Annotated in this window: 101 protein-coding genes, 1 other RNA gene, 1 pseudogene and 1 riboswitch (1 of these 104 only partly in view); of the genes and pseudogenes, 50 read left to right on the plus strand and 53 right to left on the minus strand. The window is 65.2% G+C overall.

Annotated elements, in window-relative coordinates:
- On the minus strand, positions 1–301 hold the beginning of the coding sequence (recQ, locus tag V8V93_RS04285) for a DNA helicase RecQ (RefSeq protein WP_338669124.1). 1,904 nt of this gene lie to the left of the window's left edge; only the first 301 of its 2,205 coding nucleotides appear in the window; its start codon is at positions 299–301; the stop codon falls past the left edge of the window.
- A 336-nt stretch (positions 302–637) separates the two neighbouring features.
- Between recQ and V8V93_RS04290 the strand changes: the two genes are divergently transcribed.
- The gene (locus tag V8V93_RS04290) at positions 638–2,059 is read left to right on the plus strand and encodes an MFS transporter (RefSeq protein ID WP_338669125.1); all 1,422 of its coding nucleotides are present in this window, start codon (positions 638–640) and stop codon (positions 2,057–2,059) included.
- A 52-nt stretch (positions 2,060–2,111) separates the two neighbouring features.
- Here V8V93_RS04290 and V8V93_RS04295 read toward each other — a convergent pair whose 3' ends face one another.
- Positions 2,112–2,528 (minus strand): hypothetical protein, encoded by a 417-nt coding sequence (locus V8V93_RS04295; protein WP_338669126.1) that lies wholly within the window; start codon positions 2,526–2,528, stop codon positions 2,112–2,114.
- Between the two features lie 294 nt (positions 2,529–2,822).
- Here V8V93_RS04295 and V8V93_RS04300 point away from each other — a divergent pair, with 294 nt between their 5' ends.
- Together V8V93_RS04300 and gltA are read left to right on the plus strand one after the other, a co-directional pair.
- Complete coding sequence (locus V8V93_RS04300) at positions 2,823–3,671, plus strand: sulfide/dihydroorotate dehydrogenase-like FAD/NAD-binding protein (protein WP_338669127.1); 849 nt, start codon at positions 2,823–2,825, stop codon at positions 3,669–3,671.
- Complete coding sequence (gene gltA, locus V8V93_RS04305; RefSeq protein WP_338669128.1) at positions 3,661–5,076, plus strand: NADPH-dependent glutamate synthase; 1,416 nt, start codon at positions 3,661–3,663, stop codon at positions 5,074–5,076. The genes V8V93_RS04300 and gltA overlap by 11 nt, the downstream gene beginning before the upstream one ends.
- A gap of 352 nt (positions 5,077–5,428) precedes the next feature.
- On the opposite strand, the gene V8V93_RS04310 is transcribed toward gltA, so the two are convergent.
- The gene (locus V8V93_RS04310) at positions 5,429–6,790 is read right to left on the minus strand and encodes a TAXI family TRAP transporter solute-binding subunit (protein WP_338669129.1); all 1,362 of its coding nucleotides are present in this window, start codon (positions 6,788–6,790) and stop codon (positions 5,429–5,431) included.
- Positions 6,791–6,958: 168 nt separating this feature from the next.
- Here V8V93_RS04310 and V8V93_RS04315 point away from each other — a divergent pair, with 168 nt between their 5' ends.
- From V8V93_RS04315 to V8V93_RS04325, 3 genes are all read left to right on the plus strand, one after another.
- Positions 6,959–7,831: a LytR/AlgR family response regulator transcription factor gene (locus V8V93_RS04315; protein ID WP_338669130.1), complete on the plus strand. Its 873-nt coding sequence runs from the start codon at positions 6,959–6,961 to the stop codon at positions 7,829–7,831.
- Positions 7,832–7,991: 160 nt separating this feature from the next.
- On the plus strand, positions 7,992–9,908 hold the full coding sequence (gene acs / locus V8V93_RS04320) for an acetate--CoA ligase (RefSeq protein WP_338669131.1): 1,917 nt from the start codon (positions 7,992–7,994) through the stop codon (positions 9,906–9,908).
- A 367-nt stretch (positions 9,909–10,275) separates the two neighbouring features.
- On the plus strand, positions 10,276–11,001 hold the full coding sequence (locus V8V93_RS04325) for a metallophosphoesterase family protein (RefSeq protein ID WP_338669132.1): 726 nt from the start codon (positions 10,276–10,278) through the stop codon (positions 10,999–11,001).
- 179 nt (positions 11,002–11,180) lie between these two features.
- Here V8V93_RS04325 and V8V93_RS04330 read toward each other — a convergent pair whose 3' ends face one another.
- Both V8V93_RS04330 and V8V93_RS04335 read right to left on the minus strand, forming a co-directional pair.
- The gene (locus tag V8V93_RS04330) at positions 11,181–11,759 is read right to left on the minus strand and encodes an OmpA family protein (protein ID WP_338669133.1); all 579 of its coding nucleotides are present in this window, start codon (positions 11,757–11,759) and stop codon (positions 11,181–11,183) included.
- 9 nt (positions 11,760–11,768) lie between these two features.
- Positions 11,769–12,275: a FecR family protein gene (locus tag V8V93_RS04335; RefSeq protein WP_338669134.1), complete on the minus strand. Its 507-nt coding sequence runs from the start codon at positions 12,273–12,275 to the stop codon at positions 11,769–11,771.
- 277 nt (positions 12,276–12,552) lie between these two features.
- Between V8V93_RS04335 and V8V93_RS04340 the strand changes: the two genes are divergently transcribed.
- From V8V93_RS04340 to V8V93_RS04365, 6 genes are all read left to right on the plus strand, one after another.
- Positions 12,553–12,873 (plus strand): cytochrome c, encoded by a 321-nt coding sequence (locus V8V93_RS04340; RefSeq protein ID WP_338669135.1) that lies wholly within the window; start codon positions 12,553–12,555, stop codon positions 12,871–12,873.
- A gap of 189 nt (positions 12,874–13,062) precedes the next feature.
- A complete protein-coding gene (locus tag V8V93_RS04345) occupies positions 13,063–15,237 on the plus strand; it encodes a molybdopterin-containing oxidoreductase family protein (protein ID WP_422394436.1) in 2,175 nt (724 codons plus the stop codon).
- Positions 15,237–15,977, plus strand: coding sequence for a 4Fe-4S dicluster domain-containing protein (locus V8V93_RS04350; protein ID WP_338669137.1), 741 nt, complete (start codon positions 15,237–15,239; stop codon positions 15,975–15,977). The genes V8V93_RS04345 and V8V93_RS04350 overlap by 1 nt, the downstream gene beginning before the upstream one ends.
- Complete coding sequence (locus V8V93_RS04355; protein WP_338669138.1) at positions 15,970–16,704, plus strand: formate dehydrogenase subunit gamma; 735 nt, start codon at positions 15,970–15,972, stop codon at positions 16,702–16,704. Before V8V93_RS04350 ends, V8V93_RS04355 begins: the two co-directional genes overlap by 8 nt.
- A gap of 62 nt (positions 16,705–16,766) precedes the next feature.
- Positions 16,767–17,858, plus strand: coding sequence for a rhodanese-like domain-containing protein (locus V8V93_RS04360; RefSeq protein WP_338669139.1), 1,092 nt, complete (start codon positions 16,767–16,769; stop codon positions 17,856–17,858).
- A 64-nt stretch (positions 17,859–17,922) separates the two neighbouring features.
- Positions 17,923–18,930: a rhodanese-like domain-containing protein gene (locus V8V93_RS04365; RefSeq protein WP_338669140.1), complete on the plus strand. Its 1,008-nt coding sequence runs from the start codon at positions 17,923–17,925 to the stop codon at positions 18,928–18,930.
- On the opposite strand, the gene V8V93_RS04370 is transcribed toward V8V93_RS04365, so the two are convergent.
- The gene (locus tag V8V93_RS04370) at positions 18,927–19,544 is read right to left on the minus strand and encodes a TorD/DmsD family molecular chaperone (protein WP_338669141.1); all 618 of its coding nucleotides are present in this window, start codon (positions 19,542–19,544) and stop codon (positions 18,927–18,929) included. The two genes, V8V93_RS04365 and V8V93_RS04370, sit on opposite strands and share 4 nt — an antisense overlap.
- Before the next feature lie 100 nt (positions 19,545–19,644).
- Between V8V93_RS04370 and V8V93_RS04375 the strand changes: the two genes are divergently transcribed.
- Together V8V93_RS04375 and V8V93_RS04380 are read left to right on the plus strand one after the other, a co-directional pair.
- Positions 19,645–19,938 (plus strand): metal-sensitive transcriptional regulator, encoded by a 294-nt coding sequence (locus tag V8V93_RS04375; protein WP_338669142.1) that lies wholly within the window; start codon positions 19,645–19,647, stop codon positions 19,936–19,938.
- 26 nt (positions 19,939–19,964) lie between these two features.
- A complete protein-coding gene (locus V8V93_RS04380) occupies positions 19,965–20,219 on the plus strand; it encodes a hypothetical protein (RefSeq protein WP_338669143.1) in 255 nt (84 codons plus the stop codon).
- 80 nt (positions 20,220–20,299) lie between these two features.
- Here V8V93_RS04380 and era read toward each other — a convergent pair whose 3' ends face one another.
- The 4 genes from era to V8V93_RS04400 form a co-directional block, all read right to left on the minus strand.
- A complete protein-coding gene (era, locus tag V8V93_RS04385; protein WP_338669144.1) occupies positions 20,300–21,208 on the minus strand; it encodes a GTPase Era in 909 nt (302 codons plus the stop codon).
- A 3-nt stretch (positions 21,209–21,211) separates the two neighbouring features.
- Positions 21,212–21,631, minus strand: coding sequence for a DnaJ family domain-containing protein (locus tag V8V93_RS04390; RefSeq protein ID WP_338669145.1), 420 nt, complete (start codon positions 21,629–21,631; stop codon positions 21,212–21,214).
- Positions 21,632–23,096: 1,465 nt separating this feature from the next.
- On the minus strand, positions 23,097–24,485 hold the full coding sequence (locus tag V8V93_RS04395) for a B12-binding domain-containing radical SAM protein (protein WP_338669146.1): 1,389 nt from the start codon (positions 24,483–24,485) through the stop codon (positions 23,097–23,099).
- A 5-nt stretch (positions 24,486–24,490) separates the two neighbouring features.
- Positions 24,491–24,667: a hypothetical protein gene (locus V8V93_RS04400; RefSeq protein ID WP_338669147.1), complete on the minus strand. Its 177-nt coding sequence runs from the start codon at positions 24,665–24,667 to the stop codon at positions 24,491–24,493.
- A 197-nt stretch (positions 24,668–24,864) separates the two neighbouring features.
- On the opposite strand from V8V93_RS04400, the gene V8V93_RS04405 reads away from it, so the two are divergent.
- Together V8V93_RS04405 and V8V93_RS04410 are read left to right on the plus strand one after the other, a co-directional pair.
- Positions 24,865–26,106 carry a hypothetical protein gene (locus V8V93_RS04405; protein ID WP_338669148.1) on the plus strand — a complete coding sequence of 414 codons (1,242 nt, stop codon included), beginning with the start codon at positions 24,865–24,867 and terminating at the stop codon, positions 26,104–26,106.
- On the plus strand, positions 26,103–27,401 hold the full coding sequence (locus V8V93_RS04410; protein ID WP_338669149.1) for a hypothetical protein: 1,299 nt from the start codon (positions 26,103–26,105) through the stop codon (positions 27,399–27,401). Before V8V93_RS04405 ends, V8V93_RS04410 begins: the two co-directional genes overlap by 4 nt.
- A gap of 9 nt (positions 27,402–27,410) precedes the next feature.
- Here V8V93_RS04410 and V8V93_RS04415 read toward each other — a convergent pair whose 3' ends face one another.
- Positions 27,411–28,196, minus strand: coding sequence for an ankyrin repeat domain-containing protein (locus V8V93_RS04415; RefSeq protein ID WP_338669150.1), 786 nt, complete (start codon positions 28,194–28,196; stop codon positions 27,411–27,413).
- A 101-nt stretch (positions 28,197–28,297) separates the two neighbouring features.
- On the opposite strand from V8V93_RS04415, the gene V8V93_RS04420 reads away from it, so the two are divergent.
- Together V8V93_RS04420 and V8V93_RS04425 are read left to right on the plus strand one after the other, a co-directional pair.
- On the plus strand, positions 28,298–29,044 hold the full coding sequence (locus V8V93_RS04420) for a hypothetical protein (protein ID WP_338669151.1): 747 nt from the start codon (positions 28,298–28,300) through the stop codon (positions 29,042–29,044).
- A 127-nt stretch (positions 29,045–29,171) separates the two neighbouring features.
- Complete coding sequence (locus V8V93_RS04425; protein ID WP_338669152.1) at positions 29,172–29,636, plus strand: hypothetical protein; 465 nt, start codon at positions 29,172–29,174, stop codon at positions 29,634–29,636.
- A gap of 10 nt (positions 29,637–29,646) precedes the next feature.
- On the opposite strand, the gene V8V93_RS04430 is transcribed toward V8V93_RS04425, so the two are convergent.
- A complete protein-coding gene (locus V8V93_RS04430; RefSeq protein ID WP_338669153.1) occupies positions 29,647–30,411 on the minus strand; it encodes a polyphenol oxidase family protein in 765 nt (254 codons plus the stop codon).
- A complete protein-coding gene (locus V8V93_RS04435; protein ID WP_338669154.1) occupies positions 30,399–30,980 on the minus strand; it encodes a 5-formyltetrahydrofolate cyclo-ligase in 582 nt (193 codons plus the stop codon). The genes V8V93_RS04430 and V8V93_RS04435 overlap by 13 nt, the downstream gene beginning before the upstream one ends.
- A 146-nt stretch (positions 30,981–31,126) precedes the next feature.
- On the opposite strand from V8V93_RS04435, the gene V8V93_RS04440 reads away from it, so the two are divergent.
- Positions 31,127–32,506 (plus strand): sigma-54-dependent transcriptional regulator, encoded by a 1,380-nt coding sequence (locus tag V8V93_RS04440; protein WP_338669155.1) that lies wholly within the window; start codon positions 31,127–31,129, stop codon positions 32,504–32,506.
- Positions 32,506–33,669, plus strand: coding sequence for an ATP-grasp domain-containing protein (locus V8V93_RS04445; protein ID WP_338669156.1), 1,164 nt, complete (start codon positions 32,506–32,508; stop codon positions 33,667–33,669). The genes V8V93_RS04440 and V8V93_RS04445 overlap by 1 nt, the downstream gene beginning before the upstream one ends.
- A gap of 235 nt (positions 33,670–33,904) precedes the next feature.
- Here V8V93_RS04445 and V8V93_RS04450 read toward each other — a convergent pair whose 3' ends face one another.
- A complete protein-coding gene (locus V8V93_RS04450; RefSeq protein ID WP_338669157.1) occupies positions 33,905–34,504 on the minus strand; it encodes an HD-GYP domain-containing protein in 600 nt (199 codons plus the stop codon).
- 148 nt (positions 34,505–34,652) lie between these two features.
- Here V8V93_RS04450 and V8V93_RS04455 point away from each other — a divergent pair, with 148 nt between their 5' ends.
- The 4 genes and pseudogenes from V8V93_RS04455 to V8V93_RS04475 all read left to right on the plus strand — a co-directional run bounded on the left by V8V93_RS04455 (position 34,653) and on the right by V8V93_RS04475 (position 40,060).
- Complete coding sequence (locus tag V8V93_RS04455; RefSeq protein ID WP_422394437.1) at positions 34,653–37,517, plus strand: DEAD/DEAH box helicase; 2,865 nt, start codon at positions 34,653–34,655, stop codon at positions 37,515–37,517.
- 472 nt (positions 37,518–37,989) lie between these two features.
- Positions 37,990–38,433: pseudogene (locus V8V93_RS19475) on the plus strand (MFS transporter); the annotation flags it as partial.
- The gene (locus tag V8V93_RS04470) at positions 38,315–39,100 is read left to right on the plus strand and encodes an MFS transporter (protein ID WP_422394410.1); all 786 of its coding nucleotides are present in this window, start codon (positions 38,315–38,317) and stop codon (positions 39,098–39,100) included. The pseudogene V8V93_RS19475 and the gene V8V93_RS04470, both read left to right, overlap by 119 nt.
- Positions 39,101–39,289: 189 nt before the next feature.
- Entirely contained in the window at positions 39,290–40,060 is a 771-nt protein-coding gene (locus V8V93_RS04475; protein WP_338669162.1) for a tetratricopeptide repeat protein, read from the plus strand.
- A 259-nt stretch (positions 40,061–40,319) separates the two neighbouring features.
- Here the strand turns inward: V8V93_RS04475 and V8V93_RS04480 are convergent, their stop codons facing one another.
- Both V8V93_RS04480 and V8V93_RS04485 read right to left on the minus strand, forming a co-directional pair.
- On the minus strand, positions 40,320–42,098 hold the full coding sequence (locus tag V8V93_RS04480; protein ID WP_338669163.1) for an N-acetylmuramoyl-L-alanine amidase: 1,779 nt from the start codon (positions 42,096–42,098) through the stop codon (positions 40,320–40,322).
- A 153-nt stretch (positions 42,099–42,251) separates the two neighbouring features.
- A complete protein-coding gene (locus tag V8V93_RS04485; protein WP_338669164.1) occupies positions 42,252–42,989 on the minus strand; it encodes a metallophosphoesterase family protein in 738 nt (245 codons plus the stop codon).
- Positions 42,990–43,076: 87 nt separating this feature from the next.
- Here V8V93_RS04485 and V8V93_RS04490 point away from each other — a divergent pair, with 87 nt between their 5' ends.
- Positions 43,077–43,556 carry a chemotaxis protein CheD gene (locus V8V93_RS04490; RefSeq protein WP_338669165.1) on the plus strand — a complete coding sequence of 160 codons (480 nt, stop codon included), beginning with the start codon at positions 43,077–43,079 and terminating at the stop codon, positions 43,554–43,556.
- On the plus strand, positions 43,553–44,422 hold the full coding sequence (locus V8V93_RS04495) for an HDOD domain-containing protein (RefSeq protein ID WP_338669166.1): 870 nt from the start codon (positions 43,553–43,555) through the stop codon (positions 44,420–44,422). The genes V8V93_RS04490 and V8V93_RS04495 overlap by 4 nt, the downstream gene beginning before the upstream one ends.
- A 10-nt stretch (positions 44,423–44,432) precedes the next feature.
- Here V8V93_RS04495 and V8V93_RS04500 read toward each other — a convergent pair whose 3' ends face one another.
- Genes V8V93_RS04500 through V8V93_RS04515 form a run of 4 tightly spaced genes read right to left on the minus strand, consistent with a single transcriptional unit; the run spans position 44,433 to position 47,573 of the window.
- Complete coding sequence (locus V8V93_RS04500) at positions 44,433–45,077, minus strand: peptidylprolyl isomerase (RefSeq protein ID WP_338669167.1); 645 nt, start codon at positions 45,075–45,077, stop codon at positions 44,433–44,435.
- Between the two features lie 25 nt (positions 45,078–45,102).
- Positions 45,103–45,912, minus strand: coding sequence for a shikimate dehydrogenase (aroE, locus tag V8V93_RS04505; RefSeq protein WP_338669168.1), 810 nt, complete (start codon positions 45,910–45,912; stop codon positions 45,103–45,105).
- A gap of 4 nt (positions 45,913–45,916) precedes the next feature.
- Positions 45,917–46,843, minus strand: coding sequence for an ACP S-malonyltransferase (locus tag V8V93_RS04510; RefSeq protein ID WP_338669169.1), 927 nt, complete (start codon positions 46,841–46,843; stop codon positions 45,917–45,919).
- A 49-nt stretch (positions 46,844–46,892) separates the two neighbouring features.
- A complete protein-coding gene (locus V8V93_RS04515) occupies positions 46,893–47,573 on the minus strand; it encodes a formyltransferase family protein (protein WP_338669170.1) in 681 nt (226 codons plus the stop codon).
- Positions 47,574–47,957: 384 nt separating this feature from the next.
- Here V8V93_RS04515 and V8V93_RS04520 point away from each other — a divergent pair, with 384 nt between their 5' ends.
- Together V8V93_RS04520 and V8V93_RS04525 are read left to right on the plus strand one after the other, a co-directional pair.
- A complete protein-coding gene (locus tag V8V93_RS04520; protein WP_338669171.1) occupies positions 47,958–48,383 on the plus strand; it encodes an HIT family protein in 426 nt (141 codons plus the stop codon).
- A gap of 30 nt (positions 48,384–48,413) precedes the next feature.
- Entirely contained in the window at positions 48,414–48,698 is a 285-nt protein-coding gene (locus V8V93_RS04525; RefSeq protein ID WP_319582363.1) for an integration host factor subunit alpha, read from the plus strand.
- Positions 48,699–48,762: 64 nt separating this feature from the next.
- On the opposite strand, the gene V8V93_RS04530 is transcribed toward V8V93_RS04525, so the two are convergent.
- Complete coding sequence (locus V8V93_RS04530) at positions 48,763–49,491, minus strand: SPOR domain-containing protein (RefSeq protein WP_338669172.1); 729 nt, start codon at positions 49,489–49,491, stop codon at positions 48,763–48,765.
- A 393-nt stretch (positions 49,492–49,884) separates the two neighbouring features.
- On the opposite strand from V8V93_RS04530, the gene V8V93_RS04535 reads away from it, so the two are divergent.
- Positions 49,885–51,267: a protein kinase domain-containing protein gene (locus tag V8V93_RS04535; RefSeq protein ID WP_338669173.1), complete on the plus strand. Its 1,383-nt coding sequence runs from the start codon at positions 49,885–49,887 to the stop codon at positions 51,265–51,267.
- Positions 51,268–51,356: 89 nt separating this feature from the next.
- Here the strand turns inward: V8V93_RS04535 and V8V93_RS04540 are convergent, their stop codons facing one another.
- Positions 51,357–52,202 carry a hypothetical protein gene (locus V8V93_RS04540; RefSeq protein WP_338669174.1) on the minus strand — a complete coding sequence of 282 codons (846 nt, stop codon included), beginning with the start codon at positions 52,200–52,202 and terminating at the stop codon, positions 51,357–51,359.
- A 394-nt stretch (positions 52,203–52,596) separates the two neighbouring features.
- Between V8V93_RS04540 and acs (V8V93_RS04545) the strand changes: the two genes are divergently transcribed.
- A complete protein-coding gene (gene acs, locus V8V93_RS04545; protein WP_338669175.1) occupies positions 52,597–54,582 on the plus strand; it encodes an acetate--CoA ligase in 1,986 nt (661 codons plus the stop codon).
- 108 nt (positions 54,583–54,690) lie between these two features.
- Here the strand turns inward: acs (V8V93_RS04545) and V8V93_RS04550 are convergent, their stop codons facing one another.
- Both V8V93_RS04550 and V8V93_RS04555 read right to left on the minus strand, forming a co-directional pair.
- Positions 54,691–55,011, minus strand: a complete 321-nt coding sequence (locus V8V93_RS04550) for a hypothetical protein (protein WP_338669176.1) — start codon at positions 55,009–55,011, stop codon at positions 54,691–54,693.
- A gap of 2 nt (positions 55,012–55,013) precedes the next feature.
- Positions 55,014–55,643 (minus strand): TetR/AcrR family transcriptional regulator, encoded by a 630-nt coding sequence (locus V8V93_RS04555; protein WP_338669177.1) that lies wholly within the window; start codon positions 55,641–55,643, stop codon positions 55,014–55,016.
- Positions 55,644–55,932: 289 nt separating this feature from the next.
- Between V8V93_RS04555 and V8V93_RS04560 the strand changes: the two genes are divergently transcribed.
- Positions 55,933–57,447 (plus strand): catalase, encoded by a 1,515-nt coding sequence (locus V8V93_RS04560; RefSeq protein WP_338669178.1) that lies wholly within the window; start codon positions 55,933–55,935, stop codon positions 57,445–57,447.
- A 489-nt stretch (positions 57,448–57,936) separates the two neighbouring features.
- Here V8V93_RS04560 and dapF read toward each other — a convergent pair whose 3' ends face one another.
- Together dapF and V8V93_RS04570 are read right to left on the minus strand one after the other, a co-directional pair.
- Positions 57,937–58,788 (minus strand): diaminopimelate epimerase, encoded by an 852-nt coding sequence (gene dapF, locus V8V93_RS04565; protein ID WP_338669179.1) that lies wholly within the window; start codon positions 58,786–58,788, stop codon positions 57,937–57,939.
- An 86-nt stretch (positions 58,789–58,874) separates the two neighbouring features.
- On the minus strand, positions 58,875–59,219 hold the full coding sequence (locus tag V8V93_RS04570) for a hypothetical protein (RefSeq protein WP_338669180.1): 345 nt from the start codon (positions 59,217–59,219) through the stop codon (positions 58,875–58,877).
- A gap of 160 nt (positions 59,220–59,379) precedes the next feature.
- On the opposite strand from V8V93_RS04570, the gene V8V93_RS04575 reads away from it, so the two are divergent.
- The 4 genes from V8V93_RS04575 to V8V93_RS04590 all read left to right on the plus strand — a co-directional run bounded on the left by V8V93_RS04575 (position 59,380) and on the right by V8V93_RS04590 (position 63,537).
- Positions 59,380–59,631, plus strand: coding sequence for a hypothetical protein (locus V8V93_RS04575; RefSeq protein ID WP_338669181.1), 252 nt, complete (start codon positions 59,380–59,382; stop codon positions 59,629–59,631).
- Positions 59,632–59,708: 77 nt separating this feature from the next.
- On the plus strand, positions 59,709–60,461 hold the full coding sequence (locus tag V8V93_RS04580) for an MBL fold metallo-hydrolase (protein ID WP_338669182.1): 753 nt from the start codon (positions 59,709–59,711) through the stop codon (positions 60,459–60,461).
- A gap of 125 nt (positions 60,462–60,586) precedes the next feature.
- Complete coding sequence (locus V8V93_RS04585) at positions 60,587–61,921, plus strand: tetratricopeptide repeat protein (protein WP_338669183.1); 1,335 nt, start codon at positions 60,587–60,589, stop codon at positions 61,919–61,921.
- Positions 61,922–62,073: 152 nt separating this feature from the next.
- Positions 62,074–63,537: a tetratricopeptide repeat protein gene (locus V8V93_RS04590; protein WP_338669184.1), complete on the plus strand. Its 1,464-nt coding sequence runs from the start codon at positions 62,074–62,076 to the stop codon at positions 63,535–63,537.
- A 342-nt stretch (positions 63,538–63,879) separates the two neighbouring features.
- Here V8V93_RS04590 and V8V93_RS04595 read toward each other — a convergent pair whose 3' ends face one another.
- Both V8V93_RS04595 and V8V93_RS04600 read right to left on the minus strand, forming a co-directional pair.
- A complete protein-coding gene (locus V8V93_RS04595) occupies positions 63,880–64,764 on the minus strand; it encodes a DMT family transporter (protein ID WP_338669185.1) in 885 nt (294 codons plus the stop codon).
- 24 nt (positions 64,765–64,788) lie between these two features.
- Positions 64,789–65,628 carry an AraC family transcriptional regulator gene (locus tag V8V93_RS04600; RefSeq protein ID WP_338669186.1) on the minus strand — a complete coding sequence of 280 codons (840 nt, stop codon included), beginning with the start codon at positions 65,626–65,628 and terminating at the stop codon, positions 64,789–64,791.
- A gap of 121 nt (positions 65,629–65,749) precedes the next feature.
- Here V8V93_RS04600 and V8V93_RS04605 point away from each other — a divergent pair, with 121 nt between their 5' ends.
- The 4 genes from V8V93_RS04605 to V8V93_RS04620 all read left to right on the plus strand — a co-directional run bounded on the left by V8V93_RS04605 (position 65,750) and on the right by V8V93_RS04620 (position 70,047).
- On the plus strand, positions 65,750–66,781 hold the full coding sequence (locus V8V93_RS04605; RefSeq protein WP_338669187.1) for a DUF2157 domain-containing protein: 1,032 nt from the start codon (positions 65,750–65,752) through the stop codon (positions 66,779–66,781).
- 116 nt (positions 66,782–66,897) lie between these two features.
- Entirely contained in the window at positions 66,898–68,541 is a 1,644-nt protein-coding gene (gene argS, locus V8V93_RS04610) for an arginine--tRNA ligase (RefSeq protein ID WP_338669188.1), read from the plus strand.
- Between the two features lie 31 nt (positions 68,542–68,572).
- The gene (locus V8V93_RS04615) at positions 68,573–69,283 is read left to right on the plus strand and encodes an SPOR domain-containing protein (protein WP_338669189.1); all 711 of its coding nucleotides are present in this window, start codon (positions 68,573–68,575) and stop codon (positions 69,281–69,283) included.
- A gap of 113 nt (positions 69,284–69,396) precedes the next feature.
- Positions 69,397–70,047 (plus strand): CatB-related O-acetyltransferase, encoded by a 651-nt coding sequence (locus V8V93_RS04620; RefSeq protein WP_338669190.1) that lies wholly within the window; start codon positions 69,397–69,399, stop codon positions 70,045–70,047.
- Positions 70,048–70,116: 69 nt separating this feature from the next.
- On the opposite strand, the gene V8V93_RS04625 is transcribed toward V8V93_RS04620, so the two are convergent.
- The 9 genes from V8V93_RS04625 to glmU all read right to left on the minus strand — a co-directional run bounded on the left by V8V93_RS04625 (position 70,117) and on the right by glmU (position 78,046).
- Positions 70,117–70,806 (minus strand): queuosine precursor transporter, encoded by a 690-nt coding sequence (locus V8V93_RS04625; protein WP_338669191.1) that lies wholly within the window; start codon positions 70,804–70,806, stop codon positions 70,117–70,119.
- A 176-nt stretch (positions 70,807–70,982) separates the two neighbouring features.
- The gene (gene tyrS, locus V8V93_RS04630; RefSeq protein ID WP_338669192.1) at positions 70,983–72,260 is read right to left on the minus strand and encodes a tyrosine--tRNA ligase; all 1,278 of its coding nucleotides are present in this window, start codon (positions 72,258–72,260) and stop codon (positions 70,983–70,985) included.
- A gap of 38 nt (positions 72,261–72,298) precedes the next feature.
- Positions 72,299–73,078, minus strand: coding sequence for a TIGR00282 family metallophosphoesterase (locus V8V93_RS04635; protein WP_338669193.1), 780 nt, complete (start codon positions 73,076–73,078; stop codon positions 72,299–72,301).
- A 64-nt stretch (positions 73,079–73,142) separates the two neighbouring features.
- Entirely contained in the window at positions 73,143–74,033 is an 891-nt protein-coding gene (locus V8V93_RS04640) for a CheR family methyltransferase (protein WP_338669194.1), read from the minus strand.
- Between the two features lie 146 nt (positions 74,034–74,179).
- On the minus strand, positions 74,180–75,736 hold the full coding sequence (gene rny / locus V8V93_RS04645) for a ribonuclease Y (protein WP_338669195.1): 1,557 nt from the start codon (positions 75,734–75,736) through the stop codon (positions 74,180–74,182).
- A gap of 187 nt (positions 75,737–75,923) precedes the next feature.
- A non-coding RNA gene (gene ssrS / locus V8V93_RS04650) (6S RNA) lies at positions 75,924–76,107 on the minus strand.
- 26 nt (positions 76,108–76,133) lie between these two features.
- Complete coding sequence (gene zapA, locus V8V93_RS04655) at positions 76,134–76,403, minus strand: cell division protein ZapA (protein WP_338669196.1); 270 nt, start codon at positions 76,401–76,403, stop codon at positions 76,134–76,136.
- 12 nt (positions 76,404–76,415) lie between these two features.
- Positions 76,416–76,592, minus strand: coding sequence for a hypothetical protein (locus V8V93_RS04660; RefSeq protein WP_338669197.1), 177 nt, complete (start codon positions 76,590–76,592; stop codon positions 76,416–76,418).
- Between the two features lie 77 nt (positions 76,593–76,669).
- On the minus strand, positions 76,670–78,046 hold the full coding sequence (glmU, locus tag V8V93_RS04665) for a bifunctional UDP-N-acetylglucosamine diphosphorylase/glucosamine-1-phosphate N-acetyltransferase GlmU (RefSeq protein WP_338669198.1): 1,377 nt from the start codon (positions 78,044–78,046) through the stop codon (positions 76,670–76,672).
- A 221-nt stretch (positions 78,047–78,267) separates the two neighbouring features.
- Between glmU and V8V93_RS04670 the strand changes: the two genes are divergently transcribed.
- Entirely contained in the window at positions 78,268–78,903 is a 636-nt protein-coding gene (locus V8V93_RS04670; RefSeq protein WP_338669199.1) for a hypothetical protein, read from the plus strand.
- A gap of 361 nt (positions 78,904–79,264) precedes the next feature.
- A complete protein-coding gene (locus tag V8V93_RS04675; RefSeq protein ID WP_338669200.1) occupies positions 79,265–79,462 on the plus strand; it encodes a hypothetical protein in 198 nt (65 codons plus the stop codon).
- Positions 79,463–79,495: 33 nt separating this feature from the next.
- Here V8V93_RS04675 and V8V93_RS04680 read toward each other — a convergent pair whose 3' ends face one another.
- The 7 genes from V8V93_RS04680 to V8V93_RS04710 all read right to left on the minus strand — a co-directional run bounded on the left by V8V93_RS04680 (position 79,496) and on the right by V8V93_RS04710 (position 92,348).
- Positions 79,496–81,451, minus strand: a complete 1,956-nt coding sequence (locus V8V93_RS04680) for a peptide transporter (RefSeq protein WP_338669201.1) — start codon at positions 81,449–81,451, stop codon at positions 79,496–79,498.
- Between the two features lie 20 nt (positions 81,452–81,471).
- Positions 81,472–82,254: a substrate-binding periplasmic protein gene (locus tag V8V93_RS04685; RefSeq protein ID WP_338669202.1), complete on the minus strand. Its 783-nt coding sequence runs from the start codon at positions 82,252–82,254 to the stop codon at positions 81,472–81,474.
- A 14-nt stretch (positions 82,255–82,268) separates the two neighbouring features.
- Complete coding sequence (locus V8V93_RS04690; protein WP_338669203.1) at positions 82,269–84,281, minus strand: DUF6785 family protein; 2,013 nt, start codon at positions 84,279–84,281, stop codon at positions 82,269–82,271.
- Positions 84,278–89,197, minus strand: coding sequence for an FtsX-like permease family protein (locus V8V93_RS04695; RefSeq protein ID WP_338669204.1), 4,920 nt, complete (start codon positions 89,195–89,197; stop codon positions 84,278–84,280). The genes V8V93_RS04690 and V8V93_RS04695 overlap by 4 nt, the downstream gene beginning before the upstream one ends.
- A gap of 2 nt (positions 89,198–89,199) precedes the next feature.
- A complete protein-coding gene (locus V8V93_RS04700; protein WP_338669205.1) occupies positions 89,200–89,964 on the minus strand; it encodes an ABC transporter ATP-binding protein in 765 nt (254 codons plus the stop codon).
- 9 nt (positions 89,965–89,973) lie between these two features.
- A complete protein-coding gene (locus V8V93_RS04705; protein WP_338669206.1) occupies positions 89,974–90,633 on the minus strand; it encodes an ABC transporter permease in 660 nt (219 codons plus the stop codon).
- A 98-nt stretch (positions 90,634–90,731) separates the two neighbouring features.
- A complete protein-coding gene (locus tag V8V93_RS04710) occupies positions 90,732–92,348 on the minus strand; it encodes a PP2C family protein-serine/threonine phosphatase (protein ID WP_338669207.1) in 1,617 nt (538 codons plus the stop codon).
- A 111-nt stretch (positions 92,349–92,459) separates the two neighbouring features.
- Here V8V93_RS04710 and V8V93_RS04715 point away from each other — a divergent pair, with 111 nt between their 5' ends.
- The 3 genes from V8V93_RS04715 to V8V93_RS04725 are packed head-to-tail and all read left to right on the plus strand — an operon-like array spanning position 92,460 to position 94,351.
- Positions 92,460–93,065, plus strand: a complete 606-nt coding sequence (locus V8V93_RS04715; RefSeq protein WP_338669208.1) for a hypothetical protein — start codon at positions 92,460–92,462, stop codon at positions 93,063–93,065.
- 1 nt (position 93,066) lies between these two features.
- A complete protein-coding gene (locus V8V93_RS04720) occupies positions 93,067–93,996 on the plus strand; it encodes a hypothetical protein (RefSeq protein WP_338669209.1) in 930 nt (309 codons plus the stop codon).
- Entirely contained in the window at positions 93,974–94,351 is a 378-nt protein-coding gene (locus V8V93_RS04725) for a PqqD family protein (RefSeq protein ID WP_338669210.1), read from the plus strand. The genes V8V93_RS04720 and V8V93_RS04725 overlap by 23 nt, the downstream gene beginning before the upstream one ends.
- 139 nt (positions 94,352–94,490) lie before the next feature.
- Here V8V93_RS04725 and V8V93_RS04730 read toward each other — a convergent pair whose 3' ends face one another.
- The 3 genes from V8V93_RS04730 to V8V93_RS04740 all read right to left on the minus strand — a co-directional run bounded on the left by V8V93_RS04730 (position 94,491) and on the right by V8V93_RS04740 (position 98,313).
- The gene (locus tag V8V93_RS04730) at positions 94,491–94,700 is read right to left on the minus strand and encodes a DUF4911 domain-containing protein (protein ID WP_338669211.1); all 210 of its coding nucleotides are present in this window, start codon (positions 94,698–94,700) and stop codon (positions 94,491–94,493) included.
- 1,935 nt (positions 94,701–96,635) lie between these two features.
- Entirely contained in the window at positions 96,636–97,646 is a 1,011-nt protein-coding gene (locus V8V93_RS04735) for an HD-GYP domain-containing protein (RefSeq protein ID WP_338669212.1), read from the minus strand.
- Between the two features lie 56 nt (positions 97,647–97,702).
- Positions 97,703–97,777: riboswitch (cyclic di-GMP riboswitch) on the minus strand.
- 74 nt (positions 97,778–97,851) lie between these two features.
- The gene (locus V8V93_RS04740) at positions 97,852–98,313 is read right to left on the minus strand and encodes a hypothetical protein (RefSeq protein WP_338669213.1); all 462 of its coding nucleotides are present in this window, start codon (positions 98,311–98,313) and stop codon (positions 97,852–97,854) included.
- A 118-nt stretch (positions 98,314–98,431) separates the two neighbouring features.
- Between V8V93_RS04740 and uvrA the strand changes: the two genes are divergently transcribed.
- Entirely contained in the window at positions 98,432–101,194 is a 2,763-nt protein-coding gene (gene uvrA, locus V8V93_RS04745) for an excinuclease ABC subunit UvrA (protein WP_338669214.1), read from the plus strand.
- Positions 101,195–101,425: 231 nt separating this feature from the next.
- Entirely contained in the window at positions 101,426–101,716 is a 291-nt protein-coding gene (locus V8V93_RS04750) for a YciI family protein (protein ID WP_338669215.1), read from the plus strand.
- Positions 101,717–101,798: 82 nt separating this feature from the next.
- Here V8V93_RS04750 and V8V93_RS04755 read toward each other — a convergent pair whose 3' ends face one another.
- A complete protein-coding gene (locus tag V8V93_RS04755; protein WP_338669216.1) occupies positions 101,799–102,194 on the minus strand; it encodes a 3D domain-containing protein in 396 nt (131 codons plus the stop codon).
- Between the two features lie 120 nt (positions 102,195–102,314).
- Between V8V93_RS04755 and V8V93_RS04760 the strand changes: the two genes are divergently transcribed.
- The 3 genes from V8V93_RS04760 (at position 102,315) to V8V93_RS04770 (ending at position 104,589) form a co-directional block, all read left to right on the plus strand.
- Entirely contained in the window at positions 102,315–103,052 is a 738-nt protein-coding gene (locus V8V93_RS04760; RefSeq protein WP_338669217.1) for a substrate-binding periplasmic protein, read from the plus strand.
- 82 nt (positions 103,053–103,134) lie between these two features.
- Positions 103,135–103,878 (plus strand): transporter substrate-binding domain-containing protein, encoded by a 744-nt coding sequence (locus V8V93_RS04765; protein WP_338669218.1) that lies wholly within the window; start codon positions 103,135–103,137, stop codon positions 103,876–103,878.
- A gap of 54 nt (positions 103,879–103,932) precedes the next feature.
- Entirely contained in the window at positions 103,933–104,589 is a 657-nt protein-coding gene (locus V8V93_RS04770; RefSeq protein ID WP_338669219.1) for a hypothetical protein, read from the plus strand.
- Here the strand turns inward: V8V93_RS04770 and V8V93_RS04775 are convergent.
- Positions 104,586–105,302 (minus strand): glutamine amidotransferase, encoded by a 717-nt coding sequence (locus V8V93_RS04775; RefSeq protein WP_338669220.1) that lies wholly within the window; start codon positions 105,300–105,302, stop codon positions 104,586–104,588. The genes V8V93_RS04770 and V8V93_RS04775 overlap by 4 nt on opposite strands.
- Positions 105,303–105,468: 166 nt before the next feature.
- On the opposite strand from V8V93_RS04775, the gene V8V93_RS04780 reads away from it, so the two are divergent.
- Positions 105,469–106,800 carry a M48 family metalloprotease gene (locus tag V8V93_RS04780; protein WP_338669221.1) on the plus strand — a complete coding sequence of 444 codons (1,332 nt, stop codon included), beginning with the start codon at positions 105,469–105,471 and terminating at the stop codon, positions 106,798–106,800.
- 304 nt (positions 106,801–107,104) lie between these two features.
- On the opposite strand, the gene V8V93_RS04785 is transcribed toward V8V93_RS04780, so the two are convergent.
- From V8V93_RS04785 to V8V93_RS04800, 4 genes are all read right to left on the minus strand, one after another.
- Entirely contained in the window at positions 107,105–108,202 is a 1,098-nt protein-coding gene (locus tag V8V93_RS04785) for a linear amide C-N hydrolase (protein WP_338669222.1), read from the minus strand.
- A 65-nt stretch (positions 108,203–108,267) separates the two neighbouring features.
- Positions 108,268–110,517: a vitamin B12-dependent ribonucleotide reductase gene (locus V8V93_RS04790; protein ID WP_338669223.1), complete on the minus strand. Its 2,250-nt coding sequence runs from the start codon at positions 110,515–110,517 to the stop codon at positions 108,268–108,270.
- 288 nt (positions 110,518–110,805) lie between these two features.
- Positions 110,806–112,122: a MerR family transcriptional regulator gene (locus tag V8V93_RS04795; RefSeq protein WP_338669224.1), complete on the minus strand. Its 1,317-nt coding sequence runs from the start codon at positions 112,120–112,122 to the stop codon at positions 110,806–110,808.
- A gap of 18 nt (positions 112,123–112,140) precedes the next feature.
- Positions 112,141–112,602, minus strand: a complete 462-nt coding sequence (locus V8V93_RS04800) for a hypothetical protein (RefSeq protein WP_338669225.1) — start codon at positions 112,600–112,602, stop codon at positions 112,141–112,143.
- Between the last annotated feature and the right edge of the window lie 112 nt (positions 112,603–112,714).

The raw sequence follows: 112,714 nt of genomic DNA on the forward strand, positions 1-112,714 counted from the left end.
TCTGCTCGATGTCGTAGGCGGTCTGCGGGTCCAGGGCGGAGTTGAGGCAGGCGGCACGCACGCCCATCTGGGTCAGCCCCTGGACCTGGTCCTGCATGAGCGCGATGAGCGGCGAGACGCAGACGCCCACGCCGGGCCGGAGCATGGCCGGGATCTGGTAGCACAGGGATTTGCCCCCGCCCGTGGGCATGAGCACCAGCGAGTCCCCGCCCTGCATGACATGGTCGATGATCGCCTCCTGCAACCCGATGAACTCGGGAAAGCCGAAGACCGTGGAGAGAATTTCGCGCGGGGAGGTCATAGGGGGACGAGGGTAGGGGAAAGGGGAGGCGAAGGCAATGGGCAGAGGGTGTCCCGAAACCCTGCCCGATTCATATTTACTCTCTATCGAGTGCGTTTCCCTTACATTCGTGGGCAAAAACAGTTTCGACGAAACGCCACGGCATGTTCCCTCCCGGCCGCTCCCCATTGGTGGCGAGTCGGTCTCACCTGGGTCCGCCCTCGGTCCGGCACCTCCTGCTCCGGCCCTTGCCTAACTGCGGGGGCGTGTTTATTCTTGCAGATACCGCAACCGTCTCCGGCCGCGCCCCCGCGCCGGTTTCGTGCTTCACCTGCAACACCGGGATTTTCCGCGCATATGCTCGCTTTCGCCCACGACGACCGGACCGCCGGTCTGTACACCATCACCGTCTCCCAGTTCGCCCTGGTCTTCATGCTCTCGGCCGTGGCCGTGGCCGTGCCCGCCCTGGGCCGGGAGTTCGGGGCCAGCGCCTCCCAGCTCGGGCTGGTGGAGTCGGGTTACATATCGGCCGTGGCCATGCTCCTCTTTCCCGTCACCCGGCTGTCCGACAAGATCGGGCGCGGGACCACCTTTGCCGCGGGCATGGCCCTGTTCACGGTCATGAGCGTGATCCTCCCGGTCTGCCACACCATCAACCAGTTCATCGTTCTGCGCGTGTTCCAGGGCGGCGGCGGGGCCATGATGGTCTCCACCGGCCTGGCCATCATCGCCGATCTCTATCCCGGTCCGGGCCGGGCCAAGGCCATGGGCATCGTCTCGGCCGGGGTCTACCTCGGCCTGTCCGTGGGGCCGTGGCTCGGCGGGCTCATCGTCACCCATTTCGGCTGGCGCTGGATATTCTACGGTGGGGCCCTGCCCTGCGCCGTGGGCTTTCTGCTGACCTTGAAGACCCTGCCGGTCAGGCCGGTGGTGGCAAAGGGCGTGCGCTTCGACTTCGGCGGGGCGCTGTTCATCGCCCTGGGCATGATCCTGCTCTCCCAGGGCGGCTCGCACCTGGACGGCCGGTTCGGCGTGTACATGCTCGTGGGCGGCGTCTTCTTCCTGCTCTGTTTCGTCTTCTGGGAGGGGCGCGCCAAGGCCCCGCTGCTCAGCCTGGCCCTGTTCAGCGGCAACCCGGCCTTTTCCCTGGGCTCGGCCGCACAGTTCATCAGTTACGCGGCCATCTACGGGATCACCTTCCTGCTCTCCCTGTACCTCCAGGTGGCCCAGGGCATGACCGCCAGCGAGGCCGGGTTCATCCTCATGGTCCAGCCGATCATGCAGGTCATCTTTTCGGTCATCAGCGGCAAGTGGTGCGAGCGCTGGTCGCCGCACCTGGTGGCCACCGCGGGCATGGGGCTGGCCACGGTGGGGCTGGGCGCGGCCATCTTTCTGGGCGCAGCCCCGTCCCTGCTGTTCACGGCCGCGATCCTGGCCCTGTGCGGCGCGGGCACGGCCATGTTCGCCACGGCCAACATGGCGGTCATCATGGGCGCGGTGAACCGCGAGAACTACGGCGTGGCCTCGGCCGTGGTCGCGGCCATGCGGACCACGGGCATGACCGTCTCCCTGGTCTTCATCAGCGGCGTGTTCGCGGTCATCGTCGGCCCCGTGGCCCTGACCCACGACAACGCGGGCGTGTTCATCAAGGCCATGAACCTGGCCTTCATCGCCTTGACCGTGTTCAGCGCGCTCGGCGTGCTCATGTCCGCCAAGGGGAGGCTGGAAGTGCGCAAGGGCTCGGCCGGGGAAGGAAAGGGCCCCGGACAGCGGGGATAGGGGAAGGCGTTCCACCTGAAAAAGCCGCCCCGAAGGAGCGGCCTCGTCGGTGCTAGATCACGCCGGCCAGCATGTTGCCGGGCGGCGGCAGGACCTGGGCCTGGGCCCTGGCGTAGGCGGCCAGGGCGGACTTGACCTGTCCGGCGGAGGGGGTGTTGCGGTCCGCGCCCGCGGTCTCCCGTTCACGGTAGGCCGCACCGGCGGCGCCGACCCCGGCGCGCAGGCCTTCGACCTCGGCCTCGGCGCGGAAGGCGCGGGCCTTGCGGGTTTCCTCGCGCACGGAACGGGACAGGGAGGGATCGAGGACCGTGGTCTCCTCGCGGTAGTCCACGCCGAACTTGCCCAGGCGAAAGCCGAACGACGTGGTCGTCGTCCTGGCCTGGGGTTGCACCGCCTTGCGCTCCACCCGGCGCTCGGCCAGGGAGTCCGTCTTGCGGTATTGTTCGGCAGCCTTCGAGGGAATCCTCATGCGCGTCTCCCATGCCCGGCCTTTTTTTGCGACAAAAAAAGGCCGTGGCGTTGCATAAGGCAGCCCGGCCGTCCCTGTGATCCGTATCACGCTCAATCCTGAGGGACCCGTGGTTTTCCGTCTCCCGTCCGTGGGAGTTGGCAAATCCAAAATCGATCAGTCAAGCTATACTATAATCCCTTGGTGCGATTTTGACAACCCCGGCGGTTTGGCGCTACTAGCAGAGACCCTGCCGCTGAATTATTTTCGGGGTCCCCGCTGGGAAGGGTTTTTTTCAACAACGAGAGAGAACACATGGGTTACAAGATTCTAAGAAAAGAGGAACTGATTCCGGGGCAGACCACCATGATGGTCATCGATGCGCCCCAGATCGCCCAAAAAGCCAAGCCCGGCAATTTCGTCATGTTGCGCGTCGACCGGCACGGCGAGCGGATTCCCCTGACCATCGCGGACTGCGACAAGGAAAAGGGCACCATCACCATAGTTTATCTGGTGGTGGGAAAAACCACAGCGGCCATGAACAAACTCCAGGAGAGCGGCGAGTTCAAGGACGTGTGCGGCCCGCTGGGCAAGCCCACGCACATCGAGAAGTCCGGCACCGTGGTCTGCGTGGGCGGCGGCACCGGCATCGCGGCCATGCACCACATCGCCAAGGGCCACGTGGAGGCGGGCAACCGGGTCATCGCCATTATCGGGGCCCGGTCCAAGAACCTGCTCCTGTTCTGTACCGAACTTTCTTCGTTTTGCCCCGAGGTGCGCATCGCCACCGACGACGGCTCCGAGGGCCACAAAGGCTTCGTCACCGAGGTCCTCAAGGATATCCTGGAGACCGAGGACGACGTGGCCGAGGTGGTCGCCATCGGCCCGGTGCCCATGATGGAGGCGGTCTGCCGCGTGACCCTGCCCTTCGGCACCAAGACGACCGTATCGCTCAACTCCATCATGGTCGACGGCATCGGCATGTGCGGCGCGTGCCGCTGCACGGTGGACGGCAAGACCCTGTTCGCCTGCGTGGACGGGCCGGAGTTCGACGGCCACAAGGTCGATTTCGCCGAGCTCAAGACCCGGCTGTGGCAGTTCAAGAAGCAGGAAGAGGAATCCATGGAATTGTTCAGCAAGGAGTGCCACTGCAATGGCCGATAAGAAAACGAAGAAAGTTCGGGCCCGCACCCCCATGCCCCACCAGGACCCCAAGGTCCGGGCCGGGAATTTCGAAGAGGTGGCCCTGGGCTACTCCCGCGAACAGGCTTTGGTGGAGGCCGAGCGGTGCCTGCAATGCAAGAAGCCCACGTGCCAGGACGGCTGCCCGGTGAACATCGACATCCGCTGGTTCATCGCCTGCCTGGTGGACGACGACCTGGAGGGCGCCTTCAACGCCATCCGCAGGACCAACTCCCTGCCCGCGGTCTGCGGCCGGGTCTGCCCCCAGGAGACCCAGTGCGAGGGCAGCTGCATCCTGGGCAAGAAACATGAGCCCGTGGCCATCGGGCGGCTGGAGCGCTACGTGGCCGACACCTATGCCGCCAGGAGCGCCTGCGAAGAGGTCACCGACCTGGCCGCCTGCGCCCTGGAGCGCGACGACCTCAAGGTGGCCTGTATCGGCTCCGGCCCGTCGTCCCTGACCGTGGCCGGCTACCTGGCCGGGCGCGGCATCAAGGTGGACGTGTTCGAGGCCCTGCACGAACCGGGCGGCGTGCTCATCTACGGCATCCCCGAGTTCCGCCTGCCCAAGTCCGTGGTCGCCCGCGAACTGGACGGCCTGCGCAAGCTCGGCGTGACCTTCCGCACCAACTGGGTGGGCGGCAAGACCATCACCATCCAGGACCTGCTTGACCAGGGCTACGACGCCGTGTTCATCGGCGTGGGAGCGGGCCTGCCGCGCTTCCTGAACGTGCCGGGCGAAAACCTGGTCGGCGTGTTTTCGGCCAACGAGTACCTGACCCGCGTCAACCTCGGCCGGGCCTACGAATTCCCCACCTACGACACCCCGGCCTACCGGGCCCGGCGCGTGGCCGTCATCGGCGCGGGCAACGTGGCCATGGACGCAGCCCGCACCGCCCTGCGCATGGGCGCGGAAGAGGTGTCCATCGTCTATCGCCGCTCCGAGGACGAGATGCCCGCCCGCCGCGAGGAGATCGAGCACGCCGTGGAGGAGGGCATCAAGATCCGCTGCCTGTGCGGCCCGCTGTCTTTCCACGGCGATAACCAGGGCCGCCTCAAGGCTATAACCGTACAGAAGATGGAACTCGGCGAACCCGACGAGTCCGGACGCTGCGCGCCCGTCTGCCTGGAAGGCGAAACCGAACAGATTCCCTGCGGCATGGCCATCATCGCCGTGGGTACCCGGCCCAACCCCGTCCTGCTCGAGGCCACCCCGGACCTTGAACTGAACAAGTGGGGCTACGTGCAGACCGACCCGGAGACCGGCGAGACCTCCATCCCCAACGTCTTCGCGGGCGGCGATATCGTCACCGGCGCGGCCACCGTCATCTCCGCCATGGGCGCGGGCCGGCGCGCCGCCCGGGAAATCGCCAAACGCCTCCTGTAGGGCTGGCACTTTCTCTGTGTAAAAAAAACCCCCCGCGCACCGCGCAGGGGTTTTTCGCCTCCGGCGCCGGGAAGGGAGAGGAAACCCTTCGAGAAAAGGGTTTCCTCTCCTTCCCCGGACCTCATCCCTCTCCCTTCCTGAAACTTTTTGTATGCGCATTTGCGCGGGCGGAGGGTGGAGGCAGGCCTTGCGTCTCCACGTAAAAGATGTGCGTCCGAGGCGAGTTGTTAAGAAGACGGACTTTGATCGGGCCCGCACCCCCGCGAAGCGGCGACAAGAAGTTTTGAAGGGGAGTCCAGAGGGGAAACTTTTTCAAAAGTTTCCCCTCTGGCCGCCGGAGGCATTCTTCTTCCTAATCCGCCGGGTGGCCGAGGTCCTGGGCGGGTTGCCCGGCGATTTTTTCCAGGCGTTGGCGGATCATGCGGATGTGCAGTCTGAGGGAATAGATATAGTCCGTGTAGGACAGGGGGACCGAAGTTTCGAGCACGAGGCGGTCCATCTGTTCGAGTTCTTCGAGCATGTCGCGGGCCTCGGCCGGGTCGGTCAGGTCGTATGCGTGCATGTCCAGTTTCTTGAGCTGCTTGTACCATTTGAAGATGCGCCGCCGGATTTGCCAGCGGTAGGCGGGCGGGGTGATCTTGAACAGCGGGAAGAGCAGGGTCAGCAGCGGGATGAGCAGGATCTTGAGCCGTTCCACGGTGATGGCCACCTGGAAGGGCAGGTAGCGCATGAGGAACGGGGGGCCGGACTTGTAGAAGTTCCTGGCCTCGTCGCTCAGGGGGAAGAGCACGGCCTGGTCGTTGGGGAACTGGTTGGTGGCCGCGAACATGTCGCCCTTGCCGTTGATCTTGGCCGCGGCGAGCAGGAACAGGTATTGGAGCGCCGGGTGCAGGTCGTCGCGGACCACGAGGTTGGCCGTGGGCGCGAGCAGGGTGACGTCATGGGCGGGCAGGTTGCGCATGAGGTCGATGCCGCCCTGGGGCAGGGTCAGCTTTTCGAGGAACCGGTGGGTGCGCACGTAGGTCTCGGCCCGGTCGAAGGAGTACAGGTTCACGGTCTTGTGCGCCTCGCTCAAGGTCCGCACGCCCTGGGATTTCACTCCGGCGATGACGAACAGGGCGTCGATCTTGCGGTCGAGCAGTTCGGGGATGGCCTGGTCCGTGCCTTCGGGGAGCAGGTCGGCGGTCTCCGGGGTGACTCCGTTTTCAGCGAGCAGTTGGAGGACCAGGTGGCTGGTGCCGCTGCCCTCGGCCCCGACCGCGACCTTGCGGCTCTTGAGATCGGCCAGGGTCTTGATGCGCAGCCGTTTGGAGGTGAACAGCCAGACCGGTTCGAAATAGAGGGAGCCCAGGCTCTCCAGGTCGGGGTGCTCCTCCGGGGTGGTGATGCCGCCCTGCATGAACGCGGCCTGCACCCCGGATTCCGGATCGCCGATGATGGCCAGGTTGTCCATGGACCCCTTGGAGGTGCGCACCTCCAGCTCGAAGCCGTGTTCCTTGAAGAACGCGGCGTATTCCTTTGCAAAGGCGTAATATGCGCCGCCCTCGCCGCCGGTGACCATGACCACCTTGCCCGGGGGCAGGGGCTTGACGAACTGGAAGGTCACCCACAGGGCCAGGGCCAGCACGCCTATGGCCGCGCCGTATATGATGAACGACATGAGCACGTGGGAGCGCAGGAATTTGACGAGCTTTTTTATATAGGGGTTCTGCATGATGCCCGAATGTAAATAAAAGCCGGGCAACGGGCAAGGCGGCGGATGCAAATTTCGGCACATCGTCACCGGAGCTGGATTCGGGCCCGTCTTGCGAAGTGCGCGGAATATGGGTAGGGATGGAGGAGTGTTGGAGTTTCCCGCCACGCAACCCGGACCGGATACGCCATGCCCAAGCTGAAAACCCTGCTCGTCCATCCCGACCCCGAGGTCCGCACGGCCCTGCGCGACGTGCTGGAGGAGGTCCCCTTTGTCCAGGTACTGGGCGAGGCGGTCTCGGCCTTCGAGGCGCTGGAGTTGCTTGAGGCCATTCCCTACGGGGTGTTCTTCGTGGGCGTGGACCTGCCGGGCGGGGCGAGCGGCATCGAGATGGCCCAGATGCTCGCCGGGCGCAAGAACAAGCCCGCCCTGGTGTTCATCTCCGACTCCGAGTCCCAGGCCTACGCAGCCTTCGAGCTGGGGGCCACGGACTACCTGCTCTGGCCGCCCGCGCCGGGGCGCATGGCCCGGACCATGGACCGCTTGCAGACCTTCAAGACCCGGTTCCGGGAGGTGCCGCCTCCGGCCCCGTACCCGGACGACCCGGACGACGAGCCGAGCGAGGGCGACGAGCAGACCGTGAAGCTGCCCCTGCCCGAAGAGGAGCAGGACTCCTTCCTGGCCGCCCTCCAGGCCGCTTGGGACCAGACCTCCAACCGGCGGCCCGAGATCGACAAGCTGGCCGTGAACCAGGACGGCCGGACCATCCTCATCGCCTACGATCAAATCATCTTCGTCGAGGCCTTCGAGGACTACTCCTACGTGCACACGGCCAACCAGAAATTTCTCTCCTCCTACCGGCTCAAGAACCTGGAGGACCGGCTCGGGCCGCACCGTTTCTTTCGCGTGCACCGCAAGTACCTGGTGAACCTGGACATGGTCACCGAGATAGCGAGCATGCCCGGCTCGAACTTCATGCTGCGCACGGCCGGGCGCACGCGCATCGAGCTGCCCATCAGCCGGCGGCGCATCGCCGAGCTGAAGAAGATCATCGGGCTGTGAGCCGATGGATCGACTCCCCGGACCGGGCCGCGGCGGCCGGTCCGACCGTTTAACCCGCCGCTGCTACCGCTGGCCGAATAAGCCGGGAGTTGCGGAACGAAACTGCTATGAATGAGACTCGCAAAACCGGGTATCCCGGTTGACCCTGCGAGGAGGGCACATGGACCAGTCAGGCGCTATAGACAATTTGCTGCAGGAAGAACGGGTGTTCCGTCCGCTCCCGCAATTGGTCATCGAAGCCAACGTCAACCCCCAGGAACTGGAGGGGGCGCGCAAGTTCGCGGCCATGGACCCCGCCGGGTACTGGGAGGAGGCCGCCGACGAGCTGGACTGGTTCAAGAAGTGGGACCAGGTCCTGGACGACAAGGACGCGCCGTTCTATCGCTGGTTCCCCGGCGCGCGCTGCAACATCGTCTACAACGCGCTCGACCGCCACATCGAGACCGCCAACAAGAACAAGCTCGCGCTCATCTGGGAAGGGGAGCCGGGCGACCAGCGCAAGTACACCTATTTCGAGCTCTACCGCGAGGTCAACCGCTTCGCCAACGCCCTGCGCTCCCTGGGTGTGCGCAAGGGCGACCGCGTGGTTATCTACATGCCGCCCCTGCCCGAGACGGTCATCAGTATGCTCGCCGCGGCCAAGATCGGCGCGGTCCACTCCGTGGTCTTCGCCGGGTTCTCGGCCAAGGCCCTGCGCAAGCGGATCAACGACGCCCAGGCCAAGCTGCTGATCACCTCGGACGGGTTCTACCGCAACGGCCGGATCATCGGCCTCAAGGAGACCGCGGACGAGGCCCTGGTCGGGGCCTGCGCCGACTGCGTGGAGGCCATGGTCGTGGTCCGGCGCTGCAACATCGGCGTGGACATGGTCGACGGCCGGGACTTCCAGTACGAGGACCTGGTCCGCCAGGAGCGCAACGAGGCGCCCACCGAGGTCATGGACGCGGACGACCCGCTCTTCCTGCTCTACACCTCCGGGACCACGGGCACGCCCAAGGGCGTGGTCCACTCCCACGGCGGCTACATGGTCGGCGTGCACCGTACCCTGACCACGGTCTTCGACATCAAGCCCACGGACATCTTCTGGTGCACCGCCGACCCCGGCTGGGTCACCGGCCACTCGGCGGGCATCTACGGCCCGCTCATGGCCGGGACCACCTCGGTCATGTACGAGGGCCACCCCAACTATCCCCAGGCCGACCGGCTGTGGTCCATCGTGGCCAAATACGGGGTAACCATTTTCTACACCGCGCCGACCATGATCCGCATGCTCATGCGCTTCGGCACCCAGTATCCCAAGCAGCACGACCTGTCCTCCCTGCGCCTGCTCGGCACCGTGGGCGAACCTATCTCGCCCGAGGCCTGGATCTGGCTGTACAAGAACATCGGCCGGTCCGAGTGCCCGGTGCTCGACACCTGGTGGCAGACCGAAACCGGCATGTTCATGATCTCGCCCCTGCCCATCTCCGTGCTCAAGCCCGGCTCCGTGACCAAGGCCCTGCCCGGCGTGGAGGTGGACGTGGTCGACAGGCAGGGCAACCCCGTGCCGCCCGGCAAGGGCGGCCTGCTCGTGGTCACCCAGCCCTGGCCGTCCATGATGACCGGCCTGTGGAACGACGACGACCGCTTCAAGGAGTACTGGTCCCAGATTCCCGGCGTCTACTACGCGGGCGACGTGGCCCGCCGTGACGAGGACGGCTACATCTGGATCCAGGGCCGCGCCGACGACGTCATCAATATCGCGGGCCACCGCATCGGCTCGGCCGAACTCGAGGCCGCCTTCGGCGTGCACCCGGCGGTCTGCGAATGCGCCGCCGTCGGGGTGCCCGACCAGATCAAGGGCGAGGCGGCCAAGGCGTTCGTCATGCTCAACGAAGGGTTCGAGCCGGGCGACGAGCTGATCAAGGACCTCAAGAAAACCATCCGCAACGAACTCGGGCCCGTGGCCGTCATCAAATCCATCGAGTTCCGCGACTCCCTGCCCAAAACGCGGTCCGGCAAACTCATGCGCCGCGTGCTCAAGGCCGAGGAAAACGGCTTTGAAATCGGCGACCTGACCGGATTGGACGAGGATTAAAAGGGGGCGGCTTCCGATAGCGGGTCATCTGCACATTTCTTTCCAGGGGGCTTTCATCCTCACGTATGCCGCAATACGCTGCGGTGAAAGCCCCCTGGAAGAAAATGCACAACTGCCCCACTCTCGAAAGCCTATTCCGAGGAAGCGGGTGCGAGGGGGAGAGAGCCGCTGTCGGGTGGCTGCGCCGCCCGAATCGCTCCAAGGGGAGAGGCGGGGGGCCTTCGCGTCCGTACGGACCTGCCGAAGGCACACAGAAAGCTCGGGAGGGGTCAGGGGAACCCTCTCGAAGGGTCCCCCCTGGCCGCCGGAGGCATTCCTTCCGCTGCCCGCGCCTGCGCGGGCAGCGGGGAAAGGGTACCTTCCGACCATGACCCGCATCGCCATCATGTCCGACGTGCACGGCAACTTCGAGGCTCTGAAGGAGGTCCTGGCCGACCTGGACGGGCATGCCGTGGACGCGGTGTATTGTCTGGGGGACATGATCGGGTACGGGCCGCAGCCGCAGGAGTGCGTGGATCTGTTGCGCGGGCGCGGGGTGGAGTGCACCATGGGCAACCATGAGCAGGGGCTGATCAATATTCACTATTTGCGCGGCTTCAACCAGCCCGCTGCCGATGTGTTGCGGCGTACCCGCGAGATGATTTCGGAAGAGACGTACCAGTGGTTGACCACGCGGCCCAAGTCCATTGTCGAGCACGGCTGCCGGTTCGTGCACGGGCTGCCGCCGGACTCGGTCACGGAATATCTTTGGAAGTACCGGGACGAGATGGCCGGGGTTTTTGCGCGGTACGGCGAGGCCGTCTGCTTCGTTGGGCACACCCACGATCTGGGGCGCTACACCTGCCTGCGCGGCGAGCCGGTCCGGCAACCCCTGCCCGAAGGGGAGACGGCGCTGGAGCAGGGCGTGCGCCACCTGGTGAACATCGGCTCCGTGGGCCAGCCGCGCGACGGGGACAACCGGGCCAAGTACGGGCTCCTGGACCTGGACAGCCGCGTCCTGACCATGCGGTTCATCCCCTACGACATCAAGAAGACCGCCGATTTGATCGTGGCCCGGGGTTTCCACCGCGGTTTCGCCGACCGCCTCTGGTAACGACCCATGGGCTACAGGCGCAAAATGGGGTGCAGGGGTGAGAGCCCTTGCCCGCCGGAGGCGAAATCATCTGACCTTGCCGCGAAGCGGCCATCCAATTCTGTTTTTTCTTGGGTTCAACAGTAAAGCCCCCGCGCAGCGTTGCGCGGGGGCTTTTGATTTCATGTTCGGGCGGGCCGCTAGCGGACCAGCACCTCGACCCGGCGGTTTCGCGGTTCGGACTTGCCGTCCGGGGTGGGGATGAGCGGGTTCTCCTCGCCGTGGGAGGTCATCTCGATGATGTCCTCGGGCATGCCCGCCTTGACCAGCAGGTCGCGGACCTTCTTGGCGCGGCGCACGGAGAGGTCGTAGTTGTACTGCTTCTCGCCCACGGTGTCGGTGTGGCCGATGACCGAGACGTCGTTGGAGTGCCGGTCGCGCCAGCTCTGCATGATGTCCGGGATGAGTTTCTTGGAGTCGTTCGTCAGTTTGGACGAATCACTGTGGAAGTGCAGGATGAACCGTGCTGTGGGCAGGGGCTGGGCGGCCATGGCCGCGCCGAACTCGGACTGGACCTGGGCGTCGCTCAGGGTGGTTACCTGGGTCGTGCCGGTGACGGCCTGGTTGGCCTGGTTCAGGGTGGCGGTTTTGCCGCCTTCGGAGGTCACCGTGACCTCGCCCACGTGGCCGTCCAGGTCGGGCAGCAGGACGATGGTCTGTCCGCCGCCGCAACCGGCGAGCATCAGGCAGGCAAGAAGGATGAGTGCGATGTTCTTCATGGTGCGCTCCTAATCGACCTTGATCAGGAACCGGGTGCCCCGGATTCCTATGGTGGACAGCGGGGTCTCGACGGCCATGCCGCCGGGCTTGAGCTTGGCGATCTGGCCGGAGATGAACTGGACCGTGCCCTTGTTCACCTTGGTCAGGAAGTCGAGATGATCCTGGGCCGGGTCAAAGACGAACTTGTCGATGGTCACCCTGGAGCCGGGGCCCAGGGAGAGGAGCGTGTCGTCTCGGAAGATCACGCCCATGGAAGAGTTCTTCCCCGTGACCAGGGTGTCGCCCTCCAGCAGGTAGTCGCCCACCGCGGCGGGCAACCGTTCGGCCAGCCGTTCCACGAACGCCTCGCCGGTCACGGTCTTGATCGTGCCCACGGCCTGGGCGCGCTCCATGGCCTGGGGCTCCTGGGCCAGGCAGAAGAGGAAGAGGAACATCAGGGCCACGATCCCGGCCCATGAGTGTTTGCCGCAATGGGGCCGGACGGTCGGCCGGGCGGCGGATTCGGGTCGGGACATGGGCGAGACCTCCTGATTGGGTGCTATATACCACATTTTTAATATGCCTATCCCCCTCGAAAGTCTACGTCTATTATAATTGGCTTTCATTTCCGACCTCACACATCAAGAATTTCGATGTAACACGCTTGACACCTATACCCCGTATGGGTATACGGGAGTCGAAGGCCTACATCGGGTCCAGGTTATAATATCCAAGTATTTAAACAGGCCATATGGTTTGTAAGAGTGTGAGAACCCTTTGTCGAACGTGCAACAAGTCAACTTTGGAGGGAGCATGAAAAGCAAGCTCATCCTGGCCGTGGCAACGGCCCTGATCACCGTCTTTGCCGTGTCCATGGCCTTTGCCATGGGCGGGGGCAACGCCCGCAAGGGCAAGTTCCTGTACCGCAAGAACTGCCGTTCCTGCCACGGAACCACCGCCAGCGACATGAGCCCGGCGGACAAGACCCAGGCCGAATGGACCGCCCTGTTCTCCGACACGGGCAAGATCAAGTGCAGCCCGCACTGGACCGTCAACGAGAAGGACCTGAACGACATCTTCACCTACCTGCACGACTACGCCAAGGACTCCCCGTCCCCGGCCAAGTGCAGCTAGCGCAGTGCGGCTCGTGCCGCGCCGGGGGTTCCCCGGCGCGGCCCTTGCGCCCCCAAGGAGGAGACGGGGGCGCAGCTCGACACAACCGGTCCCCCCTGTCCCGAGCCGGGAAGCCGGGGTGGGAGAAGGACCCTATCCGACAGTAGTGCGGACGTTTGGAGGTACTCAGTGCCAAGTTCAAAGCAGACGATGTCCCGCCGCGATTTCTTCCGGGCCTCCGGCCTGGTGGCGGCAGGGGCTGTAGGCGGCCCGGCCCTGCTCGGCGGCCTGACAAAGGCCCGCGCGGCATCGCCGGCCAAGCCCGCCTGGGATTCCAGGTTCTCGGCTTGCGACATGTGTTTCAACAAGTGCGGGCTCATCGCCCGCGTTGAAGACGGGGTGATCACCAAGCTCGACCCCAATCCCAAATTTCTCAAGTCCAGGGGCATGCTCTGCGCGCGCGGCAACGCGGGCCTGGCCCAGGTCTACGACCCGGACCGCCTCAAGCATCCGCTGTTGCGCAAGGGCGCTCGCGGCGAGGGCAAGTGGCAGCGCATCCCCTGGGACGAGGCCCTGGACATGGCCGCGCAGAAGATGGCCGAGGTCCGGGAGAAGTATACCCCCTGCGGGCACCTCTTCACGGCGGGCTCGGACCTCCAGTCGCAGTTCGTCGGTCGGTTCGCCGAGGTCTACGGCTCGTTCAACGTGACCTCGCACGAGTCTCTGTGCCTGGTCTCGGGCAGCCGCGCCTTCCTGGACACCTTCGGCGAGGTGCCCTTCGCGGACGTGCTCAACTCCAAGTATATCCTGATGGTCGGGGCCAATCGCTTCGAGGCGCTGGTCACCCCGGATTCCATCGACCTGATGACCACCATCCGCGAGAACGGCTGCAAGCTGGTCACGCTGGACCCGCGCTACACCAAGACCGCGGCCCTGTCCCACGAGTGGTATCCGGTCAGGCCCGGCACGGACATGGCCTTCATGCTCGCCCTGGCGCACGTGATCATCAACGAGAAGCTCTTTGACCCGCAGTGGATCGCGGACAAGACCTTCGGCATCGAGCAACTCACGGCCCACGTGCAGCGGTACACGCCCGGCTTCGCGGCCGAGCAGTGCGGCATCCCGGCCGAGGACATCGCCCGCATCGCCCGCGAGCTGGCCGCGGCCGCTCCGTCGTCCATGGTCTACCCCGGCCGCCGCACCTCGGACTACGAGGACTCCACCCAGATCCGGCGCAGCTTCGCCATCGTCAACGGGCTGCTCGGCAACTGGGACAGGCCCGGCGGGCTGTTGGCCGCGCGCCAGGTGGGGCTCAAGGGCGTGCCGTACGACGCCCCGTGGTACGACGAGAACCGGGAGGACCGCATCGACGCGGGCAAGGTGCCCATGATGTTCGAGCACGAGGGCTCCTTCGTGGTCACCCGCGACTCGGTCCTCAATGACGACCCGTATCCCATCCGGGGCTGGTTCATCTACAAGACCAACCCCATGGGCACGGCGCCCAACCGCAAGAAGACCATCGAGATGATGAACAAGATGGACTTCGTCACCGTGGTGGACATCGCCATGTCCGACACCGCCTGGATGGCCGACCTGGTCCTGCCTTCGCAGTCCTATCTGGAGCGCAAGGACCCGTGCTCGGGGTTGCAGGGCTCCGTGGCCTGCGCCTGCGTGGTCAAGCGCGACCCGGTCATCGACCCGCTCTACGAGTCCCGGCCCCTGTTCGACATCATGAAGGACATCGCGGGCCGCATGGAACTCGGCGAGTTCTTCGACTTCACCCTCGACGAGTACCGCGAGAAGCAGACCCGCGAGATCCCCGAGGCCCTCGGGGTCATGGACCGCGACGGCGTGTACTATAACCCGTCCAAGGTCTACGGCATCTATGACGGGCGCATCTACAAGACCCTGTCCAAGAAGGTCGAGCTGTACAACCAGCGCTACGAGCAGATGGGCCTGGACCCGCTGCCCGAGTACACGCCCCCGGCCGGACCGGCCAAGAATCAGTTCAGGATGGTCATCGGCCGCAACGCCATGATCACCCAGTCCTCCACTGCCAACAACGCGCTGCTGCACCAGTTCCTGCCCACCAACACCCTGTGGCTCAACCCCGAGGCCGCCGGGAGGCTGGGCATCAAGGACGGCGACCTGGTCGAGGTGACCAGCCCGGTGGGCCGCCAGGAACTCAAGGCCGAGGTCACGGACCGCATCCGGCCGGACACCGTGTTCATGCTCTCGGGCTACAACACCCTGTCCACCATGCAGCACCTGTCGCACAACAACGGCGCTTCCATCAACGAGCTGCTGGACGACGACTTCGACGCCATCACCGGCAATGCGTCCATGCACACCACGTTTGTCACCGTAACAAGGAAGGTGGCGTAATGGCACAGCAACTCGCCATGGTCATCGATGCGGCCAAGTGCATCGACTGCAAGGGGTGCGTGGCCGCCTGCAAGGTCGCCAACAACGTGCCCGAAGGCCAGTTCCGCAACTGGATCAAGCACGCCGAGTACCGGGCCGTACCCGGCATCTCGGACAACGGTGTCCGGTTCCAGCCCGGCGCGTGCATGCACTGCGAGAACCCGACTTGCGTGGCCGCCTGCCCCACGGGCGCGACCTACAAGGACTTCGACACCGGGGAGGTCGTCATCGACGCGTCCCTGTGCATCGGCTGCGGCAACTGCATCCCGGCCTGCCCGTACCACGCGCGCTACCGCAACGAGGTCACGCGCAAGGCGGACAAGTGCAACTACTGCCCCGAGCGCCGCGCCGCCGGGCTGCAACCCGCCTGCGTGGACACCTGCCCGACCAAGGCGCGGGTCTTCGGCGACATCAACGACCCGACCAGCGCGGCGGGCGCCCTGTTCCTCAAGAACAAGGAGCGGCTGACCCGCGTGACGGCCAAGACCAATACCCTGCCGAACATGTACTATCTCGGCGATCCCGGACCGGGCGACTGGGGCGGCGAGGCCGTGGTGCCCGCCTCCATGGTGGCCATGCAGGAGTCCGCGCCGTTCATCAAGGGCATCGTGGCCCTGTCCGGCCTCGGCGTCCTGGCCATGCTCGGCCGCCAGCTCTTTGCCGGGTCCGGGTCCGATCACAAGGAGGACACCGATGCCTGATAAGACCTACAAGCGGCACGACCGCTCCGACATCTTCATCCATTGGTTCAACGCGGCCTGCTGGCTGCTGCTCCTGCTGACCGGCGTGGGGTTGATCCAGAACCCGGCCGTGGACCCGTTCGGGTCCGGCTACCCGGCCTGGCTGCGCTCGGTGGTCGGCGGCGGGGGCAACCTGCTGGCCATCCACGAGGGCATCGGCCTGGCCTGGATCGCGGGTTTCGTCCTCTACCTGCTGGTCAATTTCCGGGGGGCGAGGTTCTTCCTGGCCGAGGTGTTCTCGGTCAGCCCGGCCCGCGACATGGGCTGGATGCTCAAGAAGATGGTCCTCATGACCCTGGGGCCCAAGGCCCTGAAGGCGGCCGGCGTGGACCCGGATCTGCCGGACCAGGGGTATTACAACATGGGCCAGAAGGCCTTTGCCCAGGCGTCCGTGGTCGGCGGAGTGGTCATTGCCGTCACCGGGGTGATCATGTACCTGTCCGACCGTACCTTCGGGGCCGAGGCCACGGGCATGGTCGGCTGGGCCGTGGCCGTGCACTTCATCAGTGTGGGCCTGGTCTTCGCGGGCCTGCTGGTCCACGTGTACATGGCGGCCGTCTCGCCCGACGAGCGGCCAGGCTTCAAGTCCATGTTCACCGGCGTGGTCCCCGGCGGCTACGCCAGGCATCACCACCGGCTGTGGTGGGAAAAGGTCAGTACCGAGCCCGAGCAGGGGTCGGAGGAATGAATAGGGTCCTGCCCCGGGGAGGGGCGGGAAGGGAAAACAATCCTTTAGGAAGGGAGTGTCTCATGCACAGGAAGTTTATTGCTGCGGCCATGCTTCTGGCGTTCGCGGTGGTCGCCGTGGCCGGACCGGCCATGGCCCAGGAAGGCGCCAAGTTCAAGCAGTTCCACACCATCGTGGACTACAAGTTCGTGGCCAAGTACGCCAAGATGCCCAAGCCCAAGGGCGTGATGATCATCGACTCCAGGCCGTACAAACCCAAGTACGTGGACGGCTACATCCCCACGGCCGTGTCCATCCCGGCCAGCCAGTTCGACAAGATGGCCGACAAGCTGCCCAAGGACAAGGGCGAGCTGCTGATCTTCTACTGCGGCGGCCTGGCCTGTCCCCTGTCCCACAAGTCCGCCTACGCGGCCGAGGCCATGGGCTACACCAACGTCAAGGTCTACGCGGCCGGATTCCCGGACTGGAAGAAGCACGCGCCGTACTATTCCATCGGCCTGGAGAACCTCAACGCGCGCATCAATGAGGGCGGCAACTACCTGCTGGTCGATGCCCGCCCGTACAAAAAGTTCCTAGCCGGTGCCATCCCGTCCGCCATAGGCATCCCCGAGCGCGACTTTGCGGCCAAGCGCGGCCTGCTGCCCGTGGACAAGATGGGCACCACGCTGATCTACTACTGCGGCGGCTACGCCTGCGCCCTGTCCCACAAGTCCGCGGTCATGGCCCGGTCCCTGGGCTACAAGCACGTGCTCGTGGCCGAGGCCGGTTACCCCGGTTGGAAGGAGATGTTCGGTGCGGCCGACACCGCGGTCCAGGCAGGCGAGGCCGAGGGCGCGGTGGACACCGCCTGGTTCCTGAAGACCATCAAGGACAATCCCGGCGCCATCCTGCTGATCGACGTGCGCGACCCCGAGGAATACGCCGCGGGCCACTTCCCGTCCGCCATCAACATGCCGGTGGACATGGTCGAGAAGAAGGCCAAGGAGATCCCCACGGACAAGCCCATCGTCTTCTCCTGCGCCACGGGCTCGCGTGCGGGCGAGGCCTACTACCTGTTCAAGGATATCCGTCCCGACGTTGACAAGGTCTTCTACCTGGAGGCCACCAACAAGTTCGGCGACGACAACAGCTACGAGGTCCATCCCAACAAGTAGGGACCGGCCACAGACGTCCGGGGACGGCCCCGGCACGCCGCAAACATCAAGGCGGGGAGCGCATATGCCCAGAATGATTACCTGTGTCGCATGGCTGCTCCTCGCCTTTTGCGTGCTCGCCGCCCGGTCCGCCCGGGCCGGCGAGAACGAGGTCTGGTGGGCGTCGGCCCAGGCCGAGGCCAAACGCGACGACTACCGGCTCATCGACGACGACGGCCTGCGGAAGCTGCTCGCCGATAAAACGGACATGGTCCTGCTCGACGCGCGCGCGGACTACGAGTACGCGGCCGGGCACATCCCCGGCGCGGTCAACCTGGAGTTCGACCTGGGCGACGACCTGGACCTGCCGCAGCGGAAGCGCCAGGCCCTGGCCGGGCTGGTGGGGCCGGACAAGGACCGGCTGCTGGTCATCTACTGCCGGAGCTTCAGGTGACTGCGCAGCTCCATTGCGGCGCGCTGGGCAGCGCGTCTCGGCTACACCCGGATCTACCGGTACCCGGCCGGGTTCCACGGCTGGAAGGCGAAGCATCCCGATCAGGTGGAGGGCAAGCCCGAAGCGGTTCACGTCCTGGCCGTGGGCGACGACTTCCCCACCTGCCGGGTGGCGGTGCTGAACGGCGACGAGGACCGGGCATACCTGGAGCTGCCCGAGGGGGCAAAGTTCCTGCAACTCTCGGAACTCAAGGCGAGCTTCGTGCTCATCCAGCTCTACAACACCCTGTGCAGCGACTGCGTGGCCGAGACCAAGATGCTGACGCGGTTCTTCCAGCGGGTCGAGGAAGACTCGGAGTTGGCCGGGCGGCTCAAGATCATCGGCATCGGGGTCTACGATTCCAACCTGTCCGTGGTCCGGTTCCGCAAGCACTACGACGTGGCCTACCCGCTGTTCTCGGACAAGAGCGGACAGATATTCGAGTGCCTGGGCCAGGCCGAACTGCCGCTGGCCTACCTGGTCCGGTCCAACGGCGACGGGACCTGGCGTATCGAGCTGATAAAGCGCGGGTATTTCGAGCCGGACGAGCAGTTCCTGAACGTGCTCCGCTCGGCGGTCAAGCGGCCGCCCAGGGACTAGGCTTCGGCCACGGCCCGGAGCAGGGCCAGGACCGCGTCGGCAGCGGCCAGGTAGACCGGGTCGGGCCCGGCCCCGGCCAGCGTGTCGCGGAAGCGGCCGACCCAGGGGACCATGACCTCGTCCGCGAAGAGGGCGGCCTTTTCGGCCAGGGCGGGATCACCGGTCCAACCCTCGGCGCAGAGGTGGAACAGGTATTCCAGTTCGAGCGCCAGGTGGTCGGGCGGTTCGTTGGAAGGCAGCGAAATTTCGAGCCCGGCCTCGGCCAGCCGGTCGCGCATGGCCAGGGCGCTTTGCCCCATGGTCCGTGGCGCGCCGTCCAGGTGGCAGGACTCGTAGAGCGGGGCCGGAACGCCGCCGGGCCCGGCGATGAACAGGCGGACGTATTCCGTCTCGAGCGGGGAGAAATCTCCGGTTTCGGCATAAGGCGCGAGGGCGGCCTGCATGCCCTCAAGCGGGGCCGCCGGGAGGGCGGGAAAATTCTGGACACGGCCGAAGAGTTCGGGCAATCCAAGGGTTGCCAGTTCCCTCCACCCCTGTTCGTCCGGCCCGCGGAACACGGCTGCGCACAACTCCATCAGGTTGAGCAGCACAATCTTCGATTGGGAAATTGACATGGTAGGCACCCCCGGACATGCGATGGACAATACCCTACGACAGTACGGTAAAGCGCACGGCAGGGCAATGGGAACATGGTTCGAGACAAAGGAGAACGAGATGGACGAGCACCTGAGCGCCGAGGAACAGGCCCTGAAGAAAAACGTGTTGTCCCGTATGAAACGCATCGAAGGACAGGTGCGCGGCATCCAGGGCATGATCGAATCCGGCAAGGAGTGCCAGGACATCCTGGTCCAGGTGCGGGCCGTGCGTTCCGCCCTGCAGTCGGCCAACAAGCTGATCCTCAAGCGCTACCTGCTCAGGTGCTACGCCGAGTCCGTGGAGAGCGGCCAGGATTCCAAGGAGTCCCTGGACAAATTCATCTCCGTGGTCACCGGCTTCATCGAAGGCTGATCAGTCGAAATTCATGGAGTGATTGAATGAGAACATTGTTTTTTGCATTGGCTTTCGCCCTGCTGCTTTGCCAGCCCGTGGCCGCGACCAACTACTACGTCAACTTCAATTCCCTGGACGCGGACGCGGACGGCTGGGTGTCCAAGGGCGAGTTCCTGGTGGCCTTTCCCGACGGCGACACCTCGGTCTTCGACCAGGCCGACACGAACAAGAACGGTTCGGTGTCCCGCGAGGAGTGGGAAGCCTACAAGCAGGCCCATGGCTCCAAAAATCCCGAATAGCCGTCTTTGCCCGAACGACGAAGGGGGCGCCGTCCATGTGGACGGCGCCCCCTTCGTCGTTCGGGCTTTCCGCGGCCGGGTTATTCGCCCAGGCCCAAGGCGCGCAGGAAGCCGGGGTCTTCGGTCCAGCCCTCGCGGACCTTGACCCACAGCTCCAGGTGGACCTTCCGGCCGATAAGTTCGGCGATGTCCTTGCGGGCCTGGGAGCCGATGGCCTTGAGGTTCGCGCCCTGCTTGCCGATGATCATGCCCTTGTGGCTCTTGCGCGAGGTGTAGATGACCGCGTTGACGACCACCATGTCCTCGCGCGATTTCTCGTCCCACTCCTCGATCTCCACGGCCGTGGAGTAGGGCAGCTCCTGCCTGAGCGAATAGAACAACTTTTCGCGGATGATCTCCGAGGCCATGAAACGCAGGGGCACGGTGGAAATCTGGTCCTCCGGGAACATCTGCGGCCCCTCGGGCGTGTGGGCCAGGATGCGTTCGAGCAGTTCGTCCGTGCCCTTGCCGCGCAGGGCCGACACCGGCACGAACTCGGCCTCGGGCCACAACTCGGACAGACGGGCCATGAAGGGAAGGAGCTGGTCCTTCTCCTTGATGCGGTCGATCTTGTTCACGGCCACCAGCACCGGGCGGCCCGATTCGCTGACCGGCTTGACCAGGGGGGCGATCTCCTTGTCCAGCAGGTGCGGCTTGGCGCAGTACAGGGCCGCGTCCAGGAGGACCACCACCGCGTCGGACGAGGCCAGGGCGTTCCAGGCCGATTCGAGCAGGAAGCGGTTCATCTTGCCGCGCAGCCGGTGGATGCCCGGCGTGTCCAGGAAGATGATCTGAGCGTCGTCCGTGGTCAGGATGCCGCTGATGCGGTTGCGCGTGGTCTGCGGCTTGGGCGAGACAATGGCGACCTTCTGTCCGAGGTAGGTGTTCATCAGCGTGGACTTGCCCGCGTTGGGTGGCCCAATCAGGGCGATCATACCGAATTTGTGCATGTATTACCTTTGGTTGTCCGCATTGGTTCCGGGCCTGTCGTACCGTTTCTCGGCCAGGCGCACCTTTTCGACGATGCGGCGATAGTAGTCGCTGGAGGTGTCCAGGGTTATCGGGCGGCGGCGCCGCTCGTTCATCTGCATGATCATCACGTTCAACTTCTGGACCTGCCGGTACCGCTCCTGTTCATCCTCCATGCTTTCGAGCAGGTCGATGGCGGTGTTGATCTCCTTCTCCTCCAACACTTCGGGGGGAAGGTGGCCGGAGCTCTTCAGAATCCGGTAGGCCATGCGCAGGTCCGGCGGCAGGTTCGCGGCCTCGTCCGGCGCGAGGGGTTGGCCCATGCCTTCCAGGTCTTCGAACTTGCCTTCCTTCTCGGCCTTGCGGATGAGTTCTTCGGCGATAATGGCCGTTACGTTGAACATGGCAATGATTTTCCCACACTCCCGTTGGGGAGTCAAAGGGTGGATTGGCCCTCGGGAGGGAGAATCTCACCCATGTTTTTTTTAGAATTGAAGAATTGAAGAGATGAAGAGATAAGGAAGGCCGCCCTTTGGGGCGGCTTCTTTTGTGGGATAAAATGCGCGGTTTCACCGCTGAGAGCCGCTGTGCAGGCTGAAGCCTGCACAATTCTCCATGCCCTCCCGGCGGGGTCCATTTTTTTGCTGGCCCAAAAAAATAGACGAAAAAAAGGGCCTTGGAGTGTGGGGCGGCCGCCCGGAGATCGGGGGATAAGAAGCTGATCCGCTCGGGCCGGCTCCCGAATCGAGGCTCGCTGCGCTCGCTACGATTCGAAAAGTAGCCGCCCCTCGCGGTCAGCTTCTAACCCCCCGATCAAGGGCTCGTTTGGGCGAAGTGAAGAGTGGCGGCGGGACGCGGTGGACCGTGCTTTGGCGCGGGGCGGGGGAGAGCCGCTGTCGGACGCTCGCGTCCGAATCGCTCCATGGCCACAGTAGTGAGTTCCTGCCGGGCCTTTTGCCGAGCCAAACGTGGAAGGCCGATCCAGTCTGTCGCAAAGCGCGGCCAAAATCCCGCGCGTAGACTCTTTCGCCAACCCATTCGTGACAATCCATTCCCCACAGACGCAGAACAGCAATCGGAAGCGAACCCTAGAGCCCGTCTCCGGCGGCGAAGCGCAGGCTGGATCGAGTCTGCGCAGCAGACATCCATCCGGCCAGCGAAAGCCGCCTACGGGCTCTTGGGTCCGCTTCCGCGCGTTCGCACCGCAGCGCAGTTTTTGCTTCCTTTTTTCTGCGCCAGCAAAAAAGGAAGTCGCCATAAAGGCGAAATCATTAAATAAGGCGGACAACCAAACGCCCGGACGCGAATGCGCGGACATCCCCCCGAGTTCAACAAGGCCCGCCGCCAGGCGATCCACCACAACCCCGACGCGGATGCGCGGCCAATGTCTCGAGCACAACAAGCCACATCCAGGCGTCCCACGCAAACCTTATCGCGAATGCGCGGCCAATCATCGGTGTACGACTTCTTACGTCGGGCTTTTCGCGGCAATGCATTCCCAACAAACGGAGATCAGCAATCGGAAGCGAACCCTAGAGCCCGTTCCCGGCGGCGAAGCGCAGGCTGGATCGAGTCTGCGCAGCAGACATCCATTCGGCCAGCGGAAGCCGCCTACGGGCTCTTGGGTCCGCTTCCGCGCGCTCGCACCGCAGCGCAGTTTTTGCTTCCTTTTTTCTGCGCCAGCAAAAAAGGAAGTCGCCGTAAAGGCGAAATCATTAAATAAGGCGGACAACCAAACGCTCGGACGCGAATGCGCGGACATCCCCCCGAGCTCAACAAGGTCCGCCGCCAGGCGATCCACCTCAACCCCGACGCGGGTGCGCGGTCATTCTCCGGCGCTCCACTCGCACACAAAAAGGAAAGAGGCCCTTACCCTCGCTCGGCGTGGAGCAGCCGCTTCCATCGCTTGGCCTCGTCCCAGTTGAATCCGCCCGGCACGCAGGGCCAGATGGAGTTGTTCTGGAAAAGCGGCTCCTCCTCAAGCGGATACGGGCTGGCCGCGCAGGCCGTTTCGAACATGGGCGAACCCGGGATGGGCGTGTAGTGCGCCAGATGGGGCCGGAACCCGTAGGCGCGCACGTGTTGCACCGCTTCCTCCACGTTGCCGAGGTCCTGGCCGGGCAGGCCGAACAGGATGTACACGCCGATGTCGTCGAGGTCGAAGCCCGCATCGAGCAGGTTGCGCGCGCCCGCCTCCCACTGCTCGCGGGTCAGCTTGACGTCGTGGCGGTGGTCGAAGTCCGTGGTCTCCAACCCCAACCGCACCGTGGTCAGCCCGGCCGCCTTGAGGCGCTCGCAGACATCCACGGTCAGGTGTCGGATATGCATGGCGTTGGGGGTGTGCAACCGCAGGTCCATGGCGGATGCGGCCAACCCGTCCAGGACCGGCCAGAGCCAGCGGTCCGGGTTGACCAGCAGGGCGTCGTCGTAAAAGGCGAAGTCGCGCACACCCCGGTCGTATTCGGATTGGATGGACGCCATGACCGCTTCGGCCGTGGACTGGCGGAAGCGCGGATACAGGGCGTTGCTCGCGCAGTACTCGCAGGAGAACGGGCAGCCGCGCGACCCGAGGACGATGGAATAGGCAGGGTCGGTGTAGAGGTCGAGCGCCAATGAAAGGCCATTTTTATCAAGCTGTTGTGGGGTGTTGAAATTAATCAGCTCCCAAAAACGCGACCAGTTGTCCGGCCGCTCCAGCGGGCCCTGCTGGAGGTGTGCTCTCGCGTGGCGCGCGGCGTGGTCGCCGCACAGGGTGGCGTAGGTACCGCCCAGGAAGCGGGGCACGTCGGGCCATAGCTCGGCGCAGACGTCGAGGATGTCCAGGGCGCCGGGGTACCAGTAGGTCATGATGGTCGTGACCAGCACGGCGTCGGGCGCGGGATCGATCGCGGCCAAGGCTTCGAGGACCCGGTCGCGGGGCAGGCCGTAGCGGGAAAAGCGGCGGTCCATGAAGGCGAGCGGCGCGGGCGGTCCGATCTCCTCCTTGGGGTAGTGGCCGGTGCCGTATTTGCCGGGCCTTGGCCATTTCAGGCCCTGTTCGGGGACCGCCTGCCAGGTCGGGTCCAGGCAATCGAGGAGGGCCACCGAGGCCCCGGCGGCGCGGAGCATGTCCAGGCAGGCGAGCAGTCCGGCCGGGCGCGACCAGACGTTGAAGGCCGCGAAGTCGGTGATCCACGGGTTGATGCCGAGCACGCGCGGGCCGTGCTCCCGGCCGGGGCGGGCGGACCACGGGATGTGCGGAAACGCGGGGCGGCCCATGGCGGCTAACGGGTCAGGAGGTTGGTCAGGATGGTCAGCCCGAGCATGACGATGACCACGATGAGCAGGATGTTGGTCATCTTGTCGCGGCGCTTGACCCGTTCGGCCTTGGAGCGGGTGAACTGGCCGATGATGAGGAAGACCAGGCCGAGGATGATGATCAGTTTGACGAGCGTACCCATGGGGAGGGTGTAGCGGGTTTTTCGGAAAATGTCTTGCGTTCGGGCATGGCGGCCGTCTATATATGAAATGCTCTCGGCTGCTTCGGGGTGTGAATCATGTCCGCGAGGCGACCTTCCTTCCGTGGCCCGGCACGCGCTGCCGGTTGCCGCGTTCCGTCCCGTTTCCCCTGCGCCGCCCGGCGCGAAGGGGGACTTATATGCTGAGGTTCCTCAAGCGTCCCGAGGTAGTCTACTGCCTGGCCGTTGCCGTCCTTATGGCCGCCTTGTGCCTGCTCACGGGCCAGCTCAGCGCCTATTTCCTCTTTTTCTTCGTCTACGTGCCGTTGCTCAAGGCGCCCATTCTCCTCGTTCCGATCGCCGGTGTCCCGCTCGCGGCCTATCTGCTGGGCGGCCCAGGGCTCAGGAGTGCGGCCAAGTGGACCTCTCTGACCGTCGTCGGCTTCGTGCTCGGCATCGCCGGAATCATCGCGATCGCCCTGGGGCCGAACTGGTTGGAGCGGAACCTGGCCTGGGGTGAGGCGTATGCCTATCGTTTCATCATCGAGGTGGACACCGACGACGGCGTGAAGAGCGCGGACCTGCTCGTGTCCATCGAGAAGAAGCGATTCTCCCTGAGCGGACGGGGGAGCGGCCGGATGGGCGTGTTGGACCGGTTGCGCTTGCCCGGTTCCCTCAAAATAGACGAAGGGATCAGCGTCGGATTCCCCCGCCTTGAGAATTCGGTGTTCGACAGCCTCTACACCGACACCCTGCGACGGCTCAACCTGCCCCTGGACGGCGAGTACAAGGGGAAAAGGCTTGAGGTGGACAAGGGGCTCTTTCCCTGGATCACCGTGAATCACCTCCGGAATTATGATCCGGCGACCCTGTCCCGCTACCGGGACGCGTTGGCCCATGGCCGCTTTCGGCTCTTGGTGGAGCTGATCCGCGGAACGCCGGAGGTGCCGCATCCGGCGGACCAGGTCTGCGCATATTTGCTGACCCTCGAAGTGCGCACGCCGGACGGCCCCAAACGGGCCGAAGCCACTGTCCGGATCCTGCGGGAAGTGGGGGGCTCAGGCAGCCAGAAGAACGTCTGGACACGTGCGCAGGCCGGTGACCTGCGGAGCGCCCTGGCCGACGATCTGGCCATTGTGCTCCGTTTCCAGCCCTCGGAATTGATCACGCTGCCGCAACGGTACCTCAGGAGCGAGGACCGGGAACGGCTGCGCGTCGGGGACCGGGTGGAGGTGCCGCACGCACTCATCGACGAGCAGCATTACGGCGGCCCCCTGCTGACAGGGGGAGGCCTCGCGTCCGCGATCAAGAAATACCGTCTGCTGGTCCAAGGCAAGGCCGAATACGTCCTGCGCCTGGAGATGCTGGACGGGACCGTGATCCGGAACACGGACTGGAACGACCCGGATTGGGGCCCGTCCGGCTCCGAGGAGGAGCGATGAAGGCAAGTACCTTTCTTCATATCGTTTTCGCCGTCCTTTGCGCGCTCATCGTCTGGCTCCTGCGGACCCGGGCCCTGGGCCTCGGCCTGTGGATCGACTACCTGTCGCCGGGCATCTTTCCCGCGGTCCTGCTGGTCGGGTTCGGGGGGCTGTACCGGCGCGGGGTGGAGGCCGGGCGGAACGAGGGCGAGGACGATTTCAAACGGTTCATGAGGCGCCACGCACCGGCCTATGCCGGGCTGCTCGGCGCGGCCATGGTCGCCCTGTGGGCGCGCGAAGGGTTCGAGGCCATTCCGTATATCCTGTTTTTCGGCCTGCCGTATTTCGGGGGGCTGTTGCTGGTCACGGCCGTGATCGGCGTCTTGAGCTATTACCGCCCGGTGATCGGGACCCTCTTCAAGTGGCTCTGGCTCGGATTCGGCGTGTGCTACGGCGCGTCCTGCCTGGCCCTTGTGGGCAGGGGCTGGACGGCCATACCTTTTCTCCTGCTGCCGGTGCCGGGCCTGGTGCGCGACAGGCACAGGCTGCTCGGGCTGTTGCGCGCCTCCCCGCCGTGGTGCCTGCTGGCCGGGGCGCTGACCCTGGGCTGGTGGTATCACGAGGGATTCTGGCAGATTCCCTGGCGGGCGACGCGGGTCCCGTACGGCCTGATTCCTTGGGCCGCGGGGGCCGGGGTCGTGACGTGGGCTGCGTACCGTTTCGGCGGGAACGCGATCCGGCGGGCCGCCGTGGTCTGCGGCAAGGTGCTGGGCACGGCCGCGGCCGTGACCGTTTTGCTGTTCGCCGGGGCGGGCGGCTGGAACTACCTGGTCCGGGAGCTCTCCTGGCGGGAGGTGGTCCGCTACAGGGTCGTCTTCGACGCCGAGAGCGCCGCGGGCACCCGGCGGGAGACCTCGGTCATCACCGTGGAGCGCAAGGTCCTGCCCTTCGGGGGGACGCGCACGGGGGCCCTGCGCATGGACGGTTCGCTCCCCGCCATGCACCTGCCGGGCAAGGGCGTCCTGCGGGCCGAACTGCAGATGGACTACAAGTCTCTCCGGGCGCTGCCCGTCATCGCCCGGGAGGCTCTGAGGGCACGCTCCGGCCAACCGGTCGCGGTCACGGACGCGCCCATGGAGCTGGTGGGCAATGCCCGGCCCGAACTCTGGATCACTCCGGCCGACAATATCTGGGCTCGGCGCATGTCCCGGTACGAGGACAACGGCCTGGGCATCCGCTTCCGCATCTGGATCGAGGTGCTCAAGGGCGCGGACAACCTGGACAGGCTGTTCGTCGTGCGCAGGGAGGGGAGCTAAGTGGGTGGATCAGAGCAGCCCGGCGGCCTCGTCGTGATGCGCCGCCACGGCCCAATCCTTGGCGGTGCGGCCGTTGTTGTCCTCGATCTCCGGGTTCGCGCCGGCGTCGAGGAGCAGTTTGACGATGGCCGGGTCGCCCCGGAAGGCGGCCGCGTGCAGCGGGGTCAGGCCGGTCTTCTCCCTGGCGTTGACCATGGCCCCGAGGGCCAGCATATGGGCGATCAGCTCCCTGGGCGCGGCCAGGCAGGCCTGGTGGAGCGGGGTGTCCCGGTTGGGGCCCAGCACGTTGACGTTCACCCCGCTGTCCAGGAGCAGCCGGGCCTCCTTGAAACAATGGCGGGACAGGGCGAAGTGCAGGGCGTTGGGGCTCTTGCCCGGAATTTCGCTCTCGGCCCCCAGCTTGAGGAGGGCCTTGGTCGCCTCGAAGTCGCCGCTGCCGATGGCGTAGAGCAGCGGGGTGAGATGGTCCTTGTCCACGATGTTCAGGTCGGCCCCCATGGCCGCCAGGGTGCGGAAGGAGTCCTCAGGGTCCGGGGCCTTGAGCGAGATGAGCCGGATGATGATGTTCTGCCCGAAGGAATTCTGGATGTTGGCGTTGTCGCGCTGCTCGATGGCGACGAGAATCCTGGTGGTGGTCGCGTCGTTCGCCCGCTCGGCGATGGCCCGGAGCTTGGGTCGGTTGGGCATGTCGGGTTGGACGGCCTGGACCGCGCCCGCCTGGGCCCGCACCGGGGCCAGGGGCAGGAGGAGCAGGAGGAACATGTACCAGGGGGCGTGGAAAAGCCGGTTTCGCATTGGACCCGTCCCGTAAAAGATGATCTGAATACGGACCATACATGGCCGGGCGCCGCCTTGTCCACCCGCTCGCGGCAACCCGCAACTCCGAAGGAGAACCCATGGCTTTGGTGTTTTTGATGGTCGGATTCCTGGCGTTCGTGATCGTGGGTTCAGGAACCGAGGACGAGTGGCAGGGGCGGATCAAGAAACCCGTGGGCCTCGCCCTGCTGGGCACGGCGGTGACGTGGATATTCTGGTGGATGGTCGATCCCGTCGAGGGGGGCGTGTTCCTGCTTTACTCCCCCCTGATCCTGCTGGTCATGGCCGTTCTCACGAGGTTGGCCGGGCGGGGGGCGGCCAAGTGGTTCTGGTTGGGGGTGCTGGCCTTCGTCTCGGCTTCGGTCCTGCTTATCCCGATAGTCAAGCTGCTGGAGCGGGTCCCTTCCTGGGACGGCTACGACGTGGTGGTGACGCTTGAGGCGGACACGCCGGAAGGCCCCAGGAGCGCGTCGGGCATCTGCCGGCTCAGGGGCGAGCTGTTCGATCTTCTGACCAGGGACGGGAACAGACAGTATTCCTTTTCCATGGACAGCATCTTCCTCGATTTGGGGGAAGGGCGTTCCGTGACCCTTTCATTGCGCCCGTCCGGCGGAAGGCTGTCTTTGCCCCCGAAAGGGGCCGGGCTCAAGTACAAGCACAGCCTCGTGAACGGCAAGGAGAGAGTCCGGTTCGTCAACGCCATGCAGCCGGTCTACACGGCCCGGAACGGGCAGAAGACCATGGTCATTCGTCCGGCCGAATCCGCGGCGTTCTTCGGGCCGGGCTACAGCCTGGGACGGATGATCCTGCGCTGGCCCGAGGAATAGGCCTCGTTATTCCAGGCCCGGATGAGCGGGCCGGACGAACCGGCAGTCACACAGGAGGAGGCGAGCCTTGGACAGGGAATGCGAACATCGGCCGCAGCGGAGAGAGACCGCGCGGCATCCGATCCTCATGCTGGCGGTTTACGCCGCTACGGCGATGCTGATTCCGGCCGCGCTGGCCCTGATGTCGAACGACCCCGTGGCCCTATTGACGGAGGTGCCGCTTTTCCTGCCCTTCCTGGGGCCGCTTTTCGCCCTTGGCCTTGCCTCGCTCCTGAAACGCGAGGGGGACCCGCGTCCCCTGGGCGGCTGGCCGGTGAAGGTCGGCTACGCGGTGCTCGTCATCGGGTCCACGGCGGCGCAGTGGCGGTTTGATACCTTTTTCGAGCTGGTCCTCATGGTCACTGTTCCGGCCTGTTTCGTCGCCTGTCTGCTCACATGGATAGCGGCTTTCGCGCTGGCCGACAGGGGGTGGAAGGGGGCCTTTGCCGTCTGGCTGTGGCTGTGGCTCGGGGTTGCCGGGTATTATGCGGTCATATGTCTCGAGAACGGGGTAGCCGCGAAGATGGGGCTGTCGCACCCTCTGGCCGGGTGAGCAGGCCGCGCTATTTTCGAATCCAGATGATCCCGCACTGCCGCCCGGTCTCCCGGACCGGGCTCGCGCATGCCTTGCGGTAGGAGAAGAAGGTCTCCTCCATGGTCAGGGTGCACAGGTCCAGGCCGAAGATTTGGTTTTCCGGCACGCCCGCGTCCATGAGCTGGTCACGGGTCAGTTGCCAGAGGTCCATGGTTTTGGCCTTGCGGTCGTACCAGGGGCGGAAGGCGGGGCCGAAGTCGGTCTCGAAGTGGACGAACTCGGCGGCCGTGGGGCCCAGGCTGGGGCCGCGCACGGCAAAGACGTCCTCGGGCCGCAGGCCGTAGTGCTCGCAGAAACGGCGCACGCCCGAGCCGGGGAAGTCGATTTTGTTGCCTCGCCAGCCCGCGTGCAGCCCGGCCACGTACCGGCCCGAGCGGTGGGCCAGGAGGATGGGCTGGCAGTCGGCGGTCTTGACGATCAGGCCGTGCCCCGGCGTGGCCGTGGCCATGCCGTCGCCGTCCTCGGAGGCATGCTCCTCGGGCGCGTGGGGCGCGGGGTCGAAGCGGATGACGTCGCCGTGCACCTGGTTGAGCTCGCACCAGCCGGTCAGCCCCATGCGCGCGAAGACCATGCGCCGGTTGGCGGCCACGGCCTCGGGTTCGTCGCCCACGTCGAAGCTGATGTTGGCCGAGTCGTGGGGCGGCTCGGACACGCCCCCCTGCCGGGAGGTGAAGGCGCAGGCGACCTGCGGAATCTCGGGAAATTCGAACGGGAAAAAGGCTATGGCCGCCATAGTTCCTCTTCGGTGCAGACCACGTGGACCGGCTTGTCCCACGGCTGGGTGGGCAGGCTGTCGATGAGCTGGAATTCGTGGGCCACGCCCACCACCAGGGTGTCGTGCATGCCGTCCGTGGCCAGCAGCCGGTCGTAGTATCCGCCGCCGAAGCCGAGCCGGTTGCCCTTGCGGTCGAAGCCCACGCCGGGCACCAGGGCGATCTGCGGGCAGCACGCGTCCACGGCCGGGCATTTTTCGGCGTCGGGCTCCATGATCGAGAACGCGCCGGGCACGAGTTCATCCTCGCAGGCCGCGCAGGCCAGGTCCATCTCGCCCGGCTGGTCCGGACGGCAGCGGGGCAACAGCACGCGGCAGCCGCGCTGCCACAACTCGGCCATCAGCGGGCGCAGGTCGATCTCGCCGCGCACCGGCCAGTAGAGCAGGGCTTCGGTGGCGTTCTTCCACTCGAACAGGGTGCGGACGAGCGACACGGCCCCCTCGCTGGCCCGGGCCACCTCGTCGGCGGACAGGGCGGCGCGGCGTTCGATGAGCTGCTTGCGCAGTGTGGTCTTATCCGGTTCGGCCATGGGCACACGATATCACGGCCTGGAGAGACAATCCAGCTTCAAGCGGTGAAATCCGGGTGACGCCGGGATGTCCCTTGGATTTCGGCCCGTCTTGTTTTATCGTGCTTCCGGCCCGATATGAAACAGACACCCAGCGCGGAGACCGAATGGCTGCGAATATACTGATTCTCGACGACGAAAAGAACTATCTGCTTATCCTGGAATCCATCCTGGAGGACGAGGGGTACCACGTGACCACCCTGTCCGACCCGGAGATGGGCCTGGCCTATCTCGAAGACTCCGAGGTGGACGTGGTCCTGACCGACATGAAGATGCCGGGCATGACCGGCCAGGACGTGCTCGAACACTGCAAGAAGAACTACCCGCACATCCCGGTGCTGATCATGACCGCCTTCGGGTCCATCGAGGCCGCCGTGGAGGCCATGCGCATCGGGGCCTTTGATTACATCACCAAGCCGTTCGCCAACGAGGAACTGCTTCTGTCCATCTCCAAGGCCGTGCAGTACGCCGCCACCCAGCAGGAGAACATCCGCCTGAAAAGGGAGATCCGCGACCGCTACTCCAAGGACAACATCATCGCCCGCGGCAAGGGCATGGAGCAGGTCCTGGACATGGTCGACCGGGCCGCGCCGAGCAAGTCCACGGTGCTCATCCTCGGCGAATCCGGCACCGGCAAGGAGCTTGTGGCCCGGGCCATCCACACCTCCTCGCCCCGGCGCGAGGCCCCGTTCGTCACGGTCAACTGCATGGCGCTCAACCCCGGCGTGCTCGAATCCGAACTCTTCGGCCACGAAAAGGGCTCCTTCACCGGGGCCACGGCCATGCGCAAGGGCCGTTTCGAACAGGCCAACAAGGGTACACTCTTCCTGGACGAGATCGGCGAGCTGACCCCGGAGCTCCAGGTCAAGCTCCTGCGCGTGCTCCAGGAGCACCAGATCGAGCGCGTGGGCGGGACCGAGACCTTCGACGTGGACATCCGCATCGTGGCCGCCACCAACAAGAATCTCCAGGAGTCCGTGGCCAAGGGCGAGTTCCGCGAGGACCTCTTCTACCGCCTCAATGTGGTCTCCATCTTCATGCCGCCACTCAGGGAGCGGCGTGAGGATATTCCGCTGCTGGCCGCGCACTTCCTTGAAAAGTACAACAAGGAAAACCAGATGGAGATCTCCGGCTTCTCCTCGGCGGCCATGGATTACCTGACCGCCTACGAGTGGCCGGGCAACGTCCGCCAGTTGGAAAACGTGGTCGAGCGGTGCACGGTCCTGGCCCGCAACGACGTCATCGACGCCGACGACCTGCCGCCCGAGATCAAGGACGAGGAGGCCCAGTTCAAGTCCGCCGTGGACCTCCTGCCCACCAAGCTGAACCTGGCCGACACCATGGACAAGATCGAGGGCGCCCTGGTCAAGCGCGCCCTGGTGCGCACCGACTTCGTCCAGGTCAAGGCCGCCGAGATGCTCGGTCTCTCCAAATCCAACCTGCAATACAAACTGAAGAAATACGGCCTGACCGGCAAAGCGAAATAATGATTGTCCTCGATTACCCCTACGTCTCCCGGTTCCTTGTGGATTCCGTCCTGGAGTTGGGCCAGCCCGTGCTCGACACCCCCCAGGTCCGCGCCCTTGCGGGCGACGCGCCCCTGAACTACATCGACGAGATCGAGTTCTCCGCGCGCCTCGCCCTGGGCGGCAAGGTCTACACCAACTCCGAGAACGGCCTGGGCCACGTGCTGCGCTGCCGCTGCAACGAGGACCTGGCCCGGCAGATCGACATCTGCAAGGACAAGGCGCTCTTCCGCGAGACCGTGGCGGGGCTGCACCCGGACTACCAATTCCGGCGCGTGCCCTTCGACCAACTGGCCGACTTCGACCCCTCGGCCCTGGACGGCCCGTTCATCGTCAAGCCCACGCGCGGCTTCTTTTCCCTGGGCGTGCACGTGGTCGACACCCCGGCAGACTGGCCCGCCGCCGTAAAGGCCATCGAGGCCGAGCACGCGGCCCTGAACGCCGAATACCCCGAGGCCGTGGTCAGCGGCGGCGAGTTCCTCGTCGAGCAGACCATCCAGGGCGAGGAGTACGCCATCGACGTCTACTACGACGCCGGAGGCGACCCGGTGATCACCAACATCCTGCACCACACCTTCCTGTCCGCGGCCGACGTCTCGGACCGCCTCTACTACACCTCGGCCCGGATCATCGAGACCTGGCTGCTGCCGTTCACCGACTACCTCCGCGACGTGGGCCGCGAGTGCGGATTCCGCGACTTCGTCACCCATATCGAGGTCCGCGTCACCGACACCGGCGACATCCTGCCCATCGAGGCCAACCCCCTGCGCCTGGCGGGCTGGTGCGTGGCCGACCTGACCTTCCACGCCTGGGGCTTCAACCCCTACGAGTGCTACTTCAAGGAACTGCGCCCGGACTGGGACGCCATCCTGACCGAAAACCAGGGCATGGCCACGGTCATGGTCATCGGCGACCTGCCGTCCTCCCTGGACCGCACCGCCATCCGCTCCATCGACTATGCCGGATTCCAGTCGATGTTTTACAACATCCTGGAATTACGCAAGATTGATTACCACCAGTACCCGGTCTTCGCCTTCGCCTTCGCGTCCATGCCCGAGGCCGAACTCGACGCCCTTAAGCCGACCCTCACTCAGGACTTCACCCGCTTCGTCGTTATGGAGTAAAGAAGCCCCCGGCCCCCCCCATTCCTCTTCCCTTCTAAACTTTTTGTATGCGCATTCGGGCGTGCGGCGGGTGGCGGCAGTGCTGCCGCTTAGCCTGGAGGCGTGGTTGGAGATAGGGCCGCGAAAGAGGCAGGGCCAAAGGCGCTCGCACCCCGCGAAGCGGCGACAAAAAGTTTTGAAGGGGAGTCCAGAGGGGAAACTTTTTCAAAAGTTTTCCCTCTGGCCGCCGGAGGCATCAAAATAGATCGATACGGCCGTCGGTTTTTTTGTACCAGGTGAGGAAGCCGTCCACGCATTCGGGGCAGAGGAGTTTCTCTCGTTCCTCTACGATGATTTCGGCGGCCACGGGGCGCGGCAGGGAGTCGCGGTGCGGCCGTTCGGAGATCATGGCGCAGTAGGAGTCGGCCACGGCGATGAGCCGGGCCAGGCGCGGGATTTCCGTTCCGGCCAGGCCGTTGGGGTAGCCGGTCCCGTCCCACCGCTCGTGGTGGGACAGGCAGACCTCGGCCACGTCGGCCAGGGCCGGGATGGGGGCGAGCAGGGCCGCGCCCAGGCGGGTGTGGTCCTGGATGTGTTTGAATTCCTGGGGGGTGAGTTTGCCCGTCTTGCGGAGCACCGCGTCGCTGGTGCCGACCAGGCCGATGTTGTGCAGCCTGCCGACGAGCAGCAGCCGCTCCAGGATGTTCTTGGGGCGGTCCAGGGCCTTGGCGATGCCGTGGGCCACGCGGGCGACCTTTTCGGAGTGGAAGGCGGTCGATTCGGTGCGTGCTTCGGCGGCACGGGCTATCTCGATCAGGCTGGCTTGTATTTCGAGGGAACAGTTTTCTGGGGACATGGTTCGCTCCGGGATTTGAAAATCTTGCCTGGGGCGAGTATGTGGCGGGCTTCGGGCCAGGTGCAATTATATTTCGCGGCTTGCCTCGCCCGCCCGGCCGAAGTAGGATTCGGGCGTGGAAAGCCCTGTCCTCGAATACGTCTCGGCCATGCTCGACTCCGAGCGCATGGCCCACCAGATAGCCCATCACCGCGTCGTCCAGGGCGCGGACGCCCGGTTCGGCGAGCCGCGCCGCCCCTGGCCCGCCGCCCTGCAAAGCGCGCTCTCCCTGCTCGGCATCGACCGGCTCTACGACCATCAGGCCGAGGCCGTGGACTATGTCCGTGCGGGCAGGCACGTGGTCGTGGCCACGCCCACGGCCAGCGGCAAGACCCTGACCTACAATCTGCCCGTCATGGAACAGATCCTGGCCGACCCCGAGTCCAAGGCGCTCTATCTCTTTCCGCTCAAGGCCCTGGCCCAGGACCAGCTCAAGGGGTTCAACGAGCTGGCCGCGCTCCTGCCGCTGGAGGGCCGCGAGGACCGCAGACCCACGGCGGCCATCTACGACGGCGACACCTCGCCCCATTTCCGCAAGAAGATCCGCAACTCGCCGCCCAACGTGATCCTGTCCAACCCGGAGATGGTCCATTTGTCCATGCTCCCGCACCATGCGGGCTGGGCCGAGTTCCTGTCCGGGCTGACCCACGTCGTTGTCGACGAGGTCCACACCTACCGGGGCGTCATGGGCGGGCACATGGCCATGGTCTTCCGCAGGCTGATGCGGCTGTGCCGCTACTACGGGGCCAGCCCGACCTTTGTGTTCTGCTCGGCGACCATCGGCAACCCGGCGGAATTATGCAAGATGCTCACCGGGCTCGACGCGCACCCGATTCTCGAATCCGGGGCCGCGCGCGGCGGGCGGCACATGGTCTTCGTCAATCCGGACGGCAGCCCGTCCGGGGCGGCCATATCCCTGCTCAGGGCGGCCCTGTCGCGGGGGCTGCGGACCATCGTCTACTGCCAGTCGCGCAAGATGACCGAGCTGATCTCCATCTGGGCGGCCGAGAAGAGCGGGGAGTTCAAGAGCCGCATCTCGGCCTACCGGGCCGGGTTTCTGCCCGAGGAGCGGCGCGAGATCGAGGCCCGCATGGCCGACGGCGAGCTGCTGGCGGTCATCTCCACCTCGGCCCTGGAGCTGGGCATCGACATCGGCGGGCTGGACGTATGCATCATGGTCGGCTACCCCGGCTCGATCATGGCCACCCTGCAACGGGGCGGCCGCGTGGGGCGCAGCAGGCGGGATTCCGCCGTGGCGCTCATCGCCCAGGAGGACGCTCTGGACCAGTATTTCATGCGCAACCCGGACGACTTCTTCGCCCGCCCGCCCGAGTCGGCCATGCTCAACCCGTTCAATCCGGTGGTCATGGACCGGCACCTGATCTGCGCGGCCGCCGAACTGACCCTGCGGCGCGGCGAACCGTTCCTGGCCGAGGAGCCGGTGGCCCGGCGGGTGGAGCAACTGGTCGCCGCCGGGCATCTCTTCGAGGTGGAGCCGGACCTGCCGGGCCATTCCGTGGAGATCGTCACGCACCGCAAGCGGCCCCACCGGGACGTGGACCTGCGCGGGGCGGGGCGTCAGATGCATATCGAAGATAATTCGCTCAGCGACGAGAAAGCGCCCGTCATCGGGACCATCGATCAATACAGGGCCTTTCGCGAGACCCATCCGGGCGCGGTCTATCTGCACCGGGGGCGGACCTTCGTCATCCGGGACATGGACCTGGCCACCAACGCGGTGCACGCCGAGGCCCGGCGCGTGGGCTATTACACCAAGCCGCGCGGCTCCAAGGACACCGAGATCCTCGAAGTGCTCGGCCAGAAGGCCAGCTTCGGCACGCGCGTCTATTTCGGGCGGGTCAAGGTCACGGACCAGATCACCGGGTACGAGAAGCGCTCGGTGCGCGGCGGTAAGCTGCTCGGCATCGTGCCGCTGGACCTGCCGCCCCAGGTCTTCGAGACCGAGGCCATCTGGTTCGAGATCGGCCACGACATAAGACGGCGCTGCGAGGAGGAGTTCCTGCATTTCATGGGCGGCATCCACGCCTTCGAGCACGCGGCCATCGGCATGCTCCCGCTGCTGGTCATGACCGACCGCAACGACCTGGGCGGCATCTCCACACCCATGCACCCCCAGGTGGAGGGCCCGGCCGTGTTCATCTACGACGGCATGCCCGGCGGCGCGGGCCTGACCCGCCAGGCCTTCGAACGGGCCGACGAACTCATCGAGACCACGCTCTCGACCATCCGGGACTGCCCGTGCGAGCTGGGCTGCCCGTCCTGCGTGCATTCGCCCAAGTGCGGCTCGGGCAACCGGCCCATCGACAAGCGGGCCGCCCTGTTCGTGCTGGAGGCCATCCGCTCGGGCGACCCCCAATCCATCACCCCAAAGGACATCGACGTGAACACCCTTCCCGGCATCGACGTAAAACGGCCCGCGCCCAAGCGATACGGCGTCCTGGACATCGAGACCCGCTACTCCGCCGACGAGGTGGGCGGCTGGAACCGCGCCGACCGCATGGGCGTGTCCATCGCCTGCCTGTGGGACTCGGAAAAGGAGGCCATGTTCGATTACGAGCAGGACGACATGGACGCGTTGGTGGGCCACTTGCAGCAGTTTGACCTGGTCATCGGCTTCAACCACGTCAAATTCGACTACGCCGTGCTCGGCGGCCTGCATCCCTTCGGGTTCCGCTCCCTGCCCAACCTCGATCTTCTGGTCGAGGTCAACAACCGGCTGGGCTACCGGATCAAGCTCGACAACATCGCCTCGGCCACCCTCGGCGTCGGCAAGTCTGCCGACGGCCTGATGGCGCTGAAATGGTGGAAGGAGGGCCGGCTCGACCTGATCACCGAGTACTGCCGCCAGGACGTGGCCGTGACCAGGGACGTGTATCTGTTCGGCCGCGAGCACGGCCACATCTTCTTCACCAACAAGGCCTCCCAGAAAGTTAAGCTGCCCGTTGAGTGGTAGGCGGCTTCCGAGAGCGGCGCATCTGCACGTTTTCGAGGGCCCGCCTGATCCTCACGTACTGGGGTACGCTGCGGTCAGGCGGACCCACGAAAAATGCACGGCTGACCCACTCTACCGAGCCTTTCCGGTCGTCGGAGAGCCGCTGTTTGCCGCCTCTGGCGGCAAAGGCGCTCCATAGGAGAAGAGGGGCGGGGGCGCCTCTTTGAATTGAATATCGTTCAATAGAATTTACACCGGAAAACAAGTGTATTATGGTGCGGTCTTCGTGCGGCGGCGGTGTTGTGCCGCATGTCGTTCGATTTTTCCGGCTGCGGAGGTTGCGGCCGGGGTCCCCTGATTTTCATGGAGGCCCATGCAGGAACAGGCCGATTCTTCGCGCCATTACGGCTGGACCATCTGCATTGTCGGTTCGGCCGTGGTCTTCGCCTGCCTCGGGCTGGGGCGGTTCTCCCTGGGCATGCTCCTACCGTCCATGGGCGCGTCCCTGGGTCTCGACTACGGGCGCATGGGGCTGATCGGCACCGGCAACTTCGCCGGGTACATGCTCGCGGTCCTGCTGGCCGGGACGATAACGCAGTCCTTGGGCGCGCGCAGGACCATCGCGGCCGGACTGGGCCTGGTCGGCCTGTCCATGGCGCTCATTAGCCGGGCCGCCGGGTTCGAGCCGGTGCTGCTCCTCTACTTCGCCACCGGCATCGGGTCCGGGTTGGCCAACGTCCCGCTCATGGGGCTCATCTCCCACTGGTTCCTGCGGGATACACGGGGCCGGGCGGCCGGGGTCATGGTCTCGGGCAACGGTGTGGCCATCATCTTCTCCGGCCTGTTCATCCCCTGGGTCAACCTTGGCTCCGGCGGGCAGGGCTGGCGCACAGGCTGGCTGGTCCTCGGGCTCATCGCCCTGGCCGTGGCCGTGTTCGCGGGCTGGCTGCTGCGCGATCATCCCCGCGACAAGGGCCTCGAGCCCCTGGGCCGGGCCGAGCCCGCCCGGCCCGGCTCCGGCCCGCAAGCCCCCGGCCGCGCGGCCCGGCTCCCGGCGCCGGACCATCGCGCACCTGGGGATCATCTACCTGCTCTTCGGGGCCACATCGGTCATTTACGCCACCTTCATCGTCACCGCCCTGGTGGACGTGCACCACTACGGCGAGGACGCGGCCGGACGGTTCTGGGCCGTGGTCGGCGGCCTGTCCATCCTGTCCGGCCCGCTGTTCGGCGGTTTGTCCGACCGGTTGGGCCGCCGGTTCGGCATGATCGTGGTCTTCATCCTGTTCACCGCGGCCTATTCCTTCGCGGCCCTGAGCGGCTCGCCGTTCTTCCTCTATGGTTCGGTGGTCATCTTCGGGATCGTGGCCTGGAGCATCCCGACCATCATGTCCGCGGCAGTGGGCGACTACATGGGGCCGGATCAGGCGGTCAGGGCCTTCGGGCTGATCACCCTGTTCTTCGGCGCGGGCCAGATCGTCGGCCCGGTGGCCGCCGGATACCTCGCCGACCTCTCGGGCGACTTCAACGCCGCCTTCTGGCTCTGCGCCGCACTCACGGCCTGCGCCGTGGCGCTCACCGCACTGCTGAGGCAGCCGGAGTAGGGCGCGTCCCGCCGGAAAGAATCAGGATCCGACGACGGTTCGCGCCGGGCGGCTTCGGCCCGCGCCCTTGCGCCCTTCATTGTGCCTTCGGCGCGGTGTGCAAATATTGTCCCTCGTTTTGACAGCCCGCTCCGTACCGTATTAAATCGTGTATGACGGAACTGTATCCAAACTCCGAGGTGGTTGCGCATGTTTAAGCGGATGTTCCAGTTTCTCTTCTTTGCCTACCTGCTTCTGGCGGGCGTCCAGTATTCGGCCTTGCCGGAGTTCGCGCACGAGTTGAAGGCCGCGGCCCGGTCCGGTGATGCCGAGGCCCAGCTGATCCTGGCGCGCCAGTATTTCGAGGGCGACTTCGGCAGCCACGATCCGGCCATGGCCGCCCGCTGGCTGCAACGGGCCGCCGACCAGGGCAACGCCGACGCCCTGAACATCCTCGGGCGGTTCTACCTGTCGGGCATGGGCGTCGAGCGGGACCCGGCCAAGGGACTGGCCCTGCTCCGGGCCGCCGCGGACAAGGACCAGGCCCAGGCCCAGTCCTACCTGGCCTACGCCTACGGCAAGGGCGACGGGGTGGCGCGCAACGCAGCCGGGTTTCTGCACTGGACCCGCAAGGCCGCCGAAAACGGCGACGCCCGGAGCCGTTACAACCTGGCCAGGCTCTACCTGCTCGGCAGCCTGGTCCCCCAGGACGTCGACGAGGGCCGCCGCTGGCTGGAACTCTCGGCGGACCAGGGCTTCACCGAGGCCCAGGTGGCCCTGGGCGAGTTGCTCATCCGGGGCGTGGGCCGGCCCCCGGACCTGGTCGAGGGGTGCAAGTGGTTTGCCATCGCCGGGGCCAAGGGGGACTCCCGGGCAGACAAACGCCTCAACGGGATCGTCGGGCAGATGACCCGCGAAGAGAAGAAGGAAGCGGCCCGGCGGGCCAATGTCTGGCTTCAGGCCAAGGGCGGCTTGCGATAGGGCGGAATTCGCCCGCTTTTCGGGGTGGTCCGGGCCGTGCAGCAGCCCGACAGCGGCTCTCCCCCGCGCCAGGAAAGGCCCGGAGGGAGAGTGTTCGTATCTGTCTGTGTGCTTGGCTTGGTCAGGCCGTTTCCAGCCATGCCCATCGATCGCCTGTCGGCAAGCTATCCATACGGCGGATCAAAGAGTCAGTCCTCTCCAACGCGCCATATCCACGCGACCCGCTTTGGCTTGGGAGAGTTGGCTGTCGCCAGCCGACCTAGTTCATCGCGTATCTTTCGATCTGACTTTTGTAGGAGAGGATGCCTTCGACGATGCCGTCGGCGAGGTGGTCGAGGTATTTGTCCGAGCGCAGCCGTTTGGATTCGGTCTTGTTGGTGATGTAGCCGATCTCCACCAGGACCGAGGGCATTTTCGCGCCCATGAGCACGTAGAACGGGGCCTCGCGGGTGCCCTTGTTGTTCAGGGGGTAGGATTTGCGTACCCGTTTGATGGTGCTGGTCTGCACGTCCCCGGCCAGGTCGCGGGACTCCTTGATCTTGGAGTTGACCATCAGGTCGGTCAGGATGAACTGGAGGTCCGAGATGGCGCGCGGGTCCACGGCGTTTTCGCGGGCCGCGATGCGCACTGCCGCATCGGTCTTGGCCAGGTTCAGGCTGTAGGTCTCCAGCCCGTTGACCTTGCTGCTGTGGTTGGCGTTGCAGTGGATGGACAGGAACAGGTCCGCCTTCTGGGCGTTGGCCATGGCCGTGCGCTTCTCCAGCGGGATGAACACGTCCGAGGTCCGCGTGTAGATGACGTTGAATCCCTTGGCGTGGAGCTTGCCGCCGACCAGCTTGGCAAACTTCAGGTTGATGTCCTTTTCGCGCAGTCCGTGGGCCATGGCGCCGGGGTCCTTGCCGCCGTGTCCGGCGTCGATCATGATCGTGCGCACGGTCAGGCCGAGCTGCTCCAGGAGGTTCCCGGCCATCTGCTTGCTGCCCTTGGGCGGGCGGTAGTCCGAGTTCGCCGTGGTCTTGTGCTCGGGCTCGGCCTGGGCCACGACCGGTGCGGGCGTCTTGCCGTCCGGGGCGTACACGTCGATGACGATGCGGTAGGGGTTCTGCAGGGGGAATATCTTGTAGTCCTGCATATTCAGGAAATCGAGGACCACGCGGGTGGTGTCCTTGGAGTACTGGCCGGTGCGGATGGAGCGCAGGATGCCGTCGGACACGGTGGTGGCCGCGGTCACATCGTGGCCCAGGCGGGAGTTCTGGAGGTCGATGTACAGCCGGTGAGGGCGGTGCACCTTGGGGTTGGGCCCGAGTACCTGGTAGCGGTACTTGACCTGGGCGTCGAGTTCCAGGACCACGCGGGTGTATTCATCGCTGGATGTGAACCGGACCACGTCCAGGTGGGCCAGGCCGGAGGGGTCCTTGAGACCGGCGCTCACGGCCTGCTGCCGGACCGGCGCCGGGCGCGGGGTTTTCGGGGCGGCCCCGCCCGAGACCTTTTTGACGGCCCAGTCGTACTTGCCCAGCCTCTTCAGGGCGACTTCGGCCTTGTCCCGCATGTCCGAGCGGGGATATTCGACGATGATGGAGGCCAGGTCCAGGCGGGCGGCGGTGGTCTCGTTGAGCCGTCTGGCGTAGATGTCGGCCCGCCGGTACAGGCAATCGTCGGCCCAGCCGTGGCGCGGATACCGGGCCAGGACCCGGCCGTAGTAGTCCACGGCCCGGCGGAAATCGGACTTGAGCCCGGAGCGCGAACCCAGTTCCTCGTAGACCCGGCCGATGTAGTAAAGGGCCTTGGGCGCGTACGGGCCGTTTGGCGAGGCCTTGAGGCAGCGCGAGAAGGTCTTCTCGACGTTCTGCCAGTTGGACCGGTACTTGGCCTTGCGCGCGTCCCTGGTCAGGGCGTGGAATTCGGAGTGTCCCACGGTGAAGTAGGATTTGGCCGATGCGGCCGGGGCCGGGGAAGGGCACAGGAAAAGAACCGCAAGGGCGCATAGCACCATGGCGGACAGTAGACGTATGTTCGCGGCGTGAAGCTGCTTCATGATTTATCGAACCGGGGCTCGGGTCTGGCCCGCCCGGCATCGCCTTCCCGCAGGCGCATGTCCGGCAGGTTCATTAAGTCCGTATTTTTCAGAAGATTCTAAAAAAAGTCCAGAAGAAAAGGGCAAAGGTTCCTGAAAGACCGGCCGATCCGGTCAGGCCAGGCCGGTGGACAGCCAGCGCGCCCAGTCCTCGCGTCCGTTTTTCCGGGCCAGGGCCGCGGCGGATCCCCAGTCGTATTCCACCTCCACGAATTCCGCGTCCCAGCCCGCGTCCGTGCGCGTGACCACGGCGTAGGCGGCTTCGGGCGAGCCGCTGGCCATGACGTGGGGCGGCTGGTCGTCGTCGTAGGCGGGCAGCCCCACGCTGCCCGGATTGACCACGGTGATCCCGTCGGCCACGGCCAGCCCGGCGTGGTGGCTGTGCCCGGCCAGGACCAGGGAGCAGCCTCCGGCCTCGGGCAGGAGGTCGGCCAGGACGCCCTGCGTAGCGCGCGGAGCGGGCAGGCCGGTGGCCACGTCCTCCAGCAGGTAGGCGGCGTCGTCTTTCGGCGTGCCGTGGCAGAGCAGGATGTCCGGCGCAAGGCGCAGGATTTTCGGCAGCTTGGCCAGCCAGGCCAGGGGCTCGGGGCCGAGCCGGTCGCGCACCGCCCGGACCGCGGGCGGCGGTGCGTCGTCCAGGAGGATGCGGTCCTGGTTGCCGAGCACGGCGGGCATGGGCAGGTCCTTGAGCACGGCCCAGGTCCCGGCGGGGTCCAAGGGGCCGTAGAAGGTGTCGCCGAGATTGACGAAGCGGGTCAGGCCGCGCGCCCTCGCGTCGGCCAGCACGGCCTTGAGCGCGGCCGCGTTGCCGTGGATATCGGCCAGCACGGCCAGGGATTCGATTGCAGGCATGATCGGACTATGGGGCAAAAACGGAACCGGAGCAAGAGTACTTGAGAAGCTTTACTCTGCGGCGTCCTCAATATAAGAGGCCTGACCATGAACAACACGTTTGTCGTCGGCATCTCGGACATGAAGCTGTCCACCAACCCCGGAGACGTCATCGTCACCTATTCCCTGGGCTCCTGCCTCGGGGTGACGGTCTACGACCCCAGGGCGCGCATCGGCGGCATGGTCCACTGCCTGCTGCCGTCGGCCGCCGCGGCCCGGGAGAAGGCCCGGGCCAACCCGTTCATGTTCGTGAATACCGGGGTAGCCATGACCGTGCGCCGCCTGGTGGATCTCGGGGCCGACAAGGACCGCCTGGTCTTCAAGGCCGCGGGCGGGGCGAACATGCGCAAGGACCGCATCTTCGACACGGGCGTGCGGAATTTCAAGGCGCTGATGAAGCTGCTGGACCGCAACGGCCGGCGGCTGACGGCCAAGGATGTGGGCGGCACCATTCCCAGGACACTCTTTCTGTACCTGGACACCGGTCGTGTGGTAGTGAGGTCGTTGGGGAAGGAGAGCGACCTATGAGCCGAAGAGACGAAATCCTGGCGGCCTGCGAAAAAGTCGTGGCCATGCCGACCTGTGTGCGCAAGGCCGGGTCCCTGCTGGACGGCCCGGAGACGGACCTGGCCCGGCTGGGCAGGATCATCGAGCACGACCCCGGCCTGACCGCCAACCTGCTCAAGGTGGTCAACGCCTCGGACCTGGCCTCGGACCGGCCGGTGCTGACCGCGCACGCCGCCTTGGACGTGCTCCGTTCGCCCGAGGTCCTGCGTTTCTTCATCTCCACGGGCGTGGCCCCCTACTACGTCCACGTCATCGCGGGCTACGACCAGGCCCCGAGCCAGTTTTTGCAGCACTCCACCACCGTGGCCATCGCCTCCCGCGAGCTGGCCGCGGCGCTGAAGCTCGACGTGCCCGACTACGTCTACACCGCCGGGCTGCTGTCCGGCATCGGCAAGCTCCTGCTCGGGGCATACGTCCAGGTGGACCTGCGCGAGATCCTGCGCCTGGTCTTTGACGAGGGGATGGCCTTCGACCGGGCCGAGGAGCGGATGCTCGGCATCAACCACGCCGAGCTGGGCGGCATCATCCTCGAACGCTGGGGCCTGCCCGACGCCCTGACCAGGGTGGTCTGCCATCACCTGCGCCCGGACGAGTATGACGGCCGGGACGTAGTCCTGGACCTGGTCCACGTGGGCAACGTGCTGGCCAAGATGATCGGCGTGGGGCTCGGCGCGGACGGCCTCAACTACGAGGTCTCGCCCCGGGTGGTCGAGCGGCTGGGCATCACCTCTCCGGTCCTGGATTCGGTCTCGGCCGAAGTGGTGGTCGAGTTGCAGTCCCTGTGGGACCTGTTCCTCGAATGCTCCGACGACTTCTGCAATCTGTAGGAGCGCTCGCCTACCGGGCCACGTAGGCCTTCTTGATGAACACCGGCTTGACCGGCACGTCTTCCATGCGGCCCGCCCTGGCCGTTTGGACCTCGCTGATCTTCTCGACCACGTCCATGCCCCGGATGACCTTGCCGAAGGCGCAGTACCCGGCGGTGATCTTCTGCGAATAGGAACCCGCGCCGGTCGCCGACGCGGTCTGGCTGTAGTCCAGGGTCGGGTTGTCCTTGACGTTGAAGAAGAACTCGCAGGTGGCGGAGTCGGGGTTGTCGGCACGGGCCATGGCGATGGTTCCCTTGACGTTCATCAGGCCGGAGGCCGCTTCGTTGGGCACGGGCGGGAACAGCGGGCGCTTGCGGTTGACCGGGAAGGTGTAGCCCCCGCCCTGGACCACGGCCATGCCCTGGTCGCCCTTGCCCTTGTTGATGACCCGGTGGAAGACGGTGTTGTCGTAGAACCCGGCGTTTACGTACTTGAGAAAGTTGGCCACGGTCTTGGGCGCGTCCTGAGGGGAGAGCATGATCATGATCCGGCCCATGGAGGTCTCCATGATGACCACGGGGTTGGGCCCGGCCTGGGCCGGACGGACGGACAGAACCAGGATCAGGGAACAGGCCAGCAGCAGCGGCGCGAACCAGAGGCGTGAGCATTTCATGGGAATCATCCTTTCTTTCGGTTTCTTATGACCGGAGGGCCGCGAGGAGCAGTCGTCTCGCCCCGGCCTCGTCCATGTCCTGCCCGGTCCACAACCGGAACTGGGCCAACCCCTGGTGCAGGAACATCTCGAGGCCCGAGACGGTGCGGCACCCGGCGGCCCCGGCCTCGGCCAGGAAGCGGGTTTCAAGCGGGTTGTACACGATATCGTAGGCCACGGCGCCCGTCGCGAAGCGGTCCGCATTCCACGGGGTTCGGCCTTCCAGGTCCCCGGACATGCCCAGGGGCGTGGTGTTGCAGATGAGCTCCCAGTCGGCGTCCATGCGCTCGTCCCAGCGGACGCACGCCACCCCGAAGTCGGCGGCCAGCGCCTCGGCCTTGGCCTGGGTGCGGTTGGCCACGGCCACGCGCGGGATGCCCAGCTCCAGGAACCCGGCCACGGCCGCCCTGGCCGCGCCGCCCGCGCCGAGCACCATGGCCGAGCGCGGCAGGGGGTCGAGCCCGCGCAGGGGGGCGACCACGCCGATGACGTCGGTGTTTTCGCCGTACAGGGCTTTGCCGTCCCAATAAACGGTGTTGACCGCACCGATGGCCCGCGCCCGGTCGGAGATGCGGTCCAGGTGGGCCATGACCGCCCGTTTGTGCGGGATGGTCACGGACAGCCCGTGGATGGGCTCGGCGCGCACGCGCTCCATGAACGCGGGCAGGTCGGTCGGTTCGAGCGGCCAGGCCGTGTAGTGCGCGTCCAGGCCGAGCTCGGCGAACCCCCAGTTATGCAGGGCGGGGGACATGGTGTGGCCCAGCGGCCAGCCGATAATGCCGTAGGCGCGGGGCACGGGGCTACAGCTCCCCGGCCTGTTGGAGGTTGCCGACGTTCAGGCCGGTCCACTGCTCCTCTTCGGAGCCGAGGTTGGCCTTGAGCATCTTGAAGAGCACGCCCTTGGGGCCGACCTCGATGAATTCGCGGACCCCGGCAGACCACATGGCCCGGATGGTCTGGGTCCACAGGACCGAGGAAGTCATCTGGCGTTGCATGACGGACTTGATCGAGGCCGCGTCGGGCTCGGGCAGGGCCGTGGCGTTGTGGAAGACCGGGAAGGCGGGGGCCCTCCAGTCAAGCGTGTCGAGGAAGGCGGCGAACTCGTCGGCGGCCTCCCGGATGAGCGGGGAGTGGAACGCCCCGGACACGGCCAGCCGGATGGCCCGCCCCTTGGCTTCCTTGACCAGCGCCTCGGCCGCGTCCAGGGCCTCGGCCTCGCCCGAGATGACGAACTGGGCCGGGGTGTTGTAGTTGGCGATGCGCAGCTCCTTGCCGGACTGTTTCACGGCTTCGGCCACGATCTCCTCGACCCGGTCCTGGGCCAGCTTGACCACGGCGGCCATGCCGTGGCCCGCGCCGCCCGATTCGGCCATGAGCCGTCCGCGCAGGGTCACGGCCCGGATGCAGTCCTCCACGCCGAGGATCCCGGCCGCGCCCAGAGAGGCGAACTCGCCCAGCGAATGCCCGGCCGTGGCCGAGGGGACGAGCTTGTCCTTCACGGCCAGCCAGAGAGTCAGGTTGACCACGGTCAGGGCCGGTTGCAGGGCGCGGGTGTCGGCCATGTCGGCCGGTTCGCCGTCCCAGTAGATTTCGCGCAGGGCCAGGCCGGACTCGCGCTCGGCCAGCTTCCAGAGGTCCAGGGCGGCGGAGTCCGCCTCGGCCACGTCGCGGCCCATGCCCTTTTCCTGGGATCCCTGTCCGGGGAAGAGAATGCCGGTCTTGGTCATGAATAGCTCCATTGTATCGGCAGGCCTGCGGCCTGCGGCAAGGTTGTTGTTACCCGTCGGTCGGGATGGGGCGGTTGAGCTCCTGGAGTACGTAGCGCTTGCCGTGCAGCAGCAGCTCCGGTCCGGGATAGCCGGGGAACGTCACGGCCCTGGTGCGCCGGGCGATCTCGGCCTCCGACATGGACGGGGTGATGGTGTACAGTTCCCGGAAGTCTCTCGAGGTGTAGGCCTTCCGCTGCCATTGGAGTCCGTTCGGCTGCAACCCGCCTTCTGCCAGGATGCGGTGCATCACTTCGTGGAACAGCCTGATCTGGTAAGCGTAGCATCGCCTGGTCAGGGTGTAGACGGTGTCCGCCTCATATATGGGCAGCCGGCTGACCTCGATGATGCCGCCGCTGTCCACCTGGGGCTCCATGAAGTGGCAGGTCACGCCGTATTCCTTCTCGCCGTTGTAGATGGCGAAGTTGGTGCAGCCGATGCCGGGGTACTCCGGCGGGCCGGGGTGGAAGTTGATCGCCCCGAGGGAGGCCCGCTCCAGGAGGGAGCCGGGCAGGACCTGCGGGCAGAGGTAGGAGACGAGCCAGTCGCCCGCCCAGGAAGTTACGGACTCCGGGAGCCGCTCCCCCCGCGCGAGGCGGATCACGACGGCGTTCTCAAAGAGTTGCCCGACGGTGTCGGCCGCGTCGTCGGTGTATGGGTCGTTCCTTTTCCCTATGAACAGGATGGACATGATCTTTTTCCTTGTCGTGTGCCGGTTGCGGGTCGGCGGTTTGCATCGCGGGACCGCGCCTAGGTTGTCTCAAAAAAAAACAATAGGCAATGGTTTGTTTGCAGACGGAATTTTACCACAATACACTAAAATAACGCATTATTTTTGTGGTTTTGCCAAACCGGCCGAAGCAGGCTGGACCAACTGTCCGATTTTTCAGACTATATCTAGACTACGCGGCAACCCTTGCAGGGCGGGGGTTTTCAGGAATTTACACGAACAGACTTGATTTAACTGGATATCCCTTGTATGAATGCGAGTAACGGTCAAAAACTGTCATCGCAAGACCGTGGATTCCATGCGCTTGAAACGTTTGGGATTCGGGCCTGCCGGAGGAAAAGACGAATGCCGATAGCGGATTCAGAGTGTATTTTCTGCAAGATCGTGGCCGGGGAGATCCCCTGCGCCAAGATCTTTGAATCGGACACGGTCCTGGCTTTCCTGGACATCGCGCCCGTGCATCCGGGCCATGCCCTGGTGCTGCCCAAGGACCACCATCCGACGCTCATGGACGTCCCCCCGGCGCTCGGCAACGACCTGTTCCAGGCCTTGTCCGCCGTGGGCGGCGCGGTCATGGAGGCCACGGGAGCCGACGGGCTCAACCTCATGCAGAACAACTTCGAAGCAGCAGGACAACTGGTTCATCACGCGCATTTTCATCTCATACCGAGGTTTACGGACGACGGCCTGAAACTGTGGGCCCAGTCGTCCTACGGGAACCCGGACGACATGCAGAAACTCGCGGCCACTATCGCGGGATTGCTGAAGTAAGTTATTGATAACCCTTTTTGGAGGCAATCGATGAGCACTCTCACCAAAGCCGGAATCGTGGACTACATCTACGAACGCACCGACAAGAATCGCGCCGAGATCAAGGACCTGGTGGAGACCATCCTTGAGGTCATGAAGAAGTCCATCAAGAAGGACCATGCCCTGCTGATCTCCGGTTTCGGCAAGTTCGAAGCGTACGACAAGCGCGCCCGCAAGGGCCGCAACCCGCAGACGACCCAGACCATCACCCTGCCCCCGCGCAAGGTGGTCGTGTTCCGGTTGTCCCGCAAGTTCCGCGCCGAACTGAATCCCTAGGCCGAAGACGCAAAAAAGGGCCGAGTGGCGACACCCGGCCCCGAAGTTCGGTCAAACGCCGGACTTACGGCTTCTTCAGCACAAACCCCTTGGGGTAGTCCGTCTTCAGTCTGTCCAGGGCGGCCCCGGCCGTTGCCTCGTCCGGGAACGAACCCGCCTGCACGCGGAACAGCCCCTCGTCGGTCTTGACCATAACAGAGCCCTTGTAGCCGTCCGCAATGAGACGCTCGAGGGCTCTGTCCGCGTTTTTCTGGTCCGAGAACGCGCCCACCTGCACATAATAGGGGCCGGGAGCGGCCATGGCTGGCGCAGCAGCCGGCGCCGCAGTCCGGGTCGCACCCGGCACCTCCGCCTCGTCCCCGATGCCGACGATCTCGTCCTCCGGATCGGCCGGAGCCTGCACCGGAGTCGGCTTGGCCTCGGCGCTCGCGGCCGGTCCCGCTGCCTGTTCCGTGGCCGGAGGCGTGCCCTGGGCTACGGCGGCTTCGGCCTCGCGCTTGAGCTGGTTCGCGTCGGGCAGGGGCTCCTCGGCCAGGGTGGTTTCGCCTACGGAAGGCGGTTTGGTCCCGGCCTGCTTGGCCGCATCCACCTCGTAGACCTCGTCGATGGGCGCATCCAGGGGCTTTTCCTCGCCCACCACGTGGGTCTCCTCGATGACGGGCGGCTCGGTGGCCTCGACCTGTCGGGCCGGTTGCTTGACCGGCGGCGCGGATTCGATGTGTTTGCGGAAGCAGCCGCCGAGGACAAGGGCGGCCGCGGTCAGCACCGCAAGGGCCAGTATGGTTTTCTTCATGGGTAGCTCCCCCCTGTTCTGTCACTGTGGCGTATCTGTCTAGATTATGTCTAAAGTATACGTCAAGGGTGGCCTTGGCAAGCGGTCGCGGGACAGACCCCGTCAAGTTGTTTTTTTATGCCTATCGGGCGTTTTTCCCCGACATTCTCTCCCGAAACCCGGATCTGGCGAAAACAGGGTGTAGGCTGTCCGGGAAGTCCGGGGATCGGCCCCGGACCCATCCCGGTCAGGGGCGGGGACTGCGGTCTCCGCCCCTTCAGGGCCGATCGGCCGACCTGCACGGCGCCTGATCCGGGGCGGCCGCTTCCCTTCCTTCACCGTCCATGGCGGACAATCTGCCCGGCTGCAAACGCGGGATGGACGCGGGCCGTGCCCTTGGGCTACCCTGCGCCCATGCGCATAGGACGATACGAAATACGCGGCCTGCTCGGCCGGGGCGGCATGGGCGCGGTGTACAAGGCGGCCATGCCCGTGACCGGCCGCATCGTGGCCCTCAAGGTCCTCAAACCGGCCGAGATCATGGAGGACCTGGTGGGCGGCGACGCCCTCAGGGAGATGTTCTTCAAAGAGGCCGCCGCCATGGCCTCCATCAGCCACCCCAACGTGGCCGCCGTGCTCGACGTGGGCGGCGGCGAACACGCGGACGGTAAACCCGTGCCCCCGCACTTCACCATGGAATATTTTTGCGGCAATCTCGGGGCGCTCATGGGCGAGACCTACGAAGTGGAGCGCGAGTCCCGGCGTCTCGGGGTGGAGACCTCCCTGTCCATCGCGCGCGGCATGACCGGCGGTCTGGACCGGCTGCATTACGAGGGCATCATCCACCGCGACGTCAAGCCGTTCAACGTCATGCTCGCCGAGGACCAGGGCGGGCCGGGCACGGTCAAGCTCATCGACTTCGGCCTGTCCAAGCTGCGCGGCGAAAGCACCCACCATCACAAGGGCATGGTCGTGGGCTCGCCGTACTACGCCGCGCCCGAGCAGGAGGCGGACCCCGAGTCCGCGGACGAGCGCTCGGACCTCTATTCCGTGGGCGTGACCCTGTACCGCATGCTTACCGGACGGCTGCCGAACGAGAAGCCGGACGGCAAGGGCGCGCCCCCCATCCGCGAGATCCACCCCGACCTGGACCGGACCTGGGACGATTTCTTCGCCACGGCCCTGGCCCGCGATCCGGCGGCCCGGTTCCAAAACGGCCCGGCCATGCTCGACGCCCTGGACGAACTCGAAGCCCGCTGGCGCGAGCAACGCGATGTCGCCTGCGCGGCCCCGGACCTCCTGGCCGAGCCCGAACCCCTGGAGACCTGTCCGCCCCCCCGGTCCGAGCCGCTCAAGGCCGGGCTCAAGCAGGGGCGCGCGGCCTTCGGCCTGGACGAGCTGTGGCGGCCCGAGTGCTACGCCCACGGCGAGTTCGCGGACCAGGGCGACGGCACGGTCCTGGAGCGCACCAGGGGCTTGGTCTGGGAGCGGTACGGCTCCCGCTACCCGCTGACCTGGGAGCGCGCCAACGCGCACGTCGCCCGCCTGAACAAAAACGCATACGGCGGCCGCACCGACTGGCGGCTGCCCACCGTGGCCGAACTGGCCACGCTCTTCACCGGCCGCACCGAGCCCGGCGAATTCTGCCTGGAACCCGCCTTCGACCCGCAAAAGGCCCGCCTCTGGTCCGCCGACCGCAAGGCCTTCACCGCCGCCTGGTATGTGGACGCCGAACTCGGCTTCGTCTGGTGGCAGGACCTGACCTGCCGCTTCTTCGCCCGCGCCGTGGCCGGGTAGGGGGATGCCTCCGGCGGCTGGGGGAAGGGGAAGGAAACCCTTGAAAAGGGCTTTTCCTTCCCCTTCCTCAGACTCCATCCCATCCTTTCCTAAACTTCTTGGGTGCCTTCGGCAGGGGAGAACGGGCGTGGTTGGGGATGCCGGTGTTTATTCCATTGCGTTGAGATGCAAGCCGCCTCTTGAGAGTTGGCCCAGGCCGGAGGCGAACCGGAAACGGAGCGGGGCGGCGGTCCATCGGCCGGTCCTGACGTCGTAGTCCCGCCAGCCGAAGCGGTTGAGCCCAGGTCCCGGTCGTGCAGGCCGCTCGCGAAGCTGAGGGGCAGACGCAGGGCCGGGTTGGTGTCCTCAATGATCCCGCCGAACGGGTCGCATAGGACATCCTTTATCACGTTGCCGTCCATATCGGCAACCACGCGCAGGGAGCCGACCTGATCGTAGAACAGCCCGGCCACGGTCCCGTCGTCGCGGCGCATGGCGAAGGTGCGCTCGCCGTCGCGGTAGGCGAATTCGTATTGGTGCTGCCCGTCATAAAACGCAGCAAGGCGCACGAAGTCGAGCCACTGGCAGGCCTCGACGAGCTGGCCGTTCAGGTATTTGGCCACGCGCTGTCCGTCCTCGTCGTGAGCAAAGGTGAAGGCCTTGTCCCGGTCTTCCTCCTCGGCCTTGAGCAGCCGATAGTCCGGGCTGTACTCGTACAGGGTGTATACGCCCTTGTCCGACCAGATGGACCGGAACCCACGCTCGTCGTGCGAATACTGCCCGCCCCCGGCGCGCATCAGCCGGTTGTCCGGGGTATACTGGTAGTCGCGGTAGTTGGCCCCGGCCGTGGCGAAGCATGCCTCCGGCGGCCAGAGGGGAAACTTTCGAGAAAGTTTCCTCTCTGGACTCCCCTTCAAAGCTTTTTGTGTGCCTTCGGCAAATTTGTGCGAACGCAACAAGCCCTCTTCCTCCCTGGAGCGAATCGGGTGCGCAGCACCCGACAGCGGCTCTCCCACCGCGCTCGCACAAGGCTTGGGAGAGTGGGTCAGCTGTGCATTTTTCGAGGGTCCGCCTGACCGCAGCGTACTCCCTGTACGTGAGGATCAGGCGGGCCCTCGGAAAATGTGCAGATGGCCCGCTATCGCAAGCCGCCCCCCGAGCCACTCGCCGCCCCCAAACCGTTCACCGGGTGGTTTGTGACCGTTCACCTAAAAAGAGGGGCGGTTGGCTTTCGCTTTCTATAGGTGATAGGGTGTCGACGGCGGACTCCGCCATGGTTCGACATTCCAGTGGGTTGCGGCCCGTGCCACACGGGCGAGGCGAAGAAACGATCAGCTCAGGAGCATCTCGATGACCGAAGAAGAAAAGAAAATCGAAAGCATGCAAAAGGATGGACAGATATTTCAGCCCGACGCCGCCATGGCCGAGCAGGCATGGATTCCGAGCATGGACGCCTACCGGGCGGCCCACGATCGGGCTCTGAAGGACCCGGAAGGGTACTGGGGCGAACGGGCCAAGGAGCTGATCGACTGGTTTTCCGATTTCGATTCCGTGCTGGAGGCGGACTACGACAAGCCGGAGTTCAAGTGGTTTTCGGGCGGCAGGACCAACGTGGCCTACAACTGCCTGGACCGCCACCTGACCGGCGGCCGCCGGAACAAGGCCGCGCTCATCTGGCAGGGCGAGCCCGAGGAGGACGTCCGGGTCTACACCTACCAGATGCTCCATACCGAGGTCTGCCGGTTCGCCAACGTACTGAAGAAGAAGGGCGTCAAGCGCGGCGACAGGGTCTCCCTGTACATGCCCATGATCCCGGAACTGGCCATCGCCATGTTGGCCTGCACCCGGCTGGGCGCGCCGCACTCCATCGTGTTCGCGGGCTTCTCGTCCATCGCCCTGCAATCGCGCATCGAGGACGCCGAGGCCAAGGTCCTGGTCACGGCCGACGCGGTCCTGCGCGCGGGCAAGACCATTCCGCTCAAACCCAACGCGGACGAGGCCCTCAAGGACTGCCCCTCGGTGGAGCAGTGCATCGTGGTCAAGCGCGGCGGCAACGAGGTCAACATGGTCGAGGGCCGCGATTCCTGGTGGCACGACGAGATCACGGCCGAGGACATCACCTCGGACTGCGGCTACGAGGAGATGGAGGCCGAGGACCCGCTGTTCATCCTGTACACCTCCGGTTCCACGGGCAAGCCCAAGGGCGTGCTGCACACCACGGGCGGCTACCTGACCTACGCGGCCCACTCCACCCAGATCGTCTTCGACGTCAAGGACGACGACGTGTACTGGTGCACGGCCGACGTGGGCTGGATCACCGGCCACTCCTACATCGTCTACGGCCCGCTGGCGCTCGGGGCCACCTCGGTCATGTTCGAGGGCGTGCCGAGCTATCCCAAGCCGGACCGCTTCTGGCAGATCGTGGACAAGTTCAAGGTCAACATCTTCTATACCGCGCCCACGGTCATCCGTGCGCTGATGCGCGAGGGCGAGCAGTGGACCAAGACCTACGACACCTCCTCCCTGCGCCTGCTCGGCTCGGTGGGCGAGCCCATCAACCCCGAGGCGTGGCTGTGGTACCACGACCACGTGGGTAACGGGAAACTGCCCATCGTGGACACCTGGTGGCAGACCGAGACCGGCGGTATCATGATCTCGGCCATGCCCTACGCCACCCCGCTCAAGCCCGGCTCCGCGACCCTGCCCCTGCCCGGCGTATCGGCCCAGATCGTGCGCCGCGACGGCACCCGCGCCGAGCCCAACGAGGGCGGCCACCTGATCATCGACAAGCCGTGGCCCGGCATGCTGCGCAACGTCTGGGGCAACCCGGAACGCTACAAGTCCACCTATTTCGCCGGGTTCCCCGGAGCCTACGAGGCGGGCGACGGCGCGCGCGTGGACGAGGACGGCTACTTCTGGATCATGGGACGCCTGGACGACGTCATCAACGTGTCGGGCCACCGCATGGGCACGGCCGAGATCGAGTCCGCCCTGGTGGCCCACCCCGACGTGTCCGAGGCCGCCGTGGTCGGCATGCCCCACGACATCAAGGGCGAGACCATCTACGCCTACGTGACCCTGCGTTCCGGCGTGGAGCCCGACGACGACATCGTCAAGGACCTCAAGACCTGGGTGCGCAAGGAGATCGGCCCCATCGCCACCCCGGAGTTCATCCAGTTCGCGGACGGACTGCCCAAGACCCGCTCGGGCAAGATCATGCGCCGCGTGCTGCGCAAGATCGTCGAGGGCTCCACGGACTTCGGCGACACCTCGACCCTGGCCGATCCGGGCGTGGTCACCGATCTGGTCGAAGGCAACAAGGACCTGCTCGGGTAGCGTCGGCTTCCGATAGCGGCACATCCGCACCACTCTCGAAAGCCTCACTTTGGTAATGAAAAGGCCCCCGCATCAATTGCGAGGGCCTTTTTGTTCGGGGGAGGGTGGTTATTCGTCCCTGCCTTCGCGCAAGGCCCGCACCCTGTCGGCTACATACCGGCTGAGGTGGCAGGCCCCGGTCCTTTCGAGCCGGGCCGATAACTGCACCTGCAATTTCTCCGCTTCCCGTAGCGTTTCCGCGCTGGTCTGCAGGGGCTCCTGGCGGGACCGGCGGATGAGCCGCGTTATGTCGGCGAAAAGCTGCTTCTCAAGCGAGTCGCCGGACTCCACGGAGAGGGTCGGCCCGCCGGACGGCTTGATCTTGCCGTCCTTCTTGTCCTGTTCCCACTGGCGCATTTTGGCCTCGGCCATGATGTCGAACGCGCGCACGGCTATTCCCCCTCGGCCAGGGCCCAGGCCACCAGGGCGTTGATGCCCGCCATCCGGCAGCGCGCGGCCGCCGCGAAGGCCCGGCGGATGTCGGCCTCGTCCTCGAACTCTCGGAGGATGGCCACCATGCCCCGGACGGACTCCTCCAGGATGCGCCGGACCATGAAACGGAAGGTCCGGGCCTGCTCCAGCTGCGGGAACTGCCTGCCCGCCTGGGCCAGTGCCTGTGCTTCCATGTCCCGGATATAGTCCGGGACGAAATCCGCGTATTTCGTCCATTGCCCCCAGCCTAGAAGGATGACGGCTTTCAGCCGGTTTCGGGCCAGGAAGGAGAGCAGTTCCCCGGACGCTCCGGCCGCCGTGTCCTGACCGGTCTCCATGCCCTCCGGCCGGGCAAAGGCGGCGATCCGCTCCCGGGTCAGGCGCGACAATTCGGCCACGAATTCTTCCGTGACGATCGAGGAGAACAACGCCTGTTTGTTGGAGAAATACTTGTACACCGTGCCCGCCGCCACGCCCGCGTCCCGGGCGATCGCGTCTATGGTCGCGTTGTCGAACCCCTGTTCGGCGAAGCGCGCCTCGGCGGCGGTCGAGATCCGTTCCCGGACGCTCTCCTTGAGAATCTGGGCCATCGGCCTTGCTCCTTCTTGAAAAATGAATTGTTAATTCGCTTTTGATAAATGAACACTATGTTCACTTTTGCGCGAAGTCAAGGCCAGCGGCGGGAGGGGGTGCCCGAGAGTCTGTGGTCCGGGAAATATCCCGCCAAGAGAACGGGTTGGAGGGTACACCCTGATCGCCGGAAAGATTACACGACAAGCGGTATCGATTATTATTTTCTTGTGTTATGTTCGGCACGATACTCTGTGGAGACGCAGGGTGGGATTGGGTTCGAACAGAATGCAAACACAGGAGACGGCTATGTCAAAAGACACGAAAAAAATGACCGGTGCCTTTGGTTGCCCCGTTGGCAACGATCTGAATACCATAACCGCCGGGGAGCGCGGTCCGGCCTTGATGCAGGACGTGCATCTGTTGGAGAAACTCGCCCACTTCGACCGTGAACGCATCCCCGAACGGGTGGTGCACGCCAAGGGTGCCGGGGCCCATGGCTACTTCGAGGTCACTGCCGACGTGACCCAATACACCAAGGCCGCCTTCCTGTCCGAAGTGGGCAAGAGGACCGAGGTCTTTGCCCGGTTCTCCACCGTGGGTGGCGAAAAGGGCAGTGCGGACTGCGAGCGCGACCCGCGCGGCTTCGCGCTCAAGTTCTACACCGAGGACGGCAACTACGACATGACCGGCAACAACACCCCGGTCTTCTTCATCCGCGATCCGCTCAAGTTCCCGGACTTCATCCACACCCAGAAGCGTGACCCGCTGACCAACTTGAAGAGCCCGACCATGGCCTGGGACTTCTGGTCCCTGACCCCTGAGTCCATGCACCAGGTGACCATCCTCTTCTCCGACCGGGGCACTCCGGCCACCTTCAGAAACATGAACGGCTACTCCAGCCATACCTACAAGTGGTACAACGACAAGGGCGAATACTTTTGGGTCCAGTACCACTTCAAGACCGACCAGGGGATCAAGAACCTGACCGGGCCGGAGTCCGACGCCATGCGGGGTAAGGACCCGGACCACGCCACCCGCGACCTGTTCAACGCCATCGAGGCCGGGGACTACCCGTCCTGGACCCTGGAGATGCAGATCATGACCCCGGAACAGGCCGAGGATTTCCAGTGGGACATCCTGGATATCACCAAGGTCTGGCCGCACAAGGAGGTCCCGCCCATCACCGTGGGCAAGCTCGTGCTCGACCGCAACCCGGAAAACTACTTCGCCGAAGTGGAACAGGCCGCATTCAACCCGAGCAACCTCGTGCCCGGCATCGGCGTGTCGCCCGACAAGATGCTCCAGGGACGGCTCTTCTCCTACCACGACACCCACCTGCACCGGCTCGGGCCCAACTACCACCTCATCCCGGTCAACCAGGCCAAGAATGCGCCCGAGAACAACTACCAGCGCGACGGCAACATGCGCGTGGACGCAAACGGCGGTTCCGGCCCCAACTACTGGCCCAATTCCTTTAACGGACCGGCCCCGGACAACGTCTCCAATGAACCCGACATCCCGCTCGAAGGCGTGGGCCAGCGGCATGAGTTCAACTATCCCAACGACGACTTCGTCCAGCCCGGCACCCTCTATTCCGTGGTCATGACCGACCAGGACCGGGCCAACCTCGTCAGCAACATCGTGGGCAACATGCAGACCGTGCCCCAGCCCATCCAGCTCAGGCAGTGCGCCCTGTTCTACCTGACCCACGAGGACTACGGCACCCGCGTGGCCCAAGGCCTCGGCCTCGACCTGGCCGAAGTCGAACGGCTGGCCGGAATGACCCAGGAAGAACGGGTGGCCGCCACGCAGGTTAAGTAGGAGAGGAATGCCTCCGGCGGCCCCTTCGGGGAGACCAGGGAACCCTTTGAAAAGGGTTCCCTGGACCTTCCCAAACTTTTTGTGTGCCTTCGGCAGGGGCGTGCGAAAGCGGGGAGGAGGCTGGTTGTACGTGGGGGGCGGTCGTAGCTTGGCTATGCGGTGTCCCGAAGGGTTCGCGCCGGACGTCCATGGGCCTCGGAGGGCCGCCCGGCGCGAACCCTTCGGGACGGTTGCCAACGCCGCCCCGTCGTTTGGGGAGAACTTGAGAAATGGGTTTTGCGGCGTTTTCCGACAACGGGGGAAAGGCACGTTCCAGCGTTCGCATACTCCGCGAAGCGGCACCGAAGAGCTTGGGAAAAGGAGGGATGGGGGTCCGGGGAAGGGGAGGAAACGACCGTTTCCAAAGGGTTTTCTCCCTCCCCGGCCGCCGGAGGCGAAAAGTGGCCGCTCCGAGAGGAGCGGCCACTTTGATTTGTCTCTGGCGCGGGGCTACAGGCTCAGGCCCAGGGGCTTGAGGTAGAGTTCGCCCTGGAAGGTCAGTTCGGCGGCGCCCTGGAGGTAGACGGTGTCGTTTTCGAGGAACACGGTCAGGACCTCGTTGCCGGTGGTGGTCAGGTCGGCGTGGTCATTGGTCAGGCCGAGGGTGTGGGCCAGGAGCTGGGTGGCGGCGGCGCCGGTGCCGCAGGCATAGGTCTCGGCTTCCACGCCGCGTTCATAGGTGCGCAGGAGCATGGTGTTTTCGTCGATGACCTGGGCGAAGTTGACGTTGGTCCCGGCGGGCGCGAAGTGGGCGTGGTAGCGGATCTTGGGGCCGAGGTCCATGATGTCGATCTTGGTGACGTCGTCCACGAAGACCACGGTGTGGGGCACGCCGGTGTCGGTGAAGTGCACGGTCAGGGGCCGGCCGTCGATATCCAGGGCGATGTCGGTCTCGGTCTTGAGCGGCGGGGTGAGCTGGACCTTGACGCGGCCTTCGTCCGGGCCGTCCAGGAGGACCTTGGCCCGGATGGGCCCGGCGTCGGTGCCGAAGGCGTGTTCGGCCGGGGCCAGGCCGATGGCGTGGGAGAGCTTGGCGGCGCAGCGCGAGGCGTTGCCGCACATCTCGGCCCTGGAGCCGTCGGAGTTGTAGAAGTGCCAGCGGTAGGCCAGCGCCGGGTCGTCGGCGTTCTCGAGGAAGAACAGGCCGTCGGCACAGACGCCGAAGGCGCGGGCGCACACGGCCTTGGCCCAGTCGGCCATGGCGGTCTCGGGGACGCCGAGTTCACGGTTGTCGATGACCACGAAGTCGTTGCCGCAGCCCTGCATCTTGAAGAAGGACACGGAGTCGGTGAATATGTTCATGGGAGAATCCTCGTATTTTTCTTGAGGGGTATACGCGCCGGGCCGGTATGGTCCAATTCTTTTTGCGTATGGATGCCGGGGACCGCTCAGCGGGTCAGCCAGGCCACGGCCTCGTCCGGGTCGGAAAAGACCCGATAGCTGACGGACCGGTTGTGCAGGATGGTCTCCATGTTCCGGGCGAATTCCGCACCCTGCGGGCTGGGCAGGCAGGCCATGCGCACGCCCTTGGCCGCCGCACGGGTGGAGATGTCGGCTTCGGCCAGACGGTAGGCGTCGAGGACGTCCAGATGCTTGCGCAGGCGCGTCTCGTCGAGCAACGCCCGGTACAGGCCGTACTCTTCGCTCAGCCTGTCGAGGAGTTCGGCGAAGTCGGCCATGTCTTCCATGGACTCCATGGTCCCGGAGACGCTTATCTTCAGGTACGTCTCCATGGGTTGTATACAGGCGGTATAGGGCACTATGGCTTCTCGAGCATAATAATTTCGCAGTGATTGTTTATGAATGTGAGTGAACGATCTGTCAAGCCGGCATTCTTGCTTTTCGCGAAGGGTAACGGTATCGCTGGGACAGCTCGACCAGGAGAATGCGATCATGTCCAAACCGTGCGTCGGTTGCGGGTGGTGCTGTCTACAGGACCCCTGCATGGAATCCCATAGAAGATACGGCTATATGCGCCGCTGCCCCGACCTGTTCTGGGACGGGGAGGCGAACCGCTACATGTGCGGGCTGATGCTCGATCCCGAGACCGCCGAGCAGGTCAAGCGTTCCCAGCACGCCGGGCAGGGCTGCTACGCGCCGCTCAACTCCTGGCGGGAGGACGTGCGCAATCGTGATGACGATTGATCCCCCGGCCTTCCACTCCCGCGTCATTTCTGATAGATAGTCTCCTCTTGAGGGAACATCAGAATACGGAGCAGCCGATGCGCGTCACTTTTGTCGGGGTGGGCGAGGCCTTTGACGAACGTTTGCCGAATACCTCCCTGTTGGTGGAGTCCGGCGGCTCGTCCATTCTGCTCGACTGCGGCTTCAACGTCTCCTGCCGGTTGTGGGAGCATGCCGAAAACCCCCTCGACCTGGACGCGGTCTACATCTCCCATTTCCATGCGGACCACTATTTCGGCCTCCCGGCCCTGATCGTCCGCTCCATGGAGGAGGGGCGCACCAAACGCCTGACCATCCTCGGCCCGAACGGCATCGAGTCCAGGGTCAATCGGCTCATGGAGCTGGCCTATTCCAACGCCCTGTCCAGGGCCGGGTTCGAGATATTCTTCATCGAGTGCGTGCCCGGCGAGGACTTCAAGCACGGCGGGTTCCGCTTCCGCTTCGCCCTCAACGACCACTCCATGCCCTGCCTGGCCATCCGCCTGGATGCCGGGGGCCGGTCCCTGTACTACTCGGGGGACGGCAAGCCCACGGACGCCACCGTGGACCTGGCCGAAGGCTGCGACCTGGTGGTCCACGAGGCCTTCACCCTGGACGAGATCACCCTGGGCCACGGCGACGTGGGTACCTCCCTGGACATGGCCCGCAAGTCCGGGGCCAAGGCGTGCGCCCTGGTGCACATGAAGCGGACCATCCGGCACTCGATGATGGACATGATCCGCATGGCCGTCGAGACACAGCCCGAGGTCCACGGTTTCGTGCCCGAGCCGGGCGACGTGCGCGAGCTCTGATCCCGCCCGGCCGCTCCGGGGAATTATCATTCCATTTTGCCGGGGCCCATGCCATGCTCTCCTCTGCGCGCCGGCGGTGACAAGGTGCGCGGAGACCTCGCGGATCGACGCGACCAGGGGAGATTATGGCCGGCAAATACGATTCCATCGTCTACGATTATTTTGAAAAGACCAATGGTTCCATTATCTTGATCAGCGAGGACCCGCTCTTCAAGCGGATGCTCTCTTCGACCATATTCAAGATCATCGGCACCAAGCGGGACTGCCTGTCCGTGGCCGAGACCGTCCACGCCGGACTGAAAAGGGTCCAGGCCATGCACAAGGCCGGGCTGGAGTTCATCGTCTTCATCGAGCGGATGATCGGCGGCAACACCAGCACGGACACCATCCTGACCCTCAAGCGGCTTTTGCCCGAACTGAAGATCATCGTCCTGGTGGGCGAGACCAAGCGCGAGAACATCGCCTATTTCTACGAGATCGGCGTGTCCAACGTCATCTCCAAGCCCGCGTCCATGAACAACATCATCGAGAAGCTGGCCTTTACCGTCAAACCCCAGGGCAAGCTCAGCGAGTATATGCACCTGGGCAAGCGGAGCCTGGCCGCGGGCAAGTTCATGGAGGCCATGAAGATCGCCCAGAAGGTCCTGGCGATCAAGCCGGAGAGCCCGGCGGGGCTGATGCTCAAGGGCGACGTGCACATGGCCCAGAACGAGCTGGACAAGGCCCTGGAGAGCTACCACCGGGCCCACGAGAGCTCCAAGATCTACCTGGAACCCATCAAGAAGCTGGTCGACGCGTACCGGGGCGTGGACGACAACGAGATGCTCAAGTACATGAAGAAACTCGACCGCTTGAGCCCGCTCAACGCCCAGCGCAAGACCGAGATCGGCAAGGTCCACGTGAAGCGCCGCGAGATGGACAAGGCCGAGGCCTACTTCGACCAGGCCATCGAGACCGTGACCCGCGAGGCCATGAGCATGATCAGCGCCGTGGCCGAGAACATCTCCGAGGCCGTGGTCGACGATCCGGGCATGTCCGAGAAGTACCTGACCAAGGTGCTGGAGGCCAAGGGCAGCCGACTGGATAAAAACGACATCTCCCTGTTCAACAAGCTCGGCATCGCCCTGCGCGGCCAGGGCAAGTGGCGAGAAGCCATCGACAACTACGCGACTGCCCTGCGCATCTCCCCGGAGGACGAGGGGCTGCACTACAACATGGGCATGGCCTACTACGACGGCGGGGACAAGCGCCGGGCGGGCCAGTGCTTCATGAAAGCCATGGAGAACAACCCGGATTTCTACAAGGCCAGCGAAACGGTCTCCATGAACCTCGGCTCCCTGTTCGCCGACCTGCGTGAATACGAATACGCCATCCCCTGCTTCGAGAACGCGCTCGCCCTCAACCCGGAAAACCCCATGGCCGCGCGCAAGCTCGCCGCCCTCAAGGACGCGGTGGGCTGAGAGCATTTCTTCCATATGCCCGAAGCGGGGACCGGTGGCGCTTCCGTCCGGTCCCTTTTTTTCGGCCGGGTTGACCCGTTTCCCCCACTTCACGTACTGTCGGAGCAAGGAGCGGATCACCGCTTCGCCACCGGCAGCCAAAGGGGATGCGCATGGCGCCCGAATCCGCCGACAGCATAGTCCGCCACTTCATCGAAAAGAACGGGGGCGTGATCGTCTACGTCTCGGACGACTACGGGTTCACCCGCGCCCTGCGCAACATGGTCTCAAGGGTCATCGGCCTGCGCGGCGACGCGCTGTTGCCGTTCACCTCCCTGGACGCGGCCGTGGACAAGTGTGTGGAGCTGCGCGAGCAGGACATCCCCTTCGTGGTCTTCATCGAGCGTATGATCGACGGCCGCCCGTCCACGGACTTCATCATCCGGCTGTCGCGCGAGTGCCCGGAGGCGCGCATGATCGTGCTCACCTGGGAGGCCACCCAGGAGACCGTGGCCTACTTCTTCGAGCTGGGCGTGTCCCGTGTGCTGGTCAAACCCGCCTCGGCCAACAAGGTCATCGAGGAACTGGCCGCAGCCATCTCCCCGCCCATGGAACTGCGCCGCCAGATGGAGCACTGCCGCAAGCTTCTGGAGGCGCACAACTACACGGCCGCCCTGAACGCCTCGGACCGCATCCTGATGATCCGGCCAGACTCGGCGCGCGGCCTGGCCATGCGCGGCGACGCGCTCATGGGCGTCGGCCGGGTGGACTCGGCGGTCCAGGCCTACATGGCCGCCCACGAGGCCAACCCCATCTTCATGGCCCCGCTGGTCAAGCTGGCCGAGGCCTTCCGCGACATGGAGGACGAACGCGCCCTGGCCTACCTCAAGGAGCTCGACGCCATCTCGCCGCTCAACCCGGAGCGCAAGATCGACATCGCCGAGCAGCACCTGCGCCAGGGCGAACACGCCCAGGCCGAACGGTACCTGGACCAGAGCGTGCAGGCCGCCGAGCGCGAGACCCGGTCCATGGTCGGGGACCTGACCGAACGCATCGTGGACGCCGTGTCCGGCGTGGCTCCGGACCTGGCGGTCAAATACCTGAACCGGGTCATCGACACCAAGCGCGTGCTCGGCCGCGACGACCTGGTCCACTTCAATCGGCTGGGCATCATCCTGCGCGGCGAGGGCCGCTGGGCCGAAGCCGTGGAGGTCTACAAGAAGGCCCTGAAGATCACCCCCGAGGACGCGGTCATCCACTACAACATGGGGCTGGCCCACTGGGAGGGGAACGAGCGCATGACCGCCCTGGACTGTTTCGAAAAAGCGCTCGCCATCGACCCGAATTTCTACTCCGGCAGCGTGGGCGCGGCTCTGAACATCGGCTCCCTCTACCTCGACCTGCGCTACCCCGACGACGCGGCCCCGTTCTTCGAACACGTCCTGGCCCTGGACCCGGAAAACGACCTGGCCCACGCCAAGCTCGCCCAGGCCCGCCGCCTGGCCCGGTCCCAACCCGAGCCCGCCCGCCGCCATCACCCCAAGGACGAGCAGGCCCTCAACCTCGACGACCTGCCCGAACCACCCAAGAAAAAGAAAAAAAAGAAGCGCAAGCCGTTCACCAATCTGGAACTGTGAGCGCCTCCGGGCCTCCAGCCGTTGGCGAGTCTTCGAGCCTTACGGATGAGGACAGCAGCGATCGGCGGGGAAGGGAGAGGGAACCCTTTGAGAAAGGGTTCCCTCTCCCTTCCCGGACCTCCATCCCTCTTCCCTCCTAAACTTTTTGTGCCGCTGCGCGGATGGCGCGAGAGCAAGGGTTTGTCTGTTCTTTCATTGTAGGAAAACGCCGCGAACCCTTAGGGACACGTTTTATCAAGCTACACTCGTCTCCCCCGAGGAGCGGCACAACTCTACGCCCCCGCACGCCCCTGCCGAAGGCACACAAAAAGTTTGGAAGGGGAGTCCGGAGGCATTCTTCTCCTATCTCGATATCAGCACGATGCCGCCCAATACGCAGGCGCAGCCGGTGAGTTGTTGCCAGCCGATGGGTTCGTGGAGGACGAGGGCGGACAGGGCCAGGGCGGCCACGGGCATGATGGCGGTGAACACGCCCGCAGTGGACGGCGGGACCCTGGTGATGCCCGCGAACCAGAAGAGGTAGGCGAGTACGGTGACGAACGCGCCGTAATAGAAGACCACGAGCCACCCGGTCGCGGAGATGGCGGCAAGGTCGGTGTGGATGGCCTCGTACACGCCCATGGGCAGGAACCAGAGCAGGCCGAACAGGGAAATGATCGTGGCCACGGCCAGAGGGGAGAGCGGTTCGGGAACGGTCTTGCGGATGAGCAGGAACAGGGATTCGAAGAGCACGGCGGCCAGGACGAGCAGGTTGCCGAGGACCGGATTCGCGCCGGCGGGCGCGCCGTGCGGGGCGGCCTGGACCAGGTTGATGACCAGTACGCCCGCCATGGACAGGAGGATGCCGGCCAAAACCTTGCGCGACGGACGGTCCTTGAGGAAGAGCCAGGCGATGAGCCCCATGCAGGCCGGGGTGGTCGAGGTAATGATGCCCGCCGAGGACGGGCCGGTCCGGGTCAGGCCGTAGAGCAGGAAGACCGTGAACAGGAACGAGCCGCACAGGGACTGGACGGCCAGCTTGGCCCAGGTCCGGCCGGACAGGCGCGGCAGGCCGCCTTCGCGCAGCCGGACGACGGGCAGGAGGATGACCAGGGCCAGGGCGAAACGCAGGGCCGAGGCCAGGAACACGGGCAGTTCGTCGACCATGATCTTGCCGGCCACCACGGAGCTGCCGACCAGGATCATGGCCAGGGAAAGGTTGAGATAGGCGTAGTGTTTTTCGGACATGACCGGAGCATGCCCGAAAGGGGGTCACCCGTTTTGAAGCATCTTGCGGTATTTGCCGGGCGTCACTCCGGTCTGGCGCTTGAACAGCCGGGTCAGGTGCGCCTGGTCCGCGAACCCGCAGTCCATGGCGATGTCGGCCACGCGTCCGTCCCCGGCCAGCCGACGGCGTGCGCGCTCGACCCGAGTCTGGGTCAAGTAGGCGTGGGGCGTGATGCCGAGCTGGTTCTCGAACACGCGTACCAGGTGGAAGGGGGACAGTCCGGCCTCGCGGGCCAGCTCGGACAGGGGCACGTCCTCGGCGAAGCGGTCCGCGATGATTTCGCGGGCCCGGCTCACGGCCCGATGTTCGCGTCCGGTGCGGGGCTCGTTTCCGGGTTCGTCCGCGTGCCGCCTGATCCAGGCTTCAAGCAGACGGAGCAGGCGCGTCTCCTTTTCCATGAGCGAGGTTTCGGGCCGCGCCAGCCGCCGGTGGGTGCGGTCGATCATCGCGGCCAGGTCCGGGTCGTCCAGCACGCCCGCGCGGAAGTGGGGCAGGTTCGGGCGGGGCATGAGCTCGCGGGCGGCGGTCATGAGCGCCTCGGGCGTGAGGTAGAACATGCGGTAGGCCCAGCCGGACGCTTCCGCGCCGTGGCCGTCGTGGGGCTCGCCCGGGACCACCAGGTTGACCTGCCCGCGCGCGGCCACCACGGATTCGCCGCGATAGGCAAAGCGCATGGCCCCGTCCTCGATGCAACCCACGGCGAACCCCTCGTGGAAGTGCCGGGAGAAGCGCTGGGTCACGAAGCGGGCGCGCAGCAACTCGACCCCGCCCCAGAAGGGCAGGGTCGAGACGTACGCGGTTTCCTTGGACGGGGAGCGGGCCATGGGCCGATCATGGCCCAGCCGTGGGAGAATGGCAAATGGCCGGGTGAGGCGGGCCAATATCGGCCAACGTGTTGACCTTCGAGGATATTCCCGGCTAGGACGGAGGAAACCGGGAGAACCGATGAAATTCACGCAAAAGGACCTGGACGGGGCGGTGCGGGCGGGCGTCATCGCGCGGGAGACGCGCGACGCCCTGGTGGCCTTCCTGGAGGGCGGGCGCGCAGGCGCTCCGGCCTTCACCATGGCCAATGTGCTGTACTACCTCGGCGGGCTCATCGTCATCGGGGCCATGACCATCTTCGTCACCGACGCCTGGCAGCGGCTCGGCGGCCTGGGCCATCTCGGCGTGGGCGCGGGCTACGGGCTGGCCTTCCTGGCCATCGGCAACTGGTTGTGGAACGGCAAGGGGCAGCGCGTCCCCGGCGGCATCCTGGTCACGGCGGCGGTCTGCATGACCCCGCTGACCGTATACGGCATCCATGAGCTGTATGGCGGGTGGATGTGGGGTGACCCCGGCATGTACCTGGATTTTTACCACTGGATCAGGCGCGGCTGGTTTTTCATGGAGATCGCCACCGTGGCCGTGGGCGTGCTGGTTTTGCGCCGGTTCCGGTTTCCGTTCATCACCCTGCCCATCGCGTTTTCCCTGTGGTTTATGTCCATGGACCTGACGGCCGTGCTCTACGGCCCGGACTTCACCTGGGACCAGCGCAAGATCGTCTCCCTGTGGTTCGGATTGGCCATGCTCGTGGCCGGCTACCTGGTCGACCGCCGCACGCGGCAGGACTTCGCCTTCTGGCTGTACCTGTTCGGCATGCTGGCCTTCTGGGGCGGGCTGACGAGCCTGGACAGCGATTCGGAGATGGGCAAGTTCGTCTACTGCTGCGTCAACCTGCTGCTCATGGGCGTGTCCGTGGTCTTGCAGCGGCGGGTGTTCATCGTCTTCGGGGCTCTCGGGGTATCCATCTACCTCGGGCACCTCGCAGCGGACGTGTTCGACGACACCCTGTCCTTTTCCTTTGCCCTGAGCGGCCTGGGCCTGCTGATCATCCTGGCCGGGCTTCAGTACCACAAGCGCCGGGAAGCCATCGAGGAGAAGGCGCTTGGCCTGCTCCCGGCCGCCATCCGACGAACGCTCCCCCGATACCGCTAACGATCGCCCTCGGCCCGCGTTTTTCGGCCGCCGGGGGGCCCGCTTCTGTACTTGGATTGCCTCGGGTTTCGTGCTAGAGGCATCGCCACGAGCTTTGTTTAAGGAGATATACTCGGATGAGAGCGAAAATACATTTGGAAGGGGCGCTGAAACAGGCGCTCGAAGGGCTTGGCTGGCCGTGGCCGGACAAGGCGGTCATCGAGCCGCCCAAGGACAGTTCCTTCGGCGACATGTCGGCCAACGTGGCCATGATGCTGGCCAAGGAGGCCAAGAAGGCCCCGCGCGCGGTGGCCGAGGACATCAAGGGCGCGCTTGAAGGCGACCCGCTCATCGAGAAGATCGAAATCGCCGGGCCCGGCTTTTTGAATTTCACCTTTGCGCCCGCCTTCTGGCGCGAGACCGTGGGCGTGATCCTGGACCAGGGCGCGGCCTACGGCTCCTCGACCATGGGCAACGGCACCAAGGTGCAGGTGGAGTACGTGTCCGCCAACCCCACCGGTCCGCTGCACATCGGCCACGGCCGCGGTGCGGCGCTGGGCGACTCCCTGACCCGCATCCTGGAAAAGGCCGGGTACGACGTCGAGGCCGAGTACTACATCAACGACGCGGGCCGCCAGATGCTCATCCTGGGCGGCTCCATCCTGTACCGCGCCCGCCAGGTCGCCGGGCTTGAGCCCTCCGAGCCCGAGGACTACTACAAGGGCGAGTATATCACCGACATCGCCCGCGACCTCATGGCCGCGCGGCCCGACCTGCTCGACCTGCCCGAGGCCGAGGCCGTGGAGGTCTGCAAGGTCTACGGCAAGGACATCATCCTGCAGGGCATCAAGGACGACCTGGCCGCCTTCCACGTGCGCCACGACGTCTGGTTCTCGGAAAAGTCCCTGGTGGACGACGGCAAGGTGGACGAGACCTTCGCCGACCTGATCGCGTCCGGCATGGGCTACGCCGCGGACGGCGCCTTCTGGTTCAAGTCCACCGAACTCGGCGACGACAAGGACCGCGTACTGCGCAAGAGCAACGGCGACACCACCTATTTCGCGTCCGACATCGCCTACCACGACAACAAGTTCAAGCGCGGTTTCGACCTGGTCATCGACATCTGGGGTGCGGACCATCACGGCTACGTGCCGCGCATGATGGCGGCCTGCGAGGCGCTCGGCAAGCCGGGCGGCCTGTCCGTCATCCTGGTCAACCTGGTCAACCTGCTGCGCGACGGCCAGCCCATCGCCATGAGTACCCGCGCGGGCCAGTTCGAGACCCTCAAGGACGTGGTCGACGAGGTCGGTTCCGACGCGGCCCGGTTCATGTTCCTGTCGCGCAAGTCCGACTCCAAGCTCGATTTCGACCTGGAGCTGGTCAAGCAGAAGTCCATGGACAACCCGGTCTATTACGTACAGTACGCCCACGCGCGCATCCGCTCTCTGGACCGCAAGGCCGAGGAGGCGAGCGTCAAGGCCGCCGTTGTCGGCCCGGAGTCCCTGGCCCTGCTCGACACCGAGTGGGACCTGGAGATGCTCAAGCTCCTGGACCAGTACCCTGACTATGTGGAGGCCGCGGCCAAGGCCCAGAGCCCCCATCTGATCTCCATGTATTTGCAGGAGCTTGCCTCAACGCTCCACAGGTACTATACCAATTGCCATGTGCTCAGCGCCGAGCCCGCGGTGGCGTCGGCCCGGCTCATGCTGCTCGACTGCGTGGCCGGTGTGGTCGCGGGCGGCCTCGGCCTGCTGGGCGTGAACGCCCCGGAGTCCATGTAAGGCCCGGCCAACCCCAAAGCGGACGAGGAATATGGCGGATAATCTGGAACCGAAATACAAGGTCAAGGTGCCCAAGCTCAACGCGGCCAGGAAGAAGTACGACTTCTCCCTGTCCCTGTCCGGCATGATCAGCCTCACGGGGGTGGGCGTCCTGGCGCTGACCTTCTTCTTCGTCATGGGCATCCTCATCGGGCGCGGCTACCGGCCCGAGGCCGACGTGGCGCCGCTCAAGGAGATCATGCCCGGCAGCGAGCACGGCCGGTTGGCCGAGGAGGCCAAGCCGCCCAAGGTCCTGACCCTGGAGGAACTGGACTACCAGGACCGCCTCAAGGCCTCGCCCCAGCAGATGCTCGACACCCCGGAAGCGCCCGCAGCCAAACCCGAGCCCAAGCCCGCGCCGAAACCCGAGCCCAAGCCCGTGGTCAAGGCCGAGCCCAAGCCGGAGCCCGCCGCCGTGGCCCAGCCCAGGACGGCCCCGGCCCAGCCCGGCGAGGCGGTCTATGACTACGTCTACCAGGTGGCCTCGTTCCGCAAGGCGGACATGGCCGGCGCCTTGCGCGACAAGCTGGCCGCAGCGGGCCTGAACGCCAAGGTCCAGTCCGGCGAGGCCAAGGGCTCCACCTGGCACCGCGTCCAGGTCCTGCACCACGGCACACCCGCCTCCACGGCGGAGATGAAGGCGGTGCTGGCCAGGTTCGGCATCGGCAAACCGTTGCTCAAGAAGAAGACCGCCGCGAACTGACCGGCGGGACGACATATTCGAGAAAGGGCTGTGCGGTGATCCGGACAGCCCTTTTTTTACCGGAACGCAACCGGGACGGCCCCCACGGGGCAGGCCCGCAGAAGGAGCCCGACATGCTGGACCCCAAGACACAACACCCCATGGTCCTGCCGGACGGCACGGTGGTCAAGACCGTGGTCAACCTGAACCAGGTCATCGACCATCCGCGCATGGAGATCGGCGACTTCAGCTATTATTCCAACTTCAACCCGGTGGAGGACTACGCGGCGGCCATCGCCCCGTACCTCTTCCCGCTCAGCCCGGAGCGGCTCGTCATCGGCCGGTTCGTCCAGATCGCCCATGGCGCGGTCTTCGTCACCAGCTCGGCCAACCACGCGACCCACGGATTTTCCACCTATCCGTTCTGGAACTTCACCATGACCCCGGAGACCGGGTTCGACGAGGTCAAGGCACTTTTCAACCAGCCGGGCCGCAAGGGCGACACGGTCATCGGCAACGACGTCTGGCTCGGCATGGAGGCCGTGGTCATGCCGGGCGTGACCATCGGCGACGGCGCGATCATCGGCGCCCGGGCCGTGGTCACCCGTGATGTGGCACCCTACACCGTGGTCGCGGGCAACCCGGCCTGCGAGGTCCGCAAGCGGTTCGACCAACAGACCGTGGACCGGCTGCTGGCCCTCCGCTGGTGGGACTGGCCGCTCGACAAGATCATGGCGAAGCGCGACGCCATCTCCGGCGTGGACCTGGCCGCTTTGGAGGGCTGAGGGCAACAAGAAAAGGCCGTCGGGACGATCCCGGCGGCCTTTGTCATTCCAAGGTATGGATACGGCGTTCTACGCGGACTGGGCGGTCTGTTCCTTGTGGAACATGCGCTTGGCCAGGTAGATGAACGGGGTGTCCAGGGCGGCCACCACGAACTTGATGAGATAGGTGGACAGCAGAATTTCCAGGAACACGTTCACCGGGAATACGCCCCAGAAGGCGATGACGCAGAAGATCAGCGAGTCGAGCAGTTGGCTGACCATGGTCGAGGCGTTGTTGCGCAGCCACAGGTGCTTCTCGCCCGTGCGGGCGCGGATGGCGTGGAAGGCCCAGACGTCGTGCAACTGGGAGACCAGGTAGGCGGCCATGGAGGCCAGGGCCACGCGCGGCATGAACCCGAACAGGACCTCCAGGTGCGGCTGGGCGAAGTCATCGGCCGCGGGCTGGAACAACAGCGCGATCTGCATGTACGCGACCATCATGACCAAGGTCACGAACCCCAGCAGCACGCCCTTGCGCGCCTCCTTCTTGCCGTAAAATTCACTCAACAGGTCGGTGGCCAGGAACACGCTGGCATAGAGCACGTTCCCCAACGTGGTGGTCAGCCCGAAGAGCTGCACGGTCTTGAGCACCTGGATGTTACACAGGAGCAGGTTGAAGACCATCAGCCCGAACAACCCGACCTTGCCGAACAGCCGGTACACCACCAGGACCATGCACAGGTCCACCAACGCGAATAGAATCCATAGTGTCTCGTTCATGTGGGGAGACTTGCCCCCATTTTTTGGGGAGGTCAAGTTTTTGGTGGGGAGCGGCTTGGGAGAGAGCCGCTGTCGGGTGGCTGCGCCGCCCGAGTCGCTCCAGGGAAAAGGAGAAGGGCGCGGCTTGCTTAGCAAGCCGCGCCCTTTAGCAATCTTTCATGTGGTCAGAAGGGAGGTTAGCCCCTGGTGATCAGCCCGTAGTTCTTCTTGCCCTTGCGGATGACGAGCAACTCTCCGGCGATGAAGTGGGTGTCCACGATCTCGTCGCCTTCCACGCGCTCGCCGTTGATGTACACGCCGCCGCCCTGGATGTCCTTGCGGGCCTGGCCCTTGGACTTGACCAGGCCGAGGTCCACGAGCATCTGGGGCAGGTCGGGCACGTCGCCGGGGGCGTAGCGCATGGCCGGGGCGGATTCCAGGGCCGAGCGCAGGGTGGCCGGGTCGATGGCCTTGAGGTCGCCCTTGCCGAACAGGGCCTCGGTGGCGGCCAGGACGCGCTCCAGCTCGTGCTTGCCGTGGATCATGGTGGTGACCTCTTCGGCCAGGCGCTTCTGGGCGGCGCGCAGGTGCGGGGCCTCCTCGGTCTGCTTCTCCAGTTCGGCGATCTGCTCGGGGGTGAGGAAGGTGAACAGCTTGAGGAACTTGATCACGTCCGCGTCGTCGGTGTTGATGAAGAACTGGTAGAAGGCGTAGGGCGAGGTCAGGTCCGCGTTCAGGTACACGGCGTTGCCCTCGGACTTGCCGAACTTCTTGCCGCTGGCCGTGGTGATCAGCGGGAAGGTCAGGGCAAAGGCCTCGGCGGATTCGCCGTCCACCGCGTAGCGGCGGCGGATGAACTCGCAGCCCGCGGTGATGTTGCCCCACTGGTCGCCGCCGCCGATCTGCAACCGGCAGTCGTAGTTCTTGTACAGATGATAAAAGTCGTAGCTCTGCAGGATCATGTAGGAGAATTCGGTGTAGGAGATGCCGGTCTCCTCACGGCCGATGCGGCCCTTGACCGATTCCTTCTGGAGCATCCAGTTGACCGTGAAGTGCTTGCCCACGTCGCGCAACAGCTCGATGCAGGTCATGTCCTTGGTCCAGTCGTAGTTGTTGACGATGTTCGGGCGCTCGCCGGTGTTGCGCTCGACAAAGCGGCGGACCTGGTGCTTGATGAGTTCCAGGCGCTCGTCGAGCTTCTCGGCGTCGGACAATTCGCGTTCCTTGTCCTTGCCCGACGGGTCGCCGATGCGGCCGGTGGCCCCGCCCATGAGGTACAGGGGATTGTGGCCCGCCTTTCTCATGCGCACCAGGCAGAGCAGGGGAACGAGGTTGCCCACGTGCAGGGACTCGGCGGTGGGATCGAAGCCGCAATACATGGTGGCCCCCGGCTCGGACAGGTACGCGCGCACCTTGTCTTCGTCAGAAACCTGATTGATCAGCCCCCGCCATTTCAACTCATCAAAGATATTCACTTTCTTCCTCGTTTATGTGGGTTTGACAGTGGTTCAGGCTAGCCGTTCCGCTGGAACGTAGCCATGGATACCGCCTTGCCGGTGCTCTCATCTATGTCAAAAATCGCGCCTTGTAAAACCCCCGGGCCGGTGGCTGCCTCCAGTTGCCGGGGCAGGCCGGTGAGGTAGCGGTCCAGGATGATCTCCGGTTTCATGCCGAGGCAGGAATCGGCGGCACCGCACATGCCCAGGTCGGTCAGGTAGGCGGTCCCGCCGGGGAGCACCTTGGCGTCGTTGGTCTGGACGTGGGTGTGGGTGCCGACCACGGTCGAGACCTTGCCTTCGAGGAAGTAGCCCATGGCGATCTTCTCGCCCGTGGCCTCGGCGTGGAAGTCCACGATGGACACCGGGATGTCGGCCGGAAGTGCGTCGAGCACGGTCTCCACCGCGGCGAAGGGGCAGTCGATGGGCGGCATGAAGGTCCGGCCGATGAGGTTGATGACCGCCACCGGCGGCAGCCCCTCCTTGCGGAAGACGCGCACGCCCGAGCCGGGCAGTTGCTCCGGGTAGTTGTGCGGGCGCAGGATGCGGCCGTCTTCGTCCAGCATGGCGTAGAGGTCCTTGTACTTCCAGATGTGATTGCCGCCGGTGATGCCGTCCAGGCCCGCCTTGAGCAGCTCGCGGGCGTGCTTCTGCTTGAGGCCGTATCCGCCGCTGGCGTTCTCGCCGTTGGCGAAGATGAGGTCGAGGGACTCCTCGTCCCGGATGCGGGCGAGGTTGTGCAGGACGGCCTTGCGGCCGGGCAGGCCTACGATGTCGCCGAGAAAAAGAATGCGCATGACGCTCCTTGGGCTGGTGCGAAGGGTTTGCCGGCCGGGACCGGCGAGACGGCGGGCGAAACGGTCAGAGTCGCTGGAAGACCGTGGGGGCCACTTGCCGGATGGGCAGGGTCATGCCGGACAGGCTCTCCGAGTGGCCGATGAAGAGATAGCCGCCGGGTTGCAGATTGTTGCAGAACTTGTTGAAGAGCACTTCCTGGGTGGAGCGGTCGAAGTAGATGACCACGTTGCGGCAGAAGATGATGTTCTGGCTGTTCTGCAGGCGGAAGTCCTCCATGAAGTTGAGGCGCTGGAACGAAACCTTGTTGCGCAGGCAGGCGTCCATCTTGACCAGTTGCTTGTCCTTGGACTTGAGCATGTACTTTTTCTTGTACTGCATGGGTACGTCCTCGACCTTGTCCATGGAGTAGACGGCCCGCTTGGCCTCGGCCAGGATTTTCTGGGAGATGTCCGTGGCCAGGATGGTGAAATCGAAGCCCTGGCGCGACGCCCCCCACTCGTGGAGCACCATGCCGAGGGTGTAGGGTTCCTCGCCGCTGGAACAGCCCGCCGACCAGATGCGCAGGGCCGATGACCGGCCCACGCCCCGGCTCCACAGCTCGGGCAGGACGATGTTGTTCATGATGTCCCAGTGCTTGGGCTCCCGGAAAAAGTGGGTGGTGTTGGTGGTGACCACGTCGATCAGGTGCATGCGCTCCTGTTCGCGCCCCGCCTCCGAGAAGACGTAGTCGCAATACTCCTTGTAGCCGGACATGCCCAAGGCGCGTAACCGCTTCTGGAACCGGGACTGGAGCAGGACTTTCTTGGAGGGCGGCATCTTGATGCCGAGTTCGGTCTGGATCAGGTCGCTGAACCGCTTGAATTCCGCGTCGCCCATCTCGGAGCGCACGAGGTTCATGGACTTGTCCATGGCCTGCTTGAGCTGTTCGGTTGACGGGTCTGTGCTGCGGCTCATTTCTGTCAGGGCTCCATTTGCTGCCGGGTGCAGTGACGTCACCATATAGGATCATCATTGTCGTGAGCCATGATTTTTTTTGGATACGTGGTCGAGAAGGAGAAAAGCGCACCCGGAGGGATCTCCGGGTGCGCGGTCGAATGCGTTTATTTGGCGTAGCCCACGGCTCGTTTTTCCCGGATGACCGTGACCCGGATCTGGCCGGGGTAGGTCATGTTGTTCTCGATCTTCTCGGCGATGTCCTTGCAGAGCACGTAGGTGTTCTCGTCGCCGACCTTCTCGGAGTCGACCATGACGCGGATCTCGCGTCCGGCCTGGATGGCGTAGGCCTTTTGCACGCCGTCGAAGCCGGTGGCCAGCCCCTCCAGCTCCTCGAGACGCTTGACGTAGTTTTCGAGCAGCTCCTTGCGCGCGCCGGGCCGGGCGCCGGACAGGGAGTCGGCGGCCTGGACCAGGTTGGCCAGGATGGTCATGGGCGGGGTGTCCTCGTGGTGGGCGGCGATGGAGTGGATGATCTCCTTGGATTCGCCGTGCTTCTTGGCCAGGTCCGCGCCGATGATGGCGTGGGGGCCTTCGATCTCGTGGTCCACGGCCTTGCCGATGTCGTGCAGCAGGCCCGCACGTTTGGCCTCCTTCTCGTTCAGGCCGAGCTCCGCGGCCATGACGCCGCACAGGAAGGCGACCTCCATGGAATGCTGGAGCACGTTCTGGGAGAAGCTGGTGCGGTAGTGCAGGCGGCCGAGCAGGTTGATCAGTTCGGGGTGGATGCCGTGCACGCCCACGTCGAAGGTGGCCTGCTCGCCGATCTCCTTCAATTTGGTGTCCATCTCGCCCTCGACCTTGCGGACGATCTCCTCAATGCGGGCGGGGTGGATGCGGCCGTCGTGGATGAGGCGCTCGAGCGCCTGCTTGGCGACCTCGCGCTTGAGCGGACTGAAGGCGGACAGGACCACGGTCTCGGGCGTGTCGTCGATGATCAGGTCCACGCCGGTGGCGGCCTCCAGGGCGCGGATGTTGCGGCCCTCGCGGCCGATGATGCGGCCCTTCATGTCCTCGCTGGGCAGGGTCACGGCGGTCACGGTCTGCTCGCCCGCGTAGTCGCCTGCGTAGCGCTGCAGGGCCAGGGAGAGGACCTCCTTGGCCTTTTTGGAGGCGTTTTCCTTGGCCTCCATCTCGATGTTGCGGATCATCTTGGCGGCTTCGTGCCGGGTCCGGGACTCGATCTCCTTGAGCAGGTTCTCCCTGGCCTCCTCCACGGTCAGGCCGGAGATCTCCTGGAGCTTGCGCTCGTGCTCGTCGGACTTCTGGGTCAGGTCCTCCTCCAGCTCGCTCAGGTGCTTCTCCTGCTTGATGAGCTGCTTTTCCAGCTCCACCACCTGGGCTTCCTTGTCCGCGACCTTCTCCCGTTTGGCGTCGAGGCGCTCCTCCTTGGAGTGGAGGCGCCTTTCCTCGTTCTTGAGCTGGCTCTCGCGGTCCTTGAACTCCCGCTCCAGCTCCTTTTTCTGGTTGAAAATCTCATCCTGCGCCTGGAGACGCGACTCCTTTTTCAGGGCTTCGCTTTCCTTGCGGGCTTCCTCCACGATGCGTTCCGCAAGTCCCTTGGAGTCGGAGACCTTTTTGTCAGAGATGTATTTGAAGAGAATGATCCCGGCTCCGAGGCCGATGATCAATCCACCGCCGACCATGGCGATTTCGGGTAACATGAGGTTGCTCCTTAATTTATGTTAACAGGCTATTGAACAGGCGGCCTGTTTCCGCCGTGCCGCGTTGAAGAGCACGCAACAAAGACGCACTCTGCTCTGAAGAGAAGAGAGGAGGGTGGTTTCGGATATGGCTGTAGGGTGTATATCGCCGCCTGAAAACGCCGGCCTTGCCGGTCAGGCGGAGTTTTAAATCCCCGGGAAGCCGTGTTGCCTGTATGTTTTGAACCTGGCATGTCCAGGTGGGCATGACTCGCGTGCCTTCAGGCTTCCCGGCCGGACCGGGCCTGCTCACCAGCACACTGGAGTCGTCGCCCTTTTTCAGAGCATTGGCTCAATAACACTCCGGGCAATCACGCACGCCCCAGGGTAATTCCTTGCCGACCTCGGCCCCGCCCAGCTATCGGTCCGGGTCCGTTGAGGTCTTTTCCAAAATCTCTCCGATCTTCCCTTCCAGTCGCTTCAGCTTATCCTCGGCGACCAGATAATCGTCCGCCAGACTCAGGAGCAGATAGGTGAGCAGCTTTTCCTTGCTGATGTCACCGGCTCCGGAAACAAGCTCCTTGTGCTTGTTCTCGATAAACGCCTGCGCGGCTTCGATGCGGACGTTGTCCGCATCCGTCTTGAAGGATATCTCGAGTCCCATCAGGGTCAGCGTGTAGCGAGGCATCGTAACCCACTATCATTCCAGCTCGTTTTCAATCTTTTCGAGCAGGGTGTCGATACGCGATTCGATCTCGGTACGCAGACGTCTCTCGGCCTCGGCCTCCCCCTTCAAGCGCTGATTTTCTTCTTTCAGTTCCGCAATTTTATTCAATAATCCGTTGAAACGCTCTTCAAGCTTGGCAACTAATTCCATATCTTTTATCTATGCTTTTTTCGGGTCCAAGGCAAGATTTCTTTCCACAGTTATTCAAAGGGTTTTCCACCGTATCCCTAGTTTTTCTTCAGGCTCCGTTTCAGGTTGACCTGCTTGCCTCTGGCGATACCGGTCTGGTTGTCCGGCACGTCCTTGGTGATGGTGGATCCCGCCCCGATCAGGGCGTTGTCGCCCACGTTTACCGGGGCGACCAGGGCGGTGTTCGAGCCGATGAACGCGCCCGCGCCGATCCTGGTCGTGAATTTGTTTTTCCCGTCGTAGTTGCAGGTGATGGTCCCTGCCCCGATGTTGGCCCCGGCGCCGACCACGGTATCGCCCAGGTAGGTCAGGTGGCTGGCCTTGGCCCCCTCGCCCAGGACGGCCTTCTTCATCTCCACGAAGTTGCCGATGCGCGCGTCCCGTTCGAGCTTTGCCCCGGGCCGCAGCCGGGAATAGGGGCCCACGGTCACGCCTTCGCCGATCTCGGCCCCCTCGATGTGGTTGAATTCGCGGACCACGCAGCCGGGGGCGAAGGTCGCATCGGTGATGTGGTTGTAGGAGCCGAGCCGCGCTCCGGCGGCCACCCTGGACGCGCCGTAGAGCTCGCAGTGGCCGAAGATCTCGGCCCCTGGCTCGACCACGACCCTAGGGCCGATGATCACGGTGCCGGGGTTGTGGATGAGCACGCCTTCGTCGATCAGCTCGTCCACAATCCGTGCCCGCAGGGTGGTCTCGGCGGTGATCAGCTCGCGCGGCGAGTTGATGCCCATGAGCGAGATGTCGTTGCCCGCCTGGACGCCGTCCACGGACAGCCCCTGGTTCACGGCCAGTTCCACCAGGTCGGTGATATAGTATTCACCTGACTTGTTGGTGTTTTCCAGCTTTTCGAGCAGCGGACCGATGGTTGCGACCTTGAGCAGGTAGATGCCCGCGTTGACCTCGCCGGTGACCGGGCCGTGCAGGGAAAAATCGTAGTCCTTGGCCTCGACGATGGCCTTGACCCGGCGCTCGGCGTCGCGGACGACCCGGCCGAAGGCCGCGGTATCGCGCGGGGTGATGGTCATGAAGGCCAGGTCGCAGCACCCCTGGGCGGCCATCAGCCGGTCCAGGGCCTCCACCGTGACCAGCGGGGTGTCGCCGTTGATGACCAGGCAATGGGTGGCCCCGGAGTTTTCCACAGCCTGCCAGGCGACCTGCAGGGCGTGGCCCGTGCCGAGCTGCTCGGTCTGGGTGACGAAGCGGTCGGCCATGGCCGGGAAGGCCTTGGCCACGTTGTCGGCGTCGTGGCCGACCACGGTCAGCACGTTGTCCCGGACGATGGGCGCGAGGGCCTCGTACACGTAAAAGAGCATGGGTTCGTTCAGCAGGGTCTGCAATACCTTGGCCTTGGGCGAACGCATCCGCGTTCCCTTGCCGGCGGCCAGCACCAGGGCGGTCGTCTTGGTCTCGGGCATTCTGTTCTCCGTATTGGGTTCCTTGTACCGTTATGCCGGGCATAAATTACCCGCTCGCAAAGGAAAGAACAAGACCCGTTTGCAAAATGGCGTCAAGTTGTTTTTTTATACCTGGGGGATGCTTTTCCCCGTCATTCGCCGACAAACTGGGGGGCGGCCGAAAACCCATGATACACTTTTCGCCAACAACCCGACCGGCAACCGGTCGAAAGGAGAAGACAATGGCACAACACGGAACGGGGCGCATCGGCGAAAATCAATTGGTTTACGGCATGCCCAAGCACATGTCGGCCAGGGCCACCGGCGAAGGACTCGACAGGTACATGATGGATCAAAAAGCGCAGGGTAATGTCGAGGGCGATTCCTATTGGACAGTGCACCCCGCTCCGGGCGCCTGCGAAAAATGTCGGGCCATGGCTCTGGAGATATACCTGGAAGAGCCGGAGCGACCGCATCCCCACTGCGGGTGCGAGTATAAAAGACACGACATAAGGGACCCGAAGACAGAGTGGGTCTTTGATGGTAAGAGTCTGTGCGTCAAGGGCGGGCCGTGTTTTGCGTGCGTGTCGGGACCGCATGGTAAGGGGGCTCTCCCCAAGGGGATTTATACCGTTGTCGGCGATCTTGTTTCTCTTGAACGTTGTGAGGAAAATGCCGGGTTTTGCGACAAGGCGGGAAATTGCTGGTGGGTCCCGATTGCCCCGGATTTCGACGCCAAGGGGCGTGGGCATTTCGGCATCCACCCTGACGGCAATATTCCCGGGACGAAGGGGTGCATTGGTCTGACCGCACCCGATACCGGTGAAGCAAAGGAATTTTTTGAAAATGTTAAAGGACAAAAAGTGCTTGTTAAATGATCCGAGGGTGGTCTTGTTTGCCGTGGCTCTCCTTTTTTTTGCCCTCGGGGACGCCCGTGCGTTTGACGTGCGGGAGATACGAGCGGACGTAGGGAGATTCATCCAAGCCGTGCATGGGGCTCGGAGTCTGGCCGAGTACGAGTATTTTTACGGGCCGAACAGAGAAGGAGACCTGAAGTTGACGATAGCGGTCTGCACCGCATTGGGCTTCGAAGGGAATTCGGATGCGTGCATCGCCTATTCCCGTTGCCGGGCGAATGCGTTGGATGAGGCCAGGTCATATTACCTGGCGTCGCTGGCCGGAATCGTACCCAATGCCGTTCCGGGTGAGATAACGGTGGAAAAGGGGCCGGAGGGAGTCATGCCCTACGTCCTGGTGACCGCCGAAGTCGGCGGCAGGCGGCTCACGTTCCACAGGGTCGTTGATCTGGAAGACCAGGAGGCCTTCGGCAGGCTTGTGCTTACGGAGATAGACGGCGAGAAGATCAAGCTCCCGAATATCGACCTTATGGAACTCTTCAACTCCGATCCGTGCCGGGACGTGCTCCTCAAGCACTGACCCGGACAGGAGCCCGTCCCTTCCCCCGGTCTTCTAGTAGGCCAGGCGGCCCAGGGATTTCATGATCAGGGTGCAGCCCATGGCGAACATGCCGGTCAGGCCCATGCCGCAGGAGAAGCCCGCCAGCAGCACCGGGGCATAGTGCCGCCAATGGGTGCCGTACTTTTTCAGGAAGTAGAAGCGGCCGAGCAGGGCGCCGACGACCTCCAGGAGCATGCCGTGGGGCGTGGACTGGCCGAGCCCCCGGACCACGCCGTAGACCAGCAGTACGGGCAGCCCCAGCACGTTGAGCACGGAGTACATGATCAGCCCGAGCCCCAGGCCGGACAGGACCACCGGGCCGGACAGGGCTTCGTAAAACAGGGAGTTGCCGTCCAGCGTCGAGGTCTGGAGCAGCAGGGAATTGAGGGCCTGGAGGTGCCACAGTTCCTGGGCGAACGGGTATTCGGGCGAGGGAATGGGCGCGAGCTGCCAGAGGAACTGGGAAAAGAGCAGGCTCGAGATCATGACGATGGGGAAGACCAGGATCTCGGCCTTGATGATGCCCCGCAGGCTGGTGCCGGTCAGCTCGATCTGGCGGAACTGGACCGTGGCCTCGCCGTAGTTGTGCACCGGGATGGGCGCGTACCAGATTTCCAGCCCGTGGTAGCCGAAGAACTTGGCCCCGGCGATGAACGAGAACTCGCGGACCATGGGCAGGGCCACGAACTGCCCGGCCACGCCCTCCATGCGCGCGGAGATGTACGAGATGACCGGGGTGTAGACGAAGCCGTAGAGGACGAAGAAGATCCACGGGAAGCTCGGCACCAGCCACAGGCAGAAGGCGATGTAGCACAGGGTCGAGAAGACGTAGATGCCGATGGACACCCAGAAGTTGATGTCTCCGCGCCCCTCGGGCGGGTTGAACAGGGCCGAGAAGTCCAGGCCGCCGTTGGAGCTTTTCAGGGATTTGACCACGTAGTAGACGCCCACCACGCCGATGGCCAGGCCCAGCCCGATGCCGAAGCTCATGTAGAAGTCGAAGTTGTTGGCGAAGACCGTCTCCACGGTGGCCATGCCCGGATGCCAGCGGTGCAGGATGCCGTGTGCGTAGAGGATCGGGTTGGCGATGATGGTCACGATCAGCCCGAGCAGGCCGCCGATGACCGCCCAGAAGGGCAGGACCATGCCGATGAAGACCAGGCCGAGGTCGAACTGGATGCCCGTGGCCACGGCGGGCAGGGCGTTCTCGGTGTATTGGGTCAGCTCCACCCACGGGATGGGGATGAGCCGGATGGGCTCGGTGAAGAGCAGCCCGGACAGGGCGGGCAGGAGCACGTAGAAGAAGCCGAAGGCCAGCCCGATGACCCCGCCGATGGAGAAGACCCGCCACTTCCAGCCGGTCTTCTTGTCCTCGGTGGACTCGGCCAGGGCCATGGTGCCCAGGGCGCCCACCGGGGCCATGGGGAAGGGCAGCTTCTCCACGTCCGAGGTGATCCGGTACAGCGAGTAGCCCAGGCCGAAGTGGTCGATGCGCTGGACCAGTTGCGCGCCGATGAGCAGCATGATCGGCACCAGCCAGTCGCGGTGCAGGAAGGTCCGCTCCAAGTAGGAGCCCGAGCCGAGCGCCGGGGCCACCCAGTGGGGGATGAATTCGGTCAGGCCGAGCATGCGCGCCGCGTCGGACTGGACCAGGTACTGGTTCCACAAGAGCCCCTGGAACGGCGAGGCCAGGGCCGCGCCCGCCATGTAGTAGAGCAGGAAGATTTCCTGTTCCTTCAACTGGGTGTAGGAGCGCTTGGCGATTTCGGCGAACAGGATGATGGTCACCCAGCGGGCTGCCGGGCCGATGCCCTGGCCGATGACCAGTTGCAGGTACATGGAGCCGGGCATCATCAGGAAGCCGATGAAGACGGCGCCCACGATGGTCTTCCAGTCGAAGCCCTCCTCGAACTTCTCCGGCGGCTGCATCAAGTCGCGATATTCTTTCAGTTCCTTGTCGTCGTACATGCGTCAGGCTCCGTCGGGCTCTATCTGTAGCGGTCGAGTATGGCCTTGAGGCTGCCGTCCCTTCTCATCGCGGCGAGACGGCGGTTGAATTGCGCGACCAGGGGCTCCCAGCCCTGGTTCCTGGGAAAGACGAAACGGAAGGGGGCCGTGCCCACGGGGGGCTCGCCCAGGCGGAACCGGTGTGGCTCCAGGTCGCGGCGCGTGCGCAGTATCCATTGTATCTCCGTACGGTTGACCAGCACGGCGTCGGCCCGGCCGCGGGCCAGGAGTTCGAGCATGGCCTCGGGCGAGGGGGCGTCCATCCGGATGATCCCGCCCGGTCCGAAGTGGTCCTCCAGGGTGGGGTAGACGAACCCCTTTATGCACGCCACGGTCATGCCGCGGAGGGTTTCGGGCCCGGCGTACGCCAGGGGCTTGCCCGCAAGGCAGAGGAGCACGTCCTCGTTGGCCATGAACGGGTCGGTCCACAGGAATCGGTCGGGATTTTCGACCCACTCCCGGGCCGAGGCGTAGACGTCCACCCCGCCGTGTTCGAGCATGTCCCAGCCCCGCTTGTCGGGCAGCCGCCAGGCGGTCACGGCATAGCCCAGCGGCTCGGTCACGGCCCGGAGCACGTCCATCAGGATGCCGTTCTTCGCGGATTCCGGGTCGCGGATGTAGTAGGGCGGCACGTCCGCGTGGGCGATGAACATGACCAGGCCGGTTTTCTTCTGCGCATCCGCGGCGGCGCACGGCAGCCCGCCGGCGCTTTCGATGAGCAGCAGGCAGAGGGAGAGGGGGAGTATTTTTAGTATGGATCGCATGGAGGGCACCGCCGCTACAGGGGAAAAACGCTGTACGCCTGGTTGGAGAACATGCCGATGACGGCATAGGCGCCGCCCATGAGGAAATCGCCGAGGATCAGGCCGATGAACAGGAACCTGACCTTGTTGTAGAGCCGGGTGCCGCCGTAGTGCAAAACCAGGTGGTTGCACAGCCAACCGAGGAAGAACGGGTACCACAGGATCTTCATGCCCGCCGAGTAGGCCGCCAGGTATCCCAGCGGGTGCAGGGGCCACCAAGGCAGTTTGTAGTAGCAGTAGATGAGCACGAACATGACCAGGGCCCCGAAGCCCGCGTAGGTGATCAGCCACTGGTTGGGCCCGGCGGGCTGGTCCACCAGCCGCTGGGCGTTCTCGTAGTTGGCCAACACGGTCTGGGTGGCCCAGTCCAGGCGCAGTTCGCGCAGGCCGTAGCGATGCCCCAGGTAGAGCATGGTCGCAAAGGCCGCGGCCAGGGCCAGGACCAGGGTCAGGCCGATGGCGGCGAGTACCAGGCCGCGCCGGTCCGGGGCCGCGGACTCCCGGATCTTGGCCCCGTGGAACAGGGTCGGGGCCACGGCCTCGCGCACGTCCAGGAACAGGACCTTCTGCATGACCGCAGTGGCGGCCACGCCCGCCGAGCCGAGCACACCCGTGCCGAACAGTCCGATGATCCCGTCGGACGGGGCCGCGGTCAGGGTGAAGTAGGGCAGGCCACCCTGGCAGACCAGGCGGCTGATGACGAGCATGACCAGCATGAAGGCGATGGGCAGCAGGACCGCGCCGGTCCAGGGCAGGCCGAACCAGCGGCACCAGACGACGAGGAAGAGCATGCCGAGGACCAGGCCGATCAGCGGCCAGGCGGGCGGCCCCCACTCCTCCGGGGGCGAGGTGCGTCTTGAGCGGTTGATGGCCTCGGTTCCTTTGCAGACCGGCCGGATGAGGCAGGTCACGGTCTCCTTGAGGTGGTGGCGGGCCAGCCAGATCAGGAAGACGAAGAACACGGCGTAGGCGCCGATGGTCTGCGCGCCCTCGGGCCGGGCCAGGTCGGGCCCCAGCGTGGTCCCGAGCGCGGCCTCGGGCAACTGCCAGCCGAGCACGTAGAGCAGGCCGAAGAGCAGCCCGGCGGCCAGGTGGAAGAACCACATGGAGAAGGATATCTGCCGGGTGGTCAGGAAGGCGAAGCCCACGAAGGCCGGGATGAAATAGAGTTTCAGCTTGTAGAACCCGGAGAAGAGCCCGAACTTCGGGAAGTAGGACCCGGCCAGGATCAGGGTCGGCAACTGCGGTACGGACGGGTAGTAGAAGTGCAGGCCGTTCAAGAGGTGCAGGGCCCCGGCCAGGACCAGCCCGGTGAGCAGGAAGCGGTCGGTCCACCAGGAGGAGAGCCTCCGCTGGTCCAGGGCCTCGCCCATGAGCAGGGGCACGCGCAGCAGGGGGAAGTTGACCCGCTCGTTGACCACCCACTGGCGGCCGAACAGGGCGGTCAGGCAGACCATGACGAAATAGGCGCCCAGGATGAACAGGGACCAGACGATCAGCGGCGGCAGCCAGACCCCCCACGGGATGGCCGAGAGGACCTGGAGCACGGACATGTCCCGGCCGCCCTTGAGCCCCTGGAAGAGCTGGCGCACGGCCTCGGCCGAATGCGGGAACCAGGAGTCGGGCAGCAGCGGGCCGAGGATTTCGGTCCAGCGGTAGGCGTCCTTGGCGTAGCGCTGGGGCGCGGTGATGTTGACGAGAAAGGTCTCGCTCAGCCCGGCGTAGCCGATGGCCGTGAACAGGGTCATCATCAGCCAGACGACCAGCAGCTCCACCCCGGAGAGGACGGGCGGCCGCCGGGTCAGGCGCGCGACCCCGGCGTCGATGAGGAACAGCCAGGCCAGGATGAAGAACGGGGCCAGGGGGAAATGCCCCCCGCCCAGCGGCACGCCGCCGAGGACCGCGTTGTTGTACGGGGTGTAGACGCACAGGACCAGGCCGAGGACGAGCCCGGTCAGCAGCGCGCGCAGCCTCAGTCGTCCGTTCATGCCTTGAACTCCTCTTCTTCCTCACGCTCCTGCCGCTGCCGTTCGGCGTTCAGGTCGTCGGCGTAGAAGGCCACGGCCTCGTCGTCCAGGGAGCGCCAGGCGAGCAACTGCTTGCGCAGGTCGTTGATGAAATTGCGGTTGAGGTTTTCCCAGGCCTTGAGCTCGCCCGCCTCGCGGTCGATGAGCACCTTGATCTGCCTGAATCCCTTGTAGATGTCCGACGGGCAGAAGACCAGCTTGACCTTCTGGCGCACGCCGAAGTCGAAGGGGGCCAGCCAGACGCGCAGGTCCAGGGAGAAGCACAGGTCGTCGGACAGGGAAATGTCCTGCCCGGCGCCGGTGGCCAGGCCGGTGGCCGCCTCCTCCATCCCCAGGTCCAGGAAGTTGCAGCGCATGTCGTCGGTGCAGAACGCCCCGTGGGACACGTCGTGGTGGGCCAGGTAGTACTGGCGCAGGAACCCCCCCGCGGAGGTCATTTCGGTCATCTTGATCAGGAACGGCAGGATGACGGTCATGCGGTCGCCCTCGGCCTTGGGCATGGTCCAGGACTTGTTCACGTCCGGGATGGCGATGTTGGCCGCCACCCGGGCCGGGTAGATGGCCGAGATCAGGACCACGCCGATGACCAGGACCATGGCGGCCACGCCCGCGGTGGACGAGTAGTTGGCGGTCATGCCCGCCCACAGGGGCGTCCCGGCCAGAAAGGCGCTGGACGTCTGGGCCAGGACGTAGCCGACAACCACGGAAATGACCGCAAACGCCAGGGACTCGGCGATGAACAGGAAGGCCACGTGGGGCGGGGCCAGCCCCACCGAGGTGTAGACCGCGATCTCGGGCCGGCGTTCGTAGACCGAGCCGATCATGGTGTTGAGCACGATCAGGATGGAGATGGCCAGGGGGATCAGGATGTTGGCCACGCCCGAGTAGTTGACCGCGTCCGAGGCGAAATAGAGGGAGGTCCCTTCCGGCCCGCCCTTGAACAGGAGCAGGCCGAAGCGGTCGCCCAGGTCGTCGCCCACCCGGTGCCCGGCGTCGGGGTGCACGGCGATGCCCTTGAGCCGCCCGGCGGACAGGGCCAGCAACTCCTCGGCCGGGACGATCACGGTCTCGAAGCCGGGGATGTGCTGGTAGCGGGACTCGGTGGCCATGACGTCCTCGCCGTTCTCGATGGCCTCGGCCTCCACTTCGGAGAGCTGGGTGGCCGCCTGGTTGGGGAAGACGATGGGGGTCATGGGCTCGCCGTCGAGGTCCGGGTGGTCGCGCAACCCCTCGTCGCTGAACACGCCCACCAGGGTCAGGGGCAGCCCCCAGAGGACCACCTTGTTGCGCTTCGGGTCGTCCGGGTCGGCCCCGATCCGGTCGGCCATGCGCTGCGGCAGCATGATCACCTGGCGTTCGCCCTTTTTGAACCAGCGGCCCTTGACCAGGATGCGGTCGAGCCCGCTGACCTGCGGCTCGCGCCAGGACAGGCCGATCAGCCCGCGTCCCTGGGCCTCCTTGCCGTCACGGACCACCGGGATGAGCGGCGCGCGGGATTTGTCGGAGGTGAACCCGGTGTCGTACCAGACGCGCGGAGCCACGACCCCGGTGCCGGCGAAGGCGTTGCGCATGACCGACAAGGCTTCCATGGGAATGTCCTGCCAGTTCAGATATTTGACCATGACTCCGTCATAGGAGGCGTGGTCGTTGAACCGGGCCCATCCGGCCTGGCGCACGGACTTGACCGTGGTGAAGTTCATGATCGTGAAGGTCAGGATGACCAGCGTGGCGAAGGTCAGGAAGGTGCGCACGGGCCGCCGTTTCAGGTTGCCCACGCCGAGCACGAAGGCCGCGCCGAAGGCGGCCATGGGGCTGATCCCGGTCAGCTTGACGTGGGAGGAGCGCTTCTGCAACTCGACCATCTCGCGTTCGAACCGGAAGAAGATGATCATTGAGACCAATAGCGACAGGGCCAGGATGAAGAACGCGAGGATGACCACCAGCGGCGAATAGGTCAGTTGGAAGGCCGGGTGGACCAAGTAGATGATCCCGATGATCAGGACCAGGAAGCCGAGGAAGGCCGAGATCCGTTTCCGGATGTCCACGAACGAGAAGAAGAGGCGCTCCATGCAGTAGGCGAACGGCACGAACAGGGCCACGTAGAAGAGCACTCCGAAGAGCACGTCGCGCTGGGTCTTGTCCACGTCGTTGTAGACCCGGCTGGCCTTGGACAGGGAGGCGCGGGAGGCCTCGACGAACTTGTCCCACTGCCTGGCCTCCTTGTAGCGAACGGCGTCGGCCAGTTCCCGGTCGCCTTCCCGGCGCAGCAGCCGGATGCGGTCGTTGACGATGCCCTTTTCTTCCAGGTTGTCGATGCGCGGGCCGAGCAGGGCCCACATGTCGCGGGCCGCCCGGAATTCGGTCAGGGGGATGACCGGCCAGCGGCGGGCGACGTAGCCCAGGCCGCTGGGGTGCTCTTTGTCCGCATTAAGCAGCAGGACCTTCTTGTCGAGGACCGTGTCGGACAGGGTCAGCTTGACCGGGGTGTCCGGCTCCAGGAACAGGGTGCCCAAGGTGGACGAGCGGGTGTCCATGCGGCTGTACCAGTAGCTCACGGGCGGGGCCTCGGTGCGGCCGTCGATGAGGGTCGGCCGGTACAGGTACTTGAAAGTCCGGGGGTCGAACATGTCGAACAGGGTGGTCTGGGTGCAGGCGAACAGGATCAGGTCCGTGGCCTGCACGGCGCGGGACAGCTTGACGCGATAGGCGGCCTTGCCGGTCTTGGGCTTGTCGATGGCCCAGTCGGCCAGGCCGGTCTCGTCGTTGAACTTGAAGGCCTCGATCACGGCCTTGTGGTAGCTGACCTTCTTGCTGGCCAGGCCGGGGATGCGGAAGTCGCCCTGGGTGTCGACCATGCCGTAGTTGCGGGTCTGCCACTGGAAGGCCAGGACGACCATGCCGGTGCCGGGCCGGTCCGGAAAGATCTCGCCCTTGCGCAGGAGGTTGGCGCGGCCCTCCAGGGTGACGAAGTGGTTTTTGTCCCGTTTGCCCGCGTCCGCGATGGGCTGGTCGGCCAGGGCCCCGACCAGGGCGCGGACCAGCCGGGACTGCCGGGCCAGGAAATCGAAGTCCACGCGGCCGGGTCGGTCGTAGGGCGTGCCCCAGGTCGGGCGCACGTCGTGGACCGTGGCCAGGGTGAAGCCGGGCAGCCCGGCCAAGGCCATGGGCTCACCGCCCAGCTCGGGCCGGTCGGGCAGATAGCTCTGCCAAGCCCGCTTGCCGGGCCGGAGCGTGTCGCGGAACAGGTGCGCGACGGCCTGGTCGGTCTTTTTCAGCCGCTCCACCGCGCCCTTCATGACGGTGTCCAGGGGCCGGAAGAAGCCGGTCCTGTTGACGTCGGGCTTGAGGTCGATGAGGAACCCCTGGTCGAACCCGCCCAGGCCGTCGCCGTGGGAGGAGAGGAACAGCGAGACGTGGGCCGCGATGGAGGTCTCGCCCAGGGTGTCGCGCACGGCCCGGGCCGAGGCGATGTCCCCGAGCTGGCCCGAGACGTCGGCGAGTACGGCCGAGCGCAGCCGCTCGGCGGGCTTGAAGAACCGCCTGAGCGCGACCCGCTCCTCGGGGGGCAGAGGATAGTCGTCCACCGTGGAGCTGATCCAGGTCAGCCGCTTCAGGCGGATGCGCTCGTCGGCCAGGGCCTGGATGCGCGTCTGGTCGGCGGTCTGCCCGTCCTCGCGGGCCCCGTCCTGCGGCCCGGCCAGGAGGCGCAGGCGCATGAGCTCGCCGGTAATGTCGTCCTCGCGGTTGCGGACCACGGCCTTGAGCGCCTTCTTGAGCAGGGCCGCGTCCGCCGGGTCGGCCAGGTTGGACGGGGAAAGGGGCTCGGGCGAGCGGAGCAGGGTCAGGGTGCGCTCGGTGTCGTCCACCAGCCGCCTGAGCTCGTTGCGCCGCGCCTTGAGGACCGTGCCATCGGTCACCAGGGCCCAGGTGAATTCGCGCATGCCCGCCTGTGCCGAGGACTTGCCCGCCGTGGCCAGGAAGAGCACAGAGCGCTTGGGCCGGTGGACGGCCAGGTTCTCGGCCACGTCCATGAGCGCGGCGATGGACGCGCCCTCGTCGGCCCCCGGCGACTGGCCCTCCACCAGGGCGGTGGAGTCGTAGAACGCCTCCACGATCACGGTCTGGCTGGACAGCTCCGGGTCGCTGCCGGGGATGCGGCAGTAGACGTTCTCCAGCCGCTCGTTGCGCCACTTGCCCTTGGAGGTCAGGGTGACCGCGCCCAGGGCGTGCGGCCCCTTGGCGCGGAAATCGTCGCCGAACAGGGCCTTCGCCCGCTCGCGGGAAATCCAGAAGATCGGGAAGTCCACCGGGGTGAGCTCGAATTTGTCGCTGAAGCGCGGCCTCGGGTCTGGTCCGCCGTCGCCGCCCACGCCCACGAAGATCAGGGCGCGCGCGCCGAGCATGGCCGCGTTGTTCCAGTTCTTGCCGGAGTCCATGTCCATGAGGACGACGGCCCCCTGGACGGACAGCCCGTCGAAGTCGGCCACGCGCCCGTTGCCCGCGTAGAGCAGCGGCCCGTCGATGCCGGGCGGGGCCACGGCGCCGGGGGACAGGGCGTTGGCCCGCAGTTGGCGCAGGGGCTCCACGTGCCCTGTGGCCGGGACGGTCAGGCTCGCTCCCTCCTGGACCTGCACGGGCAGGTGGAAGGACTGGCGGCCCACGGCCCCGTCCGGGAACAGCCGCTTGAACTCGGCCTCGACCATGTCCGCGGCCCGGCCCACGCCCGCGCTGCCCGGCGAACGGTCGCCCAGCGCGCTCAGGGCGCGCAGGAACGCCGCACCGTCGGCCAGGGCCGGGCCGGAGGCCGCCAGGACCAGGATGAGCGCCTGGAGAAGGGCCGTGAGGGCGGTTGAAACATGCGGGCCGCGCCGGGTCATGCCTACGCTCCGGGTTCCCTGTGGCCGGTCAGCTTTTCGCCGATGCCGCCGATGGAGATGTCCAGTTCCTCGCGCTTCTCGATGCGGTCCACCTGGCCGTCGCGCACCCAGACCACGCGGTCGGACACGTTGAGCATCTTGTAGTCGTGGGTCGCCGAGATGACCGTGACCCCGCGCTCCTGGGAGAGCATCTGCAACAGTTCGATGATCTCCTCGCCCGTGGACAGGTCCAGGTTGCCGGTGGGTTCGTCGGCCAGGACGATGGCCGGGTCGTTGGCCAGCGACCGGGCCACTGCCACGCGCTGCTGTTGGCCGCCGGACAGCTCCAGGGGCTTGTGCTGGAAGCGCTCGCCCAGGCCGACCAGTTTGAGCAGCTCGATGCCCTTGTCCTGGGCGTCGTCCGCGTTCATGCCCGCGAAGGTCATGGGCAGGGTGACGTTTTCGAGCGCGGTCATCACCGGGATGAGATTGAAGGTCTGGAAGATGTAGCCGATCTTGCGGTTGCGGAGCCAGGCCAGCTCGAAGGCGTCCAACTGGGAGATGTCCACCTCGTCGATGAAGACCTTGCCCTCGGTGGGCTTGTCCAGCCCGCCGATCATGTTGAACAGGGTGGACTTGCCCGAGCCCGACGGCCCCATGATGGAGATGTATTCCCCGGCGAAGATCTCGAGGTCCACGCCCTTGAGGGCCTCAAGTTCGACCTTGCCCATGGTGAAGGTCTTTCTTACGCCGATGACGCGGACGATGGTGCGTTTTTCGTCACTCATAAACTATCCTCAATGTTCCGCCCGGATGGCCTTGATGGGATCCATGCGCGCCGCCAGCCATGCGGGATAGAGCACGCCCAGGAGGCTCAGGCCGCAGCCCGCCAGGGTGGCCAGCCCCATGGAGCCGAGCAGGGAGGCGGCCGGCAGGTTTGCCAGGGCGGCGAAGCCGAAGCGCACGGCCCCGGTCAGCAGGGAAAACAGGCAGCCCAGAATCGCGCCCGCAAAGGCCCCGGCCAAGCCCTGCATGGCAGCCTCCAGCAGGAAGAGACGCAGGATCATGGAGTCCAGGGCGCCCAGGCACTTCATGACCCCGATCTCGGAGAACCGCTCGGTCACGGACATGAGCTGGGCGTTGACGATGCCCACGGTGCAGACCAGCAGGGACAGGATGACGATCCAGCGCTCCTTGGCCGACATGGCCACCGCGCCCTGGGCCAGGTCCACGTCGTAGCCCGCCTGGGAGAGCGCCCTGGCCGCCTCCCGGCCACCGTGCAGGAGTATGCCCGTGGCGATGTCCAGGTTGGCCAGGACGAAGCTCAGGAACGAAACGGCCAGGACCAGGCTGGAAACCGTGATCATGGAGCGGAAGAAACGGACCTTCAGGCTCTTGTAGCTGATCTCAAGGGATTTCGAGAACGGCAGCGAAATGAGTCGTTCCGGTTTGTTCATTGCCTTCCTTTCTGTTCGAACGTGCTGGATTCGTTCATTCTGATCATATAGTCTAGGGCGTTCGGAAACAAGCGGAATCAGGAATCAGTGTGCAATTATCACGTGCTCGTCGAAAAAGCGGCACCGGGTCGCACCTGTCGGCGCGCCACGCCCTTGACGACCACCAGGGTCAGGTCGTCCTCAAGCCTGCCGGTCCCGGCGAATTCGACAACCTGTCCGCTGATGGCCGACAGGATCTGCTGCGCGCTCCGGTCCCGGTTGTCGCGGATGAGCCCGCGCAGGCGGTCCACGCCGAACATGGTCCCGTCCGGGTTGTGCGCCTCCCAGACGCCGTCCGTGCAGATGCACAGGATCTGCCCCGGGCCGGGCATGTCCATGGACCGCTCGTGGTAGTCCCAGTCCGGCTCCACCCCGAGCGGGATGTCCTCGCCCTTGAGCTCGGTGAAGGCGTCCGTGGCCGGGTCGTAGAACTGGGGCGGCTGCTGGCCCGCGTTGACCCAGGTGATCCTTTCCTCGGCCGGGTCCATGACCATGAGGAACAGGGTCATGAACCGCCCCGTGTCGCCGATGTCCCGGCTCAGGTGCCGGTTGGTCCGGCGGACGCTCCCGGCCGTGGAGCCCGGCGTGGTCGCGTTCTGGCGGATGACGGCCCGGCCCGCGGTCATGAGCAGGGCCGCGCCGATGCCGTGGCCCGAGACGTCGCCCACGGCCACGGCCAGCCGGCCGCAGCCGTCCGGGTCGCACTCGATGAAATCGAAGAAATCGCCGCCGGTCTCGTCCGAGAACAGGCTCGCGCCCGCGATGTCCAGCCCCGGCATCTCCGGGGCCTTCCTGGGCAGGAAATGCTGCTGGACCTCATGGGCGATCTTCAGCCCCTCGCGCATGTGCATGCCCTCGCGCAGGCCGGCGATCATGGTATTGGTGTGCCCGGCGATGACCCCGAGTTCGTCCGAGGTGGTCACCGGCACCCGCCGGGACAGGTCGCCTCGACTGACGTTTTCGAGCACCCCGGTCTGGGTGTCGAAGATCATGCGCATGTTCCTGGCATAGGAGACCACCAGGTTAACGACCATGAGGATGAGAAAGCCCATGACGAAGAGGATTTCCACCAGGACCGAGCGGCCGAGCATGCCCAGGGTGTCGAGGTTCAGTTCCTGGGTGGCCAGCCAGCCGAGGTCGCGGATGATGACCAGCAGGATGATGGCCGTGCTCAGGAGCAGGATGAGGATGGCCACCAGCGAGAATTTGCGGGTCATGGTGATGAGCCGGTTGGGCGGCACGTAGGAGGCGTCCCCGGACAGGGCGCGGCGGATGACCAGCCGCTCGCGGGCCAGGGCCATGTCCAGCCCGGCGAAGAGCCCCACGGTGAAGATGCCCAGCACCAGCTTGGACCCGCTCAGCAGCAGCGGGAAGCCGTAGAGGACGCGCAGGATCACGGCTGCCCCCAGCCCGGCCAGGACGAACAGGCTCAGTTCGAGCTGGAACTGGCGCAGGGACTGGCGCAGGGGACGGGCCCGGTCGACCCGGCGGCGCTGCAAGCCGGGCCGCACTCCCCAGGCCAGGGCCAGGGGGCCGAGCAGGACCAGGCCGAGCTCCCAGGCCGGGAGCCGGTCCATGAACGGGCAGACCTGGCCGCCATAGACCGCACCGCCGATCACGGCCAGCGCGTAGTATAGGAACGGCCGCCATGCGGGCATGACCGGTTCGGTTTGCATCCTTCCTTCCCTGTTTGTCGCCTATTCCTTTGCCAACCGCCATGATCTCGTTTAACCATAAGGGCTGTACACAATGCGGACAAGCCCTAATACAAACAAAGGCGATGGATAATGAGAAGAGCATGTTTCCTGTTCCTGGCCCTGGCGGCACTCTTCGCGACGCCCGCCCTGGCTGCCCAGGGGTTTCCCACCACCCTGGCCGGGTTCACTCTGGGCGACCCGGTGGAGAATTACAAGGCGTATTGCCGCGGGGAAAAGGCCATTCCGGTGTCCGACGCGCCGTTTTTGTCCGAGGCCCTGCTCAAGCCCGAGAACCTGCCCGGCGTGCGCGGCGGCAGCCTGTCCTTCGGCAACTGCCTGGGCAACAGCCGCCTGGTGCGCATCAAACTCAAGTTCAACGACCGCGACCAGGGGTTCTTCAATCGGCTCTACAGCCGCTACGAGGCGGATTTCGGCAAGCCGGACAAGTACCTGGGCGACGCTTTCAAGAACGTCATCGCCTGGGAGTGGAGCTTTCAGGACGGCAATGGCGGGCGCGTCTCGCTGGTGCTCATGTGGAGCCGCGACAAGGAAATCCGGCCCGGCGTGTCCATCAAGATGACCCAGGAGACCTACATGAACGAGGAATACGAGTGCTACAAGGCCAAGCACGAGGGCCCCATGGACAAGACGGGCACGACCAAGATCGGCTCCCTGGACGCCTACGTGCCCCGCTAGCATGGCCGATTTCGCCTGGAACGGGATCGGACTGGCCGCGCCCTCCGGCTGGGAGCCCACGGCCATCGAGCGCGACGGGCTCCTCCTGGCGGACTCCCTCGGGCCGGTCTGCGAGCTCAAGTGGAACCGTGTCCGCGGGAGCTTCTCCTTTGACAAGCATCTCCGGAAACTGACCAGGGGCAACAAGAACGCCGCGGTACGCGCGGCGGACCCGGACGAGATTCCGGCCGCCTGGGCCGAGGCCGTGGACCGGCTGGCCGAGTCCGGCCTGCGCGCCAGGAGTTTTCTCTGGCGGTCTGACGGAAACCGGGGGCTGGGCGCGGCCCTGCACCACCCCGGCACCGGCCTGGCCTGCCTGATCCAGTTCTTCATCCGTACCGGGGACGACGAACCCGCGGCCGCCGGGGTCCTGTCCACCCTGCGTGACTTCTCCGGGGGCAAGACCGTGCCGTGGGCCATGTTCGGTCTGGCCGCGCGGGTGCCCGCCGATTTCGTCCTGGACACCTTTTCTTTCCGGCCCGGCCACTACCGGGTGGCCTGGTGGCGGCCCGCCTCGGGCAAACGCGGGGGACGCGCGGACACGGGCAAGGGGCCGGGCCTCCGTCTCGACTTCGAGCGCTTCGCCCCGGCCTCGGTCCTGCTCAAGGGGACCACGCTGGAGGCGTGGTGCCGGGACCGGCTGGCCCACGCGCCGCCCAAGACCGTGGCCGTGGACAACGGCCCCGGCCGGGTCGACTGGCGGGGAGCGGCCAAGACCTCCATGCTGCGCAAGGTCCTGCGCCGGGAGATCCTGACCTGTGGCCGGGCCTGGACTCCGGACGCGGGCAACGCCGTGCTGGCGGTCACGGCCGAGGGCACCGTCTCCCTGGCCGAGGCCACGTTCAACGACATCTGCGGGAGCTTTACCCTTGTTCCGGAAGAAACGGCCTGAGCCGACCATATCCCGCGCCGAGGCCCTGCGCATGATCCCGGTGCGCAACGCGGCCGTGGAGGTCACCGAGCTGCCCGACGGGTTGGTCCGGCTGGCCTATCCACTGGCCATCAAGCCGTGGTTCGGCAGGTTGGCCGACAAGGTCGGCCTGTGGGACGGCAGGCCCATGACCAAGACCGTGGAGCTCGACGAGATGGGCACCTTTGTCTGGCGCCATATCGACGGCGAGCGGTCCGTGCGCGGCATTGCCCAGGCCTTTGCCGAGACCTACGAGGTCCAACTCCGCGAGGCGGAGCTGGCGGTGACCGCCTTCATCAAGACGATAGGCCAGCGCGGCATCATTGGGCTCAAATAGGGCGGCTGCCGATGGCGGGCCATCCGCACCTTTTCCGCGCGGGCCTTTCCTTTTCACGCAGGATATCCACGCTGCAATGAAAGGCCCCCCGCGCGATACTGCATCCGAGCCTTTTATCGTACTGGGGAAGGGGGCGGGATCAGGGCTCTTGCAGGGGAGCGGGCAGGATTTCCACGGCCATCTCGGTGGCCGCAGCCCTGAGGAACATGCGGACCTCGCGGGCCAGGTGCGGGCTGTAGCGGAGCAGGAGAATCCCCTTGAACTTGTTGACCACGGTGAATACGCCGAGGTTGTCGTAGCCTTCCAGCAGGAAGCGGAAGAGCCCGATGTCGCTCGGGGCGATGCGCACGTAGGTCCGCTCGGACCATTGCGGGGGAGGGGGGCAGACTCTTTTCCGGGGTCTTCGACGAGACGGGGAAGCCATGGAGGCTGTCTAGCCTCCGCCCGACGAAAAGGCAAATGGGTTTTGTGCGGTGGGTGCGTATCGCCTGGCGGCGGGCCTTGTTGTGCTCGGGGGGATGGCCGCGCATTCGCGTCCGGGCGTTTGGTTGTCCGCCTTATTTAATGATTTCGCCTTTACGGCGACTTCCTTTTTTGCTGGCGCAGAAAAAAGGAAGCAAAAACTGCGCTGCGGTGCGAACGCGCGGAAGCGGACCCAAGAGCCCGTAGGCGGCTTTCGCTGGCCGGATGGATGTCTGCTGTGCAGACGCGATCCGGCCTGCGCTTCGCCGCCGGGGACGGGCTCTAGGGTCCGCTTCCGATTGCTGTCCTGCGCCTGTGGGGAGTGGCTTGCTGCGAAAAGTCCGACGTAAGAAGTCGGGCACCGAGAATTGCCCGCGCATTCGCGATAAGGTTTGCGTGGGACGCCTGGATATGGCTTGTTGTGCTCGATACATTGGCCGCGCATCCGCGTCGGGGCTTTTGGCTGTCCACCTTACTTGTTTATTTCGCCTTTACGGCGACTTCCTTTTTTGCTGGCGCAGAAAAAAGGAAGCAAAAACTGCGCTGTGGTGCGGGCGCGCGGCAGCGGACCCAAGAGCCCGTAGGCGGCTTCCGCTGGCCGGATGGATGTCTGCTTCGCAGACGCGATCCGGCCTGCGCTTCGCCGCCGGGAACGGGCTCTAGGGTTCGCTTCCGATTGCTGTTCTGCGTCTGTGGGGAGTGGGTTGCTGCGAAGAGCCTGGCGTCAGAAGGCATGTGCCGAGGGTTGTCCGCGCATTCGCGGTCAGGTTTACGTAGTACGCCTGGATGTTGCTTGTTGTGCTCGATACATTGGCCGCGCATCCGCGTCGGGGTTGTGGCGGTTCGCCTGGCGGCGGGCCTTGTTGAGCTCGGGGGAGTGGCCGCGCATTCGCGTCCGGGCTTTTGGCTGTTCTCCTTACTTAATGATTTCGCCTTTACGGCGACTTCCTTTTTTGCTGGCGCAGAAAAAAGGAAGCAAAAACTGCGCTGCGGTGCGAACGCGCGGAAGCGGACCCAAGAGCCCGTAGGCGGCTTTCGCTGGCCGGATCGAAGGTCTGCTGCGCAGACGCGATCCGGCCTGCGCTTCGCCCCCGGGGACGGGCTCTAGGGTCCGCTTCCGATTGCTGTCCTGCGTCTGTGGGGAGTGGCTTGCTGCGAAGGGATGGCGGAAGAGGCTATGCGTCGAGAGTTAGCCGCGCTTTGCGGCAGAGTGGATCGGCCTCCTGCATTCGGCCTGGCAAAAGGCCCAAGGAACACCTTACGGCGACCCCTGGAGCGATTCGGACGCCCGCGTCCGACAGCGGCTCTCCCCGCCCCGCCCCGCGCCGTGGCACGTCCTGCCGCGTCCCGCCTCACCTCTTCCCCGCACCCAAACGAGCCCTTGATCGGGGGGTTAGAAGCTGACGATTCGGGGCGGCGGCTCTTCGATTCGCAGCGAGCGTAGCGAGCCTCGAATCGGGAGCCGACCCGAATCGATCAGCTTCTTATCCCCCGATCTCCGGGCGGCCGTCCAACACTCCAAGGCCCTTTTTTTCGTCTATTTTTTTGGGCCAGCAAAAAAACGGACCCCGCCGGGAGGGCAGGGAGAATTGTGTGGGGCTTCAGCCCCGCACAGCGGCTCTCGGAGGTTGAAGGGGTGCAACCCCTTCACCGGCTCTCCCGCGTCGCAGGCGCGTCCCGGAGCGAGCGGGCTCCGCCCGCAAAGCGGCTCTCAGCGGTGCAACCGCGCATTTTCTCTTCCCCTCTTCCCCGTTCACGCAAAAAAGAAGGCCGCCCCAAAGGGCGGCCTTCTTTGTTGCTCTCTTCAAGGGGAGCCGCAGGCTTAAGAAGTAAGGTCGGCCTTGGCCAACACCTCGATGAGCCGCCGGAGCATATCCATATCGTACGCGCTGCGCATGGACTTGATCCTGGCCAGGGCCTCGAACGGGGTCAACCGGCGTCCCCCGCGGCCGCGTGTGAGGTTGTCGTACTCGTTGCACAGGATGAGCGCTTTGACGTAGGACGGCAGCATCGGCCCCGTGGCCCCCGAGGGGTAGCCCAGGCCGTCCTCGCGCTCGTGGTGGAAGAGGATGCATTGCAGCGTCTCCTGGGGCAGGGGCAGGGCCGAGCACACGCCCACGCCGAGCGCCGGGTGGGACTTGACCAGGTCCATGTCCGCGCGGCTCAGGGAGTCGAACTTCTTGTGGAAGATTTCCTGCGGCAACTCCAGCTTGCCGATGTCGTGGAGGATGGCCCCCATGCCCACGGCGACCAGGAGATCGGAGTCCTCCTTCATGAACGAGCACAGGGTGGTCACCGTCAGGACCATGACCCCGATGCCGTGGTGGAAGATCTCCTCGCCCTCGCGGATGAATCGCGAAAGCTCCTTGAGGGCGTCCTCGCGGGACAGGAACTTGAGCGAGTCGGCGATGAGCGAACGGATGCGCTGGAAACGCCGTTTGTCCACGGGCGCGGGCAGGGAGCGGTCGAAGGCCTCCCGGGCCAGGGACGCGGTGGCGTCGCTCCAGACGCGAGCCCGCTCGCCCACGGGAATGGCCTCGTCGTCCATGAGTTCCAGGATGTTGTCCTGCACGTATCGGGTGAAATAGTCGTAGTCCGAGACGCGGACATAGAGGTGGTCCACGCCGAGCAGGCCGAGGCGCTGCTTGTGCTCGTCGGTGAAGAGTTCGCCCTTTTCCGCGTACAGGACGAGCTTGCCGCCCTGCTTCAGGTACAGGGAAAAGCCCCCTACCCGCGAGGGAATGACCATATAGGGGGAGACTTTGACCATGCCCTGGCCGTTGCGGTTCTTGCCGCTATGTATGCCGTTTCCGGCGGAATGGGTGTCGCCCATGCGTTCTCCTTGGGGAAGGCCGTGATCGGGTGAGGGGCGCGGATGTCGGTGGGAACGTCGGCAACCCGGCTGCCTGCATGAGGCCCGTGGCTTTCCGTCCCCGTCTCGCGACGGGTTTGGCAGTATTGTCTATTACGGGCTATACGCGCTGCCGACCGGGGTGTAAAGAGCGGGCCGCGAAAGAGGCGATCGCGTGACGGACGGCTCAGCCCAGGGAGCGGAGCAGCCGGTAGACCTTGTTCGTGTGGTCCACGGCCTGATTGCGCACATAGCCTGCGGCGGAGTCGTATTCGAACTCCGGGATGTTGATGAAGGACAGGACCACGTCGAATTCCAGGGACTCCATCTTCTCGATGGCCGAGCAGGTGGCGTCCGTGGATTCGAAGAGCTCTTCGTCCCGGCCCCGAAGGCTGTCCAGGGTCTGTTCCAACCGCTCGATGAGGTCGGGCGGAACGGACGTCCGGCGTTGGAACGCGGGCAGGGATTCGGTGATGTCCTGGATCACGCGGGCATGGAGAAGTTCGTCCTCCATGATGGCCACCAGAAGCTCGGCGACCTCGGGGTTGTCCGGGCAGCGTTCCCGGAGTTTCGCATAAAAGCCGTAGGCCGCGTCTTCCAATTGGGCCACGAGGTCAAGCAGGGTGCCGAGGGTGTTTGATTGTGCCATGGTGGTCATAATGTCCGGGATGGGCCAGCCCGTCAACCGTTCTGGTATGGTTCGTTCCGGACCTGATTGTTCCTTCTTCGACGCTTGCCTTGCTCCCAGGAATGGTTACTCTCCCCCGATGAGCAAAACCGACTCCAAATCCATTCATATAGAAGGCGCCCGGCACCACAACCTCAAGGACCTGACCCTGGACATCCCCCGCGAAAAGCTGGTGGTGGTCTGCGGCCCGTCCGGGTCGGGCAAGTCCACGCTGGCGTTCGACATCGTCTATGCCGAGGGCCAGCGCCGCTACGTCGAATCGCTGTCCGCCTACGCCCGCCAGTTCCTGCCCCAGATGGACAAGCCGGACGTGGACAAGGTCGAGGGGCTCTCCCCGGCCATTTCGCTGGAGCAGCAGACCGCCACCCGCAACCCGCGTTCCACCGTGGGCACCGTGACCGAGGTCTACGACTTCCTGCGCGTGTTCTTCGCCCGGCTGGGCAAGTTCTACTGTCCGTCCTGCGGCAAGCCCATCGAGGCCCAGACCACGGACGAGATCGTTCAGACCGTCATGGCCATGGAGGAGGGCACCAGGTTCATGCTCCTGGCCCCACTGGTCGAGCACCAGAAGGGCACGCACAAGGACCTGTTCGCCAAGCTCAAGAAGGACGGCTTCGTGCGCGTGCGCGTGGGCGGCCGACTGTACTCCCTGGACGAAGTGCCCGAGCTGGAAAAGAACAAGAAGCACACCATCGATCTGGTGGTGGACCGCCTGGTCATCAAGGACGGCATCAAGAAGCGGCTGGCCGACTCCGTGGAGCTGGCGCTCGAAAAGGGCGATGAGCGCATGATCGTCTCGGTGGTCGGCGGCGACAACGCGGGCGACACCTTCATGTCCACCCTGTCCACCTGCCCGTCGTGCAAGATCTCCATGCCGCGCCTGACCCCGCAGCTTTTTTCCTTCAACTCGCCCCAGGGGGCTTGCCCGACCTGCAACGGCATCGGCTCCGTGGAGTACTTCGAGCCCGACCTGATCGCGCCCAACAAGGGGCTGTCCCTCAACGAGGGCGGCGTCATCCCCTGGAACAACGCCACCCGTCAGCGCCAGTACGGCCCGCGGCTCAAGAAGCTCGGCGCCCGGCACGGCTTCACCCTGGACACGCCCCTGGACCGGTTTTCGGACCAGGCCTGGGCCGCGCTCTTCTACGGCGACCGCGACACGGACTGGCCCGGCGTGGTGCCCATCCTCGAATACGGCCGCGAGCAGGCGGGCGTCTGGGACCACTGGACCGCGCGCTTCCAACAATCGCGCCCCTGCCCGTCCTGCGAGGGCGCGCGCCTCAAACCCGAGGCCCTGGCCGTGCGCGTGGCCGACAAGAACATGGTCGAGTTCACCTCCATGTCCATCCAGCGCGCCCTGGACTGGCTCCAGGACCTGAAGTTTTCCGGCCACGACACGCTCATCTCCGAGCCGCTGCTCAAGGAGCTGACCCACCGCCTCGGCTTCATGGTCAACGTAGGGCTCGAATACCTGTCGCTGGGCCGCAACATGGCCACGCTCTCGGGCGGCGAGGCCCAGCGCATCCGCCTGGCCTCCCAGCTCGGCTCCGGCCTGGTGGGCGTGACCTACGTGCTCGACGAGCCGTCCATCGGCTTGCACCCGCGCGACAACCAGCGCCTGCTCGACACCCTGCGCTCCTTGCAGTCGCGCGGCAACACCGTGCTCGTGGTCGAGCACGACGAGCCGACCATCCGCGAGGCGGACCACGTCATCGAGATCGGCCCCAGTTCGGGCTGGCTCGGCGGCGAGATCGTCTTCCAGGGCAAGGTCCCCGACCTGCTCAAGGCCGACACCCTGACCGGCAAGTATCTGCGCGGCGACCTGTTCATCGCCCCGCCCGAGAGCCGCCGCAAACCCACGGGGCACATTACCCTCAAAAAGGTCCAGACCAACAACCTCAAGGACCTGGACGTGGACATCCCGCTCGGGGTCATGACCTGCGTGACCGGCGTATCCGGCTCGGGCAAGTCGTCCCTGGTCATGGACTCCCTGTACAAACACCTGCTCCTGCACCAGGGCCAGAAGGCCAACGATCCCGGAAAGATCGGCGGTATCCAGGGGATCGACAAAATCGAGAAGGTCATCTCCATCGACCAGTCGCCCATCGGCCGGACTCCGCGCTCCAACCCGGCCACCTACACCAAGATATTCGACGAGATCCGCAAGATCTTCGCCGGGGCCAAGGAGTCGCGCACGCGCGGCTACCAGCCGGGCCGCTTCTCCTTCAACGTCAAGGGCGGGCGCTGCGAGGCCTGCAAGGGCGACGGCCAGATCCGGGTCGAAATGCACTTTCTGCCCGACGTCTACGTGACCTGCGAGACCTGCAAGGGCAAACGATACAACGCCCAGACCCTGGAGGTCGAATACCGGGGCAAGAACATCGCCGACGTGCTGAACATGACCGTGCGCCAGGCGCGCGAGTTCTTCTCCAACCACCCGGCGCTCATGCGCAAGCTCGACGTGCTCGCCGACGTGGGGCTGGACTACGTCCGTCTCGGCCAGCCCGCCACCACCCTGTCCGGCGGCGAGGCCCAGCGCATCAAGATATCCCGCGAGCTCGGCAAACGCAGCCTTCCCGGCGCGCTCTACATTCTGGACGAGCCCACCACCGGCCTGCACATGCACGAGGTCGGCAAGCTCATCCGCGTGCTCCACGCCCTGGTGGACAAGAACGCCACGGTCATCGTCATCGAACACAACACCGACGTGATCATGGCCTCGGACCACGTCATCGACCTCGGCCCGGGCGGCGGCGAACACGGCGGCCAAATCGTGGCCTCCGGCACCCCCGAGGAGATCATCGCCAACCCCGAGTCGGTTACCGGCAAGTTTCTGGTATAGGGAAAGCCTCCGGCGGGCCCTCCGGGGAGGCCCTCGCCGGGCGGGCGTCTCCGACGGGCAAGGCGCTGCCCTATCGCTGCTGTCGACGGCTCTAAGACCGAGCACGCTCGGCCTAAGACCCGACGCGCCCCCGGCAGGGAGCAAGGCCCCCTGCACCCCCCTCGCCCGCCTGTCGGCGGGGGAGTGCATGTATATGCAGGCATAATATTATTTAAAACAGGAAGTTATCCCATGTTTATTCTCAGTCTGACCTATGTGAAATCCCTCTCGGAAATCGACCGGCTTATTCCGCCGCACCGGGAGTATCTCGCCAAGTATTACGCCTCCGGGAATTTCCTGTTTTCCGGGCGGCAGGAGCCGCGCACGGGCGGGGCGATCATCGCCCGGGCCGGGTCGCGGGCCGAGGTGGAGGAGATCATCAAGGAAGACCCGTTCCTGATCGAGGGCGTGGCCGAGTACGAGATCGTCGAGTTCGTGGCGACCATGACCGCGCCGGACCTGGACGGGTACAGGGAATCCTAGGGTTTTTCGTGCCGCGAAACAGCGGGTGCGGCGGTCCGTCCTTGGGGATGGGCCGCCTTTTTTTGTGGGGGGGGTGAGGGCGTCAGCGCCAGTATATCCGCGCCTTGCGGCGGCCGAACTCGCGGGCCGCGCGGACGTTCTTGCCGAAGTAGATGTCGATACGCCGCTTGTAGCGCCGGTTCATCTTGTCCATGACCAGGTAGGGGCCGCCGAAACCCTCGATCCAGACCTCGGCCTGGTTGTCCAGGCCGAGCTTGATCAGGTCGCGGGAGACCGCGATGGCCTTCATGCCGGGCCGTAAGCGGTTGTTCCAGGCGGCGCGGTGCGGGTTGCCGTCGGTCTGGGCGCGGGTGGAGTTGTAGGCCGTGACCGTGACCTCCATGTTGTTCCAGAAAGCCACCTGGTTGGGCTGACTCATGGCGTAGCCGAGCAGCATGAACAGGCAGGCCACGAGCAGGGGGATGAGGACGCGCTTCATGCCTCCCGTGTACCCGGCCACGCACGATTGGGCAAGTCGGCCGCTCCGGAGAGGGGGGGGGAGGCGTCCGTCGCCGGGGCCCTTTGCCCGATTCGGCGGATTCGTGCTATAGGGGAGATAATGAGAACCGTACTGTTCCATAGACCGCGTTTCGGCCCCGTGGCCCGTTTCGTCCTGCTCGTCATCGCGGCGTGGTGCCTGTCATCCGCGGCCCCGAGCCCGGCCCGAGGGCCGTACCGCATCGGCTACGCCCCGGGCGCCCGGATTCACGTGGAGGCCAGGAACCGGCTGGAGGCGGTCTACGGGCGGGCCGGATTGGCCGTGGAGTTCGTGCCCCTGCCGCAGAAGCGGTCCCTGGTCCAGGCGGTGGACGGCGTCATCGACGGGGACGTCGGGCGCATCCCCGGCCTGGAAAGGAAGTTCCCCACCCTGGTGCGGGTGGACGTCAAGCTCATGGACCTGGTCGGTGTGGCCTACGTGATCAAGGGACAGCGGATCGGGGATTACCGGCCCGAATTGCTCGCGACCCTGCGGGCCGGGGCGGTGCGCGGCGTGCTCTGGGCCGAGAAGATCATGGACGGGCGTCGACTGGAACAGGTCAACACCTACGAAACCCTGTTCGGGATGCTCCTGGCGGGACGCATTGATCTGGCCCTGGGGAGCCGGCGCAGCGCCGAGGACGTCTTCCGCACCAACAGGGCCCGGTACGCCCGGATTCGCGAGCTGGAACCGCCCGTGTACCACGTGCCTTTCTACCACTACGTCAATATCCGGAACGCGGACATCGTCCCTCGGCTTGAGAAGGCCCTGCGCGAACTGCGCGCCGAGGATTACTGGCACGACGAAGCCGGGCAGTAACCGACCCGTTGCCGGGAACGCGAGATCCTGCCCCGGGGAAGAGCTTTCCCGATTCGACACGCTCGTGCTATGTGGTATGTCAATGAGAGCCCTCCCCCGCCATACGGCCCGTTCCGGGGCCGTTACCCGCTTTTTCTGGCTTGCTGCCGCATGCGCGGCGCTGTGCCTTTCGTGGGCGGTCCCGGGCCAGGCCCGGGGGCCCTACCGCATCGGCTACGTCCCGGGCGCGATGATTTCCCTGGAGTCCAAGAACCGTCTGGAAATGGCCTACGCGCGTGCCGGGATTCCCGTGGAATTCCTGCCTCTGCCGCAGAAGCGCTCCCTGTACCTGGCCGTGGAGGGCGCCATCGACGGGGACGCCGGGCGGATCTACGGCCTGGAAAAACGCTACCCGTCCCTGGTCCGGGTGGACGTCAAGCTCTTGGATTTCAATGGGGCGGCCTACGTGGTCAAGGGGCAGGAGATCGGCCGGTTCCGCGACGCCCTGCTCGACGTCATGAAGGTGGGCGCGCTGCGGGGCGTGGTCTGGGCCGAAAAGATCATGAAGGGGCGGCCCATGGAATCGGTCAAGACGTACGAGGCCCTGTTCGCCATGCTCTTGGAGGGGCGCATCGACATCGCCCTGTCCAGCCGGCTCAGCGCCGAAGAAATCTTCAGCCACGACCCCAGGCGCTACGGCCGCATCCGGCGGCTGGAGCCGCTCGTGTTCCGGACCTCGTTCTACCACTATCTCAACACGAAAAACGCGGACATCGTCCCTCGGCTTGAGGAGGCCCTGCGCGAACTGCGCGCCGAGGATTACTGGCACGACGAGGGCGGGAATTAGCCCGAGTCGGTAACCGGCTTCATTCTGCTCGTTGCCGTGTGCGCTGCGCTAAGCATGTCTTTTGGTACGCGAGTTCTGGCCCGTGGGACGTACCGCATCGGGTACGCGCCGTGGTCCACTCATGAGCTGGCCAGGGATAGGCTGAAGGCGGTCTACAGCCGGGCCGGTCTGCTCGTTGAGTTCGTACCTCTGCCGGAGAAGCGGTCCCTGGTCCTGGCCGCAGAAGGCGAAATCAACGGCGACGTCGGCCGTATCTACGGCCTGGAAAAGAAGTTCCCCACCCTGGTGCGGGTGGACGTCAGGCTCCTGGATCTGTTTGATGCGGCCTATGTGGTCAAGGGGCAGGATGTCGGGGGCTACCGGCCGGAATTGCTGCAGAGCCTGCGGGTGGAAGCGGTGCGCGGGGTCCTCTGGGCCGAGAAAGCCATGGCCGGGCTCCCTCTGGAAAAGGTCAACAACTACGAGATCCTGTTCAGGATGCTCCTGGAGGGACGCATCGACCTGGCCCTGGCGGGCCAACCCAGCGCCGAGGCCATCTTCCGCAAAGACAAGGCGCGGTATGCCCGTATCCGCAGGCTGGATCCGCCCGTGTACGAGCTTCCCCTATACCACTACCTCAACGTGAAGAACACGGACATCGTTCCAAAGCTGGAAAAGGCCCTTCGTGAACTGTATGCCGAGGACTACTGGCACGACGGGGAAGAGAATTAGCGGGCCCGGCAGTAGGCCGCGAACAGCTTCAGCAGCGAGGCGGACTGCGGCGTGTCGCGCACCGTGGCCCGGATGGCGGCCACGTCGCGGCCCTGCCCACGGAGCTCCGCTTCGCGCCGGGCGATGTATTCGCGGATGGCGGGCGCGTCGAACTCGGGATGGAACTGCACCCCCCAGGCGGACTCGCCCACGCGGAAGGCCTGGTGCGGGTCGTGCGAGCCCGTGGCCAGCAACGCCGCGCCCTCGGGCAGCTTCAGCGCGGTCTGGGCGTGGGTCACGTGGCCCGGAAAGACCTCGGGCAACCCCCGGAACAACGGATCGTCCCCGGAGGCGCGGGTGCGGGTGATGTCCGCGGTGCCGATCTCCACCCCGTCCGGGTGGTAGTCGGCCCGGCCGCCCAGGGCGTCGGCCATGAGCTGGTGTCCGAAGCAGATGCCGAACAGGGGCAGCCCGGACCGGACCGCCCGGCGTACCCAGGCCGCCGTGTCCGCGATCCAGGAGAGGTCGTCCGTGACCATGTCGTGGGAGCCGGTGATCACGGCGCCCGCAAAGTCCGCCGGATCGGGCGGAAGTTCCCCGGCCTGCACGTTGACGCTCACCCACGAGCCGTTTTCAAGGGCCATGCCCCGCGCGGTCCAATCCTCGAAATCGCCGCGCTCGGCGGCGTAGTCGGCAAAGGTGCCGCCCGCTTTCACTATCAGGAATTTTTGCATTCTTGTCCTACGAAAATGTAGTTAAATGGCGTTGCTAAGGGGATGATGTCCCAACCCGGAGGGGGTGTCAACAGCACCCGCTTCCGTTCTTCCGGTCCGTGGCCGGGGTTGAACAGGCCCGCGGGTTTGCGGTACGTTGGGCCAGACCGAACCCAGGGAGACGACCATGAAACCGATACATATGCGACGCCGTCCGTCGCGGCGGGAATTTCTCAAGGCCGGGGCCATGACCTTGGCCGCCGCGGGGGTGGCCGGGTGCGCCAAGAACCCCGTCACCGGCCAGAGCCAGTTCATGCTGGTCAGCGAGGAGCAGGAGATCCAGATGGACAAGCAGGCCTCGCCCCAGCAACTGTCCAACGACTACGGGACCACCCTGGACACCTCGCTGAACGACTACGTGTCCGGCGTGGGACGGTCCCTGGCGGACGTCTCCCACCGGCCGCAGATGCCCTACAACTTCCACGTGGTCAACGCCAACTACGTCAACGCCTACGCCTTCCCCGGCGGGACCGTGGCCTGCACGCGCGGCATCCTGCTCAACGTGGACAACGAGGCCGAGATGGCCGCGCTGCTGGGCCACGAGATCGGCCATGTGAACGCGCGGCACACGGCCTCGCGCATGAGCTCGCAGATGGTCATCGGCGGGCTGGCCTCCCTGGGTGGAGCGGCCATCGGGGCCAAGTACGGCGGCACCTGGGGCTCGGTCGCGGGCGGCCTGGGCGGACTCGGAGCCGGGTTGCTCCTGGCCTCCTACAGCCGTGACGACGAGCGCCAGGCCGATGCCCTGGGGCTGGAGTACATGACCCGCGCCGACTACAATCCCGAGGGCATGGTCGGTCTCATGGAGATGCTCAACGAGCAGCACGACCGCGAGCCGAGCGCCATCGAGGTCATGTTCGCCACCCACCCCATGAGCTCCGAGCGGCTGGCCACCGCCCGCCAGGCCGTGAACAAGAAATACTACGGGGCCAGGAAGTACGCCTTCTACCGCGAGCGGTACATGGACAACACCGTGGACCTGCGCAAGCTCGGCCCGGCCATCCGGGACATGCAGGACGCGGAAAAGCTCGGCGGACAGGAGAAGTACGGCCAGGCCAAGGAAAAGATGGACCAGGCCCTGAAGCGTGCCCCCAACGACTACACCGGCCTGTTGATCATGTCCAAGCTGCTCATCGCCCAGGAGAAGTACAACGCGGCCCTGCCCTATGCCGAGCACGCCCGCGACGTCTACCCCACCGAACCCCAGGCCAGCCAGGTGGCCGGCGTGCTCCAGCTCAAGGCCAAGGAATACGACAAGGCCTATGCCAGCTTCGAGGCCTACGACAAGGCCCTGCCCGGCAACCCCTACGTGGGCTTCTACAAGGGGTACGCCCAGGAGGGCATGGGCCACCGCCGGGACGCGGCCGAGGCCTACTACAAGTTTCTGCAAAAGGTGAACAAGGGCGAACAGGCCCAGCACGCCTACAACCGTTTGGTGGAGTGGGGGTATGTGAAATAGGTGGGGGGGCGGCTTGCGATAGTGGGCCATCTGCACATTTTCCGAGGGCCCGCCTGATCCTCACGTACTGGGGGACGCTGCGGTCAGGCGGACCCTCGAAAAAAGCACATCTGACCCACTCTCCCAAGCCTTGTGCGAGCGCGGTGGGAGAGCCGCTGTCGGGGGCTGCGCACCCGAATCGGTCCAAGGAGGGCGTTGGTCGGGAAGGATGTCCCTGTTGCTTCGAGGCCTGGGAAACAATGAGCCCTGCCGCCGGACGAGTGGTTGTCCGGCGGCAGGGCTTTTTTTTCGGGGCGGGTGGATTCTACCGGGCTCCGGCTTCGAGGAACGCGAACGGTTTCACCGGGGTGCCCAGCCGGGCGGCGTCGCCGGAAAACGGTTTGCCGTCGACCAGCAGGACGGAGCCTTGGGTCAGGCTGATTTTTTGCGTCGAGGCCTTGGGCGAGAAATCGATCTCGTCCAGGGGAATCCAGACGAGGTAAGGGCTGCGCGGAGACTCGAAGTAGTAGACCTTGTTCTTCTGGTCCGAGACCGCGCGCCATTGCGTCGAACTGATGTTGGGTTGGCCCGGCGTGGTGATGCCCAGGGGCACGGACACGTTGCGGATCACGCCGAACGCGCTGGCCAGCGCCTCGTTGATGTCGGCGGTCTGCGGGATCGCCTTGATGTAGAAGGAGGCCCGGACGAAGCGGTCGCTCGCCCGGTTGGTGCCGGGGAGCATGGTGGTCCCGCCGATGGTGTCCCAGTAGGCCGTCAGGGCGAGCTGCTGGTCGAAGGTGGGCGAGTTGGTCATGACCTGGAACCGGCGGCCGTGATGGATGACCAGGCGGCCGTCCAGGTATTCGAATATGGCCGAATCGCCGCTCGGGTCGGTGATCGACAGGTGCGCGGTCCCGGCGTGTCCGTCCGGAGTGCTGGGCGCGGCGATGTAGAACGTCGCCTTGCGCAGCTCCTCCACCGCCTCGGCCACGGTGGCGAAGCTGTCCAGGACGTATTGGCCCCAGGCCGACAGGGACAGGGCCTTCTTGCCCGGAACCGGCTTTCCGTAATCGGATTCGGCCAGATAGAGGACGTTGGCCACCAGTCCGGCCTCGTTCATGCCGTCGATGGTGGTCAGGTCCCATCCGGCCACGGTCACGCTGCCGTATTTCGACGTCCAGCGGAGGGAATCCGCCCCGGCGGCGCCGTCCCGTTCGATTCCCCGGGGGTAGATCCAGAGGTTCGAGTGTTGCGAGCCCACCCAGTCGTTCGAGCGGGTCGTTATGACGATATTTTCCGGGCCGAGATAGGTGGCGCGGCTGCAGGCGGACGCCGCGCGCGGGCGGGCCAGCAGAACCACCGCGAATACCGCCAGGGCCGCCAACAGACCGAGGGCCGGCAGATCGCTTGTCGTCAGATGCATTGTATAGGCTCCTTCATATGACTACGGAATGTCGTGTCCGGTGATCCGCACCCTGCGGGGCGGCGCTAGCCGCCGCACTTGGTATAGGCGCAGGATTTGCACATGTGGCAGCCTTCCTCGAAGACCAGGGGCTCGCCGCATTCGGGGCAGAGTTCGCGGTTGAGGGAGGCCACTTCGCCGTCCACGTGGTCGCCGCTCAGGTAGCGGGACTCGAAGACGTAGGCGATGGCGTCCGGGATGGACTTGACCAGGTGTTTCTTCATGAATTTCGGGTTTTCGCCGCCGATGCCCTTGAGCTGCTGGACGATCTCGCGGACCTCCACGCCGGAGCGCAGGGCCAGGGAGACCAGGCGGCCGATGGCCTCGGCCTTGGCGGTGATGGAGCCGCCGGACTTGCCGATGGTGGCGAAGACCTCGAACGGCTTGTTGTCCACCTCGTTGACGGTCAGGAAGAGCATGCCCAGGCCGGTGGGGATCTTCTGGGTGAAGCCGTAGATGACGTCCGGGCGGTCCTTGACGATGGACTTGCCCTTGGCGGCCTCCTCCTTTTTCTTCTCGGCGTCACCGGTGCACAGGACCTGGGAGGTCTTGGACCCGTCGCGGTACACGGTCACGCCCTTGCAGCCGTACTCGTAGGCCTTCCAGTAGATGTCCCAGATGTCTTCCTTGGTGGCGGTACCCGGCAGGTTCACGGTCTTGGAGACCGCGTTGTCCGTGTATTTCTGGAAGGCGGCCTGCATCTTGAGGTGCCAGATGGGTTCCACGTCCATGGAAGTCACGTAGACCGAGCGCAGGTGCTCGGGCAGGTGGTCCATCTTCTTGATGGACCCGACCTTGGCGATCTCCTCCATGAGCTTGCCGGAGTAGGCGTCGGCCGCTTTCAGGGCGGCCTCGAAGTACGGATTGGTCTCGACCAGCTTGTCGTTGTCCATGACGTTGCGCACGAAGGACAGGGCGAAGAGCGGCTCCACGCCGGACGAGCAGCCCGCGATGATGGACAGGGTGCCGGTGGGCGCGATGGTCGTGGTGGTGGCGTTGCGGTACGGGCCGAGGTTGGCCGCGCCGAAGGTGGACTCCGGGTAGGTCGGGAACTGGCCGCGTTCGGCCGCCAGTTGCTTGGAGGCGCTGCGCGACTCGGCCTGGATGAACTTCATGACCCGCTCGGCCATGTCCACGGCGGTCTGGGAGTTGTAGGGAATGTTCAACTGGTAGAGGAGGTCGGCCCAGCCCATGACGCCCAAGCCGATCTTGCGGTTCTTGCGGACCGTGTCGGTGATCTGGTCCAGGGGGTAGACCGAGGCGTCGATGACGTTGTCCAGGAAGCGTACGGACAGATGGACGATCCGCTTGAGCTCGTCCCAGTCGATCTCGGAGTCTTTGCCGTTCTTGCCCTTGGCAAAGCACAGGCCGAGGTTGATGGAGCCGAGGTTGCAGGCCTCGTAGGGCAGCAGAGGCTGCTCGCCACACGGGTTGGTGGACTCGATCTCGCCGAGGCTCGGGGTCGGGTTGTCGCGGTTGATGCGGTCCAGGAAGACGATGCCGGGGTCCCCGGACTCCCAGGCCTTCTGGACCAGAATGTTGAAGACCTCGCGGGCGTTCAGGCTGCCCACGGTCTGGCCGGAGTTGGGCGCTATCAGGTCGAAGTCCGCCTTGTCGTGCACGGCCTGCATGAAGGCCTCGGTCAAGCCCACGGACAGGTTGAAGTTGTTCAGTTCCCCGTCGCGCTCCTTGGCCTTGATGAACTCCATGATGTCCGGATGGTCGATGCGCAGGATGCCCATGTTGGCCCCGCGCCGGGTGCCGCCCTGTTTGATCTGCTCGGTGGCGCAGTTGAATATCTTGAGGAAGGACAGCGGGCCCGAGGCCACGCCGCCGGTGGAGCCGACCACCGAGTCCTTGGCCCGCAGGCGGGAGAAGGCGAAGCCCGTGCCGCCGCCGGACTTGTGGATCATGGCCGCATGCTTGACCGCGTCGAAGATGCCCTCGATGTCGTCCTCCACGGGCAGGACGAAGCAGGCTGCCAACTGGCCCAGGTCGGTGCCCGCGTTCATCAGCGTGGGGGAGTTGGGCAGGAAGCGATAGGAGGTCATCAGGTCATAGAAATCGCGGGCCAGCTTGGCGGGTTTGGTGGTGGATTTTTCGTACTTGGCTTCCTCTGCGGCAATGGCCGAGGCCACCCTCCAGAACAGCTCCTTGACCGTCTCGTAGACCACCCCGTCCAGGTCCTTGCGCTGATAGCGGCGCTGTAAAACTATCTTTGCGTTTTCATTGATGATCGGGTCCGGAAGATTGGCTGGCATTTTGAGTTCTGGCATGGATGAACCTTTGTAACTAATTAAAATACTTAAAAATTATTGATAATCACACCTGCGATAACTGCTGGCGTTAGAGATTGTCTAGACTACAGAAACCGGTCTAAGAACGCCAGCCAAAATTCGGTTTGACGAACAAAAAACCGGGAGCCCGCATGGTCCGTGAGTTCCCGGTCACAGCGGCTAGGTGATAATCAATGCTATTTCAAAATTGTCTTGTCGGAGGGGACCATTTTGTCGCCGCAGGGGAGAAAAAGGCCCCCGCGCCGGAGACGCGGGGGCCTGTCCGATTTAGCCGTTCGCAGGCGGTTTGCGGAAGACGTGGAACCGGTAGCCGTAGGTGCCGGGATGGCGGCGGTGGAGTTCGATTTCGTGGCGGGTCATGTCGATGATGGCCCGCCCGTCCGGATCGCCGCCGTAAACCGGCTCGATATCGTCCAGGCGCTTTTCCACATCGCCGTAGAAGGCGTCCCAGCAGGCCTCGTCGATGGTGAAGTCGCCGAGTACGGCATAGCCCGCCCTGCGGGCGGCCGCGTTGTTGGCCTCGGCGGTGCGCATGGCCGGGTAGCCCCGGTCCCAGAACCCGCGCAGCTCGTCCGGCGCGGTGTCGCGGTCGATCAGCCAGACCGCGTCCGTGAGGCACAGGCAGCCGCCGGGCTTGAGGAACCGCTTCCACTGCGCGAGCGCCTTGTCCACGCCCAGGATGTAGGCCGCGCCCTCGCACCAGATCAGGTCGAAGGATTCGGGCTCGGCCCGGACGTCGCCCATGTCCATGACCGCGGCGATGATCCGGTCGGCCACCCCGGCCGCCTTGGCCCGTTTGATCAGCGTGTCGAGGAAGGGCCGGTACACCTCGGTGGCCGTGACCGTGCCGCCGGAGATTTGCGCCAGGGGGATGGTCGCCCCGCCCGAGCCGCAGCCCAGCTCCAGGATTTCCGGCTTGTCCGGCAACCCTTCGCACAGGCCGTAGGCCCGCTCGGTCATGGCGAAACTGCCCGGACCTTCGCGGTCCAGTCCCTCGTATATCTTGAAGAAGAGTTCCATGAATCTGCCTGACTCCCTGTTGAGGTTGAGGATTTCGTGGGGCGCGGCGGCCATGGCCCGGATGGCCGATATCTCGGGGGCCGGAATGCGCAGGGCGCGCAGGAACCGTTCGTGCCGGTCCGGATCGCTGCGTTCGAAGCGGACGTGCCAGTCGCGCATGTCCGTTTCGGTGAACCCGGCCGCGGCCAGCAGGGAGACCCAGGTGGACTTGTCCATGGCCTCGGCCTCGGCCAGGAGGTCGGACCGGCCGAGCAGTCCGGCCACCAGCCGTTGCTGTTCCCTGAGCCCGTCCATCTCCCGGTTCAGCTCCACGAGCCGGTTTTCCAGCGCCCCGGCCACCGAGGTCCCGGCGTGCCCGTCGAGCATGCGTCGGATTTCATTCAGCGCGATGCCCGCCCGCCGGTACTCGCGGATGCGCCCCAGCCGGGCGTCGTCCGCGTCCGAGTAGTGCCGGTACTCGCCCTTGGCCCGGCCGGACGGGCGCAGCAGCCCGATGCGGTCGTAATAGAGCAGGGTCGAGCGCGACAGCCCGTGCCGCTTGGCCAATCGTCCCACCGTGTACATGTCCGTGCGCTCCTTGTCTTATGTCAGCATCTCGCCGGCTTCCAGATAATGCCCGAGCATGCGCTCAAGCAGCGCCATCTGGGCGGCAAAGGCTGCGGGTTTTCCCGAAAGCCCGGCGTTGCCCGTTGCGGTCAAGGCCGTGACGTGGTGCGTCCAGGTCAGCCGGGTCCCGTGGCTCTCGGGCGCGAGCCCGATGACGAAGTGGACGATCCGGTCCCGGCCCGTGCGCACGAACTCCAGCCGTTCGCACGGCTCGAACCGGCTGGTCAACCAGACCTCGGGCCCTTCGTCCGGGAAGTCCGTGCGGAACACGCAGCCCAATTCGTTGACGCCGGACTCGCTGTGCAGGAGCTCGCAGCGCCAATGGGCGATCCAGTCGTATTCGCGCACCGGGCAGAGCAGAGGCCAGATGGCCTCGGCCGGGTAATCCAGAAACATTTCAGCCGAAACCGTGAGGTGTCCGGGGGTGAATGCAGCCATGACTATCTCCTTTTGATTGGTGGTTGCGAACCCATGGCTGCACTGTGAACCTATAGACGGGTCAAGCCGTTCGGCAATTTTTTCCCCGATAGGGAAAGAACGCGATTTACCT

It is taken from the genome of Pseudodesulfovibrio sp. 5S69, assembly GCF_037094465.1.
Lineage (GTDB): Bacteria > Desulfobacterota > Desulfovibrionia > Desulfovibrionales > Desulfovibrionaceae > Pseudodesulfovibrio > Pseudodesulfovibrio methanolicus.

Excerpts from the sequence above, each read along its gene's own strand:
- V8V93_RS04770 (WP_338669219.1), top strand. The coding sequence starts at position 103,933 with ATGTCTTTTGGTACGCGAGTTCTGGCCCGTGGGACGTACCGCATCGGG.
- V8V93_RS04425 (WP_338669152.1), top strand. The coding sequence starts at position 29,172 with ATGCTGGCGGTTTACGCCGCTACGGCGATGCTGATTCCGGCCGCGCTG.
- V8V93_RS04340 (WP_338669135.1), top strand. The coding sequence starts at position 12,553 with ATGAAAAGCAAGCTCATCCTGGCCGTGGCAACGGCCCTGATCACCGTC.
- V8V93_RS04525 (WP_319582363.1), top strand. The coding sequence starts at position 48,414 with ATGAGCACTCTCACCAAAGCCGGAATCGTGGACTACATCTACGAACGC.
- V8V93_RS04370 (WP_338669141.1), bottom strand. The coding sequence starts at position 19,544 with ATGTCAATTTCCCAATCGAAGATTGTGCTGCTCAACCTGATGGAGTTG.
- V8V93_RS04570 (WP_338669180.1), bottom strand. The coding sequence starts at position 59,219 with ATGGAGACGTACCTGAAGATAAGCGTCTCCGGGACCATGGAGTCCATG.
- V8V93_RS04400 (WP_338669147.1), bottom strand. The coding sequence starts at position 24,667 with ATGGGTACGCTCGTCAAACTGATCATCATCCTCGGCCTGGTCTTCCTC.
- V8V93_RS04405 (WP_338669148.1), top strand. The coding sequence starts at position 24,865 with ATGCTGAGGTTCCTCAAGCGTCCCGAGGTAGTCTACTGCCTGGCCGTT.
- V8V93_RS04355 (WP_338669138.1), top strand. The coding sequence starts at position 15,970 with ATGCCTGATAAGACCTACAAGCGGCACGACCGCTCCGACATCTTCATC.
- V8V93_RS04615 (WP_338669189.1), top strand. The coding sequence starts at position 68,573 with ATGGCGGATAATCTGGAACCGAAATACAAGGTCAAGGTGCCCAAGCTC.
- acs (WP_338669175.1), top strand. The coding sequence starts at position 52,597 with ATGACCGAAGAAGAAAAGAAAATCGAAAGCATGCAAAAGGATGGACAG.
- V8V93_RS04705 (WP_338669206.1), bottom strand. The coding sequence starts at position 90,633 with ATGAACAAACCGGAACGACTCATTTCGCTGCCGTTCTCGAAATCCCTT.
- argS (WP_338669188.1), top strand. The coding sequence starts at position 66,898 with ATGAGAGCGAAAATACATTTGGAAGGGGCGCTGAAACAGGCGCTCGAA.
- V8V93_RS04735 (WP_338669212.1), bottom strand. The coding sequence starts at position 97,646 with ATGGGCGACACCCATTCCGCCGGAAACGGCATACATAGCGGCAAGAAC.
- V8V93_RS04515 (WP_338669170.1), bottom strand. The coding sequence starts at position 47,573 with ATGTCCATCCTGTTCATAGGGAAAAGGAACGACCCATACACCGACGAC.
- V8V93_RS04555 (WP_338669177.1), bottom strand. The coding sequence starts at position 55,643 with ATGGCCCAGATTCTCAAGGAGAGCGTCCGGGAACGGATCTCGACCGCC.
- V8V93_RS04765 (WP_338669218.1), top strand. The coding sequence starts at position 103,135 with ATGAGAGCCCTCCCCCGCCATACGGCCCGTTCCGGGGCCGTTACCCGC.
- V8V93_RS04790 (WP_338669223.1), bottom strand. The coding sequence starts at position 110,517 with ATGCCAGAACTCAAAATGCCAGCCAATCTTCCGGACCCGATCATCAAT.
- V8V93_RS04715 (WP_338669208.1), top strand. The coding sequence starts at position 92,460 with ATGAGAAGAGCATGTTTCCTGTTCCTGGCCCTGGCGGCACTCTTCGCG.
- rny (WP_338669195.1), bottom strand. The coding sequence starts at position 75,736 with ATGTTACCCGAAATCGCCATGGTCGGCGGTGGATTGATCATCGGCCTC.
- V8V93_RS04590 (WP_338669184.1), top strand. The coding sequence starts at position 62,074 with ATGGCGCCCGAATCCGCCGACAGCATAGTCCGCCACTTCATCGAAAAG.
- V8V93_RS04350 (WP_338669137.1), top strand. The coding sequence starts at position 15,237 with ATGGCACAGCAACTCGCCATGGTCATCGATGCGGCCAAGTGCATCGAC.
- V8V93_RS04520 (WP_338669171.1), top strand. The coding sequence starts at position 47,958 with ATGCCGATAGCGGATTCAGAGTGTATTTTCTGCAAGATCGTGGCCGGG.
- V8V93_RS04605 (WP_338669187.1), top strand. The coding sequence starts at position 65,750 with ATGAAATTCACGCAAAAGGACCTGGACGGGGCGGTGCGGGCGGGCGTC.
- V8V93_RS04585 (WP_338669183.1), top strand. The coding sequence starts at position 60,587 with ATGGCCGGCAAATACGATTCCATCGTCTACGATTATTTTGAAAAGACC.
- V8V93_RS04420 (WP_338669151.1), top strand. The coding sequence starts at position 28,298 with ATGGCTTTGGTGTTTTTGATGGTCGGATTCCTGGCGTTCGTGATCGTG.
- V8V93_RS04710 (WP_338669207.1), bottom strand. The coding sequence starts at position 92,348 with ATGCAAACCGAACCGGTCATGCCCGCATGGCGGCCGTTCCTATACTAC.
- V8V93_RS04310 (WP_338669129.1), bottom strand. The coding sequence starts at position 6,790 with ATGCAGAACCCCTATATAAAAAAGCTCGTCAAATTCCTGCGCTCCCAC.
- V8V93_RS04580 (WP_338669182.1), top strand. The coding sequence starts at position 59,709 with ATGCGCGTCACTTTTGTCGGGGTGGGCGAGGCCTTTGACGAACGTTTG.
- V8V93_RS04695 (WP_338669204.1), bottom strand. The coding sequence starts at position 89,197 with ATGACCCGGCGCGGCCCGCATGTTTCAACCGCCCTCACGGCCCTTCTC.
- V8V93_RS04700 (WP_338669205.1), bottom strand. The coding sequence starts at position 89,964 with ATGAGTGACGAAAAACGCACCATCGTCCGCGTCATCGGCGTAAGAAAG.
- V8V93_RS04435 (WP_338669154.1), bottom strand. The coding sequence starts at position 30,980 with ATGGCCGAACCGGATAAGACCACACTGCGCAAGCAGCTCATCGAACGC.
- V8V93_RS04345 (WP_422394436.1), top strand. The coding sequence starts at position 13,063 with ATGTCCCGCCGCGATTTCTTCCGGGCCTCCGGCCTGGTGGCGGCAGGG.
- zapA (WP_338669196.1), bottom strand. The coding sequence starts at position 76,403 with ATGCCTCGCTACACGCTGACCCTGATGGGACTCGAGATATCCTTCAAG.
- V8V93_RS04720 (WP_338669209.1), top strand. The coding sequence starts at position 93,067 with ATGGCCGATTTCGCCTGGAACGGGATCGGACTGGCCGCGCCCTCCGGC.
- V8V93_RS04485 (WP_338669164.1), bottom strand. The coding sequence starts at position 42,989 with ATGCCTGCAATCGAATCCCTGGCCGTGCTGGCCGATATCCACGGCAAC.
- V8V93_RS04640 (WP_338669194.1), bottom strand. The coding sequence starts at position 74,033 with ATGAGCCGCAGCACAGACCCGTCAACCGAACAGCTCAAGCAGGCCATG.
- V8V93_RS04410 (WP_338669149.1), top strand. The coding sequence starts at position 26,103 with ATGAAGGCAAGTACCTTTCTTCATATCGTTTTCGCCGTCCTTTGCGCG.
- V8V93_RS04380 (WP_338669143.1), top strand. The coding sequence starts at position 19,965 with ATGAGAACATTGTTTTTTGCATTGGCTTTCGCCCTGCTGCTTTGCCAG.
- V8V93_RS04315 (WP_338669130.1), top strand. The coding sequence starts at position 6,959 with ATGCCCAAGCTGAAAACCCTGCTCGTCCATCCCGACCCCGAGGTCCGC.
- V8V93_RS04500 (WP_338669167.1), bottom strand. The coding sequence starts at position 45,077 with ATGAAATGCTCACGCCTCTGGTTCGCGCCGCTGCTGCTGGCCTGTTCC.
- V8V93_RS04335 (WP_338669134.1), bottom strand. The coding sequence starts at position 12,275 with ATGTCCCGACCCGAATCCGCCGCCCGGCCGACCGTCCGGCCCCATTGC.
- V8V93_RS04295 (WP_338669126.1), bottom strand. The coding sequence starts at position 2,528 with ATGAGGATTCCCTCGAAGGCTGCCGAACAATACCGCAAGACGGACTCC.
- V8V93_RS04300 (WP_338669127.1), top strand. The coding sequence starts at position 2,823 with ATGGGTTACAAGATTCTAAGAAAAGAGGAACTGATTCCGGGGCAGACC.
- V8V93_RS04510 (WP_338669169.1), bottom strand. The coding sequence starts at position 46,843 with ATGACCAAGACCGGCATTCTCTTCCCCGGACAGGGATCCCAGGAAAAG.
- V8V93_RS04785 (WP_338669222.1), bottom strand. The coding sequence starts at position 108,202 with ATGCATCTGACGACAAGCGATCTGCCGGCCCTCGGTCTGTTGGCGGCC.
- V8V93_RS04360 (WP_338669139.1), top strand. The coding sequence starts at position 16,767 with ATGCACAGGAAGTTTATTGCTGCGGCCATGCTTCTGGCGTTCGCGGTG.
- acs (WP_338669131.1), top strand. The coding sequence starts at position 7,992 with ATGGACCAGTCAGGCGCTATAGACAATTTGCTGCAGGAAGAACGGGTG.
- dapF (WP_338669179.1), bottom strand. The coding sequence starts at position 58,788 with ATGAACATATTCACCGACTCCGTGTCCTTCTTCAAGATGCAGGGCTGC.
- V8V93_RS04560 (WP_338669178.1), top strand. The coding sequence starts at position 55,933 with ATGTCAAAAGACACGAAAAAAATGACCGGTGCCTTTGGTTGCCCCGTT.
- V8V93_RS04480 (WP_338669163.1), bottom strand. The coding sequence starts at position 42,098 with ATGAAGCAGCTTCACGCCGCGAACATACGTCTACTGTCCGCCATGGTG.
- V8V93_RS04625 (WP_338669191.1), bottom strand. The coding sequence starts at position 70,806 with ATGAACGAGACACTATGGATTCTATTCGCGTTGGTGGACCTGTGCATG.
- V8V93_RS04395 (WP_338669146.1), bottom strand. The coding sequence starts at position 24,485 with ATGGGCCGCCCCGCGTTTCCGCACATCCCGTGGTCCGCCCGCCCCGGC.
- V8V93_RS04600 (WP_338669186.1), bottom strand. The coding sequence starts at position 65,628 with ATGGCCCGCTCCCCGTCCAAGGAAACCGCGTACGTCTCGACCCTGCCC.
- V8V93_RS04390 (WP_338669145.1), bottom strand. The coding sequence starts at position 21,631 with ATGTTCAACGTAACGGCCATTATCGCCGAAGAACTCATCCGCAAGGCC.
- V8V93_RS04325 (WP_338669132.1), top strand. The coding sequence starts at position 10,276 with ATGACCCGCATCGCCATCATGTCCGACGTGCACGGCAACTTCGAGGCT.
- glmU (WP_338669198.1), bottom strand. The coding sequence starts at position 78,046 with ATGCCCGAGACCAAGACGACCGCCCTGGTGCTGGCCGCCGGCAAGGGA.
- era (WP_338669144.1), bottom strand. The coding sequence starts at position 21,208 with ATGCACAAATTCGGTATGATCGCCCTGATTGGGCCACCCAACGCGGGC.
- V8V93_RS04680 (WP_338669201.1), bottom strand. The coding sequence starts at position 81,451 with ATGTACGACGACAAGGAACTGAAAGAATATCGCGACTTGATGCAGCCG.
- V8V93_RS04635 (WP_338669193.1), bottom strand. The coding sequence starts at position 73,078 with ATGCGCATTCTTTTTCTCGGCGACATCGTAGGCCTGCCCGGCCGCAAG.
- V8V93_RS04575 (WP_338669181.1), top strand. The coding sequence starts at position 59,380 with ATGTCCAAACCGTGCGTCGGTTGCGGGTGGTGCTGTCTACAGGACCCC.
- V8V93_RS04445 (WP_338669156.1), top strand. The coding sequence starts at position 32,506 with ATGATTGTCCTCGATTACCCCTACGTCTCCCGGTTCCTTGTGGATTCC.
- V8V93_RS04760 (WP_338669217.1), top strand. The coding sequence starts at position 102,315 with ATGAGAACCGTACTGTTCCATAGACCGCGTTTCGGCCCCGTGGCCCGT.
- V8V93_RS04675 (WP_338669200.1), top strand. The coding sequence starts at position 79,265 with ATGCCCTACGTCCTGGTGACCGCCGAAGTCGGCGGCAGGCGGCTCACG.
- V8V93_RS04780 (WP_338669221.1), top strand. The coding sequence starts at position 105,469 with ATGAAACCGATACATATGCGACGCCGTCCGTCGCGGCGGGAATTTCTC.
- V8V93_RS04330 (WP_338669133.1), bottom strand. The coding sequence starts at position 11,759 with ATGAAGAACATCGCACTCATCCTTCTTGCCTGCCTGATGCTCGCCGGT.
- V8V93_RS04415 (WP_338669150.1), bottom strand. The coding sequence starts at position 28,196 with ATGCGAAACCGGCTTTTCCACGCCCCCTGGTACATGTTCCTCCTGCTC.
- V8V93_RS04740 (WP_338669213.1), bottom strand. The coding sequence starts at position 98,313 with ATGGCACAATCAAACACCCTCGGCACCCTGCTTGACCTCGTGGCCCAA.
- V8V93_RS04375 (WP_338669142.1), top strand. The coding sequence starts at position 19,645 with ATGGACGAGCACCTGAGCGCCGAGGAACAGGCCCTGAAGAAAAACGTG.
- V8V93_RS04670 (WP_338669199.1), top strand. The coding sequence starts at position 78,268 with ATGGCACAACACGGAACGGGGCGCATCGGCGAAAATCAATTGGTTTAC.
- V8V93_RS04750 (WP_338669215.1), top strand. The coding sequence starts at position 101,426 with ATGTTTATTCTCAGTCTGACCTATGTGAAATCCCTCTCGGAAATCGAC.
- V8V93_RS04430 (WP_338669153.1), bottom strand. The coding sequence starts at position 30,411 with ATGGCGGCCATAGCCTTTTTCCCGTTCGAATTTCCCGAGATTCCGCAG.
- V8V93_RS04490 (WP_338669165.1), top strand. The coding sequence starts at position 43,077 with ATGAACAACACGTTTGTCGTCGGCATCTCGGACATGAAGCTGTCCACC.
- V8V93_RS04440 (WP_338669155.1), top strand. The coding sequence starts at position 31,127 with ATGGCTGCGAATATACTGATTCTCGACGACGAAAAGAACTATCTGCTT.
- V8V93_RS04620 (WP_338669190.1), top strand. The coding sequence starts at position 69,397 with ATGCTGGACCCCAAGACACAACACCCCATGGTCCTGCCGGACGGCACG.
- V8V93_RS04775 (WP_338669220.1), bottom strand. The coding sequence starts at position 105,302 with ATGCAAAAATTCCTGATAGTGAAAGCGGGCGGCACCTTTGCCGACTAC.
- V8V93_RS04755 (WP_338669216.1), bottom strand. The coding sequence starts at position 102,194 with ATGAAGCGCGTCCTCATCCCCCTGCTCGTGGCCTGCCTGTTCATGCTG.
- gltA (WP_338669128.1), top strand. The coding sequence starts at position 3,661 with ATGGCCGATAAGAAAACGAAGAAAGTTCGGGCCCGCACCCCCATGCCC.
- V8V93_RS04535 (WP_338669173.1), top strand. The coding sequence starts at position 49,885 with ATGCGCATAGGACGATACGAAATACGCGGCCTGCTCGGCCGGGGCGGC.
- V8V93_RS04690 (WP_338669203.1), bottom strand. The coding sequence starts at position 84,281 with ATGAACGGACGACTGAGGCTGCGCGCGCTGCTGACCGGGCTCGTCCTC.
- V8V93_RS04495 (WP_338669166.1), top strand. The coding sequence starts at position 43,553 with ATGAGCCGAAGAGACGAAATCCTGGCGGCCTGCGAAAAAGTCGTGGCC.
- uvrA (WP_338669214.1), top strand. The coding sequence starts at position 98,432 with ATGAGCAAAACCGACTCCAAATCCATTCATATAGAAGGCGCCCGGCAC.
- V8V93_RS04530 (WP_338669172.1), bottom strand. The coding sequence starts at position 49,491 with ATGAAGAAAACCATACTGGCCCTTGCGGTGCTGACCGCGGCCGCCCTT.
- V8V93_RS04685 (WP_338669202.1), bottom strand. The coding sequence starts at position 82,254 with ATGCGATCCATACTAAAAATACTCCCCCTCTCCCTCTGCCTGCTGCTC.
- V8V93_RS04450 (WP_338669157.1), bottom strand. The coding sequence starts at position 34,504 with ATGTCCCCAGAAAACTGTTCCCTCGAAATACAAGCCAGCCTGATCGAG.
- V8V93_RS04595 (WP_338669185.1), bottom strand. The coding sequence starts at position 64,764 with ATGTCCGAAAAACACTACGCCTATCTCAACCTTTCCCTGGCCATGATC.
- V8V93_RS04660 (WP_338669197.1), bottom strand. The coding sequence starts at position 76,592 with ATGGAATTAGTTGCCAAGCTTGAAGAGCGTTTCAACGGATTATTGAAT.
- V8V93_RS04290 (WP_338669125.1), top strand. The coding sequence starts at position 638 with ATGCTCGCTTTCGCCCACGACGACCGGACCGCCGGTCTGTACACCATC.
- V8V93_RS04455 (WP_422394437.1), top strand. The coding sequence starts at position 34,653 with ATGCTCGACTCCGAGCGCATGGCCCACCAGATAGCCCATCACCGCGTC.
- V8V93_RS04795 (WP_338669224.1), bottom strand. The coding sequence starts at position 112,122 with ATGTACACGGTGGGACGATTGGCCAAGCGGCACGGGCTGTCGCGCTCG.
- V8V93_RS04475 (WP_338669162.1), top strand. The coding sequence starts at position 39,290 with ATGTTTAAGCGGATGTTCCAGTTTCTCTTCTTTGCCTACCTGCTTCTG.
- V8V93_RS04800 (WP_338669225.1), bottom strand. The coding sequence starts at position 112,602 with ATGGCTGCATTCACCCCCGGACACCTCACGGTTTCGGCTGAAATGTTT.